This is a genomic window from Streptomyces sp. AK02-01A, assembly GCF_033795305.1.
Taxonomy (GTDB): Bacteria; Actinomycetota; Actinomycetes; order Streptomycetales; family Streptomycetaceae; genus Streptomyces.
In genome coordinates, this window is sequence record NZ_JARBAE010000026.1 from 1 (window position 1) to 109,305 (window position 109,305).

The 109,305-nt window shown below is 67.8% G+C and carries 81 protein-coding genes and 2 pseudogenes; 29 read left to right on the top strand and 54 right to left on the bottom strand.

Annotated elements, in window-relative coordinates; genetic code table 11:
• Positions 1-81: 81 nt before the first annotated feature.
• Positions 82-2,757, bottom strand: a complete 2,676-nt coding sequence (locus PV679_RS22735) for a helix-turn-helix transcriptional regulator (RefSeq protein WP_319682201.1) — start codon at positions 2,755-2,757, stop codon at positions 82-84.
• A 455-nt stretch (positions 2,758-3,212) separates the two neighbouring features.
• Complete coding sequence (locus PV679_RS22740) at positions 3,213-3,818, bottom strand: hypothetical protein (protein ID WP_319682202.1); 606 nt, start codon at positions 3,816-3,818, stop codon at positions 3,213-3,215.
• Between the two features lie 684 nt (positions 3,819-4,502).
• On the opposite strand from PV679_RS22740, the gene PV679_RS22745 reads away from it, so the two are divergent.
• From PV679_RS22745 to PV679_RS22760, 4 genes are all read left to right on the top strand, one after another.
• A complete protein-coding gene (locus tag PV679_RS22745; RefSeq protein ID WP_319682203.1) occupies positions 4,503-5,108 on the top strand; it encodes an ABC transporter ATP-binding protein in 606 nt (201 codons plus the stop codon).
• Positions 5,105-5,281, top strand: a complete 177-nt coding sequence (locus tag PV679_RS22750) for a hypothetical protein (RefSeq protein WP_319682204.1) — start codon at positions 5,105-5,107, stop codon at positions 5,279-5,281. Before PV679_RS22745 ends, PV679_RS22750 begins: the two co-directional genes overlap by 4 nt.
• Positions 5,278-6,381 (top strand): terpene synthase family protein, encoded by a 1,104-nt coding sequence (locus PV679_RS22755; protein ID WP_319682205.1) that lies wholly within the window; start codon positions 5,278-5,280, stop codon positions 6,379-6,381. Before PV679_RS22750 ends, PV679_RS22755 begins: the two co-directional genes overlap by 4 nt.
• Positions 6,382-6,712: 331 nt before the next feature.
• The gene (locus PV679_RS22760) at positions 6,713-8,827 is read left to right on the top strand and encodes a SpoIIE family protein phosphatase (protein WP_319682206.1); all 2,115 of its coding nucleotides are present in this window, start codon (positions 6,713-6,715) and stop codon (positions 8,825-8,827) included.
• A gap of 106 nt (positions 8,828-8,933) precedes the next feature.
• Here PV679_RS22760 and PV679_RS22765 read toward each other — a convergent pair whose 3' ends face one another.
• Positions 8,934-9,641: an SDR family NAD(P)-dependent oxidoreductase gene (locus PV679_RS22765; protein ID WP_319682207.1), complete on the bottom strand. Its 708-nt coding sequence runs from the start codon at positions 9,639-9,641 to the stop codon at positions 8,934-8,936.
• A 102-nt stretch (positions 9,642-9,743) separates the two neighbouring features.
• On the opposite strand from PV679_RS22765, the gene PV679_RS22770 reads away from it, so the two are divergent.
• Together PV679_RS22770 and PV679_RS22775 are read left to right on the top strand one after the other, a co-directional pair.
• Positions 9,744-10,586, top strand: a complete 843-nt coding sequence (locus tag PV679_RS22770; protein ID WP_319682208.1) for a helix-turn-helix transcriptional regulator — start codon at positions 9,744-9,746, stop codon at positions 10,584-10,586.
• Positions 10,587-10,750: 164 nt separating this feature from the next.
• On the top strand, positions 10,751-11,665 hold the full coding sequence (locus tag PV679_RS22775; RefSeq protein WP_319682209.1) for an NmrA family NAD(P)-binding protein: 915 nt from the start codon (positions 10,751-10,753) through the stop codon (positions 11,663-11,665).
• 37 nt (positions 11,666-11,702) lie between these two features.
• Here PV679_RS22775 and PV679_RS22780 read toward each other — a convergent pair whose 3' ends face one another.
• Positions 11,703-12,575 (bottom strand): serine hydrolase, encoded by an 873-nt coding sequence (locus tag PV679_RS22780; RefSeq protein WP_319682210.1) that lies wholly within the window; start codon positions 12,573-12,575, stop codon positions 11,703-11,705.
• A complete protein-coding gene (locus tag PV679_RS22785) occupies positions 12,572-13,537 on the bottom strand; it encodes a LysR family transcriptional regulator (RefSeq protein ID WP_319682211.1) in 966 nt (321 codons plus the stop codon). The genes PV679_RS22780 and PV679_RS22785 overlap by 4 nt, the downstream gene beginning before the upstream one ends.
• Before the next feature lie 166 nt (positions 13,538-13,703).
• Here PV679_RS22785 and PV679_RS22790 point away from each other — a divergent pair, with 166 nt between their 5' ends.
• Positions 13,704-15,764 carry a D-alanyl-D-alanine carboxypeptidase gene (locus PV679_RS22790; protein ID WP_319682212.1) on the top strand — a complete coding sequence of 687 codons (2,061 nt, stop codon included), beginning with the start codon at positions 13,704-13,706 and terminating at the stop codon, positions 15,762-15,764.
• Between the two features lie 187 nt (positions 15,765-15,951).
• Here PV679_RS22790 and cmcH read toward each other — a convergent pair whose 3' ends face one another.
• The 4 genes from cmcH to PV679_RS22810 form a co-directional block, all read right to left on the bottom strand.
• A complete protein-coding gene (gene cmcH / locus PV679_RS22795) occupies positions 15,952-17,517 on the bottom strand; it encodes a 3'-hydroxymethylcephem-O-carbamoyltransferase (RefSeq protein ID WP_319682213.1) in 1,566 nt (521 codons plus the stop codon).
• A 300-nt stretch (positions 17,518-17,817) separates the two neighbouring features.
• A complete protein-coding gene (locus PV679_RS22800) occupies positions 17,818-18,774 on the bottom strand; it encodes a 2OG-Fe(II) oxygenase family protein (RefSeq protein WP_319682214.1) in 957 nt (318 codons plus the stop codon).
• Positions 18,775-18,918: 144 nt separating this feature from the next.
• The gene (locus PV679_RS22805; RefSeq protein ID WP_319682215.1) at positions 18,919-19,791 is read right to left on the bottom strand and encodes a CmcJ/NvfI family oxidoreductase; all 873 of its coding nucleotides are present in this window, start codon (positions 19,789-19,791) and stop codon (positions 18,919-18,921) included.
• Between the two features lie 128 nt (positions 19,792-19,919).
• Entirely contained in the window at positions 19,920-20,630 is a 711-nt protein-coding gene (locus tag PV679_RS22810) for a CmcI family methyltransferase (RefSeq protein WP_319682216.1), read from the bottom strand.
• A gap of 629 nt (positions 20,631-21,259) precedes the next feature.
• On the opposite strand from PV679_RS22810, the gene PV679_RS22815 reads away from it, so the two are divergent.
• From PV679_RS22815 to PV679_RS22825, 3 genes are all read left to right on the top strand, one after another.
• Positions 21,260-22,195 carry a 2OG-Fe(II) oxygenase family protein gene (locus PV679_RS22815; RefSeq protein WP_319682278.1) on the top strand — a complete coding sequence of 312 codons (936 nt, stop codon included), beginning with the start codon at positions 21,260-21,262 and terminating at the stop codon, positions 22,193-22,195.
• 14 nt (positions 22,196-22,209) lie between these two features.
• Entirely contained in the window at positions 22,210-23,748 is a 1,539-nt protein-coding gene (locus tag PV679_RS22820; RefSeq protein ID WP_319682217.1) for an aldehyde dehydrogenase family protein, read from the top strand.
• Positions 23,749-24,131: 383 nt separating this feature from the next.
• Positions 24,132-25,532, top strand: coding sequence for an MFS transporter (locus PV679_RS22825; RefSeq protein WP_319682218.1), 1,401 nt, complete (start codon positions 24,132-24,134; stop codon positions 25,530-25,532).
• A gap of 97 nt (positions 25,533-25,629) precedes the next feature.
• Here PV679_RS22825 and PV679_RS22830 read toward each other — a convergent pair whose 3' ends face one another.
• The 6 genes from PV679_RS22830 to lat all read right to left on the bottom strand — a co-directional run bounded on the left by PV679_RS22830 (position 25,630) and on the right by lat (position 43,131).
• Positions 25,630-26,298, bottom strand: a complete 669-nt coding sequence (locus tag PV679_RS22830) for a M15 family metallopeptidase (RefSeq protein ID WP_319682219.1) — start codon at positions 26,296-26,298, stop codon at positions 25,630-25,632.
• Positions 26,282-26,722 carry a hypothetical protein gene (locus PV679_RS22835; RefSeq protein ID WP_319682220.1) on the bottom strand — a complete coding sequence of 147 codons (441 nt, stop codon included), beginning with the start codon at positions 26,720-26,722 and terminating at the stop codon, positions 26,282-26,284. Before PV679_RS22835 ends, PV679_RS22830 begins: the two co-directional genes overlap by 17 nt.
• An 18-nt stretch (positions 26,723-26,740) precedes the next feature.
• Positions 26,741-29,185, bottom strand: a complete 2,445-nt coding sequence (locus tag PV679_RS22840) for a glycoside hydrolase domain-containing protein (protein WP_319682221.1) — start codon at positions 29,183-29,185, stop codon at positions 26,741-26,743.
• Between the two features lie 98 nt (positions 29,186-29,283).
• Positions 29,284-30,273 (bottom strand): 2OG-Fe(II) oxygenase family protein, encoded by a 990-nt coding sequence (locus PV679_RS22845; RefSeq protein ID WP_319682222.1) that lies wholly within the window; start codon positions 30,271-30,273, stop codon positions 29,284-29,286.
• Between the two features lie 148 nt (positions 30,274-30,421).
• Positions 30,422-41,572 carry a non-ribosomal peptide synthetase gene (locus PV679_RS22850; RefSeq protein ID WP_319682223.1) on the bottom strand — a complete coding sequence of 3,717 codons (11,151 nt, stop codon included), beginning with the start codon at positions 41,570-41,572 and terminating at the stop codon, positions 30,422-30,424.
• A gap of 191 nt (positions 41,573-41,763) precedes the next feature.
• Positions 41,764-43,131, bottom strand: a complete 1,368-nt coding sequence (gene lat, locus PV679_RS22855) for an L-lysine 6-transaminase (protein WP_319682224.1) — start codon at positions 43,129-43,131, stop codon at positions 41,764-41,766.
• A 269-nt stretch (positions 43,132-43,400) separates the two neighbouring features.
• Here lat and PV679_RS22860 point away from each other — a divergent pair, with 269 nt between their 5' ends.
• Positions 43,401-44,639: an aminotransferase class V-fold PLP-dependent enzyme gene (locus PV679_RS22860; protein ID WP_319682225.1), complete on the top strand. Its 1,239-nt coding sequence runs from the start codon at positions 43,401-43,403 to the stop codon at positions 44,637-44,639.
• Positions 44,640-44,758: 119 nt separating this feature from the next.
• Here the strand turns inward: PV679_RS22860 and PV679_RS22865 are convergent, their stop codons facing one another.
• Positions 44,759-45,547: an AfsR/SARP family transcriptional regulator gene (locus PV679_RS22865; protein ID WP_319682226.1), complete on the bottom strand. Its 789-nt coding sequence runs from the start codon at positions 45,545-45,547 to the stop codon at positions 44,759-44,761.
• 386 nt (positions 45,548-45,933) lie between these two features.
• Entirely contained in the window at positions 45,934-47,583 is a 1,650-nt protein-coding gene (locus PV679_RS22870; RefSeq protein WP_319682227.1) for a penicillin-binding transpeptidase domain-containing protein, read from the bottom strand.
• Between the two features lie 709 nt (positions 47,584-48,292).
• Between PV679_RS22870 and bla the strand changes: the two genes are divergently transcribed.
• The 4 genes and pseudogenes from bla (at position 48,293) to msuE (ending at position 52,403) form a co-directional block, all read left to right on the top strand.
• Positions 48,293-49,210 carry a class A beta-lactamase gene (gene bla, locus PV679_RS22875; RefSeq protein WP_319682228.1) on the top strand — a complete coding sequence of 306 codons (918 nt, stop codon included), beginning with the start codon at positions 48,293-48,295 and terminating at the stop codon, positions 49,208-49,210.
• Between the two features lie 485 nt (positions 49,211-49,695).
• The gene (locus PV679_RS22880; protein WP_319682229.1) at positions 49,696-50,712 is read left to right on the top strand and encodes a glutathione S-transferase family protein; all 1,017 of its coding nucleotides are present in this window, start codon (positions 49,696-49,698) and stop codon (positions 50,710-50,712) included.
• Between the two features lie 42 nt (positions 50,713-50,754).
• A pseudogene (locus tag PV679_RS22885) lies at positions 50,755-51,840 on the top strand (LLM class flavin-dependent oxidoreductase).
• Positions 51,837-52,403 carry an FMN reductase gene (gene msuE / locus PV679_RS22890; protein ID WP_319682230.1) on the top strand — a complete coding sequence of 189 codons (567 nt, stop codon included), beginning with the start codon at positions 51,837-51,839 and terminating at the stop codon, positions 52,401-52,403. Before PV679_RS22885 ends, msuE begins: the two are co-directional and overlap by 4 nt.
• 107 nt (positions 52,404-52,510) lie before the next feature.
• Here msuE and PV679_RS22895 read toward each other — a convergent pair whose 3' ends face one another.
• The 4 genes from PV679_RS22895 to PV679_RS22910 form a co-directional block, all read right to left on the bottom strand.
• The gene (locus PV679_RS22895) at positions 52,511-53,152 is read right to left on the bottom strand and encodes a hemerythrin domain-containing protein (protein WP_319682231.1); all 642 of its coding nucleotides are present in this window, start codon (positions 53,150-53,152) and stop codon (positions 52,511-52,513) included.
• A gap of 68 nt (positions 53,153-53,220) precedes the next feature.
• Positions 53,221-53,778: a MarR family winged helix-turn-helix transcriptional regulator gene (locus tag PV679_RS22900; protein ID WP_319682232.1), complete on the bottom strand. Its 558-nt coding sequence runs from the start codon at positions 53,776-53,778 to the stop codon at positions 53,221-53,223.
• Positions 53,779-53,905: 127 nt separating this feature from the next.
• Positions 53,906-54,976: an MBL fold metallo-hydrolase gene (locus tag PV679_RS22905; RefSeq protein WP_319682233.1), complete on the bottom strand. Its 1,071-nt coding sequence runs from the start codon at positions 54,974-54,976 to the stop codon at positions 53,906-53,908.
• Between the two features lie 44 nt (positions 54,977-55,020).
• Complete coding sequence (locus PV679_RS22910; RefSeq protein WP_319682234.1) at positions 55,021-56,184, bottom strand: NAD(P)-dependent alcohol dehydrogenase; 1,164 nt, start codon at positions 56,182-56,184, stop codon at positions 55,021-55,023.
• Positions 56,185-56,838: 654 nt separating this feature from the next.
• Here PV679_RS22910 and PV679_RS22915 point away from each other — a divergent pair.
• Positions 56,839-58,305 carry an aldehyde dehydrogenase family protein gene (locus PV679_RS22915; RefSeq protein WP_319682235.1) on the top strand — a complete coding sequence of 489 codons (1,467 nt, stop codon included), beginning with the start codon at positions 56,839-56,841 and terminating at the stop codon, positions 58,303-58,305.
• 139 nt (positions 58,306-58,444) lie between these two features.
• On the opposite strand, the gene PV679_RS22920 is transcribed toward PV679_RS22915, so the two are convergent.
• From PV679_RS22920 to PV679_RS22930, 3 genes are all read right to left on the bottom strand, one after another.
• Positions 58,445-59,656: a S8 family peptidase gene (locus PV679_RS22920; protein ID WP_319682236.1), complete on the bottom strand. Its 1,212-nt coding sequence runs from the start codon at positions 59,654-59,656 to the stop codon at positions 58,445-58,447.
• A 454-nt stretch (positions 59,657-60,110) separates the two neighbouring features.
• Complete coding sequence (locus PV679_RS22925) at positions 60,111-60,719, bottom strand: YceI family protein (protein WP_319682237.1); 609 nt, start codon at positions 60,717-60,719, stop codon at positions 60,111-60,113.
• Between the two features lie 14 nt (positions 60,720-60,733).
• Complete coding sequence (locus PV679_RS22930) at positions 60,734-61,651, bottom strand: LLM class flavin-dependent oxidoreductase (RefSeq protein WP_319682238.1); 918 nt, start codon at positions 61,649-61,651, stop codon at positions 60,734-60,736.
• Between the two features lie 103 nt (positions 61,652-61,754).
• Between PV679_RS22930 and PV679_RS22935 the strand changes: the two genes are divergently transcribed.
• Positions 61,755-62,261, top strand: coding sequence for a MarR family winged helix-turn-helix transcriptional regulator (locus tag PV679_RS22935; RefSeq protein ID WP_319682239.1), 507 nt, complete (start codon positions 61,755-61,757; stop codon positions 62,259-62,261).
• Here the strand turns inward: PV679_RS22935 and PV679_RS22940 are convergent.
• The 4 genes from PV679_RS22940 to PV679_RS22955 form a co-directional block, all read right to left on the bottom strand.
• Positions 62,164-62,694, bottom strand: a complete 531-nt coding sequence (locus tag PV679_RS22940; protein ID WP_319682240.1) for a MarR family winged helix-turn-helix transcriptional regulator — start codon at positions 62,692-62,694, stop codon at positions 62,164-62,166. The two genes, PV679_RS22935 and PV679_RS22940, sit on opposite strands and share 98 nt — an antisense overlap.
• A 66-nt stretch (positions 62,695-62,760) precedes the next feature.
• The gene (locus PV679_RS22945) at positions 62,761-63,480 is read right to left on the bottom strand and encodes a malonic semialdehyde reductase (RefSeq protein WP_319682241.1); all 720 of its coding nucleotides are present in this window, start codon (positions 63,478-63,480) and stop codon (positions 62,761-62,763) included.
• A 207-nt stretch (positions 63,481-63,687) separates the two neighbouring features.
• Positions 63,688-64,740, bottom strand: coding sequence for an ABC transporter permease (locus tag PV679_RS22950; RefSeq protein WP_319682242.1), 1,053 nt, complete (start codon positions 64,738-64,740; stop codon positions 63,688-63,690).
• A gap of 372 nt (positions 64,741-65,112) precedes the next feature.
• Complete coding sequence (locus PV679_RS22955; protein WP_319682243.1) at positions 65,113-66,012, bottom strand: alpha/beta hydrolase; 900 nt, start codon at positions 66,010-66,012, stop codon at positions 65,113-65,115.
• A gap of 363 nt (positions 66,013-66,375) precedes the next feature.
• Between PV679_RS22955 and PV679_RS22960 the strand changes: the two genes are divergently transcribed.
• On the top strand, positions 66,376-67,017 hold the full coding sequence (locus tag PV679_RS22960; protein WP_319682244.1) for a TetR/AcrR family transcriptional regulator: 642 nt from the start codon (positions 66,376-66,378) through the stop codon (positions 67,015-67,017).
• A 4-nt stretch (positions 67,018-67,021) separates the two neighbouring features.
• Here PV679_RS22960 and PV679_RS22965 read toward each other — a convergent pair whose 3' ends face one another.
• On the bottom strand, positions 67,022-67,957 hold the full coding sequence (locus PV679_RS22965) for a LysR family transcriptional regulator (protein ID WP_319682245.1): 936 nt from the start codon (positions 67,955-67,957) through the stop codon (positions 67,022-67,024).
• Positions 67,958-68,078: 121 nt separating this feature from the next.
• On the opposite strand from PV679_RS22965, the gene PV679_RS22970 reads away from it, so the two are divergent.
• Both PV679_RS22970 and PV679_RS22975 read left to right on the top strand, forming a co-directional pair.
• Positions 68,079-69,497, top strand: coding sequence for an MFS transporter (locus tag PV679_RS22970; protein ID WP_319682246.1), 1,419 nt, complete (start codon positions 68,079-68,081; stop codon positions 69,495-69,497).
• Between the two features lie 18 nt (positions 69,498-69,515).
• Positions 69,516-69,998, top strand: coding sequence for a pyridoxamine 5'-phosphate oxidase family protein (locus tag PV679_RS22975; protein ID WP_319682247.1), 483 nt, complete (start codon positions 69,516-69,518; stop codon positions 69,996-69,998).
• Positions 69,999-70,074: 76 nt separating this feature from the next.
• Here the strand turns inward: PV679_RS22975 and PV679_RS22980 are convergent, their stop codons facing one another.
• Entirely contained in the window at positions 70,075-70,983 is a 909-nt protein-coding gene (locus PV679_RS22980) for a LysR family transcriptional regulator (protein ID WP_319682248.1), read from the bottom strand.
• 138 nt (positions 70,984-71,121) lie between these two features.
• On the opposite strand from PV679_RS22980, the gene PV679_RS22985 reads away from it, so the two are divergent.
• Both PV679_RS22985 and PV679_RS22990 read left to right on the top strand, forming a co-directional pair.
• Positions 71,122-72,084, top strand: a complete 963-nt coding sequence (locus tag PV679_RS22985; RefSeq protein WP_319682249.1) for a DMT family transporter — start codon at positions 71,122-71,124, stop codon at positions 72,082-72,084.
• A 7-nt stretch (positions 72,085-72,091) separates the two neighbouring features.
• A complete protein-coding gene (locus PV679_RS22990; RefSeq protein WP_319682250.1) occupies positions 72,092-73,387 on the top strand; it encodes an MFS transporter in 1,296 nt (431 codons plus the stop codon).
• On the opposite strand, the gene PV679_RS22995 is transcribed toward PV679_RS22990, so the two are convergent.
• Entirely contained in the window at positions 73,330-74,376 is a 1,047-nt protein-coding gene (locus PV679_RS22995) for an endonuclease/exonuclease/phosphatase family protein (protein WP_416069778.1), read from the bottom strand. The two genes, PV679_RS22990 and PV679_RS22995, sit on opposite strands and share 58 nt — an antisense overlap.
• Positions 74,377-74,533: 157 nt before the next feature.
• Positions 74,534-75,130 (bottom strand): dihydrofolate reductase family protein, encoded by a 597-nt coding sequence (locus tag PV679_RS23000; RefSeq protein ID WP_319682251.1) that lies wholly within the window; start codon positions 75,128-75,130, stop codon positions 74,534-74,536.
• Between the two features lie 302 nt (positions 75,131-75,432).
• Here PV679_RS23000 and PV679_RS23005 point away from each other — a divergent pair, with 302 nt between their 5' ends.
• Together PV679_RS23005 and PV679_RS23010 are read left to right on the top strand one after the other, a co-directional pair.
• Positions 75,433-75,987: a hypothetical protein gene (locus PV679_RS23005; RefSeq protein WP_319682252.1), complete on the top strand. Its 555-nt coding sequence runs from the start codon at positions 75,433-75,435 to the stop codon at positions 75,985-75,987.
• 44 nt (positions 75,988-76,031) lie between these two features.
• Entirely contained in the window at positions 76,032-78,245 is a 2,214-nt protein-coding gene (locus tag PV679_RS23010; protein ID WP_319682253.1) for a M56 family metallopeptidase, read from the top strand.
• 204 nt (positions 78,246-78,449) lie between these two features.
• Here PV679_RS23010 and PV679_RS23015 read toward each other — a convergent pair whose 3' ends face one another.
• The 9 genes from PV679_RS23015 to PV679_RS23055 form a co-directional block, all read right to left on the bottom strand.
• A complete protein-coding gene (locus PV679_RS23015; protein WP_416069776.1) occupies positions 78,450-78,767 on the bottom strand; it encodes an alpha/beta hydrolase in 318 nt (105 codons plus the stop codon).
• 6 nt (positions 78,768-78,773) lie between these two features.
• A complete protein-coding gene (locus PV679_RS23020) occupies positions 78,774-79,475 on the bottom strand; it encodes a 2-phosphosulfolactate phosphatase (RefSeq protein ID WP_319682254.1) in 702 nt (233 codons plus the stop codon).
• Positions 79,476-79,611: 136 nt separating this feature from the next.
• The gene (locus tag PV679_RS23025; protein ID WP_319682255.1) at positions 79,612-80,634 is read right to left on the bottom strand and encodes a LacI family DNA-binding transcriptional regulator; all 1,023 of its coding nucleotides are present in this window, start codon (positions 80,632-80,634) and stop codon (positions 79,612-79,614) included.
• 58 nt (positions 80,635-80,692) lie between these two features.
• The gene (locus PV679_RS23030) at positions 80,693-81,751 is read right to left on the bottom strand and encodes an ABC transporter permease (RefSeq protein WP_319682256.1); all 1,059 of its coding nucleotides are present in this window, start codon (positions 81,749-81,751) and stop codon (positions 80,693-80,695) included.
• On the bottom strand, positions 81,748-82,719 hold the full coding sequence (locus PV679_RS23035) for an ABC transporter permease (RefSeq protein WP_319682257.1): 972 nt from the start codon (positions 82,717-82,719) through the stop codon (positions 81,748-81,750). The genes PV679_RS23030 and PV679_RS23035 overlap by 4 nt, the downstream gene beginning before the upstream one ends.
• Entirely contained in the window at positions 82,716-84,326 is a 1,611-nt protein-coding gene (locus PV679_RS23040; protein WP_319682258.1) for a sugar ABC transporter ATP-binding protein, read from the bottom strand. The genes PV679_RS23035 and PV679_RS23040 overlap by 4 nt, the downstream gene beginning before the upstream one ends.
• A gap of 98 nt (positions 84,327-84,424) precedes the next feature.
• Entirely contained in the window at positions 84,425-85,510 is a 1,086-nt protein-coding gene (locus PV679_RS23045) for an ABC transporter substrate-binding protein (protein WP_319682259.1), read from the bottom strand.
• 310 nt (positions 85,511-85,820) lie between these two features.
• On the bottom strand, positions 85,821-89,150 hold the full coding sequence (locus PV679_RS23050) for a LamG-like jellyroll fold domain-containing protein (protein WP_319682260.1): 3,330 nt from the start codon (positions 89,148-89,150) through the stop codon (positions 85,821-85,823).
• A gap of 182 nt (positions 89,151-89,332) precedes the next feature.
• Positions 89,333-89,929: a DNA starvation/stationary phase protection protein gene (locus PV679_RS23055; protein WP_319682261.1), complete on the bottom strand. Its 597-nt coding sequence runs from the start codon at positions 89,927-89,929 to the stop codon at positions 89,333-89,335.
• A gap of 253 nt (positions 89,930-90,182) precedes the next feature.
• Here PV679_RS23055 and PV679_RS23060 point away from each other — a divergent pair, with 253 nt between their 5' ends.
• Positions 90,183-91,391 carry a sialidase family protein gene (locus PV679_RS23060; RefSeq protein ID WP_319682262.1) on the top strand — a complete coding sequence of 403 codons (1,209 nt, stop codon included), beginning with the start codon at positions 90,183-90,185 and terminating at the stop codon, positions 91,389-91,391.
• Between the two features lie 78 nt (positions 91,392-91,469).
• Here the strand turns inward: PV679_RS23060 and PV679_RS23065 are convergent, their stop codons facing one another.
• The 7 genes from PV679_RS23065 to PV679_RS23095 all read right to left on the bottom strand — a co-directional run bounded on the left by PV679_RS23065 (position 91,470) and on the right by PV679_RS23095 (position 98,431).
• Complete coding sequence (locus PV679_RS23065; protein WP_319682263.1) at positions 91,470-91,664, bottom strand: hypothetical protein; 195 nt, start codon at positions 91,662-91,664, stop codon at positions 91,470-91,472.
• A gap of 246 nt (positions 91,665-91,910) precedes the next feature.
• Positions 91,911-93,050, bottom strand: coding sequence for an acyl-CoA dehydrogenase family protein (locus PV679_RS23070; RefSeq protein ID WP_319682264.1), 1,140 nt, complete (start codon positions 93,048-93,050; stop codon positions 91,911-91,913).
• Positions 93,029-94,216, bottom strand: coding sequence for an acyl-CoA dehydrogenase family protein (locus tag PV679_RS23075; protein ID WP_319682265.1), 1,188 nt, complete (start codon positions 94,214-94,216; stop codon positions 93,029-93,031). Before PV679_RS23075 ends, PV679_RS23070 begins: the two co-directional genes overlap by 22 nt.
• Positions 94,213-95,181, bottom strand: coding sequence for an NADPH:quinone oxidoreductase family protein (locus tag PV679_RS23080; protein WP_319682266.1), 969 nt, complete (start codon positions 95,179-95,181; stop codon positions 94,213-94,215). Before PV679_RS23080 ends, PV679_RS23075 begins: the two co-directional genes overlap by 4 nt.
• Positions 95,182-95,477: 296 nt before the next feature.
• A complete protein-coding gene (locus tag PV679_RS23085; RefSeq protein ID WP_319682267.1) occupies positions 95,478-95,735 on the bottom strand; it encodes a DUF5133 domain-containing protein in 258 nt (85 codons plus the stop codon).
• A 228-nt stretch (positions 95,736-95,963) separates the two neighbouring features.
• Entirely contained in the window at positions 95,964-97,262 is a 1,299-nt protein-coding gene (locus PV679_RS23090) for an alpha/beta fold hydrolase (RefSeq protein WP_319682268.1), read from the bottom strand.
• Positions 97,263-97,456: 194 nt separating this feature from the next.
• Positions 97,457-98,431, bottom strand: a complete 975-nt coding sequence (locus PV679_RS23095) for a ferric reductase-like transmembrane domain-containing protein (RefSeq protein WP_319682269.1) — start codon at positions 98,429-98,431, stop codon at positions 97,457-97,459.
• A gap of 232 nt (positions 98,432-98,663) precedes the next feature.
• Between PV679_RS23095 and PV679_RS23100 the strand changes: the two genes are divergently transcribed.
• Entirely contained in the window at positions 98,664-99,350 is a 687-nt protein-coding gene (locus PV679_RS23100) for a hypothetical protein (RefSeq protein WP_319682270.1), read from the top strand.
• Between the two features lie 136 nt (positions 99,351-99,486).
• Positions 99,487-100,155, top strand: a complete 669-nt coding sequence (locus PV679_RS23105; RefSeq protein ID WP_416069777.1) for a sigma-70 family RNA polymerase sigma factor — start codon at positions 99,487-99,489, stop codon at positions 100,153-100,155.
• A 114-nt stretch (positions 100,156-100,269) separates the two neighbouring features.
• Here PV679_RS23105 and PV679_RS23110 read toward each other — a convergent pair whose 3' ends face one another.
• From PV679_RS23110 to PV679_RS23125, 4 genes are all read right to left on the bottom strand, one after another.
• Complete coding sequence (locus tag PV679_RS23110) at positions 100,270-101,490, bottom strand: MFS transporter (protein WP_319682271.1); 1,221 nt, start codon at positions 101,488-101,490, stop codon at positions 100,270-100,272.
• Positions 101,480-102,757 carry an ATP-grasp domain-containing protein gene (locus PV679_RS23115; RefSeq protein WP_319682272.1) on the bottom strand — a complete coding sequence of 426 codons (1,278 nt, stop codon included), beginning with the start codon at positions 102,755-102,757 and terminating at the stop codon, positions 101,480-101,482. Before PV679_RS23115 ends, PV679_RS23110 begins: the two co-directional genes overlap by 11 nt.
• Positions 102,754-103,821, bottom strand: a complete 1,068-nt coding sequence (locus PV679_RS23120; protein WP_319682273.1) for a pyridoxal-phosphate dependent enzyme — start codon at positions 103,819-103,821, stop codon at positions 102,754-102,756. The genes PV679_RS23115 and PV679_RS23120 overlap by 4 nt, the downstream gene beginning before the upstream one ends.
• Before the next feature lie 146 nt (positions 103,822-103,967).
• Positions 103,968-104,708 (bottom strand): class I SAM-dependent methyltransferase, encoded by a 741-nt coding sequence (locus tag PV679_RS23125; protein WP_319682274.1) that lies wholly within the window; start codon positions 104,706-104,708, stop codon positions 103,968-103,970.
• 250 nt (positions 104,709-104,958) lie between these two features.
• Here PV679_RS23125 and PV679_RS23130 point away from each other — a divergent pair, with 250 nt between their 5' ends.
• Entirely contained in the window at positions 104,959-107,784 is a 2,826-nt protein-coding gene (locus tag PV679_RS23130; protein ID WP_319682275.1) for an AfsR/SARP family transcriptional regulator, read from the top strand.
• Between the two features lie 9 nt (positions 107,785-107,793).
• On the opposite strand, the gene PV679_RS23135 is transcribed toward PV679_RS23130, so the two are convergent.
• Together PV679_RS23135 and PV679_RS23140 are read right to left on the bottom strand one after the other, a co-directional pair.
• Complete coding sequence (locus PV679_RS23135) at positions 107,794-107,961, bottom strand: hypothetical protein (RefSeq protein ID WP_319682276.1); 168 nt, start codon at positions 107,959-107,961, stop codon at positions 107,794-107,796.
• Positions 107,962-107,963: 2 nt separating this feature from the next.
• Complete coding sequence (locus PV679_RS23140; protein WP_319682277.1) at positions 107,964-108,656, bottom strand: RraA family protein; 693 nt, start codon at positions 108,654-108,656, stop codon at positions 107,964-107,966.
• Between the two features lie 234 nt (positions 108,657-108,890).
• On the opposite strand from PV679_RS23140, the pseudogene PV679_RS23145 reads away from it, so the two are divergent.
• Positions 108,891-109,040 (top strand): annotated as a pseudogene (locus tag PV679_RS23145) (aldehyde dehydrogenase family protein); the annotation flags it as partial.
• Positions 109,041-109,305: the final 265 nt, after the last annotated feature.

The window sequence follows — 109,305 nt, forward strand, 5'->3', positions numbered from 1 at the left end:
TTCGACGGCCGCCTTACCGCCGGACGAGTGTAGGCCGAACAGCCCACCGAACAACTCATAGGCCAAACAGACGAATCACACCTAATTCCTGATAGACCCCTTTCGACTTGTCACACCGATCTTGCGGTAGACCCGGTAGAGGTGGTTGTCAACGGTACGTACGGTGATGCCGAGTTGGCTCGCGATGTGCTGGCTGCTGTGTCCCGCGGTGGCAAGGTGCGCGATGTCACGTTCCCGGTCGGTGAGCTGTGGAGTCCGACAGGCGAGGATGGCGGGTGTCATGACGCCCTCGCAGTGTCGAGCGAGTTGATGGCAGTGGTCGGCGGCCCGTCGCGCCTGGTCGGTGTTTGCGTTGCGTGACCACAGACGTGCCGCGTGCGCGGCGGCTTCGGCCGCGTGCAGGTACATGCCGAGGGAGTCGAACGCGGAACAGACCTGCTCGACGGCGGAGGCGTCGCGGGCGGCGAGGGCGTTGGCGTGTTCGGCGTAGATCGTGATGTGCGGGGCGTCCGTGGCGTCGGCCAGTTCGACGAGTCGGCTGGAGACGGCCGCGGACTGGCTGAGGCGTACCGGTAGGTGCAGCAGTTCCGCTTCCCAGAGCAGGGCTTGCTGGTGCCGGGCGTCTTCGGCCGCGCGCATCGCCTGTCGTGCGGCGTCGCGGAGGCGGCCCTGAGCGGCCAGAATCCAGGGTTGGGCCATCTGGAAGGCGAGGATGTGGAGAATACGGTAGGACTCCACGCGGGCCAGATGCGCCTCGTCGAGCAGTGTCCGCGCCTTGGCGGCGTTGCCCATCTGTGCCTCGGTGGTGGCCCACTCACCGAGCAACAGTGCCTGCTGGCCCCAGGTGGTGTCGTCGCGCAGAGTGGAGGCGGCTTCGCGCATGTGCCGCCGGGCCGTTCGCAGGCGTCCGCCGCGTGCGGCGATCCTGCCGAGATAGAACTGCCAGAGGCCCTGGTTGCCCACCCACTGGGAATCGTGCGCCTGCTGGAATTGAGCGATGGCGGTTGCTTCGGCTTCGCCCAAGTGTCCTGAGAATGCCTGGGCGTTGGACAGCCAGCTCAGCAGGCCGATGCGGAGCATGGGAAGCTCGTCCTCGCCCGACGTGATCGGCAAAGCCGATTCGATCACCTGTAACGCTGCGCTGGTTCGGCCGTGGCAGAAATGGTCGACGCACTCGGCGTAGCGGATTCTGAGGATCGTCGGCAGGTTCGGCGCTGCGCATCGCCGGGCCCGGATGATGGCCTCGGCGTAGGCCGGCCAATCGGCTTGCGTCGCGAGGAAAACAGCCTGCAAAGCAGCCAGTTCCGCGCGCGCGGCCACATCGGTGATCGTCGCCTCGGCACGGCGCAGCAATTCCACCGCGTCAGTGGGCCGGTCCAGGGACAGGTACATATTCGCGGCCCGCAGTTGCACCGAATGCAACTCATCGCGCTCGGGCGTGACGGTCTGCGGCAGGCCGCTGTGGACCTGCTCCGCCTGAACACCGTGCCCGGTGTACCCGAGTGCGACGGCCAGCGCACGCCGGGCCGGCGCACCGCCACCGGCATCGCAGGCCGCCTGAGCCAACCGTGCTGCCAGCGCGAAGTCCATCGTCGAGTTGGCGCGGTCGGCGGCGGACAGGAGGAAGCGCGGATCGGTGAGATCACCGCCTTCCAGGCGCCAGCCGCCGACCCGCGCCAGGTCCTCGCGCCGGCGCATGCCTGTCCGCTGGATCGCCTCGGCCAGCTCCCGGCAGTACCGTCGCCGCCGGTGAGGCGGCGTCTGCTGGCGCAGCACCTCACCGTAGAGTGGATGGGCCAGCCGGAGGCGCGTGCGCCGGCCGTCCTCCTCGCTGACGATGAGGTCCCGGCGGTCGAGTTCGTCCATCACGGCGGCGCTGGTGAGTTGTTCAAGGACCGTCACGCCGAGCGGTTCTCCCCATGCCAGTAGCTCGGCGGCGCGCTGTACCTCGGAAGGCAGTTGCCCGATGCGCCGGCCTACCAGGTCAACCAACTGCGTACTGAGCTGGACTGGTCCCTGCCAGTGCCATACCTCCGCCACGAGCGCCAGCGTTCCGGAGGCGAATCCCGCATCGACGAGCTGCTGTAACCACAGCACATTGCCGCCGCTGCTCTGCCACAGTCGGCACGCCGTCGAGGTCTGCACCGGCCCGCCCAGTGTCCGTTCCAGCAGGCGGCCGACGGAATCCGCGTCCAGTGGCGGCAGATCGACCCGGCTGGTGTAGTCGCCGCGCACCAGTGCCTCGATCGCGTCCGGCATCGGTACACCGGAGCGTGCGGTGAGAACGAGCTGTGTTCTGCGGCGTACGGCCAGATGCAGCAGCAAGGCCGCCGAACCGTCGTCCAGCAGATGCGCGTCGTCGACGAACAGGATCTGCTGCCCGTCGCCGACATCGGCAAGCAGTGAATCGGCCAGCACCCGCAGCAGATTGGGACGCCCGCTGGTGGCGGGCAATATCGCCGGTAACAGGTGAGCCAGAGCACCGAAAGGGATATGCGCGGCGCTGTCGGTGGCCGATGCCGTGATCACCCGCCGCTCGGACACCGCGCTCCGGGACAGCAATTCGCGGGCCAGTCGCGTCTTACCGACCCCGACCGGTCCCATGATCAGGAGTCCGGGCCGGGCTGGATCCTGCATCAGAGATGTCAATACGGCCAATGTTCCGTCCCGGCCTGTGAGCGGCCAGGAGCGAGGAGACAGACGAATCTGGCGTCCGAGACGCCCCGGCGATGCCGGACGTTCTTTCTGATCTTTCATCGGCAGCCCTTCCGCGCAAGATCAGCCCCACCCGCCGGACTCGCGGGCCTACGCCCGGGGTTGAGTATCGCATCGCCTACAACACGACGCACTGGCGCGTGGGACACGCGGAAATGATTTCTGGGTAATGCTGCCGATTGGTGCGTTCATCAGCGCGCTCTTGCGCCTGATGACGAGCGAAAGGTATCGCGCGACAGTCGGATCGAGTAACCGGCGGCCCGGATGGGGCCGACCGCGCGGAAAACCGGACAGCCTTGTGGCCGGTAAGACATGCCGCAACGGGTCCTGCCGACACGTCTCGGCATCCGGCACACCATGCCGGGGAAGACCACAGCCGTACCGTCCGCCCGCGCAAAGGCTCACGAGGCGGACGGCCACCCGGCTTCGACGAACAGCGGAACAGGGCGCGGCCGGCTCCCTCACCTGCGCCCGCCCGGACTCGCCGGGACGCGTTCCTACAGGTGCGGGAGAACGAAGTTGAATCCCTGTGCACGGTGGGCGCCACCGGCCGAGCAGACACCATCGGTCGGGTAGCCCCAGAAGAACATGGCGAAGCACTTCTCGCAGAAACGCCAGTTGCTCTGGGAGTACGCGTTCGCAGGCACATCATGCGGGAGAACGAAGTTGAATCCCTGCGCACTGTGCGCGCCACCGGCCGAGCAGACACCATCGGTCGGGTAACCCCAGAAGAACATGGCGAAGCATTTCGCACAGAAACGCCAGTTGGCCTGTGCGGTCGATGTCTCCGACTGGCTGTGCAGCAGGGTGAAATTGTACCCTTGCGCGGTGTGCCCGCCGCCGGCCGGGCAGACACCGTAATTCGGCTTGTAGCCCCAGAAATGCATCGCGAAGCACTTCGTGCAGAAACCCCAGCTGCTCTGGGTCGCCTGGGCTCCGGCCGGCTTGGCGGAAGCAGGGGCGGCGAAGGTGCCGGCCGCCGCCGTGGCTCCGACCAGACCTGCCGTCACACCAAGTGTTCTGGCGAGAAAGGCTCTTCGGCCCGATAACTCGATTTCATCCTGCTTCTTGAGCAAACCTTCTGATCGCCCCAGGACATCCACGAATTGATCCCTCCCTCAATTTATCGACGGAATTTATCCGCCGACGCGAAATGATTTGCCGCGCTCGACACCGCGACCCGAATGGGCCATCAGACGCAAGACCGCTGATGGATGCGCCAATCGGCAGCATTGCCCAGGAATCATTTCTGTGTGCTTCACACGGCAGTGAGAAAATAATCCTTGAGACCGCGCCGTGTCGTGAGTAATGCGATACTCAACCCCGGACGTGGGTGCCAGGGTCCGGCGGTTGGAGCTGATCTTGCGCGGGAGGGCTGCCGACGGCCCGCGAACCGCTGTCCCAGAGCGCGGTCTCCGAACGGCGAGTGATCAGCATCAGTCACCGGGAGCACCGCACATGTCTCCTTCGGCGACTTGGCGATCGCGGCGGGGACCGGATGCCGTCCATGTTCAGGATCATCGCCGAGGAAAAGCGATCTGACGTATCGTCAAGTACGCGTGAGCGGGGCCGTGTCCAGCACGAACCGGTTCCCGACGCTCACCCGGGGTTTCACCCGCTCGTGACGCCGGCGGCATCATGACCCGCCGCGATCAGCCGTTCCATGCCGATATCGCCTCACCGTATTGAGTGGTGTCGCAATGCGACTGTTGACGTGCCGTTTCCTTGTCATCGGATTTCCGGTTGAGATGCCGAGCGTACTTACTGGAGCGGCACGAGGGGTCGGGATGGAAGTGAGGGACCTGCATCACGCATACCGTCGGCGTGAGGTCTTGCGGGGCGTCAATCTGGACCTCACCTCCGGCGTTCTGGCCGGAATCGTCGGCGAGAACGGCGCGGGCAAGACGACCCTGTTGAAGATCCTCGCCGGAGAACTGCGTCCGCGTCGTGGCACGGTGCGTCACCAGGGCCGGTTCGGCTACTGCCCCCAGGATGTGGTGCTCAACGACGCCCTCACCGTGCGCCAGCACCTCGAATTCTTCAAGACCGCCTTCACACTGCCTGACCTGCGTCACGCCGAGGAGATCATGGAGATTCTGCGGTTCTCCGAGTATGCCGACGCGCGCGCCGGAGTGCTCAGCGGTGGCACCCGCCAGAAGCTGAATCTCACTCTCGCCCTGATGCACGACCCCCAGGTCCTGCTGCTGGACGAGCCCTACCAGGGCTTCGACTGGGACACCTACCAGCGGTTCTGGGACCTGGCCACCCGGCTGCGCGACGCCGGCCGCTCCGTCCTCGTGGTCTCCCACCTCGCCTACGACACCGAACGCCTCGACGAGCTCTGGCGCTTGGACTCGGGCGCTCTGCGTCAGGACACGGCGGCGTCGGCGTGAGAAGACACCTGAGCCTGTTCGCCACCGGCGCGGCCAAGGCCGGATTCGCCGCGCCGAGCGCCGCCGGGCAGCGCGACGCCGTGCTGGGCGCGCTGCGCGCCGCCGGTGTTCCGGCCGATTCGGTGCTGCACGCCCACCATCAGGATTCCCCATCCGCGAAGGAGCAGATATGAGCAGCAGTCCCTCAGAGGCGGTCCGGCCCGGGCCAATGGCACGGCCAAGTGGTGCGCCGCGCTTCTACTATCCCTTGCCGATGCCGGAGATCTCCCACATTCCTACGGACGTCGCGACGCAGGTGGCCGCCTGGAAGGAATCGTACGGGTTTCGCGAGAAGAGCCCGACGTCCCACATCCCCGGAACCATCCTGACCTGGTCTCTTGGCAGGTTCTCCACCAAGGAGACCAACAAGGCGGTGCTTTACGGCATCGGTTGTCTGATGGAATGGGCTCTCGCTCTCGACGACGATGTGCTGGATCACGCGCAGGCCCGCAGCCGGCCCAGCGAACTCATCCGTCTCGTATGCGAGATGACGCGCGTACTCGAATCCCCGGGATACCACCCGCCGGAAGATCAAAACTTCTTCATCGCCGCAGGACACGACGCGATGGAGCAACTGCGCGCGGAGTGCACGCCGACACAGATGGACCGCCTGAGCGCCGGACTCAGGCGACTGTTCATGAGCGCCGTGCATAAGCTGCATGTCGACGAACCCAGCGAGGACGAGTATCTTTCCCTGCGTTTTCAGGACTTCGGCAGCTCCGTCTACGCTGTTTTGATCGACATGTGCGGACCGGCCCCGACGCCGGACGAGGAATGGAACTCACCGGCGGTCCAGGCCGCCGTCGAGTGCGTAACCTTGTTGTGCGCGCTGGAGAACGATGTTTTCTCCTTCCACAAGGAAAAATCGGAAGGCCAGCCGGCTCCCAATTTTCTGGATGTCCTGCAAACGAATCGCGGACTCTCGTTCGACGAGGCCGTCGCCATGACAGTGGAGACGCGCGACCGTCTGATGCTTCTTTTCCTCCGCTTGCGTGAGCGCCTGATGGCCTCGGCCGGAGCACCGCTGCGGAACCTCATCGAACGACTCGGCCATTTCGTCATCACCAATACCGAAGTCACCCTGTGCGCCCCGCGCTACAACCCGCCGCCCGCGCAACCTCTCGCGCTGGAAGAGGTCATCAAAACGCCCGCGTGCTGGGCACAGTCACCATCGACCACCAACACCAGCCCTCTGCCGTATCCGAGCATCTCTTGGTGGTGGGACCACTGCTGAAAGCGTCCTGACGCGGTCGGCGACGACGTTCGAGAAACCGACCACTGGCAGGTCTCGCCGGGGTCGGCCGCGCCGGAGTGATCGTTGGTTCGGGTGTGCCGCGGCTGACATCCCAGGAGGCCTCTCACCCATTCGAGTATTATTGTCCGCATATGCCTGATGTTCGATGCGGCTGGCTCGATGGCCCTCCGGCGGAGCCGGACAGTGACGCGTGGTGCCGCCGACCGGCGCGCACGCGCTCGGAATCGACAGTCCGGCGCGACTGGATGGCGGCCGCACCGTGCCTCCACCGACGGAGGCGCTCACTTCTTTCCGCGTCACCTGGGGTGGCATGAGCGTAGAGGAGCACGAAGCCCGCACCGCGGCGGAGGTGGATCAAGCCCTGGAGGAGTTGGTACGGGCCACGGGCGCGCACATCGGCGCCGTATATCTACTGGTGCCGGAGGACCAGGTACTGCGCATGGTCGTGGTGACCGGCGTGTCCCAGAATGTGGCCAGGCCGTGGTCCCGAGTGGCACTGGCCGCACCGGTCCCGGTGGCCGAGGCGGCGCGCGAGAGGCGACACGTGTGGGTGGCCACCCATACCGAGCTGGCCCATCGCTTTCCGCGTACGGCGCTCGCGTTGCCTTACCACGTGGCCTTGAGCGTCGTGCCGCTGACGTCCGGAACCACCTGCTGGGGCGCCATGCTGCAGTTGTGGCCCGGTACGCATGCTCCCGAGCTCTCCCGCCAGGAAGCGCAGGCGATCGACGAGGGCCGCCGGCGAATCAGCAGCCTGCTGCGGCTGGCCGCGGCTGACGGGCATCCGATGCCGTCCACGGAGCTGCGTACGGTGGGCCCACCGCCCACCCGGCACGAAGAACCCGGAGCGGAGCTCACCGAGCGCTTTCCGGAAGGCACCTGCGCCCTCGACCTCACGGGCCGCATCACCTTCCTCAACAGGAAGGCCGCCGAATTGCTGGGAGCCAGCCGAAAGGATCTGCTGGGAGCCCGGCCATGGGAAGTCCTGCCCTGGCTGCACGACCCGATCTACGAGAATTCCTACCTGGCGGCGCTGTTCAGCCGTCTCCCCACATCCTTCATCGCCCTGCGGCCCACCGACTCCTGGCTGGCCTTCACTCTCTATCCCGACGCCACCGGCATCAGCGTGCGCATCACGCCCGCCGAGGCACCCACTGAGGATCACGAGCCGTTTCTGACCCCGCCGACCGCGGCGCAGGCTCGCCCCGGCGCCCTCTTCCATCTGCTTCATCTGTCCTCAGCTCTCACCGAGGCCGTCGGGGTCAAGGATGTGGCCGAGGCGGTCACCAACCAGATCATGCCCGTCATCAACGTCCAGGGTCTGGCAGTGCTCACCGCCGACGAAGGAAGGCTCCAGGTCATCGGCTCCCGCGGCTTCGCGCAGGGAGTCGCGGAGCATTTCGACGGCCTTCCACTGAGCTCGGAGGCCGCCAGCCTGCGGGCCATCCGGACCGGCATCCCCATGTTCTACGCGAACACCGAGGAACTCCGGCGCATCTATCCGCACATCGACCTGTACTCGGACATGGCCGCCTTCGCTTATCTGCCGCTCTTCGCCTCCGGCCGGACCATCGGTTGCTGCGTCCTGGGCTACGACCAGCCGCATCCCTTCTCGCCGGACGAGCGTGCCGGCCTCACCTCACTGGCCGGAGTGATCGCGCAGGCGCTGGAGCGGGCCCGGCTCTTCGACACCGAGAACCAGATCGCACGAGGTCTGCAGGCCGCTCTGCTGCCGCACGACCTGCCGCGGATCCCCGGCCTGGAGGTCGCCGCCCACTATCTCCCGGCGACTCGCGGCATGGACATCGGCGGCGACTTCTACGACCTCATCCGCCTGGACGACACCTCGGCCGCCGCTGTCATCGGTGATGTCCAGGGCCACAACGTCAATGCCGCCGCTCTCATGGGGCAGGTCCGTACCGCCGTCCACGCCCACGCCAGTGCGGGCGCTCCTCCGGACGAGGTTCTCGCGCGCACCAACCGCCTGCTGATCGATCTGAGGTCCAGCCTGTTCACGAGTTGCCTCTACGCCCACCTCGACCTGCGGCACAACCGGGCGCGTCTCGCCGCCGCCGGCCATCTGCCACCGGTGCTGTGCCATGCCGACGGCCATACGGAGATCCTGGACATACCGACCGGACTGCTTCTCGGTATCGAGCCGGAGGCCGAGTACCAGACCGTCGATGTGCCGCTGCCTCCCGGCGCCGTACTCGCGCTCTACACCGACGGCCTTGTGGAAGTGCCGGGCACAGATCTGGATATGACCATCAAAGAACTGGCCGCGCAGCTCGCGGAAGCAAGACCGCAGCCGCTGGACGTGCTCGCGAGGACTCTTGTCCGGCATGCCAGGCGGACCCGGCAATCCTCGCGGGGCAGCGACGACATCGCCCTCCTGCTCATCAAACCGGAGAAGCGCGGCGATTGACGGCGGTGGATCACGGATGGGCCTCACCACTCCGTCACTCCGGCACCGGACCCATGTCGGAGCACCCGCGGTGTGAGCCAGGGCCGGCCCCCGAGCGACCGGCTCCTTACCAGGGGACGGGGCCTTCGGCGTCGAAGTGGCCTCCGGTGGGGCCGTCGGGGCCCACCTGTGCCATACGGACGATGATCTCGGCGCCCTGTTCGACGGTCTGGATACCGGTGTTCCCGTTCAGGTCGGTCTTGGTGTAGCCGGGGTCCACCGCGTTGATCCGCATGCTCGGGAACGCCTTCGCGTACTGCACGGTGATCATGTTGACGGCGGTCTTCGAGGCCGGATAGGCGACGCCCGGGTAGGCGTAGGTCGGAGTGCCCTGGTCGGTGACCCGGGTCAGTGAGGCCAGGCCACTGCTGACGTTCACCACGACCGGAGCCGCGGAGCGCCGCAGCAGCGGGAGGAACGCGTGAATGACACGCACCGTGCCGAAGACATTCGTCGCGAACGTCCGCTGCGTGATGTCGGCGGTCACGTCGGCGGCGCCGATCACGTTGTTGTCGGTGTCCCGGCCTTCGACGCCCGCGTTGTTGATCAGTACATCCAGTCCGCCGCCGGCCTCGACGGCCTGGACCGCGGCGGCGACGGACGCGTCGTCGGTGACGTCGAGAAGGACCATGCGCGCGCCCAGCCGCTCGGCGGCAAGGCGTCCTCGCTCCGCGTCCCGGCTGCCGATGTAGACGGTGTGGCCTGCGGCGATGAGCTGACGGGCGGTCTCATGGCCCAAACCCTTGTTCGCTCCGGTGATCAGTGTTGTGGTCATGCCTCCACGATCCGGCGGCACAAGAGGATCAGCCAGACGTCTGATCTTCCTGGGACTACTGGTACCAGGAAGGTTCGCGGCCGGCGGGGCACACTGCTGGGTATGGCGACGGCGGATTTCGGAAAGGCGGTGCGGCGCTGGCGCGACCGGGTCTCACCCGAGGCGTCAGGACTGCCCACCGGCGGCGGGCAGCGGCGCGCGGCTGGACTGCGCCGTGAGGAATTGGCGATGCTGGCCGGGATCTCCGTCGACTACGTCACCCGTCTCGAACAGGGCCGCGCGTCCAACCCGTCGGCACAGGTCGTCGAAGCCCTGGCCAGGGCGCTGCGGCTGTCGGGCGACGAGCGGACGCACTTGTTCCGGCTGGCGGGACTGGCGCCGCCGGGGCCGGACACGGTCCCTACGTACATCACGCCGAGCGTCCAGCGGCTGCTGGACCGCCTGTCCGGGACCCCTGTCGCGGTCTACGACGCGACCTGGACGCTCCTTGTGGCCAATCCGCCGTACGCGGCGCTGATGGGTGATCCGTCCGGATGGCGCGGCAACCAGCGCAACGGCGTGTGGCGCAACTTCCTCGGCCCGCCCGGCCGCGTGCGGCTCACCCGGCAGTCCCGGCGCGCGCTCGAAGCCGCGGTGGTCGCCGACCTGCGCGTGGCCGCCGGCCGCTATCCCGCCGACCAGCGGCTGCGCCGGCTGGTCGCGGAGCTGCGAGCGAGCAGTGACCGGTTCGCCGAGCTGTGGGATTCCGGCGCTGTCGGCCACCACGAGGCCGCGCGCAAGACCATCGACCATCCACACGTGGGCGCACTGACACTGGACTGCGACGTGCTCACCGTGGAGGGCAGTGACCTGCGCATCATGATCTACACGGCCGAGCCCGGCACCCGGGAGGCCGATCGTCTCGCCCTGCTCACCGTGCTCGGCACCCAGACACTCGTCGGATAGGGCTGTCCCGTCATCCCTGGTGGATCAGCACGCGGCGCGCCGGGCGTCCGCGCGCCGCGCGGTCATGGTGCGGGTTTGCTAAGTGGCGGGGCCCTCCGTATCGTACCGGAGCAGTAAGTGGCGCGGTCCGCCACTTAATCGCCGCAGGCCATCCGAGGAGCACCATGTCCGCAGATTCCGCGCCCGTCCTGGTCACCGGCGCCACCGGCCGGCAGGGCGGCGCCACCGCCCGCGCCCTGCTCGCGGCGGGCGTTCCCGTACGAGCCCTGGTCCGCGACCCGGCGGCCGACCGGGCGAAGGCCATCGAGGCGCTCGGCGCCGAGCTCGTCACCGGCGACCTCCGCGACCGCGACTCCGTACGCCGGGCCGCCGACGGGGCCCGCGCGGTCTTCTCGGTACAGATGCCCGACATGAACGACCTCCGGGGCGACTCCGAGTGGGTCCAGGGACGCGACCTGGTCGACGCCGCGCGGGACGCGGGAGTGGCGCAGTTCGTGCACACCTCCGTCTCCGGCGCGGGGCAGCACCGCACCGCGCCCGGCTGGGCGGAGGGCCGCTGGGCGGTGATGGAGCACTACTACGAGACCAAGACCGCGATCCAGGACCGGGTCCGTGAAGCGGGTTTCCGGCACTGGACGCTTCTGAAGCCGGGCTTCTTCATGGAGAACTTCCTGCCGCCGTCGTTCCTCCTCCCCAACGGCGCCGAGGGCGGCCTGGTGACCCTCGTCAAGCCCGGCACCGAGCTCTCCCTCGTCGCGGTCGCCGACATCGGCACGGCCGCCGCCGCGGCCATCGCCGACCCGGAACGGTTCCACGAGGTCGAGCTGGAACTGGCAAGTGAACGCCTGCCGATGACCCGGATCGCCGAGGTCCTCTCCCGCGCGCTGGGCACCGAGCTGGCCGCACCGTCCATGACGGCGGACGAGGCACTCGCCGCCGGAATGCCGGAGTTCGGTGTCATGCACGAATGGCAGAACGAGATCGGCCATCCCGCGCGCCCCGCGTACGCGCGGGCCCTCGGCATCCCGCTCACCAGCTTCGCGCAGTGGGCCGAGGAACACCTGCGCCCCGGGGCCTGAGCGCCCGCCACCGCCGCCCGGCCCTTGGCGTGGCGCTTCAAGAGGCGCGTAGTGCCTCCACCGCGATACGGGCGGTGGTACCGATGACGGCGTCGGCCGCGGGGAGGGTGGCCGCCGTGCCGGCCGCGCGGGTGAAGACGGCGACGGCGTAACGGCCACCGTCCGGGTACTCGATGACGCCCACTTCGTTGCGTACGGTCGGCAGGCTGCCGGTCTTGCCGGCGATCCGCACATCGTCGAAGGGAAAGCCGGACGCCAGGCGGTGCGGCCAGACTTGCAGGCCGAGGAGACGGCGGATGGCGGCGCTGTGTCCGGCGTCGCATGCTTCGTCGCGCCAGATGGCGCTGAGCAGGCTGGTCATGTCGCGCGGGGTGCTGCGGTTGGTACGGGCCGGGTCGAGGGCTCTGAGCCGGGCGATGACATACGGGTCGCGCAGTGCTTGAGTACCGCCCGGGCCCGCGTCCTGCCTGATGGTGGTGAGCAGTTGGCGGAAGGTGTGGGTGGCGTGCGTGCGGGTGAGACCAAGCCGCCTTGTGGTGTGGTTGACGGCATCGAGGCCGATGCGATCCAGGAGGAGATCCGCGGCGGTGTTGTCATTGACGGCCACCATCAGGTACGCCATGTCGCGCAGCGACATACGGACGGGGTCGAGCATGGCGGCGATTCCGGTGGGGCCGTAGGTGCGGTCGTCCGGCCGGCATTCGCTCTGTTCGGCCAGGTCAAGTCGCCCGGTCGCGGCGTGCTGGTGGAGAGTGACGAGCAGACAGAGTTTGTGCACGCTGCTGGTGACGACCGAGTGGTCCGCTCGCACACTGATCTCTGTGCCGGCGTCGATGTCGCGAGCGTGCAGCCAGCCTCTGACTCCCGCTTCGGCGAAGGCCGCGTCAACGCGGCTGACGGAGGTGGTCACAGCCAGTACTCCGCTGTCGGACGCAGATGGAGTGGCCGCGGCACAGCGGCGGTGACAGGCGCCGCGTTCCGCAGCGCGTGCGTGGCCGCTTCCGTGAACACACTGACGGCGGTGTCGCCGCGTCCCGTGGGCCGTGCGACCGAATGGCGCCAGTCCAAGGGTGCGTCGGTGAGCGGACGCCAGGCGAGATCCGGGTCCTGGTCGGCGGCCAGGGCGAGGTGGGTGTCTCGTGGGCCGAAGGCGACGGCGTGTACGGAAAGGAGCAGGCCACGGATGAATGTGGCGCCCTCGCCGTGCCGCACGGTCGCGGGAGTGAAGCCGTTGCCGGCGCAGGTGATCAGGATGTCGTCGTGCAGCGCCGGGGCGTTGGTGCGCGGGAAGAGGATCAAGTCATATCCGCTGAGAGCGGCCAGGGACACCTCGTCCAGCTCGGCCGCCGGGGCTCCGCGCGGCAGAAGCACACCGACCTCACGGCGCAGGACGGGACCCAGCTCCAGCCCGGAGATGTCACAGGGATGCTGGACGAGTCCGACATCCAGCTCACGCACGCTGAACTGGACAAGCTGCTGAGCGGTCGACAGCTCGCGCAGTTCCAGCTCCACGCCTGGGAGGCGGTCGCGGAACTCCGCGAGGATCGCGGCGACCGTTTCGCCCGCGATATCGGGTGGCAGCGCCGCGCGCAGCAGTCCGCTCTCGCCGTCCCGGATGCGGCGGGCCGTGGCCATCAACGCCTCGGAGCGAGAGAGCAGTTCACGGGCCTCGTCCAGTAGCAGCGTTCCGGCCTTGGTGATCGCCACACGTCGACTGCTGCGCTCGAACAAGCGCACCCCGAGCTCGCGTTCCAGGCGCTGTATGCGCTGCGACAACGGAGGCTGAGCCATCCCCAGGCGCGCCGCGGCCCGACCGAAATGTGACTCTTCCGCAACAACAACAAAGCACTCCAGATGGCGCACCAGGTCCATGAGCAGCAATGATATTCCAGATTAATCGATATGGGCGCGATATCTGACTTGGACATGACGTCAAGGACTCTGTTCTGCTTGCGGCATGCCCCTGCCCCCGTCACCAGGAGATATGACGTGGCCGGCCGGGCATGAAGCAGCGTTGCGGCGTATGAAGGAGACCTCAATGGCGGGCCGATCCCCCCACACATCCCAGCAGAACGACCCGCCGACGGAAGCCACCGGCAACGAAAGCGCTCCGGCTTCTACGGCCTTCGACGAAACGCCCACCGAACCGTCCAAGGAGAAGTCGTCGTCACCGACGGACGCCACGGAAGAGCGGCCGGCGCACAGAGCGGACGACAGCGCGACCTCGGCCACGTCCGCAGCGGCATCCGCGTTATCGAGCGCCAAGTCCCCGGCCCCGGGCCCTTCCGATGCCTCGCGCCCAACCGGCGACAGCGCGAGCTCTCCTCCCGACACGGCCACGGACGCGGCCGACGCTGACGCTGACGCTGACGACGGGACAGCAGCGGAGAACAACACCGAAGCGACCACAACCGCGGCCGCGAGTGCCGACACCACATCGGACATCACCCAGCAGGTCGCGGCACCGACCGTCGCGGACCAGGCCACCGCACCCGTCGGACCCTCCGTCGGCCGGAAAACCGGCGACTCCGCGAACACCTCCGCCGGGCCGGCCTCGAACACGCCCGACGGTGCCGGCGATCCAGACGCCGACGCCGGCACACTCGTGGCGGTGAACTCCATGGCCCCGCCGCAGGCCACGCCGCCCGAGCCGGCGGCGGACAACCGTCCCGAGCTGGACGCCTCCATGCCTCCGGCCAAGGCCGAGACCGCGGCGACCGACCAGGCTCCGGGAACCTTCTCCGGCCAGGACGGCGCCGGGACGCCGGCCGAAGGCCAGGGCCCTGAACAGGACGCACGGCCCCCACTCGACCTGCTCGCACAGCTCACCAACACGCCTGCGCCGCCCGCCTCCCGGACCCGCACTCTGGCGCGCAGGATCAAGATCTGGACCCCGCTCGTGGCGCTCCTCGTGCTTGTCTTCCTGACCGTGCAGATACTCCGCCCGCTCCCGGAGCCGGCCTTTGTCCTCGGCGAGACCACATCCTCCTTCACCGTCGAAGGCAGCCGGCTTTCCATCCCGTGGCCCGCGAAGGGACAGGCCGCCGTCACCGTCGTGGGCTCGGGCACCATCGGGACGTCCGGAGAAGAAAAGCCCGTCCCGACAGCGAGTATCGCCAAGATCATGACGGCCTATGTGATCCTCCGTGACCACCCTCTCCAGAAGGACGAGAAGGGCCCTCAGATCACGGTCGACGCCCAGACCGTGGAAGACGGCAAGTCCGAGGACGAATCGCGTATCGAGGGCCTCGACGCGGGCCAGGCGTTCGGCGAGCAGGACATGCTGAAGATGCTGATGATCCCGTCGGGCAACAACATCGCTCGGTTGCTGGCTCGTTGGGACACCGGATCCCAGGACGAGACAGCGTTTGTCGGAAAGATGAATGACGCGGCCAAGGCCCTCGGCATGAAGAACACCATCTACACCGATCCCAGCGGCCTGGACAAGGAAACCGTCAGCACGGCCGTCGACCAGCTCAAACTGGCCGAGGAGGTCATGAAGTCCGACGCCTTCCGCGCGATCGTCGCCCTGCCCAACGCCGACATCCCGGGTCTCGGACGCATCTACAACAACAACGACCGTCTGATCATGGCCGGACTGAGTATCAGAGGCATCAAGACCGGCTCCAACACACCGGCCGGAGGCACGTTGTCGTGGGCTGCCTACAAGACCGTCGACGGCAAGGACCGGCTGATCCTCGGGACGATGATGGAACAGCGTGCCACCGGCGCTGACCCCAACGGCGCCAACAGCCTCGTCCTGGTGCAGGACAACAGCAAGAGGGTCATCGAGGCGGTACGTAACGCCCTCACCTCCGCCACCGCGGTGAGCAAGGGCCAGGTCCTCGGTTATGTCGACGACGGCCTCGGCGGCCAGACACCGGTCGTGGCCACCGAGGACCTCAAAGCGGTCGGCGTCCCCGGCCAGAAACTGCGCCTCACCGTCAGCAACGGTGACATTCCTCGCACAGCGAAGGCCGGTGCTGTGTTCGGCGAGTTGGCCGTTGGCACCGGAGCCGAGGCGCACAAGGTGCCGGTGGCGTTCAAGACCGATCTCACAGAACCGTCCCTCGGCGCGAAACTGACCCGGCTCGGATAAACGCACTGGCCGAGCCACGCGGCCTCCCCACCGCTACGGGACAGCCCTGAGCGGAGAGGACCTCGGTGTGCGGGCCCGGAGCTCGGCCGCCGGCCCGCGACGCGCGCGGGATGTGACCGCCGGCGGCCGACAGCTCCAGGAGGTCAAGGTGCCTTCTGAGCGGCCGGCCGGAGGCAGACCCTCCGCGTCAGGAACCCTCAATCCGCTGATACCACGTGTCGCCGACGACCATGTCCCGAACTCCTCGCGATTCGCAGTAGAGCACAAGGTCGGACATGCGGTTGATGAATCCCTCTCCGTTGAAGTTCAACGATGTGTTGCACAGGACGCCGACTCCTCGCTTGGCTGCGAACGCGGAGAGCAGTTCATGCAATTGCGGATTGCCCGAGTCCCGTACGGTCTGGACTCGCGCCGTGCCGTCCACGTGAGTCACGGCTCGCAGGCCACTGGATTCCCGTACGTGCCGGAAGTACAGCATGTGCGGATCCTCGAAGTCTTCGTGGAAGACCGTCGCGAGATCCTCGACACGGCAGCATGGTGCGATGGGCCGATAGTCCTCGCGCTGCTTGATGGCGTTGAGCCGGTCGCGGGCAGCCGCGCCGAACGGCTCGGTCAGGAGAGATCGGTTGCCCAGTGCGCGCGGCCCGATCTCCCATCGGCCCTGTACCCACGCGACGACCCGGCCGGCGGCCAGGGCTGCCGCCAAGGCGTCATGGTCGAGTGGACAAGACCGCCAGCGGGACGCGTCGGGCCGTGTGTCGCTGACGAAGTCGAGTCCGCTGTACACACTCCACTCGATGTGGGGATCACCCGTGAATGTCGAGAGCGCGTCGATGGCGGTACCCAACGCCGAACCGGAGTCGTTGGTGCATGGAGCGACGAAGACCGATGAGAAGTGGCCGAGTTCAGCCCATTGGCTGTTCCAGTCGCAGTTCAGTCCGCATCCTCCGGAGATGTACAGCGGGCTGCCTGCCGGCATGTGCTCGCGCGCGACCTGGGCGAACGTCTCGAAGAGGCGCTCGGTCAGCAGCGCGGCAGCGGTCTTGCATTCGATCGACTCAACGCCGGCGTTGTACAGGACCGAGTCCCGGTACTCGTCCTTGGGCGCCGGATACATCGAGTCCTGCTTCAGGATCCGCTCGACGACGTGTTTTATGTCGGGACTCGCGTCGTCCGCGTTTCCGAACGCCGCCAGGGCCATCAGCTTGCCGGCGTCGTTCAGGCGTGGCTTCCCTCCGGAGTCGGGGAAGGTCGGGTCGGCGAGCCCGAAGAGGAACGAATATCGCGCACCAGGCCCCGTCATGACCGGTATCTTGCGGACGATCCGTTGCTGGGAGTCAACGAGATAGAAGGCGCCGACGTCCCCCTCCCAGACGAGGACCGACCGCACGGGGCTGGAATCCCTCGGAGCCATTCCCAGCGCCATGTAGATGTGCGATCGCTCGTGCGTCGAGGTGAAGAACCGGACCTCTTTGCCGAAGAAGCGTGAGGTGGTGACGGTGGGCTCGTTCGTGCCCTCATAACCGGCACCGGTATACGAGATACGCGTCGGTCGCAGGTCGCTCCAGCCACCAAGAGCCACCACGTCCGGCACGGCGTCGAGTCGCTCGGCGATGTCGAGGATTGTCGTCGGCAGCAAGGACGTGTACCGCGGACGCGAGTCCTTCTCCGACTCAAGCGAGTAGAGCAACCGCCGATTGTCGATCGCGGCGACAGCGCCGTCGTGACCCGGCTTAAGTGCAACGACGAGCATTCCGATCCTTCCCACGCATTGGACCATCGTCGATGGTCGGGTCTGACCCGCTCCGGCCCACGTCGGCGGCGGGCCCGCCCCCGTCACGGTGTCGCCAACGCCGCTCAGGGCTGTCCCGTCATCCCTGGTGGATCAGCGCGCGGCGTCAGATGGAGGGGGCACCTCCCGGGCCGTTCAGGCAACGGGAGAGCATCGCGAGGCGACGGGACGCCCGCATACAGGATGTACTCAGGCGTTCCGACAACCCGGCGAGGCGCCGTGGCTTTCGTCGCACGCCCGCCGGGGATGACGGGACAGCGCTCAGCCCCGCGACGGCGCCTGCGGCTCGGGGTCCGCGTGCATCGTGACGTAGTTGGTCCCGATCCATTCCCCGAACGTCGCGGTCTCGGCGTCGAGGCTGACGTCAAGGCCGTACGACCGGGCCTTGGGAACCGAGAACGCGAAGTCGGTCGAAGGACGCAGGAAGAAGACGCTCGACGTGCGGTCACTGCCCGCCCGCATACTGGCGTCCGGGGCTATGACGTGGTGGTTGGGTGCGGGCACCGCGCCCTGAGTGGCCAGTGGCGCGATGGCGCCGCACAGCACGATCGCGGCGTCCGGCACGGCCGGCAGATTCACCATCTCGCCGCCGATCTCGGCCTGCAGGCTCACAAAGCCGTTGGCGCACGGAGTCTGGTGGATCAGTGTGACGATGGACAGGTCGTAGTGCGGCGCCATCCGCCTCGGCTCCCGCTCCGCGGCGCGGTGCTCCGGGACCTCGGGGAAGTACCGCAACCTCAGGACGGGGTCGCAGTCCAGCAGTGTGTCCATGTCTCCGGCGTCGTACGTCCCGGTCGCGTTCAGAACCACTCGCGCGGTCTCCTGCGCGGCGGTGTAGAGGCGGTCGAAGTAGTCCGTCCACACCGCGTCGAACTGTTGCGAAGGGAAGAGATTGTCTGAATTCCCCATCGAGAAAGACATCGAATAGTCCGTGTACGTACCAGTTTTGGTCACCTGGGCCGTGCTCTCGGCTTCCAGTGCGGAGTATCCCCGGCGCATGGTCGGGATATTCGTGGTCACGGCCTGCTTCTCCTCCGGAGTGCCGTGCTCGAAGAAGTCCATCGCCGTGTCCGTGGCCAACTGGTGGTCTTTGTCCAGCACACCGTAATCGGTGAGGTAGAAGACCCCCGTCTCCGTCACACACCTGCGGAACTTTTCCTGGTCGGTGCCCTTCCGCAATTCAGCAAGGCTGAAGAGTGGTACCGTCGTGTCCGCCATTTCACCTGCTCCTTCTCAGTTTTCCCAGCACCTCCGACAGCCGATCGGCCTCGGCTTCGGTTCATACGGGCGGATACTGGCGCATCCGACCGCGCGTTCCCTGCCGCCCGGCGCGGATCTCGTCCTCAGCCGGCGGATCGGCGATCAGTCATAGAAAAGTAGTGCACGCATTTCCAGAGAAGTTCGCAAATGTCCGGTGACAGGCCCTTTTTCATCGAAGAAAGCCGTGTGCGGACAGAGACCTGCTACGTCGATCAAGTCGCGCCGCGCCGTTCCTTCGCCGACAAGTGCCACATCGCGACTCGCGCTGTCGTAGCATTTGAAGAATATTACTTCGTCGGGCGAGAGCGATCCCCAGTAGTACCACCGATGTCCGGGGTTGTACTTCACAGAGTAGTTCTCGCGATCTTTGAGCCAGGCGGGAAAATGCAACCGCGTGGCCACTAAATCGGCAGAAAGATCCAACGACCGGTAGTCACACACGGCAAGCGGAAAGTTGCGAACTGGCTCGACCAATGGTCGCCAGATATTGATGATTTGAAACCTACGAAATTGACGCCGTGGCCCACCATGGCCCATGGCGCGGGCGTGGGCGCTCTTCGGACTCTGATCGACATGGACGCGCAAATGCGGCGATTGATGGGACGAATCACCAGGAACGTCCGCATCCTCTCGCCTCAGAGTGGCATCGAAGAATTCGACCGCGTCAGCACCGGTGAGAGATTTCAACAGCTCTCCCGTTTCCTGCTGATACCGCTCAAGTGACGATGCGGAGCCCTCCACCAGAGCTCGTTGATCCACGCCTGTGGAGGACACGATCTTTTCGAAACCCATATTGTCGAGCTTCGGCTGAACAGCGCTGTCGCGTAAATCGTTGATCACCGTCTCGACGGCGATCTTACGAAAGTTGAAGAGTACCTCGGGTGGCTGTGACACGGCATCGATGCACCAGTCGTCGTCCCGACCCGTCGATGTGAGCGGCGCAGCATAGTACAAGAGACTCGATACGGTTGGCATGAGAACCTCTTCTCCTAAGCCTCTGAAACTCCCCTTATTGCCACCCGAACACGAAAGCGCGCGGATTGGTAGGAATTCCCAGCCCTCCGCCTGCCGCCGTATGCCTGAGGGCTGTTACGGAACAGCCCTTACTCCTTCACCACCGACCGACGAAAGACACCTCGGTCCAACTGCGAGCTGGCGTTGGCGTACACCATGTCCATGGTCAGCACATCACGAAAGGCCGCGAGGTACTCGGCCAGCAATTTCGGACTGTACCGGTGCCAGTATGGAATCATGTCTTCGATAATGAAGTAGTCGCCTTGTTCAAGTAGATGATCGACGGCCCATTTCATAATATTGAACGTATTGGCGTGTGCGTCGTCGATGAAGATCAACGGGTGAGCTGCGTCACGGAGAGGCTCAAATGTTTCCAGTTCGGCGCAGTCAGCTTCGTAAAGGGAGATGTTCGACCGCTCGGAGGCCGGGATTTGACATCGGGAAAGGTCCTTGTCGATTCCGATGACCTGGCAATCGATGCCCATGATTTTGGCCAGGTCACGAAACCAGACCAGCGAGCCGCCACCATATACACCCAACTCAACGATCGTACGTGGGCGCAATTCCCACAACAGGTCGTGGTAGCTCGCTTGCGTCTCCGGATCTTTGAGCATCCGCAAGCCTCTCCACTGGTAGCGGGCAAAGTCAGAAAACCCTAGATCGCGCGGCGCATCAGCCCACTGGTCGAGCGGCCACTCACGCGGCCGTCCTGTCACGACAGGAGGGTGGTAGACCGGGTCTTCTCCCACGCCCCGAAATACATTCAAATCCAGGAACTTTTCATGAGAGTAGTCGTTCATTACGCTCTCCCTTGAGATTGAGTCCAACTGCTGATGACGATTGATTCACATGCGTCGAGCGCTCAGGCTTGCGGTTACTGAAACGGCGAGGCCGGGACGACGAAGCGGATGAATTATCGGAAGCTTCCAGCGCCTACTGCCACCAGGGTGAACTGCGTGTTTTGCACCGCCATCCTGCCCTGCACTGCTCTTGTGATCCTCTTCCAGCTCTCTCGGAGTTCTCTTCGCGGCTTTCTGTCAACGGCAGGAAAGCACCTGTTCGAGTTGGTGTGGCGGCTGCTACTCTGCTGCACGTCGACCGAATGTTGACACGTGCCCTCTATTTCCCTGAATTCGCGGGACGTCACGACATGACCGCCGGCTTCCTGGGCAGAGACCCGCACCGTCTGAGACGCACCACGCACGCACCACGCACGCCAACGCCTCACAGGCCGCCGAGGCCCCGAGCCGCCCAGGCCCCGAGCCGGCCGGCGCTCCGGGTCCCGCGCGCTTCCGCGGCACCGAAGCCGCGATCATCTGACGGCCGCGCTGAAAGACCTTGAAGAGCTGAGAGTGCTCTCAGCCCTCCCAGCCTGTTGTTTTCCACTGTGCTGTTGACCACCCGGTTACGAGAGGAGCAGTGAGTGTCGATGGACACGACGGTGCCCACGTTCAGCCTGGTCGAGCTTCAAGAGGGGCTCCACCAGGACGAGTTCCGTAGCTGCCTGGCAGAAATAGGCGTCTTCTATCTGACGGACAGCGTCCTGTCGGAGGCCGATCAGAAATCCGCCAAGGACGTCGCCATTGACTTCTTCGAGCACGGCACCACGGCGGAGAAGCAGGCGGTCACCTCCACGATTCCCACCATTCGACGCGGCTTCACCGGCCTGGAGTCGGAAAGCACCGCGCAGATCACCAACACCGGCACCTACTCGGACTACTCGATGTGCTACTCGATGGGGATCTTGGACAACCTGTTCCCCACAGCGGACTTCGAACGGGTCTGGACGCACTACTTCGACCGCATGTACGACGCCACGCGGGACGTGGCGAGGCAGGTCCTGAAGACGACCGGAACCGAACCGGATGGTGGCACCGAATCATTCGTCAACTGTGAACCCCTGCTGAGGTTCCGGTACTTCCCCGAGGTCCCCGAGAACCGCAGCGCCGAGGAACAGCCCCTTCGGATGGCGCCGCACTACGACCTGTCGATGGTGACACTCATCCAGCAGACGCCGTGCCCGAACGGCTTTGTGAGCCTGCAGTGCGAGGTCGGCGGCACCTTCGTGGACCTGCCGGCCAAACCGGACGCGGTTCTTGTCTTCTGTGGAGCCGTCGCGACCCTTGTGACCGGCGGTCAGGTGAAGGCCCCGAAGCATCATGTCGCGGCGCCGAGCCGGGATCAGATCGCGGGCAGCGGCCGCACATCCAGCGTCTTCTTCCTGCGCCCCAACTCCGACTTCACGTTCTCGGTCCCTCTGGCCAGGCGCTGCGGATTCGACATCAGCCTGGACGGCGACACCGCCACGTTCAAGGACTGGATCGAAGGCAACTACGTCAACATCCGCAGGAAGTCCGAGGCATAGGGAGAGCGGCCGCCATGGTCACAGCAGCAGTCAGCAGTACCGACGGCATACGCGCCAGGGCGGAGACCGCTCTGACGCGCTGCGGAGTCGAACTCGCCGTGTTCAAGGGCGACGCCATCACCGCCCGCACGCCGATCACCGGCGCCGGCCTGTTCGGCCTGCGCACCGACACTCCGGCGGACGTCGAGCGGGCCGTCGAAGCCGCGCGGACGGCGTTCCGCGACTGGCGGACCACTCCGGCGCCGGTGCGCGGCGCGCTGGTCAAGCGGTTCGGCGAGCTGCTCACCGAGCACCAGCGGGACATCGCCGACCTGGTCACCATCGAGGCCGGCAAGATCCGCTCCGAGGCGCTCGGCGAAGTGCGGGAGATGATCGACATCTGCGACTTCGCGGTGGGCCTGTCCCGGCAGCTCTACGGCCGCACCATGCCCTCCGAACGCCCCGGTCACCGGCTGATGGAGACCTGGCACCCACTGGGCGTGGTCGGCGTGATCACCGCCTTCAACTTCCCGGTAGCCGTCTGGGCGTGGAACACCGCGGTGGCCCTGGTCTGCGGCGACACCGTCGTCTGGAAGCCGTCCGAGCTCACCCCGCTGACCGCCCTCGCCTGCTCCGCCCTGCTCGACCGCGCCATCGCCGAGACCGGCGCCCCGGCCAACCTCAACCAGGTCGTTCTCGGTGCGGCCGAGATCGGCGAGCGACTCGTCGACTCACCTCAGGTGTCGCTGATCAGCGCGACCGGCTCGACCCGGATGGGCCGTGCGGTGGGTCCACGCGTGGCTGCCCGGTTCGGACGCAGCGTCCTGGAGCTCGGCGGGAACAACGCCGCGGTGGTGACCCCGTCGGCGGACCTCGATCTCACCATCAACGCGGCCGTGTTCGCCGCCACGGGCACGGCGGGCCAGCGGTGCACCACGCTCCGCAGGCTGATCGTGCACAACGACATCGCCGACACCGTCGTCGAGCGGCTCGTCGGCGCCTACCGTCGGCTCCCGATCGGCGACCCGTTCCAGGACACCACCTTGGTCGGGCCGCTCGTGAACGAAACCGCCCACACCAGGATGCGCGCGTCCCTCGACCGTGCGACCGCGGAGGGCGGCACGCTGTGTGCCGGCGGCGAGCGACAGCTCACCGAGTCGGCTCCTGGCGCCCACTACGTCCGGCCCGCCATCGTACGGATGCCCGCGCAGACCGCCGTGGTGCGTGAGGAGACCTTCGCGCCGCTTCTGTACATCCTCACCTATGGCGACCTCGACGAGGCGATTCGGCTGCACAACGACGTACCTCAGGGGTTGTCGTCCGGGATCTTCACCACCGACCAGAGCGAGGCGGAGCGGTTCCTGGCCGCCGACGGCGCGGACTGCGGCATCGTCAATGTCAACATCGGCACCTCCGGTGCGGAGATCGGCGGTGCGTTCGGCGGCGAGAAGGAGACCGGCGGCGGGCGCGAGTCCGGTTCCGACGCCTGGCGGGCCTATATGCGCCGCGCGACCAACACGGTCAACTACTCCGGACAGGTGGCCCTGGCACAGGGTGTGAACTTCTCCCACTAGGGCCTGCTGCCGAATGGGACGAGCGGAGGAGGTCCGTCGTCGCCACCGTCGCGCGGAGGAGAACGAGACCGCACCGTGCGATGGCGCCGAGCCGCCTGGAGAGTCTCTGACCGGGATCCGGGACACGGTTCGCCTTAGGGCGTGTTTCGAAAGTCCCGCCTGGCTCGCGACGCCTGGCACGCACGCTCGCCGCGTTGTCGGAGTCGTCCCAGTACATCCAGTACGCGAACGATCCTCCGCCTTGCGATCGCACGCACCAGACGCCGCGAGCCCCGCCCCAGGGGGCGGACGGCGCTACTTTCGAAACACGCCCTAGCACGGAGTGCGCCCACACCTGCGCTCGCAGGCATATGGATCAGTAGTCAACGGGGGTTGTTGCAGCCATGCAGGGGAGATCCGCGGCTACGAAGGCGCTCGCGTTGGCGTGTGCGGCGCATTTCCTGGTGTTGTTCGATGTCTCGGTGATGACCGTCGCGTTGCCGTCGATCCAGGCAGATCTCGGTTTCACACCGGCGAGCCTGCAATGGGTCGTCAGCGCCTATACGCTGGCGTTCGCCGGGCTGTTGTTGCTGGGCGGGAGGCTGGCCGATCTCTACGGACATCGGCGGGCCTTCGTTGGTGGTCTCTCGGTGTTCACCGCCGCCAGTCTGCTCGGCGGACTCGCCACCACTCCGGCGATGTTGATCACGGCGCGCGCGGCGCAAGGGATCAGCGCCGCCGTGCTCGCCCCGCTGGCCTTGACCATGCTGACCACCACGTTTCCCGAAGGCCCCCGGCGTACAAAGGCGTTGACGATCTGGACCGCGGTGAGCCTGGCCGGCGGTGCCTCGGGCAACCTGCTCGGCGGTGTGCTGACCGAGTACCTGTCCTGGCGGTCCGTACTGCTGATCAATGTGCCGATCGGGCTTCCGGCGATCCTGTTCGGCGCCCGGCTGCTCGCCCGACGCGGCGCACCGCGGCAACGGGTCCGGCTGGATCTGCCCGGCGCGGTGCTGGCCACGGCCGCGTTGACCCTGCTCACCCTCGGCATCTCCCAGGCCCACACGCACGCCTGGTCCGACCTCGACACGGCCCTGCCCCTCCTCGGCGGCATCATCGCCCTTGCCGCGTTCATGGTGGTTGAAGGAAGGTTCGCCGTGGCACCGCTGATACCACCGCGCCTGTTGGGGCTGCCCGGGATCGGCTGGGGCAACCTGGCGATGCTGCTGGCAGGAGCGAGCCAGGTCCCGCTGTGGTACTTCTTGACCTTGACCATGCAAGATGTTCTGCATTACAACGCCGCGCAGACGGGCCTGGGATTTCTGCCGCACGCGGTGGTGATGCTTCTGGTCGGACTGGTCCTCATCCCGTGGTTGATGCGGCACGTACAGGCAAGAGCCCTCATCGCCGCCGGAGCGCTGCTCGCCGCGATGGGTTTCTGGTGGCAGAGCGGTGTCACGCCGGACAGCGACTACTTGACCGGCGTCTTCGGGCCGGCCGTGGCGATCTCGTTCGGCGGCGGACTGCTCAGCACCCCGCTGACCACCACGGTCACCTCAGGTGTCGAGTCCGCCGACGCCGGCGCGGCCTCCGCGCTCATGAACACCACAAGACAGTTCGGTGGTGCCTTCGGCCTCGCCGTGGTGCTGACCATCACCGCGGCCGACACCACCGACACTCCCGCGGCGCTGGCGGACAGCTACGGAAACGCGTACCAGGCCATCGCCGTGATCCTGCTCGCCCTCGCCGCGCTCACACCCGTGCTGCCCGCCCTGCGCGATACACAACACACCGTCCGGCGCTGACGAACGAGCGGTCATCGCCGCCTCGCCGTGAGCATGGGCGAACGCGATGGCCGGCGTGATCCCGGTCCGCACCGAGAGTGGTCGGCGCCGGAGGCGGCTACCCGGTCCGGCGGACGAAGTCCCGGGCCCGGGCCTGACGCCTCGGGTCGAACGCGTCCGTCGCCCCGGCACCTTCGCCGCCGGGGCCGCTGTCCCATCCCTGGATCTTCCGCGCGACTCCCTTCACCTTCGGGTGTTCCGGCCTGTACGCGATCTCGAAGTGCGACTCCTTCGGTGTGGCGAAGTCGCCGCCCCATGCCACGACACCATCGAGCTCCGTCAGGATGTCCCGGACGACGACCAGCTCATACGGATACAGGCCGCCTTTCACGCCCGCCGGAAAGGCGTCCGGACGGATCGCGACGGCGGTACCGGACAGGTGATTCGACTCGTATCGCTGGAGGATGTTCCGTGACCGGATGTGGCCGCGCACATCACCCTCGCGGAGCTGGTTGATCTCGTAGTGGAACCGGCGGGCCACATGCAGCAGGATCACTGCCACGGATCCGGCGGCGAGCCGGACGGACAGGCCAGAACCTTCGATGGTGAAGTTCTCGCCGTTGTCCAGGACCGGCCAGCCGTTCGCCGATCTTGTCCCGTTCCAGACACGACTTGGGCCGCTGTCTTCGGCCTGTGCCGTACCGGACAGAATCGGGGCCAGGGCCGTGGCAGCGCCCAGGCCGGCACCGGTGGCCAGGACCCGACGACGGTCAATGAATTCCCTCATGCCTCTTCCTTCGGACAAGCACCGACCACACCGCGACGCACAGCGCGGCGACGGTGCAGACGGTGAGAACGCCAACAGTTGGATTCACCCAGGCAGGTACGAGGTCGTAGTACTCATTGCACTTGTTGTGCAGCGGAAACAGCCGCCCCGGCTCGTCCGGGTGCCGCTCACGGTAGGAGCGGTCGTACACGGTGTGATGCGCGAACCTGCACATCTTCTCCGTGTTCAGTCCGCCGGAGAAAGCGCCTCGAAGCCACACCACCACGTCGGCGGCGAGCAGTGCCGACGCGAGGTGCACCCACCACCTGGGGCGGTCCCGCCACACTCCGGTGAGCAGCCACTTCACCGCGATGAAGGCACTCCGAACGCTCCACACACACCATGCGGTCAGCGCCGGCACCGCGAGCAGCGCCACCAGTTCCACGCTCCGTACCTCCGATGATCAGTTTTCCCGTGCGCGCGCGGCCGCGCGGGAACGCGACTCCCGGAGGTACCTCTCGTGGTTCGCCCGATATGTGGAGGCCAACCGGGTCTCCATTCCCGTGCGGGCCAGGATCGTGTCCACGAAGCCCTGCTCGAACGAGTCCAGTTTCTCGGACCCGCCCGGCGTGTTGATCAGGATCGATGGCAGCATCGCTCCCGCCATCATAATGAGTTGCTTCCGTCCGAGGCCGAGGGTGATGTCGGAAGCGGTGAGGACGTTGTGAGCGGCGTACTCGCAGTTCTCCGCCGTTCCCCAGCGGCCCTGGAAGAAGTCGTTGAACCGGCGTAGGCCCCCGCCGCCGTTGTAGTGGTCCCTGACGGCCTGGACGATGGTCTTCCCGCCGCGCACCGCGCGCGCGATCAGATAGCCGTCGGCGTCCTCGATCAGGTCGTTGAAGCCGAAGGAGGACGCCTCACCGGGAACGGCCAGCTTCGCGTCGCAGAACGCCTTTCCGGAGGCGTACTGCTCCTCGGAATTGCGCCATTCCGCGTAGAAGGTCATCCAGTCGCCCGCCCAGCCGGCGACGTCGCCGCCGTTGGCGCTCTTCTGGTTGGAATCCTGCGGTGTGAGGAAGTGACCGTTGGCGGTGGCCATGAGGTGTTCGGCGCCCAGGTCGTAGCCGGTGAACGGGTCTTTGAACGCCTTCATGATGTACATGCCCCTGGAGTTGGCGAAGTTGACGAATTCTTCGTCGTACCCGCCGATCAGGAACCACCAGCCCAGCTCGTTCTGCCAGTCCTTATTGCCGTATTCAGTGTGCCGGATGTATTCCATGACGAGCTGTGAGGGACTGCGGTCGGAGGAGTTGTACTCGACGGCGACGGCGTACAGCCTCTCGATGTAGCCGATGAAGGCGTCGCCCGGGCCCGCCTGGTCGTTGACCGATCCGGTGCCCGGGTCGCTCCCGGTGCGCCATACATCGCGGTCGAGGTCGAAGCCGTCGGACCCGTTGGTGACCCGGAACTCCTTGATCTGGTTGAACGACCAGTTCGTGGGCAACGTGAAGCCGAGATTTCCGGAGAAGCCCCACGACATGCCGGACACGAACGAGTAGCGGGCGAAGGTCTTGTTGGTGACGTTGCTGCACACGTTGCGGGATCCGTAGACACCGTGCAGGTACTTCTTTCCCTGGCCGGCAAGGCCGGCGGAGACACCTTGGAAGTACGGCACGATCGCCGAGTCGATCTCTTCCTGAGTGGCGTCGTAGTCGACGGCGAAGTAGATGACGGTGCCGCGGTTGAAGCCGTAGCCAGAGGCGAGTTGGTGAGCGTTCAGCGCATGCTGGTAGCCCTGGCCGTAGGTGAAATCGGCGAGCTCACGGGCATTGTCCTGGTAGATCGGGAAGACCTTGAGCCCGTTCTCGAAGATCGTCCGCAGTTCGCCCGGCTTGATCTCCTTGTCCAGCGTGGAGCCCGGCGGATCGTACAGATAACGGCCCACGACGCGGTATTCGTTGTCGTACAGCCATTTCGCCCGCGAGGCGGTGATCTCGAAACGGGTGTCCGAGCCGGTCGCCGGCCGGTCCGCGTCTCCCATGGACACCAGAAGCTGCGCCCATGTCGCGTAGTCCCCGCGGCCGTAGTTCGGTTCACCGTCAGTGGAGATCTGCGAGAACCGCTGAAACGCCTTGACGTATTCCGCGAGCGCCGTGTCGTAGGTGCCGCGCTGGTTGGTCCGGTAATCACCGATCGGCTCGTTGAACACGCAGGCCGCGGAGAACAGTTCGACGAAGACACCGGAGTCGCCGGAGCCGAGATTCCTGCTCCGCAGCCCGTCCTGGGTGGCCGGACCGAAATTGCCGTTCGGCTCAGCGATACCCAGCTCGTACTGGATCGCGATCATCAGTGCCTTCTGCACGTCACGGGAGTAGATCCCTTCGCACGGACCGATGTTGTAGGCATCTCGCTGCCAGTAGCGGCCGTTCAGCCACCGCTGGATGTCGCGGATCTTGTCCGTACCTCCGGCGACCACCACATAGGCGTCCATATTGAGGACGCACTTGAAAATCCGGGCCGTGACAGTACCGTCGCCCTCGGGGATGCCCATGTTGGAGCGGAGATCCTTGACCGCCTCCCGCGTGACCCCGGTGAACCAGCCGTAACTGTCGGGCTCGACGGCCCAGTAGCCCTTGCAGAACAGGCCGTGTTCGAGGATCGCGACGATATTGCGGTTCACCTCCCAGCCGAAGCCGATCTCACCGAGGGCCTGCACTTTACTCAGAGTGGTGGGACCGAAGCTCGCGACCACGGGGCTGATGCCCAGCTCGTGCTGGAGACCCATGATCAGGGAGTACATGGTGGACCAGCCCGTACGGCCGTCCTCCGGACACCGCGCATAGCCCGCCACATTGCCGTACGTGGCGTTCACCCACCTCTGCGCTTCGAGAACTTTGTCGTCTGCCAAGACCGTCTCCTGCCTCTCCGTACACACGGCTCTGCCTCCCGGCACCACGCTGTGATGCGAGAGGGAATGCACTGGATCCGGTCTTCTCAGGACCGCCCTCAGGTCTGGCCGTTCTTGACGATCAGCGCACGCAGACCGTGCTGAAGATATTCGCCGTACGACATCGGCCGGTTCTTCAGTTGCTCGGCCGCGTCCTCCGGCACGAACGGCTCGACAACACTGTTGTGCCCGGCGTTGAGGAAGAACGGAAGAGACAGCCGCTCGGCGTTGACGAACTTCACGCGGTGGTTCGGAGCCGGGAAGTAGTCGTTCGTGATGTGGCTCATGTATGTACCGCAGTTCACAAGGAAGTTCTCCTCGGACGTCGGCAGGTCCTGCCAACCGTCAACCGTCTCGACCTGCAGGTTCTGCACCTGGGTCTGGTACAGCACGGTAATCATCGAGACGTCCAGATGGTCCTTGAAGCTCAGCTTCGTACCATCCGGCGCCGTCTGGACCGGCGGATAGTCCTCCAGGTACGGGTAGCGGATCAGCGACACGGAGGAAAGCGTGTCGGCTTCCGCGAGCGCGGTGTCGAAGAAGTTCTCGGGTTTCCCCAGAGCCAGCGCGATCCCTCGCATGATCACCGTGGAGAGCCGGAGCATCTCCCGGTAGTAATTCTCACAGACGGGCCGGAACCGTGGATGCTTGTCCTCGTCCGGCCAGATGTTCACCTCATGCATCGGCGTCTCGGACTTGATCATCGGGTGGTCGTCACTGAACGACGGGTTCAGATAGCAGAAGGACTCGACCGCCTTCTTCCCCTTGACCGCCATGTAGTAGCCGTTGCGTACGTGCGGGTTGTTCTTGTTGTACGCGTTGATCGCCAGGTCGTACTTTTCCCTGTCCGTCAAATTCCGGTGGACCTCATTCACCACGTCTTGCAGCAGTTCTACGTCTATGCCGTGGTTCGACGCGTAGAAGAAGCCGGATCCCCGGCACGCCTTGTTGATCTCCTGCGCGACGCGCGTCTTCTCGTTCGAGTCGTCTCCGAACAGCGGCGAGATGTCGATGGTCGGAACTTCGGCTGACGGCATCAGAATTGGCATGGAACCCTCCATAGACTCTGCACCTGACGCGGGTGACTGGACATGACGCGCGATGTGCCGTTCCGGGCGGTCGAACGGTTCGCGCGCGCGACCGCGGTCCGCGGCACCCGATCGGAACAACGGGACGCTGGTTTCACCATCGGCCTGGTCACCAGGTATCTGCCAACGACGCGGAAACGCGTGCGCATACACCGGTGACCAGGCGCTCGTTTCGTACCCATGAATGATGGGTCTCACCACGCAGGAGGTGGATCCCGATCGACTCGGCCGGCAGGAGAGTGTCCAGGCCGTTGTACGACGACCGCTGGTAGAACTCGAACAGCCGGCGCTGCTGGTCGTCCCGCACGATGTCGTTCAGCTCGTCCGCCTTGAACAGCACCAGGTTTCCGATGCGGGCACCGAGCCGCTCCAGATCGGCCTGGCTCGGCACGTAACGGTAGTTGATCGGATCGAGGATGTCCTCGACGTCGGAAAGTCCGATCCGCTCCGACGCCTGCCGCACATTGAAGTACGAGTCGATGAGGAACAGGTTGTCGATCTTCTCACCGGCACGCGCCAGTCGCAGCGACACCTCCAGAGCCAGAACCCCTCCGAAGCTCCAGCCGAGAAAACTGTACGAGCCGGACGGCCGCAGGTCGCGGATGTGCCGGAGATAGAACCGGGCCAGGTCCTCGAACGAATTCATCGGAGAGTGCAGATGCACATTGTTGAACAGCACGAGCCGGCACCCGGGCAGCCGTTGCGCGATATTGCTCAGATAGCTCTCGGCGCCGCCCTCGCCGGGCGGAAAGACGAAGAGGGTGTGCTCCGCGCTTTCCTCGTTGACGATGATGTACGGGTCGAAGACGTCCTCGGGTGCTGCCTGTGGAGCTGTCTGCCTGTGGCCCCGCCCGTCGCTCGTCACGGTCGACGTGTGCGCGGCCAACCGCTCCAGCCATGACTTCAGTTCGTCGGCGAACCGTTGAGTGGTGGCCAGGTCCAGCCGGCTGTCGACCGCGGTGACCAGGCGATCGCCGGTCCACCTCATCGTCACATCGACGCTGAACTGGTCGGCTCCCCGATCGCGACCGGAGACGTTACTGCCCGACATCGCCGAGTCGAGCCGCCAGCCCACCAGTTGGTCCGGCCCGCCGTGCTGTCCCTCGTCGGAGATCCGCCCGAGGTAGTTGAAGCTGACCAGCGGAAGTGGCGCACGCTCGCTGCCGTACCTGCCGAAGAGAGCGCCGTAGCCGACGCCGTGGTGCGGCACCCGCCGGCGGGCCTCCTTCGTCCCGAGAAGGCTGCGCCCGAGGTCCCGCGGGTCCACCTCGACAGCCAGCGGATGCATGGTGGTGAACCATCCGACCGTGTCCCGGACATCTGGAGCTCCGTCGAACAGTTCGCGGCCGTGGCCTTCGACCGTGATGTAGTTCGTCGCCAGCCCCGTGATCGACCGCAGCGCGCATCCGGTTGCCGTCAGCAGCAGGTCGTTCACCGTGGTGTCGTAGGCCCGGTGGCTCTCGGTGAGCAAGGTCCGTGTGTCGGACGGGCTCAGCGCGAACTCCTCATGGTGTGTCGCCGCACTGTTCGGTTCCGCCGTCAGCCCGGCCGATGCCGTCGCCATGTCCTGGGTGATCTCCGCCCAGAGCTGCCGCTCGTCTTCGGTGGGGACATAGCGGCGCAGCGCCTCGGCCCACTGCCGGTAGCTGCTCGTCTTCTCCTCCAGCTCGCCACCGTGGTACAGGATCTCCAGGTCCTGCGCGAGGATGTGCCAGCTCACGGTGTCAACGATCAGGTGATGCAGAGCGAACCAGACGCGGGCGGTGCCGTCGTCGAACCCATGGAGGTAAGCCGCACAGTGGACCGGGCCGTGCTCCAGGTCGAAACCGCTCTGCCATTCCGCGAGCCGCCGGCTGACGTCCTCGTGCCGCATGCCGCTCACGTCGAGTTCATGGAGTACGACGTCCGGGCGGCCGTCGCCGTAGGTCTGGATGACCTTGTCACCGCCGCCGTCGAACCCGGTGTACCGCAGGCTGAACGCGTCATGGTGCTCGACCAGCCTCGCCGTGGCCTGACGCAGCTTCGCCACGTCGAGCGGTGGTGTCTTGATGGCGAAGTTGTGGTTCCACCAGTCGCGGTCCGCGAGCGGCTTCGCGAAGAACCACTCCTGGATGGGAAGCAGCGGGCAGTCGCCGCTCAGCCGGCCATGCTCGGGCTCCTCACGCTTGTCGGCCTGCGTGCCGTGCTCGCCTTCCGGCCCGGCCAGTACGTTGTCGGCCAGCAGTCGGACGGTGGGAAAGTCGAAGATGTCCTTGACGCTGATCTTGCGTTTGACCTCCCGCTGCACCTGGCTCGCGAGGTGCAGCGCGCTGATGCTGTCACCGCCGGACCGGAAGAAGTCGTCGTCGATGCCGACCGTGGCGCCCGGCAGCCGGGCGTTCCACAACTGGCACAGCCGGGCCTCGGTCCGACTGCGCGGAGCCGCGTGGGCCGTCCGTTTCGCCGAGAGGACCGCCTTCGGCAGAGCCTTGGTGTCGAGCTTCCCGTTGATGGTCATCGGCAGCGGCCCGTCGAGCCGGACCAGCAGGGACGGCACCATGCTCGGCATCAGTCTCGCCCGCAGGACGGCGAAGATCTCGTCCTCGTCGACGATCGCGCCGGCGTCCGCGACGTAATAGCCGACAAGCCGTTCGCTGTCCGGCGCGCGCTCGTCCGCCGTGGCGATGACGGCACACTCCCGCACGCCCGGACAGCCGGCCAGGACCGCTTCCACCTCGCCGGGTTCGATGCGGAGGCCGTGGATCTTGACCTGTGCGTCGTTGCGTCCCACGTACTGGATCTCGCCGCTCCGGGTCCGCCGAGCGAGGTCGCCGGTCCGGTAGATGACCGGACATCGGTCGGCGCGGTGCTCGGCCTCGGTCCGGAACGGGTTCGGCAGGAATCGCTCACGCGTGAGCTCCGGCCTGTTCAGGTATCCGTCCGTGACACACTCGCCGGCCATGTACAGCTCGCCGACCGCTCCCGGCGGAAGCGGCTTCATCGAGTCGCTGAGCACGTAGAGCCGGCTGTTTCCGAGCGGTTGCCCCATGGTGTTCCGGTAGCGCTCACCGGGCTCGAAGCGCCGGCCCGTGTTGTAGACGGCTGTCTCCGTCGTCCCGTACGCGTTGATGATCGGTCCGGAGTACTCGCGCCGGATCTTCTCGAAGTGGCGCTCATGGAACGCCTCTCCGGCGACCAGCACACAGCGCAGACGCGTGAGACGCCCGAGGTCGAACTGCTGGATCTGTGTCGGTGTGCCGCTCACATAGGTCAGCCCGGCGCGGTTCGCGTAGTCGTAGAAGCCGTCGTCGTGGGCGGGTGACGGCGGCGGAATGATGAGCTTGTGACCGCTCAGGATCGACAGCGCCAACTGCTCGACGGAGAAGTCGAAAACGTAGTTGGCCAGGAACAGGACACCTTGTCGTGCCGCGTCGGGTGTCCCGAAGTAGCGCCCGTCCAACTGCTCCCGGAAGCTGTCCACCGCCCGGTGCGGGACGAGTACCGCCTTGGGCCGGCCGGTCGTGCCTGACGTGTAGACCGCATAGGCCAGGTCGGTGCCGGTGACCGGCGTGACCGGCTTCTCCGTTGACCGGTAGCCCATCGGCAGCCGGTCGATGTCCACCACCGGCGGTCCTGCAGCGATGGGCAGAGCGCGCAGCCGCTCGCCGTGGGCCTGATTGGTCACCACCAGCCGTGCCCGGGTGTCCTCCAGCATGAACGCGACCCGGTCATCCGGATAGCCCGGATCGATCGGTACGTACGCGGCTCCGGCCTTCCACACCGCCAGAATCGCGGTGATCATCAGCTCACTCTTGTCCAGTACCAGGCCGACCAGATCATTCGGCCGCAACGGAACGACGGACCGCAGATAGTGCGCCAACTGATTGGCGTGCTCGTCGAGTTGACGGTAAGTCAGCTCCGTTTCGCGATACATGACCGCGACCTCGTCCGGCCAGGCCGCGGCCATCTTCTCGAACACGCCGTGAAGCGTCCGGGACGGGCCGGCGGCGAAGCCCGGCGCGTCGATGTCATCGGCGGCTGCCGGCAGCGCCGCCCGGCCCGCCTCGTCGAGGCCGGTGACCTCCGCCAGCCTGGCCTGGTGCCCGGTGGAGGAGAGCCGGGCGAACTGCCGCAGGATGTGCTGGAACGTGGAGATGAAGCCGTCGGCGCTCGCGTCGTCGAAGAGGGACGCGGCGAACGTCAGATTGCCCGCCAGTCCGCCCGAGGTCTCGGTGAGAGTGGCCGACAGGTCGAACTTGGTGGCCGTCCAGCCGCCGCCGTCGGGCTTGTAGTCGGTCAGGACCGGCCGCTCGTCCGCCACGGAGCCACCATGGACGTGGTCCGTGGCGCTCCGCAGAGTGAAGTTGACCTGCAGAACGGGGTGGCGGCTCGGATCCTTCTCCAGGTCGAGCTCCTTGACGAGTTGCTCGAACGGCAGCTCGCCGTGGACCTGTGCCGCCACGACGTCCGCACCGACCGAGCGGACGTACTCCGTCAAGGTCGTGTCCGGGTCGACCCGGACACGCAACGCGAGCAGGTTCGCGAAGAACCCGATCGTGCGGTCGAACTCCGGACGTCCGCGGTTGGCGGAGGGCGTTCCCACGACGAAGTCGTGCTGGCCCGTGTACATACGCAGCATGAGGCACCAGGCGCCGAGCAGCACGCTGTACAGGCTCACCCTCGACGACCGGGCCAGGCTCCGCAGCGCTTCCGTGGTCCGCTCGTCGAGCGCGAACTCGATTTCCCGGCCTCGGTAGTCGAACCGAGGCGGACGCGGGTTGTCCAGCGGCAGTCCGATCGTCTCGAACCCGGCCAGTGCGTTCGTCCAGAACTCGGTCAGCGCCGCCAGCCGCCGGCCCGCCAGATACCGCCGCTGCCACACGGCGAAGTCCGCGTATGTGCCGTGGATCGTCCCGAGCCGCGTCTCGGGCACGCCATGGAGAAGAGCCGCCAGTTCCTCGCGGAAGCTGTTCCATGACCAGCCGTCGAAGGCGCTGTGGTGGACAACGATGCTCAGATACACGCTGTCGCGAGCCGTGGCGAGCTCGAACAGGTCCACCTGGACGGGCAGTTCCTCGTGCAGACGGAACACATACTCGGAACGCTCGACCAGCTTCTCGTCCAGCTCAGTGGTGCCATCGACCGCGTGCACGGCCATGTCGAACAGGGCCGACGCGTCCTCTTCCGGCAGTGTGCGCTGGCGCCGGACACCTTCGTCGTCCGTGGTGAGCAGTGTGCGCAGCGCGGGATGGCGCCGCAGCAGTGTGCGCAGCGCGTGGCTGATCGCATCCCGCGATACGGCGGTGTCGGTCGCGATCCGGAGAACGAACGGGATGTTGTAGGCGGCGGTGCCGCCCTCGAATTCGTCGATGAACAGCAGGCGTTCCTGCGCGAGCGACACCGGAGGGTTTTCGGCGCCCGCCGCGGCACGTCCGACCGCCGGCTCCGCATGGTCGTCATCCGTCCGAGCGGCCATGTCCCGGATGTGTCTCGCCTGCGCACCGAGAGTCGTGTGCTGGAGGACGGTCGCCACGCCGAGACCACCACCGAAGCTGGTGGTGATGGCCTGCGCGAGCACCATCGCGCGGAGGCTGTCGCCACCGAGTGCGAAGAAGTCGTCATGCACACCGACGCGGTCCGGTGCGACGCCGAGCACCGTGGACCAGATACCGCACAACTTGGCCTCGACGTCGTTCGAGGGCGCGACGTACTCGGCGCCGTCACCCGGCCCGAAGTCCGTCTCCGGAAGCCGCCGCGTGTCCAGTTTTCCGCTGGGTGTCACCGGAATGTCCGTGATCCGCAGGACGCGGGAGGGCACGACGGCTTCGGGCAGCTTCTTGCGCATCCACCGCTTCACGTCCTGCTCGTCCAGTTCACGGTCGCAGACATAGAAGCCGACGAGATACTTCTGCGCTGCCGCGAGCCCCGGGGCCTGATGCTCGCGGGCGATCACCAGGGAGCGCCTGACACCGGGATACGCCGACAGGGCCGCCTCGACCTCGCCGAACTCGACGCGCTGTCCGCGGATCTTGACCTGAAGGTCGGTACGGCCCAGACACTCCAGCTCGCCGTTGGGCAGCCACCGCACCAGGTCGCCTGTTCGGTAGACGCGCGCGTTGCGCCCCGACTCCTTCTCTTCCGGAGTCTGGAACGGGTTGTCCAGGAAGCGGTCCGCTGTCAGCTCGTCACGGTTGAGATATCCGCGCGTGACACCGGCGCCGCCGATGTAGAGCTCGCCCATGCCGCCGACCGGCACGCGCCGCATCGACTTGTTGAGGACATAGCTCGTGGTGTTGGCCACGGGATGGCCGATGCTCTTGGTGGCACGCCGCTCGCCCGCCGCATACAGCCGCTTGTGGCTGGTGATCGAGATTTCCGTCGGTCCGTACCCGTTGATGATGGTGCCCTGGAACATCCCGCGGATCTTGTTGAACACCGGCTCGGTGAAGTCCTCACCAATGGCGTCGATGCGGGCCAACGACGTCGTCGTCGCGTAGTCGTACAGCGAAAGGACCGATGGTGTTCCGGAGAGGTAGGTGACGTGCTCGTCGTTGATGTACGTGTACAGGCGCTCAGCGTCCGTGCGCATCGTGTCGTCGAGCACCACCAGCTTCTGGCCGTTGAGCAAGGCGTCGGTCATCTGCTCGACGAAGTGGTCGAAGACGTAGTTGGAGAACGACAGGAGGGCCTCGTCCCGCGCGCTCTTCTTGAGCGAGAACAGCTTCGCCAGCGACACCTGCAGGTTGACGACTCCCTGGTGCTCGACGAGTACGGCCTTGGGCTTGCCGGTCGTGCCCGACGTGTAGATCGCGTAGGCCAGGTCGGTGCTCCTGACCGCGGTGACCGGGTTCTCCTCGGAACGCTCACTCAGCGGCAACCGCTCGATGTCCAGCACCCGCGGTCCCGCCGCGATGGGCAGACCGCGCAGCCGCTCGCCGTGGGTCTGGTTGGTCAGCACCAGCCGTGCCCGGGTGTCCTCCAGCATGAACGCGACGCGGTCATCCGGATAGCCCGGATCGATCGGTACGTACGCGGCGCCGGCCTTCCACACCGCCAGAATCGCGGTGATCATCAGCTCACTCTTGTCCAGTACCAGGCCGACCAGATCATTCGGCCGCAGCTCAGCCACCGACCGCAGAAAGTGGGCCAACTGATTGGCCCGCTCGTTGAGCTGACGGTATGTCAGTCGTGTCTCGCGATACACCACCGCGACCTCGTCCGGCCAGGCCGCGGCCATCTCCTCGAACACTCCATGGAGGGTCTTGTCGGCCGGGAACTCGGTCTCCGTACGGTTCCAGGCGTCGAACCGTTCGACCATCGCCGGTGAGACGAGCTCCATGTCGTCGACCGGTCGCGCGACGGCGTCCGCCACCTGGCCGAACAGTGTGTCGGTCACTTCGAGCAGCATGTCGATGGTGGCGTCGTCGAAGAGCTCACCCGCGTACCAGAGAGTGACCGTCAGCTCGTCGGCCTCCTCGCGCGCCACGACGGCCAGCGGATAGTCGACCTTGTCGGCGTCGTAGGCCTTCTCGAAACGGAGAAGGTCGCCGTGTTCCCGCTCTTCGTCCTCGTCCAGGAGTCGCGGATAGTTCTCCAGCACGAGCAGCGTGTCGAACAGCCGGCGCTTCATTCCACCGGTCTCCAGCCGGCCCAGCTCCACGGCGCTCTTGCTGTTCATGGTATTCACAGCGGTCTGGATCTCGCTGATGGCCGCTCCGACGCTCTTCGTCGCCTGGTCGTCGTGATCGACGATCAGGGGCAGCGTGTTGATGAACAGGCCCACCGAGTTCTCGATGCCGTCGATACGCGGGTTGCGTCCGGACACAATCGTCCCCACCACCGTGGTGTTTCCACCGCCGACGGCGTACAGAACCTTGTGCCACACGAACTGCAGCACCGAGTGCAGTGTGACGCGGTGGGCGGCGCACACGGCCTTGAGCGCGGCGGTCCGGTCCGCACCGAGACACAGCTTCTTCGTACGGTGCTCACGTACATGGTCGTATTCGCTCAGCGCGACCTGGTACCGGAGGTCCTCCCTGACCAGCCCGCCGAAGTCACCACGTTCGTCGATACGCTCGATCTGTCGCGTCCAGTACTCGACGTCGTCGTTCCGGTGCGCCTCCCAGTACCGCTGCGCCGCCACATACGCGCCGTCCTCAGCCGGCTCGATCTCGGTGCCCTGGAGCAGGCGAAGGTACGTACGGTGCACGTCGTCGTGGAGTACCGGCAGGCTCCAGCCGTCCAGGATGATGTGGTGGCAACTGAAGATCAGCGAGAACAGGTCCTCACGCTGCTTGATCAGATAGACCCGGAACAACCGGCCCGCGGCCGGATCGTACGGCTCGGTCCGGTCCCGCTCCTGCAGCTCCTTGATACGAGCATCCTGCTCGCCGCAGTCCGCCACCTCGCTCAGGTCGACGAACCGCCATTCGACGGGCCTGTCGTCGTTGTCGATGACCTGGAGCGGTTCCTCGGACCACTCGAAACGCAGCCTCAGCGCCGGGTACTTCCGCCGCGCGTGCTGCCACGCGTCCCTCATCACGTCGGGACGGATGCGACAGTGGTAGCGGTGCACCGACTGCATGACGTACGCGTCGTCGCCGTTCGCGCGCTTCAGTGCGTGATACAGCAGACCCTGCTGCAGGCCGTTCGCGATCAGCCTGCCGGACTCGCCTTCGGCCGGAACCTGCTCGACGGCCGGCTCCGGCTCCTGGCCCTGCCGCTGGTCCAGGTGGTGCGCCAGCTCTCCCAGCGTTCTGAGGGTGAACACCTCCTCGACGCTGACAAAGACACCCAGCCGCCGCCGCACGCGTGCGATGAGCAGGATGCACGAAATGCTCTGGCCTCCGAGGCGGAAGAAGTCGTCGCGGTCGCCGATCCGTGTCGCCGGTACTCCGAGGACCGTGCTCCAGATCTCGCGAAGCTCGTCGAGAACGCCACCGGCCGCATCCGTGGGACGACTGCCACTGCCGCTGTCGGCGGGCGCGGGCGTCCCAGCCGGGCGGGCGATGTCCACCGCCGGCAGCGCGCGCCAGTCCACCTTGCCATTGACATTGACCGGGATGCCGCTGAGGCGGATCATGCGAGCGGGCACCATGATCCGTATCAGCCGTTGCTCAAGGAACGCCAGCAGCTCCTCCTCGGTCACCTCCACCGAGGGCTCGGTCACGAAGTACCCGACCAGATGGCGGTCACTGGTACCGCCGGCCCCTTCGCGGGCCACAACGGCGCACTTGCGCACCCCCGGGAACTCGGACGCCTGTGCCTCGATCTCGCCCGGCTCCACACGGACACCGTTCAGCTTGAGCTGGAAGTCACCGCGTCCCATGAACTCGACTTCGCCGGACGGCAGTACGCGCGCCAGATCACCGGTCCGGTAGACGCGGGCGTTCATGCCGCGCGCCCTGTCCTGCTCCGACTGGAACGGGTTCGGCATGAACCGCTCCGAGGTCAGGTCGTCCCGGTTGAGATAGCCCGGGGCGACACCGCAGCCGCCGATGTACAGCTCACCGATGGCGCCGATGGGAAGCTGCTTCAGATCCTGGCTCAGTACGTACCACTTCACGTTCCGTACCGGCCGGCCGATGCTGCGGTCCGTGCGCGCCGTCGCGCCCGGTGCGAACTCCTTGACCGCGCTGACGAAAGCCGCCTCGGTGAAGGCGTACTCATTGACGATGAGACCGGAGAATTTCTCGCGGAGCCGGCGGAGTCCGGCCGCCGTCAGTTCCTCGCCGACCAGCAGCAGCCTCTTGAGACTCGTGCAGCGGCGCAGGTCGAAATACTGAAGCACCGATCCGGTGGCGTTGAGATACGTGACTCCGTGGTCCTCGATGTACGCGGGAAACTGGTCGGGGTCCAGCCTGATCTCTTCCGGGACGATCACCAGCGTCTGTGAGTTGATGAGCGCGATCAGGGTCTGCCTCAGGTGCGGTTCGAAGACATACGAGGCGAAGAGCGCGACGCGTTCCTCGCCGGGCCGCCGCATGTCGTACCGCTCGGACAGGTCCGTGATGCTGTTCACGACACTGTCGTGGTATTTGGGAACACCCTTCGGCACGCCGGTGGTGCCGGAGGTGTACGTGACATAGGCGAGGTCCCGGCTGCTCAGGGACAGTCGTGGTCTTTCTCGCGGCCGACTCCCGGCCAGGTCCTGCAGCGCGAGCACGGTTTCGATCTCGATGACACGGACGGCGGCGCTCCGCGAACCGAGTGTCTCCCTCAGCCGTGCCGCGTGGTGCCGGTTGGTGATGATGCCGGAGAGGCCGGTGTCACCGACGACGAAACGCACACGGTCGGCCGGGTAGGCCGGGTCGATCGGCACATAGGCGGCGCCGGACTTCCAGATCCCGAGGGTGGCGACGACGCCCAGGTCGCTCTTGTCGAGGTACAGCCCGATCAGTTCCTGCGGCCGCACACCCATCTCGGCGCCGAGCAGCCAGTGCGCGACCTGGTTGGACCGTTCGTCGACCTGACGGTAGGTCAGCCTGGTGTCGCCGAAGACGACGGCCTCGCGGTCCGGCGACCGCCGTGCGGCCCCCTCGAACAGGTTGTTGAGCCGCTTCTCTCCCGGGAAGTCGCCGTCGGTGGCGTTCCACTTGTGAAGCTGCTCCCGCTGCTCCTCCGACGCCAGCTCGATGGCGGCGACGGGGTCCGTGGGCCGGCTGAGGAACTGGCGGAGTACCTCGCGTACGACGTCCAGCACACCGGCGATGGTCCTGTCCTCGAACAGGTCTCCCGCGTAGGCCATCGTCCACCGCAGGCACCCGTCGGCCTCGATGTCCTGAACGATCATGGCGAGTGGAGTCGACGGCAGGTCGGCCAGGGCCACATCACGGTCGGTGAGGACGAGCAGGGCGTCGAACAGGCCGCGCTGCAGCAGCTCGGCCGGAGTCGCGTACGCGTCCTTCCTGCGCAGTGCCTCGTCGAGCTCCTTCACCGCCGCCGCGCAGGTGAGCCGGGCCTGCGCGACATGGTCGACGACGACCGGAAGAACGCCGGCCCGGTGCGGGTCGTCCGTCCCGGTGGCGTCGACCAGCGCCGCGACCGTCTGGTTCCCATGGCCGTACGCACGCATGACGCTGTGCAGCGCGGCAAGAGCGAACGCACCGACCGACACACCGTGGTCGCGCCGCGAGTCCTTGAGCGCGGTGTAGTCCCGCCCGCCGATGAGGATTTCCTGGCGCTTCGTCGTACGAACACCGGGATCATCGTCACGTACCGCGATCTTGTTGCGCCACTCGTCCTTGAGCAGCATTTCCAGATCGCAGCGCTCGCTTGACATTCCTTCGATGCGGGCAGTCCAGTCCGCGGCAGTCCTCGGGTACCGTGCTGACATCATTCGTGGGCTCTCCGTCATGCGGGATGTATGCGAACGTGCCGATGAGACGGCGCGAGGATGCCGCCCGGAGTTCGTGGGTCACCGGGCGACGCGCCATGTGTCGTGCTGTTCTCCGCTGGGACTACACCGGTGCGTCAGGTCGTAAGCGGTTCGACGCTGTGCGCCAGCGCCTCAAGGGCCTGGTCGATCTCACTCTCACTGATCGTCAGCGGTGGGCGGAACCTGAGGCCGCGTTCGCCGCACGGCAGCGCGATCACCTGGTGTTCCCGGTACATCCGTCGCAGGACGTCGTCACGGAGCCGGCTGTCCGGCAGGTCGACAGCGCACATCAGACCGCGGCCCCGGGCATTGGTCACGACCGCGGGGTGCTCGGTGGCCAGGGCTTCGAGTCCGTCGCGGAAGTACTTGCCGCACTGGACGACGGTCTCGAAGAGCTGCGTACGCTCGATCGTCTCAAGTATCCGAGTGGCCCGGACCATGTCGGCGAGGTTGCCGCCCCAGGTCGAGCTGATCCGGGACGAGACGGTGAAGACATTGTCCGGAACCTCATCGATCCGGCCACCGCCCATCACGCCGCAGACCTGGGTCTTCTTGCCGAACGCCACCAGGTCCGGCTGCAGGCCGAGCTGTTGGTAGGCCCACGCGGTGCCGGTGATCCCGCAGCCGCTCTGCACCTCGTCGAGCAGGAACAGTGCGTCGTACTCGCGGCAGAGCCGGTGCATCGCCTGGAGGAAGCCCGCGCTGAGATGGTTGTCCCCGCCCTCGCCCTGGATCGGCTCGGCGATAAAGCAGGCGATCATGCCGTCCGCGGCACGGAACGCCGACTCGGCGGCTTCCAGCGCCTGCCGCTCGGCCTCCTCATTGGCCCTGGCGTGCTGGGCCAGCGGGTGCTGAAGTGCGGGAGACGGGATCCGTGGCCAGGTGAACTTGGGATAGCGGGCGGTTTTTGCCGGCTCGGTGTTCGTCAGCGACATGGTGTAGCCACTGCGACCGTGGAACGACCGCTCCAGGTGCAGGACCTGGAGATTGTTGACGGCCTGCTCGTCGAGGCCCAGCTTCTGTGCCCGCCAGTCGAGGGCCGCCTTGAGCGCGTTCTCCACGGCCAGCGCCCCGCCGTCCACAAAGAACAGGTGCGGCAACCGCGGGTCACCGAGCACCCGGGCGAAGGTCTTGACGAACCTGGCGTACGGAACCGAGTAAAGGTCCGGGTTGGACGGCTTGTTGACGGCTGCGGCGGCCAGCTCCCGCATAAATTCCGGGTCGTCGGCGATGCAGGGCGGATTCATACCGAGTGGCGCCGAGGCAAAGAATGAGAAGAGGTCGAGATAGCGATTCTTTGTGACGGCGTCGACAAGCCAGGTACCGGAGCTGGCGGAAAAGTCGAGAACAAGATCGTAGCCGTCCACAAGCACGTGGGGCTCAAGAGCGCGATGCACGTCCCGAGCCTTCAGGTTTCCCGTTTCCGAATGGTGACAGTCAGGACGACATTCTTGTTCACCCATATGTGAGAACTCCTGTAGAGCAGGATGAATTATCAGAACTTTCAAGCGCCGGCTTGCCACGGCGGTGAACTGCGCGTTTCGCACTGTCATCCTGCCCTGTACTGCTCTTGGGGCCCTCTTCCAGCTCTCTCGGAGTTCTCTTCGCGGCTTTCTGTCAACGGCAGAAAGCCGCCTGTTCGACATCGCGCGGCGGCTGCTACTCTGCTGCACGTCGACCGAATGCTGACGGGCCTCCTCTTTTTTCTCTGAATTTGGCGGGAGATCACGACATGGTCGTTGCCGACTGGGACAGTGCCCGTGGCCGCATGCTGCTCGACCCCACCGTCGTCAACCTCAATACCGGCTCCGGCGGGCCACTGCCACGCCGAGCCTTCGAGCGCGTCACCGGACTCCGCACTCACCTCGCCGGCGGCCCGATGGATTTTCTGCTGCGCGAGGTTCCTCCGCTGCTGTGGAAGGCACGGGAGCGTCTGGCCGGATTCCTGGGCGGAGACCCGCACCGTCTGGTCCTCACCACCAACGTGACCGGGGCCGTCAATCTGGTGGCGTCCTCGCTGAGCCTGGCCGCGCCGGGCGAGATCCTGCTGACCGAGCACGAGTACACGCCGATGCGCTGGTGCTGGGAGCGGATGGCACGGCGGCAGGGCCTGGAGCTGAGGACATTCCGGCTGCCGGACCTGCCCGCCGACCCCGGCGAGATCGTCGACGCCGCCGTCGCCGCGATGAGCCCGCGAACCCGGCTGCTGTCCTTCAGTCATGTCGTCTCGTCGACCGGACTGGTCCTGCCCGCCAGGGAGTTGTGCGAAGAGGCCCGCCGACGCGGCATCGTGACCGTGATCGACGGCGCCCACGCGCCGGCGTTCATCGACCTGAACCTGGCCGACATACCGTACGACTTCTATGCGGGCAGCGGCCACAAGTGGCTCCTCGCACCGACCGGCGTCGGCTTCCTGCACATCGGCCCGGGACACGAGGAGAGCCTCGAACCGCCGCAGGTGAGCTGGGCGTACCAGCCACCGCCGGACACCGGGCTCCCGGACGAACGCGACCGGTTCGGCAGCACACCGCGACTGCGCAGGCTCGAATGCGAGGGAACGCGGGACATCTGCCCATGGCTGGCGATGCCTGAGTCGATCGACTTTCAGGCGGAGCTCGGACACAACAGGATCCGCTCGCGCAGACGCGAGCTGGCGGACCACGCACGCCAACGCCTCACGGGCCGGCAGGGCCTCGAACCGGCCACGCCCGAGTCGGTGGCCCTGTCCGGCGGGATGGTGGCGTTCCGCCTGCCCGAGGGAACACGAGCGAGCGAGCTGCGCCAATGGCTCTGGGAACGCTTCCGGATCGAAGTGGCGGTGGCCGAACGGCCGAATCGGCCGCTTCTCCGGGTCTCGGCGAACTTCTACAACACCGAAGCCGAGATCGATCACTTGGCGGATGCGCTCCAGGAGCTTCTACCGGGGCGCTCGTCCCGCCGAACCGGAGCCGCTCGTACCGTTCGACGGTGAACGAGGCGTCCGCTGCCCGGGACCGCGGCCGGGCCAGGGCCGCCGCGACAAGCGCGGCCCCGGCGCACGTTCGCCCTCACGTGTTCTTCAACGGCCTCATCCCGTCGGACGCCGTCACTTCACGCCGGAGTGCTGACACGCAGCGCGTGGTCGTCCTGACGCAGGATGGCCTGCATCACTCTCGTCATCCTCTCGCCCGGGCTGATCCCGATCTGCTCCCGCAGGATGTCCTTCGCCCGGTGGAAGACCTGGATCGCGTCGGCCTGGCGGCCCTCCGCGTAGTAGGCCTTCATGAGGCTGACATACAGGTCCTCGCGAAGCGGATCGCGGTCGACCAGTTCCGACAGCCGTGTGATCGCGTCGCAGTAGTGTCCGAGACCGACGTCGATCAGCGCACGCAGTTCGACAGCCGCCGTCCGCTCCTCTTCCAGGGTCTCCCCGCGCAGACGCAGCCGGCTGGAGGTGACGTCGGCGAAGGCCGGTCCCTTCCACAGGGCCAGCGCGGCATCGAGCCGCTCGGAGGCGTCCTTGTGCTTTCCGCACGCGTGCAGGCCCCGGACGTTGCGTACCGTCTCCCGGAAGACGAACAGATCGATGGATTCCGGCGGCACCCGCAACTCGTAGCCGCAGTCGTGCGAGCCGAGTGCGTCGCGGGCCAGCCCCGCCTCCGCCAGGGCCGTACGGATCATCCAGGCCGAGGTCTGCAACTGTCCCGAGACGGTCAGGGGCGGCTCGCCGTCCCACGAGTCCTCGATGATGGCTTCCTTGGAGATGACCTGGCCGGGTCGCAGCGCCAGCGACGCGAGGAAACGCCGCTGCCGCTGTCCTCGGATGGGTATGGGAACGGTGCCTTTTACGAGAGTCACCAGACCGAGAAGCCGGATCGTCACGTCATTCCAGGTGTTCATGGCGGATCCCCCTTGTGAAGGAACCACGCCCTCGCCCGAGAAGGGTGGACATGGCATCGGCGTATCGCGTGTTCGCAACCGTGCTTGCGCTGACGGCCTGTCCGGCGGATCTTCGTGGGATCGCGCCGGACACGCCCGAGTCCGGCCCGTCACTTCACGCCCAGGGCTATTTCCTCATGTCTCGTCGGCCCGGCGTGCCCCGGCACCGCGCCTCGCGGCGTGGTCGTCGGGCCAGAGCAGGCGAAGCCGTCGCTGGAGTGTGACCGTGAGCCCGTGCCGGTCTTTCCGGAAGACCGACACACTCGCCGAATCGCCCTTCTCGTTCTCTTCACAACTGATCCCCCGTATCTCTTTGCGATTTCAGGAGCACATGGATTCTCGAAGTGTCATCCGATGAGGTTCTTGAGGAATTTCGCCGCGATGGGACCCGCGTCGGAACCGCCCGACCCGCCGTCCTCCAGCAGGACCGACCAGGCGAGATTCCGGTCGCCCTGGTAGCCGATCATCCAGGCGTGTGTGCGCGGCGGGGTCTCGGTGCCGAACTCGGCCGTGCCCGTCTTCGCGTGCGGCTCACCGGGGAGGTCCCTGAGGGCCCGGCCGGCCCCGTCGGTGACGGTCGCGCGCATCATGCCGCGCAGTGCGTCGACCACACCGGCGTCCAGCCGGGCGGGAGCCTCGTACCGCTTCTTCACGGCGGCGGGCACCAGGGAGGGTTGCTTGAAGACACCTTCCTTCACCGTTGCCGCGATCGAGGCCATCACCAACGGCGACGCCTGCACCCGGGCCTGCCCGATGGTGGAGGCGGCCTTGTCGTTCGCGCTGCCGGCGACCGGGACACTGCCGTCGTACGTCGTGGTGCCCACGTCCCAGGTGCCGCCGATACCGAACGCCTCCGCGGTGTCGTGCAGGGTGGACCCGGACAGCTTCGCGCTGGAGTTGACGAAGAAGGTGTTGCAGGAGTGCGCGAAGTTGTCGCGGAACGTCGATCCGGCGGGCAGTACGAACTGGTCCTGGTTCTCGAAGCGTTGGCCGTTGACCGTGGCGAACTTCGGACAGTCCGCCCGGTCCGACGGCTTCATACCCTGCTTCAGCAGAGCGGCGGCCGTCACCACCTTGAAGGTGGAGCCGGGCGGATAGCGGCCCTCCAGCGCGCGGTTCATACCGGATGGCATGTTCGCGGCGGCCAGGATCTGGCCGTTGGAAGGGTCGATGGCGACGATCGCCGCGTTCTTCTTCACTCCGGTCAGAGCTTCGGCGGCGGCTCCCTGGACCAGCGGATCGATGGTCGTCCGCACCGGCTTGCCCTGGCTCGGCCCGGTGCCGGTGAGCTTCTTCACCACGTGGCCGGACTGGCGGTCCACGACCACGACCGACCTCGACAGGCCCGAGCCGCCGGTGAGCTGCTCGTCGTAGAACGCCTCAAGGCCCGACACTCCCTTACCGGTCCTGGCGTCGACCAGACCGACGAGTGAGGCGGACTGCAGCTCCTCGCCGTTCTTGTCGAGGATGGCGGCGCGGTCCCGGGATTCGAGAGCGAGCGTCTGCCCGGGAACCATCTCCGGATGGACCATCTCGGTATGGAATTCAATCTTCCATTTATCGCCGCTCCCGACGGCCTTCGCTTTCGAGTCCCACGCGTAGTCACCCGCTCGCGGAACAGCCATCTTCACAGTGAACGGAATTTCGACTTCCCCTTCCGCTCTCCGCTCGCCGGTACCGGCGCTGATCTCGGTCTTCGACGGCTCAAGGTTCGTCATGACGGATTTAATCAGCGATTCCGCCTTGTCCGGGGTGTTCGTCAGCCGGCCGGCCCGCCTGACGTCGCCCGCCTCCCAGGCATCGAAGAACTTTTCGAACTCCACCGTCGCGGCCACCACTTGGGGGTCCGAGACCTCGTCGGCCACCAAGGTGGAATACCCCCAGTAACCGATCCCCGCGGTCACGGCCAGCGCGGCGACCACCCAGACGATCGTCCGACCACGGGATCGACGCCTGCGGTGCGACGAGTAATCACCATAGCTGTCGGAATGCGTCATGGGACCCAGGCTATGCCAGCTTGCCCTCCCGCCACTCCCCGCACGCGGCGTTCAGGACAGCCCAGGAGTGCGACAGAATTACCTCGAACAAAGGCAATAACCGGCCGAAGTCGCAGGTAAGGAGCCATCAAAGGGACATCCTCCGGCCGAGGATATAGGGAAGGTCGGTGCGAATCGGTCGCCCTCCGCGCGGAGATTGGACTAGACCGTTGGAGGAATCAAGTCAGAAACGTTCGCCTTTCCGAGCCAAATTGACTGAATCCAATCGATTCGGCGGACCGATCCAGAAAGCCCGACAAGATCAGATCGTACGACCGGCTGTGCTTGCCTGGAGCTGCCGGCGCGTCCTCACTGTCCGATCCTCTCCGCCCGCTCTCGGCCCTCTCTCCGCACCATCCCCGATACGTCGAGGGAGAGGACGTCGGCGGCGAGCCCGGTCAGGGATGCCGGTAACCGTCCGCCACTGACGGAGTCGTCGTACGCGCATTCCATCGCATGGGCGCACTGCTGCCGCTCCTTGATGCGGGTGCTGATCCTCTCGGAGAAGATCAGGTCACACCCGGTTTCCTCCAGCGCGTCGAGCCGGCGCTGGAGCCCTGCTCAGGGCCCTCCCCCGGCTCCCGCGACCGCCCTCACGGGCTTCGTTACGGCGTCTGGCACGGCGACGTCGATGGCAGGACGCCGGGCAAGTGAAAGCAGGTACGACCGAATGTCCTCTGAGCAGTCCGGCCCGTCCCGCCGCGCTTTGCTGGTATCAGCGACTCTGCTGCCTCTGGCGGGATGCGACGCAGGTGATCGCTCTGCCTCCGGGTCGTCCCTGACACCGGGTCGCCGTTCCGCCGGCTCCCGGGACGGTTCGCGGTTCGCGGCGCTCGAACGCAAGCACGATGCCCGCCTGGGTGTGTACGCCCTGGCAACCGAAACCGGCGCCACGGTGGTCTACCGTGCGGACGAGCGTTTCGCGTTCTGCTCCACCTTCAAGACTCTCGCCGCGGCGGCGGTCCTGCACCGAAACCCACTCGGTCATCTGGACCTGCGCGTCACATACACCAAGGCCGACGTGAATTCCATCTCGCCGATCACCAAGGATCACATCGCGACCGGAATGACCATCAGGCAACTGTGTGATGCCGCCATCCGCTACAGCGACGGCACGGCAGGCAACCTGCTGATGCGGGACATCGGCGGTCCGGCACAGTTGACCGCGTATCTGCGCGGACTCGGAGACACCACCAGCCGCATGGACCACTACGAGCCCGAGCTGAACAGAGACCCGCCACAAGACCCGCGCGACACCACCACTCCTCGGGCCATCGCCGCCGACTACCACAAGCTTGTGCTCGGTGACGCGCTGGCCGCCGACAAGCGCGCCCTGCTCACAGACTGGCTCGAACGCAACACCACCGGCGCCAAGCGCATCCGGGCCGGGCTTCCCCAGGGATGGACGGTGGCCGACAAGACCGGCACCGGCGACTACGGCAGAGCCAACCACATCGCCGTCGCGTGGCCGCCGCACACCGCCCCGCTCGTGATGGCCGTCATGTCCGACCGATCCGGATACGACACCCCGCCCAAAGACTCCCTGATCGCGGAAACCACCACACAGATCGTCTCCGATCTCACCTGACCCGCCGCACCATCTCCAGGCGGGAGACGGCCCGGTACCACGGGCCGGTGGCGCCGCGGGTCGCTGCCGTCGCGCCCGACCCGGCCGCCGCCCGCAGCCGGATCACGGCTGGTGGCCCGCTCAAGGACGCAGTGCGCGAGTCCGCCCGGAGGGCACCTCACTCAGAGCCGCTGCCCGGCCGCGTCTCCTCGCGCCGCAATCCGGCCATCCGCTTGTGCCGCACAAGCGACCTCGGGCCACCTCGGAGCCCATTTCCGCTGGTGAAAGCGCCTTTGACCAGCTCTCCATGGGGGCATACAATTCGTTGCGCAACGAACTAAATATCTCACCCGACGGCTCTGGCCGTCCAATACGTCTCATAGGCCCGGCGCCGGTCCGTCTCGTGCCGCACGGCACGGCACGGGACGCGGACGTTCGGGACACCGGGATCCACCCCGGCGCGCCGCGGCCAAGTGCCGCACCGCGCCTCAGCGAAGGAAGGTGCGATGGTCACCACCGACCACAACGACGACACCGAGTTCAAAAGATCCGCCAGTCACTTCGCGGACCGGATCACGGCGGACGGCCGGGACGGCTGGCCCGTGCGAGCGGGACAGTACCGGCTGGTGGTCAGCCGTGCCTGCCCGTGGGCCAACCGCGCGATGATCTCGCGTCGGTTGCTCGGCCTTGAGGGAGCGATCTCGCTGGCCGTCACCGACCCCATCCAGGACGAGCGCAGTTGGCGGTTCACCCTGGATCCCGACGACAAGGACCCCGTGCTCGGGATCGGATTCCTCAGCGAGGCCTACGACGCCCGCGAGCAGGGATATCCGGGCGGAGTCAGTGTTCCGGCGATTGTCGACGTGCCCAGTGGAAGACTTGTCACGAACGATTTTCAGCGCATCACTCTGGATTTCGCGACCGAGTGGACCGCGCTTCACCGCGAAGGCGCGCCGGATCTCTATCCCGTGCCGCTCCGCGACGAGATAGACGACGTGGTCGATGCCGTCTACCGGGACGTCAACAACGGTGTCTACCAGGCTGGTTTCGCCAGAGACCAGCGGACCTACGACGAGGCCGTCGGGCGCCTGTTCAGCCGGCTCGACCGGCTCTCGGAGCGCCTGTCCACACAGCGGTACCTGGTCGGTGACACCATCACCGAGGCCGACATCCGGCTGTTCACCACGCTGGTCCGCTTCGACGCGGTGTATCACGGCCACTTCAAGTGTGGTCGTAACAAACTCAGCGAAGACCCGGTGTTGTGGGCCTATGCCCGGGACCTGTTCCAGACGCCGGGCTTCGGCGACACGGTCGACTTCGACCACATCAGACGGCACTACTACCAGGTCCACACCGACATCAATCCCACGCGTGTGGTGGCGGTCGGCCCCGATCCTTCCACCTGGCTCATACCGCACCACCGGGAGCGGCTCGGCGGGCGGCCCTTCGGCGACGGAACCGCTCCGGACCCGGTGCCGGCCGCGGAGGCGGTCCCTTCCATCGGCCGCGCCGACCGCGCGTGAGCCCTCTCCTTGTCGCACCTCATCCGTAGAAAGGCGGCCACCATGGCCTTCGAACTCGGCATCTACCACTTCGGCGAACTGACACCGGACCCCGCCACGGGCGTCCCGCCACGGCCGGGCGTCCGGCTGCGTGAGCTGATCGAGCAGGCGACGGCGGCCGATGACGCCGGCCTGGACGTGTTCGCGGTCGGTGAGCACCACCGCTCCGACTTCGCGGTCTCCGCTCCCGCGGTCGTACTGACCGCGATGGCCGAGCGGACCCGCAACATCAAACTGTCCAGCGCGGTGACCGTGCTGAGTTCGGACGACCCCGTCCGGGTCTTCCAGCAGTTCGCCACGTTGGACCTGATATCCGAGGGACGCGCCGAAATCATCGCGGGACGCGGTTCGTACACCGAGTCGTTCCCGCTCTTCGGATACGACTTGAGCGACTACGCGCAGCTCTTCGCGGAGAAACTCGATCTGCTGCTGCGGCTGCGCGACCGGCATCCGGTCACCTGGCGGGGCTCTCTGCGGCCGGCCCTGCGGAACGCGGACATCACCCCGCGGCCGGATCGCGAGCTGCCGGTGTGAGTCGCGGTGGGCGGGACACCGGCCTCGGTCGTACGGGCGGCCAAGCTGAACCTGCCGCTGTCGCTCGCGATCATCGGCGGCAACTACCGTCAGTTCGCTCCGTTCGTCGACCTGTACCGCAAGAGCGCCAAGGACTTCGGACACGACGCGTCGAAGCTCAAGGTGTCGATCAGTTCTCCCGGCTTCCTGGCGGCCACCCGCCGTGAGGCCATTGATGTCTCGCACCCGTATTTTCAGGCGGGCTGGATGGCCAACCACCACCAGCGCGGGCAGGGTGTGCCCATGCCACGGCTGGCCTACGAGGCGCAGGCGAGCGGCGCCGGGGCGTTCTTCCTCGGCAGCCCTCAGGAGATCATCGACAAGATCATGGCGCAGTACGAGGTCTTCCATCACGACCGCATGATGATCCAGATGGGATTCGGTGACGTGCCCCAGAAGGAGATGCTCAAGTCCATCGAACTGTACGGCGGCGAGGTGGCACCGGTGGTGCGCAAGGAGATCGCCTCTCTCCAGGAGTCGGCCGGACGGGTTTCGGGACAGGAACCGGTGGCATGAGCGATTCACTGCGCGTCGTCGCCCTGGTCGGCACCGTGCGCTCCCCGTCGAAGACCAAAGCACTGGTGGAGCTGATCCTCCAGACCATCGCCTCCCGGACGCCGATCGAGTCGCGGATCATCGAGATCCACACTCTCGGGCCCGGGTTCACCGGAGCTCTGGAACGTGAACAGCTCGACGCGGGCTCCGAGGACGCCGTGCGGGCCGTGGAAAGTGCAGACCTCGTCATCGCGGCGACTCCGGTCTTCCGGGGCTCGTACACGGGCCTGTTCAAACACTTCGTCGACTTCATGGACCAGTACGCCCTCGCCGCCAAGCCCGTGATGCTCGCCGCCACGGGCGGCAGCGACCGGCACTCGCTGGTCATCGAGCACGCCATGCGTCCTCTGTTCGCCTTCCTCCAGGCATGGACGGCCCCGGCCGGGATCTATCTGAGCGCCGGCGACTTCGACGGCACCACGATCCTCAATCCCGAGGTCTATGAGCGCGTCGAGATGGCCGTCGACGATGTGGTGCCTGTCGCGAGGGCTTTGGCCGCCGCACGGCATTCACTCCCCGGCTGACCCGGCGGCTCCCTCACGGACCCGCCACGGAAGAGACCCCCGCACACTGCCAAAACGTGCGGGGGCCGACTCCGGCCCCCGCACGACCTTCTGAACCACCGCGGAGTTCAGACGTGGATCCCGAGCCGGTCCAGCGGGCCGACGAGTTCGGCCTCTTCGTAGTCCAGGTGGGATATCAGAATCCGGTCGAGGAGATCTGTGCGGCTCTGGACATCCTCGATCGTGGCGTCGCCTCGGACGAGTGCGACCAGGGCCTTGTCCAGTGCGGTCAGTGCCTCGGCGATGACTTCGTGTTCCGCCTCCAGCCGCTGCACCACCGGCCCGAGCGATGCCTGGCGGGCCTCCAGCTCAGGGAACATGACCTGGTCCTCGATGGTGTGGTGGGTCGTGAGTGTGCGGCAGTAGGCCGCGCAGAAGGAGCCCAGCGTCCAGTAGTTCTGCCGCAGGGTGAGGCTGTTGATCAGCGACCGCGCGGCGGCGGGATCACTGGCGCCGATCGCGATCTGCGCCACGGCGTCCTGGATCTGCGCCATCTCCTGACGGAGTCCGGCGTGGATACGTATCAGCCGTGCTCCGGTCCCGCCGGGGTACGGCGCGGAAGGCGCGGTCTCATCGGCGGAGGTCCGGGGCGCCCGGGGACGGGTGGCCTCATCCAGGGACCCGTCCGGCCACAGTCCGCCGTCTCCGCCCGGCGGGGCGGAGACGGCGGCGGCCGGTGCGGGATCTCTCGGGCTGTCCAGGTCGGTCATGGGTCGGTACGGTCCTTTCACGGGCATGGATTGTCGGCCCGGGAACACGCCGCGCGTACCCGGGAAGGTCAGACCTCGGCGCCGGGCTCGTCCACGGCGACGGTCTTCCAGATCTCACTGAGGAACTGAAGCTGCTCCGCGCTGAGCTTGTCGAGGAAGTCCTTGCGCAGGTTGGTCAGATGGACCTTCCGTGCGCGGCGGTAGGCGGTGCGGCCCGCCGCGGTCAGGACCGCGTCCATCCCGCGGGCGTCGGTGGGGCATTTCTGCCGTGCCACATAACCCTGGCGTTCGAGGTCGTCGACAATGCGGGTCAGGCCACTACGGCTGATCAGCAGGGAGGAGGCGATGTCCTTCATCCGGACGCGGCCCTCGGGAGACTCCGCCAGACACAGCAGAACCTCATAGGAGGACATCGCGATGCGCTGGCTGTCCAGGAGCTTCCGGTCGAGCGTGCGAAGCAACTGCAGATGGGTGCAGAGGAAGCCGAGCCACACGTCCCGTTCGGTCGTGCTCAGCGGCCTGGACGGAGAGAGAGCGACCGACGGGGACTGGTCGGCCCCTTCCCGCGGCGAGCCGTCCGCTTCCACGGTCCCGGCCGGCGCTTCTTCATGGGCAGGAAGATCCACAACCACTCCAATCATTCGTTACTCAACGAATTGTACGGCCGTTGGCCGGCCACTCGGACAGGGCGCGAGAAGGGCCGCCGGGGCCGGGATTCCGCGCTCTCCCGGCCCCGGCGAATCCCCGGGAGGATCAAGAATCCTGGGGGATGATCCGCTTCTCGAATCCGGTGACCATGCCGTACTCCAGGCGGAGCGCCTCAAGGATGGAGTAGGCGTGGTACTTCGTCATCACGTCGGCGCCGGCCAGGCGTTCGCCCCAGTTCTGGCCGTTGTCGGTGACCTTCTCCAGGGTCTTCTTGGTGACGTAGTTGGTCATCTCGTTGAAGTAGTTCTCCCACAGCACCCAGGCGTTGCTGAAGCCGTTGCGCTGGATGAACTCCAGGTCCTCCGCCTGGTCGAGGGCCTCCTTGGCGAAATCGACGATGTCGTTGGTGTACGCGCGGGAGGCGACAGCGTCCTCACGGGTGCCCCAGCGGTTGACGTGTCCGGAGACGACGGCCTTGAAGTCGTAGTCCAGGATCCAGTCGTGGGCCTCGGCCCAGCCGCGGATGTTCTCCGAGGCGTCGCAGTGCTTGAAGGCGCTCCAGCCGGGGCTGATGATGTCGATGGCCGCGAGGACCTTCTGCTTCGGCGCGTAGATGAAGATGTTGCCCGGAGTGTGGTTGACACCCTTGTAGTCGAGCTGCAGCTTCACGCCGCCCACTTCGAGGGTCTCGTTGGTGGAGAACGTCTCGGTCGGCACGGGCAGTCCCCGCTCGCCGCCCAGGTCCGGCCAGCGCTGGATCATTTCCCGCGTGTACTCGTGGGAGATGACCTTCACATCCGGTCCGAAGATCCCGGCGGCGCCGATGTGGTCGGAGTGCCAGTGGCTGTAGATGAGGTGGGTGACCGGCGCGTCCGTGACCTCCTTGATGGCCCTGAGCATGTTCGTGCCGAGGAGCGGCGGAGCGTCGACGACGACGACTCCACTGCCCGTCACGACGAACATCGCGTCATAGGCACCCGAAGTCACGTAGTAGACGCCGTCGTTCATCTCCTCGACGTGGTAGCCCTTGGTGAGACGGTCCGGAAGGAACAGGGAGCCGTAGGAGTCCGCCGGTATCGGCCGGTAGTCGGCGAGAGTGTTGAGCGGCATTCCGGCCGCGCCGATCCCGTAACGGTCGGTCGGCTCGCCGAACTTCTTGTGCTGGTTGTCGGTCATGTCTGTTCTCTCTTGAGCAGGTCGGGCAGCGGCTTGTGGCACCGCTACGAGTGGATACGCAGGACCGGCTTGATGACCTTGCCGCTGCGGGTGTCGGCGACCGCCTGGTTGATGTCGTCGAAGTCGTAGAAAGCGACGAGGCGGTCGAAGGGGAACTCGCCGGCCTTGTAGAGGTCGATGAGCTGAGGGATGAAAAGCTGCGGGATGGAGTCGCCCTGGGCGATTCCGCGGATCGTGCGGCCACCCAGGAGAGCGTTCATGTCCACCTGTGCCCGGGTGCCGGCCGGGGCTCCGCCGATGAGGGCCGCGGTGCCCAGCGGGGCGAGCGCGTCGACGGCCAGTGTGAGCATCTCCGGCCGTCCGGTGATCTCCAGGACGTAGTCCGCGCCGGTACCGGTGATCTCGGCGATGCGCGCCGCGGTGTCCTCTTCCTTCCCGTTGACCGTGTGGGTGGCGCCGAGTTCGGCGGCCAGGGCCAGCCGCTCGGGAATGACGTCCACCGCGATGACGGAGGCGGCGCCGGCCACACGCGCGGCCATGACCGCGGCCAGACCGACCGCTCCTGCCCCGATGACGACCACGCTGGATCCGGCGGGAACCTGGAGCGAGTTCAGAACCGCTCCGGCGCCGGTCTGCATGCCGCAGCCGAGCGGGCCGAGCAGCTCCAGCGGCACACTGTCGTCGACCTTGACCACATTGCGTTCGGTGGCCAGAGCGTGCGTGGCGAAGGACGACTGGCCGAAGAAGTGCCCGTGGACCGGGGTGCCATCGGCGTCGCGCAGGGCGTTGGTGCCGTCGAGTCGCGAGCCGCCGAAGTTGATGGGGAAGGCCGCCTCGCAGTACGTGTACTGACCGCGCAGGCACGGGCCGCAGTGGCCGCATGCCTGGTACGACATGATGACGCGGTCACCAGGGACGACGGTGGTGACACCACTGCCGACCCGCTCGACCACTCCCGCGCCCTCGTGTCCCAGGACGGCGGGCAGCGGGGTCGGCAGGGCCTGGTCGCGTACGTGCACATCGGTCTGGCAGACGCCGGTGGCGGCCACCTTCACCAGCACCTCGTCGGGGCGCAGTGCCGTATCGAGTTCGAGTTCCTCGAAGAGGAAGGGGCCGCCTTTGTCACGGACCACGGCCGCTCTGACGGCCTGTGACGAAGCGGTGGAACGGGTGGTGTGCGGGGAGGGAGAGCCCTCTTCTGCCGCCATGGTGATTCTCCAAACCGGATGTCCGCGGCGCTGCCAGGCGCGGGTGCGTTCCTGGGCGGAGCGGGGGTCCGTCAGCCACTGCTGCGGGCCTGAAGAGTGAACCTGCGATGGCTACGTGTGTCGCTCCCAAGGGGCCGCACCGTCTGCCATTTAGTTCGTTGTGCAACTAACCATAAGTCGATGCCTCACGCCCGTCAAGGCCGCATCCGGACCCTCTTCCACCATGCCTCCTCTTCGAGCTCACCCTCTGGCACCAGAGGGCCGCCGAGCGGACCCGTCGCGAAAGACCGGCTGCTATCATTCGTTGCGTAACGAACGATTGTGATGGACTATGGTCACCTCATCAGCGAATATCCAGCTCAGAGCGTCATAGAAATCGCAAGAACCTGATCCGCTGTAGCCTGGGTTCATCCCTGGCGCATCGGCACAGACCGTTCAACCGCGGCCGAGCCTTCGCCGTGGACGGCGGGAGATCCGGAATCCCGGGAGCGGCACCGGACCCTTCGCCCGCCGAAGCAAAAACACCGCCGTCCACACACACTGTCGTCCACAGACACTGTCGTCATCGGTCGCGCACCGAACAGACGCCTCACGCGGCGGACAGCCGCATCCACTCACCATCCACCGGCACACTCACTGCCAGGAGACACCTTCATGTCCCCCTCTTCCACTCGCCCGGTACACGCTCGGAACCTCATCGACGGGGCCTGGACCGACTCCGCCAAGTCCACCGAATCGATCAACCCCGCGACCGGCGCGGTGCTGGGCACCTTCGCCGACGGCGGTGCGGACGAGGCCCGAGCCGCCATCGACGCCGCCCGGCGCGCTTTCCGCGCCGGTGACTGGGCCCGCGACCGTGATCTGCGCGCAAAGGCACTGTTCGAGCTGGCCGACAGGATGACCGAACGGCGCGAGGAACTCATCGAGCTCCTCTCCCTCGAAAACGGAAAGATCATTCCCGAGGCCACTCTGGAGATCGATCTGACCATCTCCAAGATCCGCTACTACGGAGCGCTGGCCCTGACCGACTCCGGCCGCGCCGCCGAGGTCAAGCCGGGCCTGTACTCGATGACACTGCGGCAGCCGGCCGGAGTCGCCGGGGTCATCGCTCCCTGGAACTCCCCCGTGATCCTGTCCGTACGCTCCTTCGCACCGGCTCTGGCGGCCGGCTGCACCGTCGCGATGAAGCTGCCGGGCCAGACCGGCCTCACCAACGGACTGCTCTACGAGATCCTGCGGTCCACCAAGAGCCTGCCCGCCGGGGTGGTCAACACCTTCACCGAGTCCGGCAGCGCCGGTGCCCGGCTGATCGTCGCGGATCCGGACGTGGACGTGATCAGCTACACAGGCAGCACCGGAGTCGGGCGGAGCATCATGTCCGACGCCTCCCAGCACCTGAAGGGCATGTCACTCGAACTGGGCGGCAAGACGCCGATGATCGTCTTCGACGATGCCGATCTCGATGCCGCCGTGCCCGTCCTGACCGCGGCGATCACGACCTTCACCGGTCAGTTCTGCATGACCGGCAGCAGGATTCTGGTCCAGCGGGGCATCGCCGACGAACTGCGCACCCGGCTCTCGGCCGCGCTGGAGTCGGTACGTGTCGGACCGGGCACCGACCCGGCCAGCCAAATGGGCCCGCTGATCGACAAGGCGAACGCCGAGCGCGTGGACCGGGTCGTCGCCGACGCCGGTGCCTACGCCAAGATTCTCGTACGTGGCGGTGTCGTCACCGAGGGTCCGCTGGCCGCGGGCGCCTTTTTCCGTCCGAGCCTGGTGGAGACGGACGACGTCCAGCTCCCCATCGTCCAGCAGGAGGTCTTCGGCCCGGTGGCCACCTTCGAGATCTTCGACGACGAGGCCGACGCGATCGCGCGCGCCAATGCCACCGATTACGGACTTGCCGCGAGTGTGTGGACCCGCGACGTCGACCGCCCGCTGCGTGTCGGCCGTGAGCTGGAGGCCGGTACGGTCTGGGCCAACACCTGGGCCGTCATCGTCGACCAGATGGAGGAAGGCGGCTTCAAGCAGAGCGGAGTCGGCCGGCTCAACGGAGTGCGTGGGCTGGAGGAGTTCCAGGAGACCAAGCACATCGTCCACCCCGCTCCTCGCGCCGCCTGATGTCCGGTGGCGGCCGGCCGGCCCGTACCGGTCGGCCGCCCGCCCGGAGCCGGGATATATCCGGTGAAGCACGGAAGTCCCGCCGCTCGGGCCCTGAGCGGCGGGACTCAACCACGAGGCGTGCCTCGCGTACGCGCTGTTACGGAACAAGCCTGAGCAGCTTGTTGGGCGAGCCGGAACCGATGCCGGACAGGACGTTGGACGTCGCGCCGTTGGTCAGCGCGGTGGCCACCGCCGCCGGAGAGGCACCGGGATGGTTGGTCAGGTAGACGGCCGCGGCTCCGGAGACGTGCGGCGCGGCGAAGGAGGTGCCGTCGCCGGTGTAGGTGGCCGTGTCGGAAGTGTTCCAGCCCGCCGTGATGGCGGATCCGGGAGCGAAGATGTCCACGGTGGAGCCGTAGTTGGAGTACGAGGCCCGCGCGTCCGTCCTTGTTGTGGCACCCACGGTGATCGCTGTGGGCACCCGCGCGGGCGAGTAGTTCGCCGCGGAGGCGCCCGAGTTGCCGGCCGCGATGGAGTAGGTCACGCCGGACGCGATCGAGTTCTTCACCGCGTTGTCGAGCGTTGTGCTGGCCCCGCCGCCGAGCGACACATTGGCCACGGAGGAAGCGACGTGGTTCGCGGTTATCCAGTCCACGCCCGCGATGACACCGGCGGTCGTACCGGAGCCGTCGTTGCCGAGGACCCGAACGGCGACGATCTTCGCCTGCTTGGCCACACCGTAGGTGGTGCCGGCGACGGTTGTGGCGACGTGCGTGCCGTGACCGTAACCGTCCTGGGCGGTCGCGTCGTTGTCGACGAAGTCATAGCCGTAGGACGCCCGGCCGGCGATCTGCTGATGGGTGATGCGAACACCGGTGTCCAGGACGTAAACGGTCGTGCCGCCGCCCGCCGAATCCGGGTACGAGTAGGTGCCGTTCAGCGGAAGGTTCGCCTGGTCGACGCGGTCCAGGCCCCACGGGGCGTTGGTCTGCGTACCGGTGGCATAGACCTTCTGGTCCTGCTCGACCGAGGCGACGGCGGGGTCGGCCGCCAGACGCTTGGCCTCCGTAGCGCTGAGAGTGGCGGCGTAACCGTTCAGCGCGGACGTGTAGGTCCGGTTCACCTTGCCGCCGTATTCCGCGACGAGCCGCTTGCCCTGTGTGGCGGATGCCGTGAATCCCGCCGTCTTCTTCAAAGTGACGATGTAGCTGCCGCTGATCGCCTCGGCGGCGCCGGCGTGCAGGACTCTGCCCTCGGCCGGTGCGGCCTGGGCGGGAAGCGCGGTGCCTGCTCCGACGATCGCCGCCACGGTCGCCGCGGTGGCGATTGCCGTGGCGAGCCGCCGCTGGGGGGTACGCGCTGCTGCCATGGAGTTGGTCCTCCTCGATCGGTGGCGCGCCGATGTGCTGTACGCGCTCAACTCGGCTGCGGCGTACGGGAGTCGGACGCCGCACAGCGACGATGCACCGGGCCGTTCGAGGGCAACAAGGTGTTTCCGGGAGATGTCATGACCCGGACATAGGGCGTTACGACGCGTTTCCAGGGCGTCACAACACGGCAATCAACCGGCCGGTCCCTTCCGATGACCGCGCCTCACACCGGGCGCGGCACCGTCGTGGGACAGGCGGGATGTGTCAGACAGCGTCTAGGGCGTGTTTCGAAAGTAGCGCCGTCCGCCCCCTGGGGCGGGGCTCGCGGCGTCTGGTGCGTGCGATCGCAAGGCGGAGGATCGTTCGCGTACTGGATGTACTGGGACGACTCCGACAACGCGGCGAGCGTGCGTGCCAGGCGTCGCGAGCCAGGCGGGACTTTCGAAACACGCCCTAGAGCGCGAGCGAGCGCCCGAGGATCTGTTCGGCGAAGGGACGCACGTCGTGCTCGACCATGCTGATATCCAGCTCGATATCAACCTCCGCGCCCACAAAGATCGTTGCTCCCGGCAGCGGCGGCAGCCCCGAGACGCCGAACTCGCGGCGATCGACCCTGGCGCGCCCGGTGAAGCCCAGACGGCGTCCTCCCGTGAACGGGAAGATGTCCTCGCCCAGGAATTCACCGACGAGCGTCACCGGCCGGGTTGTGCCCGCGATGGTGAGGTCGCCGTCCATGGACCAGTGACCGGCCTCGCGGCGAACCGCGTGACCGTGGAACTCCATGACGGGATGGCTCGCGGAATCGAAGAACTCCGGCGAGCGGAGGTGTTGATCACGCACGGGAACCCCGGTGTCGACCGTCGCCGTGGCGACGCGCACCTCGGCGCTCGAATTCCCGGCCGGGTCGGTGATGTGGACGGTTCCCTCAACGTCCGAGAAGCGGCCGCGGACCCGGACGAACCCCAGGTGCCTTGCCACGAATCCGACGCTGGAGTGCAGTGGATCGATGTGCCAGGTTCCGGTGGGCAACGCGGCCGGGGTCGCGTCGGTGGTGGCGGGCATGACCGGAGAGGCGGTCACAGTTGTGCTCCTCGGGCGGACGGCTGACGAGGGAGCCGGACATGCGGGGCGACCTTCTCGGCGAAGAGCGCCGCCTGAGCCTCGCTGTCCGCGTTGACGGGCCAGAAGAGGAAGGAGTCAAAGCCCAGCTCTTCGCGGTAACGGTGCAGTGTGTCCACCCAGAATCCGGGCGGGCCGACGAGGTTCTGGCCCTCGAAGACCGGGTTGCCGTCGTCCGTGACGGTTCCCATGACGTTGTAGATGCGCTGGACGGACCTCGGGTCACGGCCCGCCGCGGTGGCGGCCTCGTCGATCACCCGCTGAAGCTCCGGCACCCGCTCCGGCGGAGCGTAGCTGTTGGTGGGCAGCCAGCCGTCGCCCAGCCGGCCGGTGATCCTGAGCATGCGGGGCCCGTACGAGCCCACCATGATCGGTACTGGCCGCGCCGGAAGCGGTCCGGGGTGCGCGCCGCTGACGCGGTGGTACTTCCCGTCGAAGCGCACGGCGCGCTGCGCCGGGTCGCTCATGGCCTTCATCACCCGCATGGCTTCCTCGAAGGCATCGGTGGCCTGGGCCGGGCTGTACTGGGGTCCGCCGTACGCGGCGGTCGCCGGAGGCGCGGCTCCCGCGCCCACACCGAGGACGACTCTGCCTCCGCTCAGGGTGCTGAGCGTGGAGGCGGCCTTGATCAGTGGCGCCGGAGGCCGGAGCACGGTGTTGGCGACGTTGGTCATGAAGGTCACGCGCTGTGTGGTGGCCGCCAGCGAGGTGATCAGTGTCCAGGCGTCGAGGAATTCCGGATGGTAGAGGTGGTCCTGTACTCCGACGAAGTCGAGTCCGGACTCGTCCGCCAGTTGTGCCAGCCGACGTGCTGTCTCAAGGCCGGTGGAGGACGGGTCGATGTTGAGTCCGACGGAACCGGTCGGGATTCCCATGGTCTTCTCCCTGCTGGGGCGCCGGCAGCGGCCGGCGTAATGTATCTGCCGGTGTAACTATTGCGGGTACAGATATATTTCTCGGGTGGAGCGGAGCCGACGCATGCATGACGACGAACTGGACCGGCGGGCCCTGGGCTCATGGCGGGATTTCATCCTCGCCTACCACCACATCACCCGCGCGATGGAGCGCGAGATGAGTGAGCGGGCAGGGCTCACCTTGTCCCAGTACGACGTGCTGCTGCGTCTGTCGGAGTCGCGCGAGGGCCGGATGCGCATGAGCGACCTCGCCGACGCCATCGTCTACAGCACCGGCGGTCTGACCCGCCTGTTGGAGCGTATGGACAAGGCTGGGCTGGTGGAGCGGCTGCACTCGGCGGAGGACCGGCGTGTTGTCCACGCTGTACTCACCGACGACGGCCGCCGTCGGCTCGCCGAGGCCTCACGGATCCATCTCGAAGGCATCCGGCATCACTTCGGGCGGTACCTGCGGCCCGAAGAAGCGCTGCCGGTCAGTGAGTTCCTGCACCGGGTTCACGGTGCTGCCCGGCCGGGTCAGCCCCGTCCGTCGCCGCCTGGCCGGTCAGCCGGCCCAGCAGGATCTCGCTGATCTGCCGAAGCTGACCGATCTGCTCCTCGGAGAGGTGCTCCAGCAGGCGCGCGTGCGCGGACCGGGCCTGCCACGGTGCTGCCTCTCGGAGAGCGGTCAGACCGGCGGCACTGAGTTCCGTCAGATGAGCGCGCCCGTCCCGTGGGCTGTCCAGGCGGCGTACCCAGTCCCGCTCCTCCAGCCGGTCGACGAGATGCGACAGCCGGCTCGGTGACACCGCGGACCGGCGGGCCAGGTCGCCCATGCCCATCCGGTGTCCGGGGGCTTCTTCGAGCCACCCCAGGATCTCGTAATGGATCTGCCGCATACCTGTCGCGCGGCGCAGCTCCTGGGCCAGTTGTTCCGAGAGGAGTCGTGCGGCGCCGAGAAAGGCTCGAACGGTCTGCTTCTCGTGCGAACCGCGCTCCGGTGGTGAAGGGATCAGTGTGGACATGGTGACTCCGTACGTGGTCAGTCGGCCGGCAGGACGGGACGGGCGTCCCGCCCGTACCGGGCGTGGTCAGATCAGTCGGACGGCCTCCTCGTACTCCAGGCGCGGGAGCCGCTCGAACCAGGGGTTGTCGCCGGGCCTGCCGATGTTGACGACGAGGAAGGACCTGAGCCGGCCTTCCGGGAAGAACTCGCGGTCCACTCCTGCGGCGTCGAATCCACCCAGAGGCCCCGCGGTCAGTCCGGCGGCCCGGACGGACAGCAGGAAGTAGCCGGCCTGGAGCGCCGAGTTGAAGCGGGCCTGCTCCTGATGGTGGACGGGGTCGGCTTCGAGCATCTCCTTTATTTCAGGACGGAACGGCAGCAGCCGAGGCACGTGTTCCGTGTACTGGGTGTCGTAGGCCAGCACGGCGATCACCGGCGCGGAGGCACTCTTGTCCCGGTTGCCTTCGGCCAGATGCGGGATCAGCCGCTCCCGGGCCGGCTCGGTGCGTAGGTAGAGCACGCGCATGGGGTTGGTGTTCGCCGAGGTCGGAGGCCACTTGGCCAGCTCCCAAATAGCCCTGAGCTGCTCGTCAGAAACCGGCTCGTCAGTGAAGCTGTTCGGCGTGCGGGCCGCGGTGAACAGCAGCTCCCGGGCGGTGGGTTCGAGAGCGAGGAACTCCCCTCGAAGAGGTCGGACGAGGTGGTCGAGTCGATCGAAGTCATGAAGGGATTCCTTGTTTCTGTTTGGCTCCTCGTCGCGCGCCCGGAGTGGTGGGTCCGGTCCGCGGTACCGAGGAGGGGCCACACCGGGCATGAACGCGGTGAGGCAACGATCCGGTGGCCGGGTGGCCGGCCGGAAGACATGCCGGACGGGTGATGGACGGAGCGCCTGGACACGCGATCCAGGTCCTGAGCGGACAGCCGATGCGTGGGGCCTGGACGGGATGCCTGCTGACAACGGCTCTGCGGGCTTCCGCCGGGCTCGCCCAGCGCATCCGACCGGCCTTCGCGGTCAGTGCCCCTCCGTCCGGCGCGCGAGGAACCTCTCGCGGAACCAGAGACCGATGACGCCGGCCAGCGTCCAGGCACTCAGTACCACTACGGCCCTGGCCACACCGTCCCCGTGGAAAAACGCCAGCCCGTTGACGGCTCGCACTCCCACTCCGACGGGCAGGACGAACGAGAACGGATGGAGCCAGCCGGGAAGGAAGTCGGCGGGCAGACTGCCACCACTGGTGGCGTTGCCGAGCGTCATGAACAACACCGCCGCGCTGCTGGAGCCGACAACACCAAAGGTGCGTACCAGTGTCATGGTGGCGGCCCCTACGGCGAGGGCGACCAGTGCCACCAGGCCGACGACACCGAGAAAAGGCGCGGGCAGCACATCGAAGACACGGACGATGGCCGCCACGACCACTCCACCGCCGACTCCGAACGCGGCGAGGCTGGCCAGTCGTTGGCGCAACGCGATGCGGGGCGCCAATTGGTAGGTCATGATGCCGAACAGGTAACCGGACAACACCAGACCGAATGTCGTGTAGAACACAACAAGCCCACGTGTGTCCCGTGGTGATGCCGGTACGACATCGAGGCTCTTCAGCCTTTCTCCGTCAGCGGCGGCCTGAGCGAAGGCCTCCGTGACGAAGCCGGTGACCGACGGGCCGTGCGCTCCGGCGTAGAGCACCAGAGGGCCGTCCGCCGCTCGTGACGCGTAGGCGGCGAAGACCTTCCCGTGCTCGACGGCGGCGCGTGCCGCGCCCTCGTCCGGGAGCGCTCTGACAAGGAAGGCACCCGGGGCCCGGTCCTCCAGCAGTGTCTCCATGCGCTCCGCGTCAGCGGCCGTGCCGACCACGGCGACGGGCAGATCGCGTGGCACCGGCGCGTGGAAGGCCGCGAGATACACACTGATGAAGATCGCGCCGATCACCACCACGATGGCGACCGGCATCAATATCGCCTTGCTTCCACTCAGCCCCGCCCGGACAGGAGCGGGCCGAACGTGGCCACCCACGGCGGACAAGGAGCGGTCCTCGGTGCCGCGGGTTTCGATGGGCGTGCGGGGCATGTCGTGGTCCTTGCTGGTGAGCGGGCCGGACTAAGCGCGAGGGCTTCCGACGTCGGTGATGCAGAAATGAGGAACGCCTCGCCGCCGGAGAAGGGACAGCCGGCAGCGAGGCAACCGATTTAGTTCGTTGCACAACGAACTATACACACTCCTTGATGAGAGAATCGGCCGCTGAGGGCTGTCCCGTACTCCCTGGTGGATCAGCGCGCGGCGTCGGATGCGGTGCATCGCAAGGCGAAGGCGCACGGACAGCTCTTAGGCACTCGCCGGGGAAGCCCGGTTTCTTCCAGGCACCAGAAAGGGCACCTGACCTGGGCCGAAGCCCGTCAGGCGCCCTTTCACCGCATCTCCGCGGACCGGTTTCGATCGCTGTCAGCGCGATCCGCGGACCGAGCAGATCGCCGAACCGATCACCGAGGACACGGCGTCCGGATGAGAGATGAGCGTCAGGTGGGAGCCGCCCTTGAACTCCGTGACCTTGGAGTGAGCTCGTCGCGCCATCGCCCGCTCGGACTCCGGAGTGATGATCTGGTCGCCGGTACTGATGAAGTACCAGGAAGGGATCTTCTTCCACGCCTCGTACTTCGACGGCGTACTGAACGCCGCGCTGGAGGCGGCCCGCTGCGTGGCCCAGAGGTCGGTCGCCCGACCGGCCGGCAGGTCCCTCGCGAAGTTCTTGAGGAAGATGTCCTTCTTGAGGTACAGGTCCGCCGCGCCTCTCGGCGCTCCCGGATACGGCACCTTGTCGTACAGCTTCTCGGGAGGAGACGTGTTGAGGGCCGACGTCTTGCCGCTGAGCTCTCCGGTGGTCTCCCCGATCGCCGGCGCCGCGGCGTCGACGTAGACGAGAGCCTTCACGTTGTTGGCCTGAGCCGCCGCGTTGGTGATGACCGAACCGCCGTACGAATGGCCGGCCAGCACAACCGGGCCCTTGATGGTACGGAGGAAGTCGGCGACCGTCTGGGAGTCGCTGGTGAGATTCCGGAGCGGGTTGCCGATGGCGCGCACGGGATAGCCGGCCTCCCGCAACAGCTTCACTTCACCGCTCCAGCTCGATGTGCCGGCCCAAGCGCCGTGGATGAGCACGACCGTGGGCTTTCCCGTCTTCGGCGCCTTGCAGTCCGCAAGCTCCGACACGAGCGACTTCGACGCGTTGTGTTCTTGGGCCGCGAACGCGCTCGATGTCGTCAGCGCGGTGGCTGTGAGACATGTGCAGAGCGACGTGAGGATCGCGGCGAGGCGCAACGAGCTGCGCGACACGTAGCAGGCCATGGAAGAAACCTCCCGGCTCGTAGCTGCGTCACTGTGGCAGACGCCGTCGGACTCATAGTGCGGCGCGGCGCCGCATCCGGCGAGCCGGAGATTTCCGGCCCCCACGTTACGGCCGGGTGAGTCCGGAGAGCGTCGCCAGCCACCCGACTCCGCCCCGGCCTGCTCGACCACGTCACAGGCGGACGAAGAGGGCGCCGTGCCCGGTGATGTAGGCCATCCAGGTGGTCGCCATGGACTCTCCCTGGCTTCTCCCGTGCGACATCCGGCTTCTCCAGAACGGCACAAGGAAAGGGTTCTGCCTCCTTCAGCCGGGAAGTACACCGACTTGTTTCCCATGGGCGAACCGCGCGTTAGACTCGCGGCATGAGCGTGTCACCCAAAGTCGACCGAGTGAAGGAGCGCCTCGTACAGACGGCCAGCGAGCTGTTCTACAGCCGCGGTATCAATGCCACGGGTGTGGACTTGATCTGCGAGGTGGCCGGTGTGTCGAAGCGCTCGATGTACAAGCGGTTCGCCGGCAAGGACGAGCTGGTGGCCGAATATCTGACGGGAACAGGGACGAGCATTCTGGCGGGCTACCTGCCGGCGGACGACCATGGTTCGCCGGTTGCCAGAATCCTCTCGGTGTTCGCAGCCGCGCAGCGGGACACCACCAAAGAGGACTTCCGTGGCTGCCCGCTGATCAACGCAGCCGCCGAGCTGTCGGTCCCGTCCCATCCGGCGCGCACGATCGCGGCCGACTACAAGCTGGACCTCCAGGCGTACTTCACCCGCCAGGCCGCGCTGGCCGGAGCCCGGGAGCCGGAAGCTCTTGCCGAGCAGCTCGCCATCCTCTTCGACGGTGGCCTGGCATACGCCTTGGTGCGTCGCACGGTGATGCCGACGGGCATCATGGCGGCGGCGAAGGCGATCATCGACACGCAGATCGCCGTCGAGCCGCGCCCCGAGGAAGCCGCGAGTGACGCGGCGGCGGACGGGTCCGAGGCGGCTGTGTTGGAGGCGTAGCACCTCAGACGCCGCCGGGTTCCGGCACCGGACCTCGGCGATCACTCGCTGTGGCGTCCCGCACCACCTCAAGCGCGGTGCGCGCGAAGACCCGGACGGCGCCGTTGTCGTCTCCGGCCCGCCACACCAGGCCGTACCCGATGGGATCGGCGTCCTCGAACGGCAGGTACGAGACGCCGGGCCGGGTGTAGTACGTGGCGGTGTGCGCGGCCGACAGCAGTGCTCCCTTGCCGCCGGCGACGAGCATGAGTGCCTCCTGCAGATTGGTGACGGCCGGGCCGCGGCCGATCGGTCTGCCGCTGGGCGTGTGTGTCGGCACCTGGCGCTCCAGCCGGTAGTCCGGGACCTCACCGGCGATGGTCAGCAGCGGCACACCGGCCAGGTCTTCGAGCGACACCATCTCTCCGGCGGAGAGCGGGTGCGCGGTGGAAATCACCAGTACGCGCTCCTCCATGAGCAGAGTCGGTCCCTCGCCCAGATCCTTCTCACACACCGGGAGTTCCGAGAGCTGGACGTCGAACTCGCCATTGCGTAGCTGCCCGAACGGGTCCGAGAGCGGTACCTCGCAGATCTCGACGCCCAGCTCCGGATGGCTGGCGCCCAGCGCCTCCGCGGCCTTCAGCACGATCTCACCGGCCGGCGGGCCGGAGAACCCGACATGCAGTACTCCGTTGATGACGCGCGCGGCAGCGGCGGCCCGTGCCACTGCGGCCTCGACCGCGCGGTGGTGCGGTTCGAGGTCGTCGCGGAGCTGTCGGCCGAGAGCGGTGAGGGCGACGCGGCGGCTCGTACGGACAAACAGCGGCGCGCCGACGCGGCGTTCCAGACGCTGGACGAGCTGGCTCACCCTGGCCCGCGACAGACGCAGCCGATCGGCCGTACGGCCGAAATGCAACTCCTCGGCGAGGATGAGAAAACATTCCAGTTCAACGCGTTCCACGGATGTCCCCAGATCGGTAAGCCTGGCTGAACGAACGTTGCGGCCTTCGCCGTTGTTCCCTCCCAGCGCCTGATCGATGGTGGTCGAGCCAAGAACTTCCCTACACCATCGAGGAATTCAGATGAGTGCGCGTGACTGGGGCGTGCTGTTCGTCCTGTGCGGTGCGATTTTCCTGGAAGGCATCGACGTGGCCATGCTCAATGTGGCCCTGCCGTCCATCCGCTCCGATCTCGGCTTGTCCACCGGCGAGTTGCAGTGGGTGATGAGCGCGTACGTCCTCGGCTACGGCGGCTTCATGCTGCTGGGAGGACGGGCCGCCGATCTCTTCGGCCGCCGCCGGATGTTCGTCCTCTGGCTCACCGTCTTCCTGCTCTTCTCCGGCCTCGGCGGATTCGCCACCGACGGCTGGACGCTGATCGTCGCGCGATTCGTCACCGGTGTCGCCGCCGCCTTCATGACTCCGGCCGGACTCTCCATCATCACGACGAGTTTTGGCGAGGGCCCGCGGCGCGACAAGGCCCTGCTGGTCTACTCCGGTACCGCCGCGGGCGGCTTCTCGGTCGGTCTGGTCGTCGGCGGGCTGCTCGCGGCGGCCGACTGGCGGTGGGTGTTCTTCGCTCCGGTCGTCCTGTCCTCGGTGATCCTGACCGCCGCGCTCGCGCTCCTGCCGCGCTCGCCGCGGACGGACCGGACCGGACAGAGCGTCGACCTGGCCGGTTCGGTCAGTATCACCGGCGCCATCGTGCTGCTCGTCCTCGCTGTCGAACGTGCCTCTCACACCGGTATCGGCTGGACACTCGGCACCTTCGCGGCGGGCCTGGTCCTCCTCGCGGCCTTTGTCGCCGTCGAGCGGCGCTCGTCCTCTCCGCTCGTGCGCCTGGGCATCCTCCGCAACGCTTCACTGGTCCGGGCCAACCTCGCCGGGCTGCTGTTCGCGGCCGGCTTTTTCGGGTTCCAGTTCCTCGTGGTGCTGTATCTGCGGGAGTTGCGCGGCTGGTCGACTGTCCAGACGAGCTTCGCGATGATCGTCATCGGCATCGACGCGATCCTCTCGCCCACTCTCACACCCAGGCTGGTGCGCCGGTTCGGCAACGCCAAGGTGATTTCCGGCGGACTGCTGCTGGCCGCGCTCGCGTACGCCCTGTTCCTGCCCGTCGGGGCCGACTGGACATATCCGGCGATGTTCCCGGCGCTGATCACCCTTGGCCTCGCCTTCGCGCTGGCCTATGGACCTCTCACCATCGTCGCCATGGAAGGTGTCGAGGAGCGGGAGCAAGGACTGGCCGGCGGCCTGCTGTACACCTCCTTCCAGTTCGGTGCCGCTCTCGGTCTCTCCACCGTCACCGCGGTCAATGTCGCCGCGACCGATTCGGACGCGCCGGCGGCCCTGCTCGACGGTTACCACGCCGCCCTGGTCGTCCCGCTCGCCGCCGCTCTGCTCGCCCTCCTGGTCAGTGTCCTCGGGCCGCGGTCTCCGAAGGGCACGGCACTCGCGTCCGAAGACGTCGCGAACCGGACAGAGACACCCGCTCCGCACTGATCGCGCGAGGAGCCCCTCATGACCGCCAAAGCCAGTGACTTCTCCGACATCCGAGACACTTTCTTCAGCCATGTCCGCAGCATCAAGTACGCCACGATGATCACCGTCGACGGGAAGAACCGCCCGCGCGCCCGCGTGCTGCTCCCGGTCTGGGAAGTCGTCGACGGCCGCCCGGTCGGCTGGCTCGCCGCCTACCGGACCCTCGTCAAGACGGCACATCTCGCGGGCAATCCGCACACCACGTACGCGTACTGGAGCCCCCGCCAGGATGCCGCTTTCGTCGACAGCGTCTCGGCCTGGGCCGAGGACGAGGAGTCCAGACGGCATGTCTGGGATCTGTACATCAAGGGCGGTCCGCCGGGAGTGGGCTACGACCCGGTCCAGTACTGGCGCGGCGGCCCTGATGATCCCCAGTACCACGTGATCCGTATCGAACCCTGGCGGATCCAGCTCGTACGGGGCTCTGACCTGAGCAGCACCATCTGGTATCTCGACGGCTGACCCGATCCGTCCCGGGACGCGGCCCGTTCGCCACGGTGTTGAGCCGTCGCGCGCGCCGGCCGTGACCGGGCCCTCGTCAGCGCTCGGCACGCTGAGCGGTGGTCGTGTCCCGCAGGGCGTCGAGCAGTCTGCGCAGCGCGGGCTGGGCCGGCGCCGGCTCCCGTATCGCCGCGTAGATCGTTCTGACCGGCTCCGGATTGCGGACCGGGCGCACGGCCACGGCGGGGTGGCGGCTGCCGAGACCCATCTCCGGAATCAGACTGACGCCGAGCCCGGCGGCGACAAACCCTTGTGCCGTGGCGTAATCCCCGCTCTCCACCACGAAGTTCGGACTGAAGCCGGCCGCACCGCAAGCGTCGAGAACAGGGTCCAGACACGGGCCGGGCTGGTCGTTGCCGACCCATGGCTCGTCGGCGAGATCGGTCAGATCGAGCTCGCGCTTGGCGGTGAGCCGATGTCCCTCGGGCAGCACGGCGAAGTACCTGTCATCGAGCAGATGCACAAACCGAATGCCGTCGGCGGAGAGCTGTCCCCGGGGCCGGACCACCAGCGCGATGTCGGCGAGGCGGTCCCGCACTTTGGGCAGCGGGTCCTCGGGATCGCTCAGCTTCAGCTCGACCTGCACGCCGGGCTGGTCGCGACGGAGCGCGGCCACGGCGGGTGCCACCAGCGTGGCTCCCGCCGTGGCGAAGTAGCGGACCACCACGCGGCCCGTCCGCCCTGCCCGCAGCTCGGCCAGCGCGACCTCCGCCTCGGCGAAGTGCCGGTCGATGACGGCCGCGTAATCGGTGAGGAGCCGGCCGGCCTCCGTCGGCCGCACGCCTCGGCCGGTCCGCTCCAGCAAGGAGATACCGGCCTCCTTCTCCAGCACCGCCATCTGCTGGCTGACCGCCGAGGGTGTGTAGCCGAGATTCCGTGCCGCCGCGGTGACCGATCCACTGGTGACCACCGCCCGCAGCAACTGCATGCGCCGTCTGTCAAGCATGTAGAAGAGCTTAACTCTTCATCCAGATCTTTTCGCTTGTCTTACAGCAGCCGCCAAGGCACCGTACGACCAGAACTACTTGGACCACTTGCCGGGAGGCGGACAGTGCTCAGCGGCTCACGCGGAACTCTCCTACGTATGGCCGTCCTCGCCCTGCTGTGGGGATCGGGCTTCCTCTGGATAAAGATCGCCCTGGACGGCGGCCTGTCGCCCCTCCACATCACCGTCATCCGGTGCGCGCTGGGAGCGCTGGTCCTGCTGGTCCTGGCGCGCTCCGCCCGTCAGCGGCTGCCGCGCGACCGCAGGACATGGGGCCATCTCGTCGTGGCCGCCTTCTTCTGCAACGCCTTGCCGTTCTTTCTGTTCAGCTACGGCGAACAGACCGTGGACTCCGGCGTCGCCGGAGTCCTCAACGCCACAACTCCCCTGTGGTCCTTCGCCATTGGAGTCGGACTCGGCATGGAGCGCGGCTTCCGTCCGCTCCGGCTGACCGGCCTCCTGCTCGGCTTCGGCGGCGTCCTGCTCATCTTCGCTCCCTGGCACCAGGCCGGCCTGACCGGCAAGGGCGCGCTGGCGCTCCTCGCGGCAGCCCTCAGTTACGCCGTGGCGTTCGCCTATATGGCACGCCATCTCATCGGCCGGGAGACCGCTCCGCTCGCCCTCTCGGCGGCCCAGCTCCTCATGGCGACCGGCCTGACGATGTCCGTCCTGCCCGCCGCTCCCAGCGCCTCGGCCACGCCCACACTCACCGCGTGGATCGCCGTCGTAGTGCTGGGCATCTGCGGTACGGGCATCACCTTCCACCTCAACTCCCGGCTCATAGCGGACGAGGGCCCGACCGCCGCCGCGACCGTCGGCTATCTGTTACCGGTGGTCTCGGTGGCCCTGGGCGCGATCGTCCTCGACGAAGAGCTGGGGCTCCGCATCATCGCGGGGATGGCCGTGGTGCTCCTCGGCGTGGGACTGACGCGCGGCCGGAAACCCGGCCCCGGTCCGGCCGCCGAGGTCACCACCGCCGAGTCGCCGCGAAGCACTGGATCACCGAGCGAAGCAACCTCCGCATCACCCACCGGAACGACCACCGGCTCAACCACCGGATGAACGGATCATGCAGTCCAACTCGCCTTGGCGGAACGCCGACTTCCGCGCCCTGTTCACCGCGACCAGCCTCAGCCAGTTCGGCACCAACATCGGCTATGTCGCCGTCCCGCTCATCGCCGTGTCCGCTCTCGACGCGGGCCCTGGCCAGGTCGGCGCGCTCGCCACCCTGAGCACCATCGCCTTTCTCCTCATCGGTCTGCCCGCCGGAGCGTGGGTGGACCGGATGCGCCATACGCGTGTGCTGATCACCGCGGACCTGGCACGAGCGGTGTTGTTCGCCTCCGTCCCACTGGCCTGGTGGCTGGACACCCTCACACTCTGGCAGTTGTACGTGGTCGTCGTACTGAACGGCTGCGCCACGGTCTTCTTCGACGTCGGCTCGCAGAGTGTGCTTCCGAAACTGGTCGGCCGTGACGGTCTGGTGCGGGCCAACTCCGCGGTGATGACACTCATAGCCGTCGGCAATGTGGCCGGACGAGGAGCGGGCGGCGGACTCGTCCAACTCCTCACGGCGCCTCTGGCCGTGGCGTGCACAGCCGTGAGCTATCTGGCCTCGGCCCTACGCCTCAGTGTCATCCGCGGCACACCGGCCGCCGCACCGCCCCTGCCCGGCCGGCCCACCCGGCTGGCGGCGCGGATCGGAGAGGGACTGCGCCATGTCTTCGGCAACAGGGAACTACGGGCGCTCGCGCTGACCGCGGCCCTCACCAACTTCGGCTACCAGATCATCAACACCATGCTGCCCGTGCTGTTCGTCCGCGAACTCGGCCTCTCCGCCGGCGCGCTGGGTCTGTTCTGGGCCATGGGCGGAGTCGGTCTGCTCCTCGGAGCACGCTGCGCCCGTCCCATCGCCGGACGTCTCGGCTACGGCCGTACTCTGGGCTTCGCCGGGCTGTGCCTGGCGCCCGCCGGATTGCTCATACCACTGATCGACCGTGGTCCCTGGCTGTGGCCGGCGGGATTCGGCTGGCTGCTGGCCATGTTCAAGACGGGCGTGGACAACGTGCTCGGCGTCAGTCTGCGGCAGCGGATGACGTCCGATTCCCTCCTCGGCCGTATGAACGCCACCTTCCGCTTCCTGCTCACCGGCTCACTCGCCATCGGCTCCGCCGTGGCCGGCATGATCGGCCAACTGACCACTGTGCACACCACGCTGTGGGTTGGCGGCGCTGTCGTGGCGACGGCTTTCCTGCCCGTCTTCCTCTCGCCGGTCCGCACACGCCGCGAACTGCCCCAGGAAGGCATTTACCCGGAGGACGGGCCGGAAGTCCCGCTACGCGCGCACGGTGCGGCGCCGCTCTGACAGTCGCGGCCGCTGTCGGCGGTCTTGTCGAATCTGACGCGGGCGGCGATGGGCAGGTGATCGCTGCCCGTCGCAGGCAGCGACCAGACACGAGGCACGGTGCCCGACCGCGCCATGATCTGGTCGATCCGGGCCAGCGGAAAGCCCGCGGGCCAACTGAACGCGAAACCGGACCGTGGCGCGTTCAACCGGGAGCTGAGCGGAGCCAGACCGCGGTCGTCCATGGTGCTGTTGAGGTCCCCGACCAGAATCACCCTGTCCAGCCGCTCAGTGGCTATCGCCGCACCGAGAAGGGCCGCGCTCTCGTCCCGCCTCGCCGAGGTGAGTCCCTCGGCCAAACCGATACGCACCGACGGAAGGTGAGCGACATAGACAGCGACATCGCCTTGTGGAGTCCTGGCCGTCGCTCTCATTCCACGGTCCCAGCCCTCCTCGATGCCCTCCGGTCTGATGTCCACGCGTCGCACATCGACCAGAGGAAACTTCGACCACAGTCCGACCGTTCCCACGGTCGCGTGATGGGGATAGTCCGGCGCCAGAACCGCCGCGAAGTCCGGCAGAGCGGGCGGTGTCAATTCCTCCAAGGCGATGAGCTCGGCTCCGGGCTTGAGCAGCTTTCGCGCGGTGCCCGAAGGATCCCGGTTCTCATCGCTGACATTGTGCTGGAGCACGGTGATGTCGTATTCCGGTCCCGGACGGGAGACCAGCAGGCCGCCGAAGAGACTGAACCAAGCCAGCACAGGCAACAACGACGCACACCAAACGACCACCGAGCGGCGCGGCAAGGCCAGCCCCAGGAGCACCGGGACACTCAGTCCGAGCCAGGGAAGGAATGTCTCCAGGAGACTTCCCAGCCGGCCGACGTCATTCGGCAGAGCGGTATGGAAGACCAGCAGACACGCCACCAGCACGGAGAGCAGGACCAGCACACGGTCCCACATCCGCTCACCGAGGAACCGCGAACGGGACCTCACCACGCCTGTCCCCATGCCGCCCTCTCCGCCTGTCACCGTCCGCGTACGTCCCAGTGCGGCTCGCCGTGTCACAGCCACGAACACGAGCCGCACGATACGACGACGCCAAGATCACTGATCCGGTTCCGGAATCGCACGGCGACCACGGTCGGGCCCGGCATACGGACCCGGCCTACGCCTCGGCGACCGGCCGGTAGGTGCAGACATGCACACCCGTGCCGCTGGTGACGCTGGAGACCAGCTCCAGCGTGCGCAACACACCGTCGTCGAGGAAGATCCGCTTACCGCCGCCGAGAAGCACCGGCATGATCATGAGCCGGAGCTCGTCGACCAGGCCCTCGCGCAGGAGAGCGCGTACGAGCGTGGGGCTGCCCATGACCAGCAGGTCGCCGCCGTCGGTCCCGCGCAGTTCCCGGATGCGGGCGACGGCCTTGTCACCGGGGAGGCGCGTGGTGTTCTGCCAGGTCAGCTCGGCGTCGTCCAGCGTCTCGGACACGACGTACTTCGGGATGGCGTTCATCCGGTCGGCGAACGGGTCACCGGCCCGCTCGGGCCACGCCGCGGCCATCGACTGCCAGGTGCGGCGCCCGAACAGCAGCGCACCGGCCTTGGTCAGCGCGTCGTCGAAAGCACCGCCCACCACCTCCGGGTCGAAGAACGGATGCGACCAGCCGCCGTGGGCAAACCCACCGTCGGTGTCCTCTTCTGGTCCGCCCGGCGCCTGCACCACGCCGTCCAGGCTCATGAACTCACTGATCACCATGCGCATGGAATCGCTCCTGTTCCTCGTTGGGAAGTCACGGTGAAGGAGACCGCCGCGCCGCCTCAAAATCATCGCGCCACTCGATCCCGCGGTGGTGATGTAGAACACATGGTCGCCCGTCTCTCCGACCACGGCCATAGGTGTCGAGCGGCGCGGCCGGCCCGGTGCGTGTCCACCGCTGTCGAGGAGCGAGCCGCCGGCATCCGGTGCGTCCGGCCGACGGCCTGCCCTCGTATCGATACGTTCGGCCAACAGGCCCTCCGTCAGATGATGTTGACGCCATCGAGTCCCCCTGTGACGCTCGTCGCATGAACGGGGATGAACTGTCGGTCCGCCTTGCCCGGAACGCCGTCGCGGAGTTGGCTCCGGGCGAACTGAATCTCTTCGAGGAGACAACCGCCGATTTCTTCACCGTGCCGCACGCGGCACGTCAGGCGCCTGTCCGCGCGGAGCCGCTGGGCATGGGTGTCGAGACCATCGGTGTACTGATCACCACCGTGGCTCTGGCGGCATCGGTCGAAGTGGTAAAGCAACTGTCCGTCCAGGCGGTCGACGCGGCCGGAGAGCGGATGCGGCCGTGGATCACACGGTGGTTCCGGCGCCGCCGGTCAGGTCCCGAACCCGACCCGCTGCCGATTGCGCCCGTGCGGCCCGGCGGCACCGCCGCGAGCGGCCCGCCGACCGCGCTGCCCGCGCTGCCGCCCGAAGAACTGCTGCGGCTGCGCGGGATCGCCGTCGTACGCGCGAAGGCCCTCGGCCTGCCGGAGGAGCGGGCCGAACTTCTCGCGGACGCCATCATCGGCGGGCTGATCACCAGCCCGGGCACCGCCGCCACGCCGCGCACCGAGCCCACAGCGGAGTGACAGCCGACTCAACTGCCCCGGCCGTCCGGCCGAATCCATTCGCCGTGGCGTCCGGGACAACGCTGCGTTTCGGTCTGCTCGTCGTCGCCATGTCCGGGGCCGCCACAACCGTGGGCTCGGCCTATACCGGCTGGCTCGTCATCGGCCTCGACGACATCGATCCGATGGCCTACCGCTCCTGTGTCTTCCGCCTTATCGCGGACATGGACGCCGGCCGCCCCACCCCGCCGTCCGAGGACTGGCGCGAGATCTGCGGGGGCCCCTCGCCACTCGGCTCCACCATGGTCGGCCTGGCGTCGCTGCTGCTGTTCTGGGCCGCCGTACTGGTGCTGTACTGGCTCCAGCCCTCCCTGCGGATCCGCCGTCGCCGACTGCGCCCGTTCCCGGTCGACCGACTGCCCGGACAGGCCCGCGAACTCGCGGAGTTGCGTACCGCCGCAGGCGTCAGGGAACCGGTCCGCTATCTGGTGAACCTGCTGGATCCGGCCGTGACCGGGCTCGCCTTCGGCCGGCGCGGCAGACGCTATGTGATGCTCAGCCGCGGGCTGCTCCAACTCCACGACGAGGATCCGACGGCCTACCGCGCGATCGTCCTCCACGAGCTGGCTCATCTGCGCAACCGCGATGTCGACATCGCCTTCCTCACCGACTCCGCCTGGCGGGTGTTCCTGCTGGGACTGCTCGTTCCCGGCGTAATCGGGATGCCGCTCACCCCGCTGCTGACCCCGTCCCTCTCGGGCCCGCTCTCCTTCTATCTGCTGTCCGCCTGCCAGTTGACACTGCTCGGTGTGCTCATACCGCTCGCCCGGAAGTCCGTGCTGCGCAGCCGTGAACTGCACGCCGACGCGCGGGCCGCGCTGACGTCCGACGGCGCGGCGGGACTGACCTCCGTCCTCTCCGGCGCCGCCACCGACAGCGCCGCCGAGGACGGCACCACATCGACGCAGACGCCGGACATTCTGCGCACCCATCCCACGTCCGGGACGCGACTGCGAGCCCTGGCCGACCCTGGTCTGCTCTTCACGTTCACTCCCCGCATCGCCTTCGCGCTCGGCGTGGCCGCCACCTTCTCGTACGAGCCGGTCACCGATCTGGTCGCCGACATCTCCGGGACCGACCGCTACGGCCCGCTGGCGCTGCTGCCCCTCGCGCTTGTCCTCGGCGTCGGCCTGGCCCTCGGGATCTGGCGCGCCGAATTGGCCGCCTGTCTGACCGGCCGGCCATGGGAGCACGCCGACTCCGTCGGCAGATGGCTCGGGTCCGGGCTGGTGCTCGGGACCATCGGCTCCGAGTCGTACGCGGCGTCACTCGGCTCGGCCGTCGAGATCCCGCTGTCCACGATGTACTTCTCCTGGCTGGTGCTGATGGGCGGTGGCTATCTCGCCGTACGGTGGACCGCCGGCACCGCCCGCGCCTGGGCGCCCGTCGTCGTCTCCGGGAAGCATCCCCGGGCGGTGATCCTGGGCACGGTCGGTGCCCTCGTTGTGCTGCTCAGCGTCTGGCTCAGCTATCTGCTGCAACTGGGCTCCTGGTCCGAGGCACTCGGAGCGAGCGACCGATTCCGTCAGTACTCCGCTGTCACGCGGTTCTTCATCGGAGCCGTGCTTCAGCCGGTCGTCCTGGTGCCACCGCTGGTGATGATCGGTCTGCTGGTGGGTACGGCGCTGATCCCGATGCTTGGCGGCGTTGTGGCCCGCCGTACGGCTGTGCGGCCCCCACATCGTTTCGTCATCGGCGAGGCGCCCGGCGACTGGCGGCCACCACCTCCGGAACCGGGCCCCGGCGTCGCCTTGCGTACCGCGCTGTGGATCTCCGGCGTCGGCGCCGTCTTCTGCTGGTCGGCGCACCTGCTGAGCGCGCTGTTCGCGCCGGAGATCCTGCTGCCGACCAGCTTTACGCAGGGACTGACACTGGCCGGCCTGGTGCAGGTGGTGGTGGCGCTGGTGGTGGAACGCCGGACCCGGGCGGCGGCCCGTGAGCTGCGTCTGCTGCACGCCGTCCTGGCGGCAGCGGTCACCGGCGCCGTACTGCACCTCACGCTGATCGTCAGCCGGGACCATTTCGGCTGTGTGCACTGGGGATTCGCCGCCTCCGAGTACTGCCGGTTCGTGCCGGAGGCCAGCGAGTGGCGGATCGTGCTGTTGACCCAGTCCTGGGGCCTGTTCGCGGCCACGGTGGTGGTCCTGCTGCGTATCGCCCTGGCCCGGGACCCGCGCAAGCGCGGCCGGCGGATGTTCGGGCGGCGGCGTGGGGCGTGAGGAACATCCATGTCGGATCGTGCGCTGAGGGCTGTCCTGTAATTCCAGGTGGATCAGCGCGCGGCGTTGGATGCGGTGGATCGCACGGCGAGGGGCGCTCGCATACGGAATGTATCCGGGCGTTCCGACAACGCGGCGAGGCGCCATAGCTGTCGTCGCGTGCCCGCCAGGGATTACGGGACAGCCCTGAGGCACGGCAGGCGGTCAGCCGGCCAGGTGCTTGCCGAAGAACTCGGTGAGCTGAGCGACGGCGGGGGTGACGTATTCGTCCTTGTCGTACAGGTCGATATGGGTGGCGCCGTCGATGACGACGAGTTCCTTGGGCTCGGCCGCCTTCTCGATCGCTTCCCGGCTGAAGTAGGCGCTCTCCGCCTCCGAACCGGCGATCATCAGCAGGGGACGGGGCGAGATGAGCCGGATCATCGCGTACGAGTCGTACTGGGCGAGCAGGTCGACGCTGCGCAGCACCCATCCCTGGTTCGCGCGGGGGCCCTCGGAACGCTCGGCCCGGTCGGACCTCACCAGCGATCAGATCGAAGCCTCGTCGCTCGGCGAAGGCACGGCGCACGGACGCAGCACCATGAGCGAGTCTTCCAAGGCCGCCGCCATGGCGAAGGAGAACCGGTCGAGCTCAAGACAGAGTGCGACGTCATCAGGATGGACTCCCTGACGCACACCCTCCGCCAGCTCGGCGGCGGCGCGCGACGCGGCAGCGCGGCGGAGGTAGTCAGCGGCGTCCGTCCGGGCCTCGGTGGCTCTCCGAGCGATGTAGTGAGCGCACGCCAGGTCTTCATCGGCGTGCCCATCGTCGCCAGTGACCACGAACGTGACACGGTCACACTCGCGTGTCCGCAAGAGCCGGGCCGTTGCCTCCGCCACCACGAAGCCGGCGCACAGCACCAGCGACGCCTCCTTGACCGCGAGGGCGCCGACCGTGCCTGCCGTGGTCTTCTGGACAACGGTCCGTCCGCCAAGGTCAATGGAGCGCAGCAGGCCCGGCGAGTTGACGGTGTCGAACCCGGGCGCAAGCGGACCGTCTTTGAGCGCCACCCAATCCGGATGGGAAGTCTTGAGCGCCAGGGCTTCGTCCAGCGACTCAGCAAGAACGATCTTTTCCGCGCCCTGGGCGAAGGCCCAGGCAGCCACGGTGAAAGCACGCATCACGTCGACCACGACGGCCACGGACGGCGCTTCGACCAGCTCAGCGGTGCCAAGGAAACGAGCGTCCATCCGGTCATGATCGCGCACGTCCGACCCGAAGCGCCCAGGCAGTGATACGCATCACATCATCGGTCCCGGAATGCGACACCTCCGGCTGCCCGCGTCGCGAAAGCGGTGCGCGACGACGCGTGCGCGGCGACGCGCCTTACGCGGCCGGAGGCCGAATGGCGGTGGATTCACGGACGATGAGGCGGTATCCGGGCCGGGGCCGCCGCGGCTCGGGCATGGCGGACCCCGAGAGCCGTTCGACGAGAATGTCGACGGCGAGCCGGGCGATGGCCTGTTTGTCCGGTGCGATCGTGGTGAGAGTGGTGGCGCCGTAACGGCACTCCTCGATGTCGTCGAATCCGATGACGGCCACGTCCCCGGGAACGCGCAGTCCGCGTTCGGTGAGTGTGCGCATGGCGCCGATGGCGATGAGGTCGTTGTAGGCGAAGACGGCGTCGGGCTGTTCGCCGCGGTCCAGCAGCGCGGCCATGGCCGCGGCGCCGTCCTCACGCCCGTATCCGTCGGTGACCACCACCAGGGCTTCCTCGGGCGTGACACCGGCGGCGGTCAGTTCCTCGCGCCAGCCGCGCAACCGCAGATGCGCGGGCTGGCGTTCGCGGCCGGTGCGTGAGCCCAGGAACGCGATCCTGCGGTGGCCCCGGTCGATGAGATGCCGTACCGCGGTGCGGGCCGCCGCGACATTGTCGATCGCGATGTGGTCGTAAGGAGCCTCGTACTCCCGCTCGCCGAGCAGTACCAGCGGCGCCGTCTCGGTACGGGCCATCAGGTCCTCGGTCTCCAGGTGGATGGGGCTGAGGATGAGTCCGTCGATGACATGGGACCGGAAGCCCTGGCTCACCAGGAGTTCCTTCTCGCGCAGCCCGGCGGTGTGATCGACCAGCACGGTGTAGTCGTGCCGCGCCGCCGCGTCGACGACCGCGCCCGCGAGCTCGGCGAAGTACGGGTTGCCGAACTCCGGGACGGCCAACGCGATAATGCCGGTGCGGCCCTTGCGCAGATGGCGGGCGGTGAGGTTCGGACGGTAGCCGAGTTCGTCGATGGCCTGCTGCACCTTGGCCCGCATCTGAGGCGTGACGTGCTGGTAGTTGTTCACCACGTTCGACACGGTCTTGATGGACACGCCCGCCCGCTGCGCAACGTCCTTGAGGCTGACGCCCACGGCACTCCTTGCTTCGACATGGCTCGGTTCGGCATGACACGGTCGGATCCCGGCCGGATCAGGTGGATTCGCGGCCTCGCGCGAGATAGCGCTGCGCCACAACGACGACAATAAGGAAGCCGCCGCTGACCACCGATTGGTAGGAGGAGTTGAGCGAACCGATCTGGTTGATCAGATTCTGGATGACGGCCAGCAGCAGAACGCCCCAGAGGGTGCCGCTCACCGTACCGGCACCGCCGATGAGCAGTGTGCCGCCGATGACGACGGCCGAGATCGCGTCGAGCTCCATCCCTACGCCGACGATGGTCACGCCGGAGGAGAGCCGCGCCGCGCTGAGCGCTCCGGCCAGTCCGGCCAGCAGCCCGCTCAGGGTGTAGACGAGGATCTTGGTACGGGCGACGGGCAGGCCCATCAGCGTGGCGGCGTCGTCGCTGCCGCCGACGGCGAACAGGGTCTGTCCGAACGAGGTGCGCTGGAGCAGCAGGCCGCCGGCGCCGAACAGCGCCAGCGCGATCAGGACGGGATGGCCGAAGCCGCCCACGCTGCCCTGACCGAGTGCGGCGAAGGCGGAGTCCTTGGGCACCAGATAGGTGGTCGCGCCCTCGTCGGTGACGGCGAGCAGCAGCCCGCGCGCGGCGAGCAGCGTGGCGAGAGTGACGATGAACGGCGCCATTCCGGCGCGTGCGACGAGGAGTCCGTTGATCAGGCCGATGCCACCGCACACCACGAGAGGCACCAGCAACGCGGGCAGCAGTCCCCACTGCGAGGCCCAGGCGGCGAGCACACCACCGAGCGCGAATACGGACCCGACGGACAGGTCGATGCCACCGCTGATGATGACCAGGGTCATTCCGAGAGCGACCACGGCCAGGAAGGACGCCTGTACGGTCACGCCGCGCGCGTTGTCGAGGGTGGCGAAGGTCGGATAGACGTACGAGGCGATGAGCACGACGGCCAGCAGCACGGCGAGGACGCCCTGGCGCTGGACGAGTCCGGCGAGGCGTACGCGGGCCGGCGCGGAGCCGGCCGTCGGGCGTGGTGTGGTGCTTCCGGCCGCGGCGGGTTCCGGGCCGGACACTCGCGTCCCGTCCGTGCGGACGGGTGTGGTTTCGTTCATCGGGACCGACGCTCCCGGGCGACGTAGACGGCGGCGACGATGATGGCCGCCTGGGCGATCTGTGCGGTGGAGTCGGGCAGGTCGTGCTTGACGAGAGTGGCCCGGAGCAGTTGCATCAGCAGCGCTCCGGCGACGGTGCCGAGCACGCGCACGGAGCCACCGTTGAGCGGAGTGCCGCCGACCACGACCGCGGTGATGGCGGAGAGCTCCATCAGGGTGCCGAGCGAGGAGGGATCGCTCGCGGTGAGCCGGGCGGTGGCGAGGATGCCGGCGAGCGCCGCCAGCACACCGCAGAGCACATACACACCTGTCAGGACACGGCGGACGGGCAGTCCGGCCAGCGCGGCGGCGGACCGGTTGCCCCCGACCGCGACGATCTGGCGGCCGAATGTGGTGCGCCGCACCAGCAGGGCGACGGCGACGGCGAGCACGCCGGCGATCAGGACGACCAGAGGGACGCCGAGGAAGGAGCCGGTGCCGAGCGCCAGCACATCGGGGTTGACGATCTGTTTGAGCCGGCCGTCGGCCACGACGAGGGCCAGGCCCCGGCCGCCGACGAACAACGCGAGGGTGGCGACGATGGGTTGCAGCCCGATCACCGAGACCAGCGCGCCGTTGACCGCTCCGACGACCGCGCCCGCGAGCAGCGCGACGGCGAGCGCGGGTATCAGCCCGTAGCCGAGATAGAGCGGCAGGAGCGCGGTGGCGAGCGCCATGGTCGAGCCGACGGAAAGATCGACGCCCTCGGTGCCGATGACCAGGGCCATGCCGAGGGCCACGATGACGACGGGAGCGACCTGGACGAGCTGGGTGCGCAGGTTGTCGGCGGTCATGAAGTGGTCGGTGAACAGCGCGTTGAAGAGCAGCAGCGCCGCCACGGCCACGTACACGCCGTACTCCTGGTACCAGGAGGGATCGCGCAGCCGCGCGAACGCGCTCGCCGGCGCGGACATGGTGGCCTGGGTCATCGCGGGTCCTCCTGAGCGTCCGGTGTCCGCTCCTCGGTCGTCGGCGGTTGGTCGGCGAGCACTTCGAGGAGCCGGTCCTCGCCCACCTCGTCGCCCACCAGCTCGCCCGCCAGGGCGCCGCCGCGCAGTACGAGGATCCGGTCGGCGCCCTCGACGAGTTCCTCGATGTCGGAGGAGATGAGCAGCACGGCGAGGCCCTCACGGGCGAGATCGTCGATGAGGCGCTGCACCTCGGCCTTGGCGCCGACGTCGATGCCGCGGGTGGGTTCGTCCAGCAGGAGCACCTTGGGTTCCAGACAGAGCCAGCGCGCGAGCAGCACCTTCTGCTGGTTGCCGCCGGAGAGTTCGCCGACCTTCTGTTCCGGGCTGGACGCCTTGATCCGCAGGCGTTTCATGAAGATGTCGACGACGCGGTCCTGCCGGGAGCGGGAGACGACTCCGGCGCGGGAGAGACGGGGCAGTGCGGCCAGCACGATGTTCTCGCGTACGGAGAGGCCCGGGACGATGCCTTCGGCCTTGCGGTCCTCGGGCAGCAGGCTGATGCCCGCGCGGACGGCGCCGGCCGAGGTGAGCCGGCGCAGCCGCCGTCCGCCGACGGTGAGTTCTCCGGCGTCCAGGTCGAGGGCGCCCGCGAGTGCCTTCGCCGTCTCGCTGCGGCCGGAGCCCAGAAGCCCGCCGAGGCCGAGTACCTCTCCCGCGTACAGCGACAGCGAGATGTCGTGGAGCCGGTGGCGGCTGGCCAGGCCGGTGGCGGTGAGGACAGGAGTGCGGGCGGCGTCGTGTCCCTCGGCCGCGAAGCTGGTCAGACCGGTGCGCCGGACCTCGGACAGGTCCCGGCCGAGCATCATCGAGACCAGCCGCATCCTGTCGATCCCGGCGAGGTCGCCGGTGTGGATGTGGCGGCCGTCGCGGAGCACGGTGACCCGGTCACAGATCCGGTAGAGCTCGTCCATGCGATGGCTGACATAGAGCACCGCTATGCCTCGGCCGCGTAGCTGTCCGATCACGCGGAAGAGGGTCTCCACCTCGCGGGGTTCCAGTGAGGAGGTGGGTTCGTCCATGACCACGACACGCGCGTCGACCGAGACGGCCCGGGCGAGCGCGACCATCTGCTGGGTGCCGAGTCCGAGCCGGTGCAGAGGACTTCGAGGGTCGACGCGTACGCCGAAACCGTCGAGCAGTCCGACCGCCTCACGGTTCATCCGAGGGAAGTCGATCAGACCCAGCCGGTTCCTCGGTTCGCGGCCGAGGAAGATGTTGCGCGCCACGCTCATCAGCGGGACGAGGTTCACCTCCTGGTAGACGGTGGAGATGCCGGCCCGTTGTGCCTCGGCGGGACGGGCGAACCTCACCGGCTCGCCCGCCATGCGCAGTTCGCCGCCGTCGGGCCGGTATACGCCGGTGAGCACCTTGATGAGAGTGGACTTGCCGGCGCCGTTCTCTCCGACGAGGGCATGGGTCTCGCCGGCGCGCAGGAAGAAGGAGACGTCGTCGAGCGCGCGGACGCCCGGGAACCGTTTGCTGACCGAGCGCGCTTCGAGCACCGTGCCGGTCCCGGCGGGCGCGTCCGGCCGCCGTTCCTGAGGTTCCGCTTCGGGTGGTGCCATGGGTCGTCTGGCCTTCCGCTGTTCCAGAGGGGTGGGGCCGGCAGCCGCCGTGACACGGTGGTGCGGCACGACGGCGGTGAAGGAGCCGGGCGCGTGGGTCAGTAGGCTCCACCGAGCGATGCCTTGGCGTTGGAGTCGTCGTACGCGCGGTCGCTGATGATGACGTTCTCCGGGATCTTCTCGCCGGCGTAGAACTTCTGGGCGGTGGCGAAGGCCAGCGGGCCGAAGCGCGGGTTGGACTCGATGACGGCGTTGTACTCGCCGTTGACGAGTGCCTGGACCGCGTTACGGGTGCCGTCGACGGAGACGATCTTCACATCCTTGCCGGGCTTCTTCCCGGCCGCCTTCAGCGCGGTGACGGCGCCGAGGCCCATCTCGTCGTTCTCGGCGTAGACGGCGGTGATGTCGGGCTTGGACTGGATGAGCTGCTCCATCACCTGCTGGCCCTTGTCGCGGGCGAACTCCCCGGTCTGCTGGGCGACGATCTCCAGCCCGGGAGCCTTGGCCGCGATCTGGTCGACAAAACCCTTGGTGCGATCGGTGGTGACGTTGTTGCCCGAGGCGCCGAGAAGGATGGCGACCTTGCCCTTGCCGTCGGTCGCCTTGATCATCGCGTCGGCCGCGCGCCTGCCCTGCTCCACGAAATCGGAGCCGAGGAAGGCCACATAGTCCTCGCAGGCGGTGGAGTTGACCTTGCGGTCGATCGTGAGGACGGGCACCTTCTTGGCGGCGGCGGCCTTGAACGCGGGCTCCAGACCGTCCGAGTTGAGCGGCGCGACGATCAGGAACTGCGCGCCCTGCGCGAGCATGTCCTGGATGTCGCTGATCTGCTTGGAGAGCTGTGACTGCGCGTTGGTGGTGAGCAGTTTCCTGACGCCGACCCTGGCGGCCTCGTCCTTGATGGACTGGGTCTCGGCGATACGGAAGGGGTTGGCCTCCTTCTCCGACTGGGAGAAGCCGACCACCGCGTCCTTGAGGTCCAGCGCGGGCGCGCCGTATGTCTGGAGCGAGCAGCCGGGACCTGAGGCAGCGTCAGGAGTCTTGGCGGCCTGGGCTTCCTGACCGCTGTCGCCGCTGTCGCCGCCGGTGGTCTCCGACTTGGCACAGCCGGAGGCGGCCAGCGTGGCGGTGGCGGCGAGGAGGCAGGCCACGGCGAAGGTACGGGATCGGCGCTGGGTCATCATGCTCGGGACGCTCCTTGACGGGATGACCGCACGCCGTCCGGCGTGCGTCGGGGCATGGCGGAACGACGTGCCGGCCGGGTCGGCGGCCGGCGTCGCCGCATTCCTCACAGACCCGCTTCGAACTGCGTGAAACCACGGTCGTGAGAGCCTGCGCGGTCTGTCCGCGACTCGGTTTACAACGTTATATATGCGGTGTGACACGGGCGGCAAGAGAGCGGTAAACGCGTTTCCAAAATGTGCCGGCGACCGTGCGACGAGGTCGTTCCCGGCGGCACGGACCCTCGTCCGCGCCGCCGGGGCCGGTTCACACCTACGGCTTGCCGCCGTCGTACAGCGCGGTCACCTCTCCGGCGGTGAGCGCCTTGTCGTACACGCGCACCTGGTCGACCGCGCCGTTCCAGTAGTCGCCCTTCTGCCGGTCGTACTGGGCACGGCCGACCGAGAGCGGTCCGGTACTGACATCGGCCGGGCCCGCGTCGGCGGTGGCCGCGAGCTCACCGTCGACATACAGCGTCAGCCGGTCCGCCTCGCGGACTCCGACGAGGTGGTACCACTGGCCCCGCTCCGGAATCGTCTCCAGACGGGCCCGGTGGCCGCCCGGGGTGCTGAAGGCGAACGCGCCCTGCCCGTACTGGAGATAGAACGGATTCTCGACGCGACGGCCGTCCTGGCTCACCGCCGTCGCGTAGTTGCCCGGGAGTTCGTCGAGGGAGACCCAGGCCGACACCGTGTAGTCCTTCGTGGTGTCGACGACCGGGCCCCGGGTCTCGGCGTACTGTCCCTGACCGTTGAACTTCAGCGCGGAGCCCCGGACTCCAGGCGTCCAGGCCGTGCCCTCGGTGAGAGTGAGATCGCTGTGGTTGGGGCCGCTGTCGCGTGCTGTGGTGCCCTTGCCCTCGTCGAGCGCCCAGTCGCCACCGCCGCGCAGCGCGTCACGCTCACCGGCGGCGGCGCCGGCCGCGATGACCTGCTGGTTGATCCGCCGCACCGCGCGCGCGTCGACCTTGATCTCCCGGCGGTCGTAGGTCCACAGTCCGTTCAGCTCATTCTCCAGGTCGGTGACCTGGGTGTAGACCGAGCCGGACAGTTCGGCGGCAGCGGCGGCGAGATAGTACGTACGCGTGTTGTCGACGTACGTGGCCGTGAGAGCGGCCTTGTCGGCGACCCCGCTGTAGATCGCGGCGGGCGCACCCGGCCACATGTGCCCGGGCGTACGAAGTGTGAATCCGCCGTGCTCGCCGTCCATCGCGGCCCGGAGGTCGTCCGGGAAGGGCGCGTCGTTGTTGAGGTAGTCGTGGTGGTCGATGATCTCGCCCTTCCCCGAGTCACCCTTCGACGAGCAGCAGTTGACACCGCTGTGCGCGTTGACGACACGGGAGGGGTCGGCGGCCTTGACCGACTCGGCGATCCGCCCGGTCTCGGCCCTGTCCCATTCGCCCCAGCCCTCGTTGAAGACGATCCAGCCGCCGATCGAGGGCGCGTTGTGGAGTTGCCTCATCGCCTCCTGGCCCTGGGAGAGGAAGGCCTGCCGGCCCCGCTCGTCGGTGATGTCACTGGAGACGAAGTCCTGCCACACCAACAGGCCGAGCCGGTCCGCGTGGTAGTACCAGCGAGGCGACTCCACCTTGATGTGTTTGCGCACCGCGTTGAAGCCGAGGTCCTTCTGCGCCTTCAGGTCGAAGGCGAGCGCCGCGTCACTGGGCTGCGTGTACAGGCCGTCGGGCCAGAAGCCCTGGTCGAGCATGGCGAGGGAGAAGAACGGTTTTCCGTTCAGTACGAGCTTCTGATAGCCGCCGACCTTTTCGATCCCGAGGGAGCGCATACCGAAATAGCTGCCGACCGTGTCGGTGGACCGGCCGTCCGTCAGCGTCACATCGAGGTCGTAGAGGTACGGCGTGTCAGGAGTCCACAGCCGCTGGTTCCTGACCGGCAGACTCAGCTCGCGGTTGGCCGGGCCGCTGACGGTCCCGACGATGTCACCGCTCTTGTCACGGGCCACGGCCTTGATACGGGCACCGGGCGACGCGGTGGTGGAGTTGACGGTCAGCGCGAGTGCGTGCGCACCGATGTCGGGAGTGGTCGTGAGTGTGTCGATCGACACCGGAGCGACCGGCTCCAGCCACACGGTCTGCCAGATGCCGGAGGACTCGGTGTAGACGATGCCGCCGGGGTTTCGGGACTGTTTGCCCTTCGGCTGGTCCGGGCCGGTGACGTCGGTGACCGCGACGACGATCTCCTGCGGGCCGCTGCCGCGCAGCGCGTCCGTGATGTCGGCGCCGAATCCGGTGTATCCACCGGTATGGTCGGCGACCCGCACTCCGTTGACCCAGACCCGGGCCTGGTAGTCGACGGCACCGAAGTTGAGTTTCAGCCGCCGGCCGCCGTCGTGTCCCTTGCCCACGGACCAGTTCCCGGGGACCGTGACGAGCTTGCGGTAGAACATGTGGTCCTCGTGGCGTTCCAGCCCCGACAGCTGGGACTCCACGGGAAACGGCACGGTGATCCGCTCGCCGAGTTTCGCGCCGAAGACGGGCCGCTCGCCCTCGGCCGCGGCGGCGAACTCCCAGGGGCCGTTGAGGTTCTTCCACTCCTTGCGCACCTGCTGCGGCCGCGGGTACTCGGGCAGCGGACGGTCGCGGTCGAGCCTGTCGCCCCATGGCGTGGTCAGCCGGTGCGTGGAACGGTTCGTGGCCGTACGGCTGATCTCCGGGACCGTCTCACCGCCCGCCCGGAGGCCGCCTTTCCCGTCGTACGCGACGCGGACCCGCTGGTTCTTCTGCACCGGGGCCGCCAGTGTGACGACCAGGGACTTCGGGTCGTCGGACGCCCTGGCGACCGAGGTGACCGGCATCGGCGTGGTGTCGGCCTCGATCGCCAGGTGGTCCTTGACACCACCGAGGTTCGCGACGGTGTCCTGGAACGCGGCCCGGACCTTCAGCCCGTCCTCGGTGACGCTCAGCGCGACCGGATACACCTCGAAGTCCGCCGGCGGAGTGAACGCCTCCGCAGGCACGATCTGCTTCGTGAGCTTCGGGCTCGACCAGCGCAGGAACATATTGGCGCCGCCGGTGTCCTGGAACATCTCCAGCCGGAATTCGTGCTCCTCCCCGGCCCGCAGCGCGACCGGCCCGCTGGTCTGCTCATTGTCCCAGTCCGGTATCCAGTGATCGATGACCGTCTCGCCGTCTATGTACAGCCGGAAGCCGTTGTCACCGCTCGCGGTGAAGGTGTACTCCGCTGTTTCCGGCGCCTCGACAAAGCCGGTCCAACGGGCCGTCGTGTGCTCGGTCCTGCCGGTCATGGACTCGAACGTGCCGGTCAGAGCAGGGAAGTTGATATCGGGTTCGAGTGCGACTCCGCCGAGCTCGGCGAAGTCCCGGGCGCCCGGTGCGGACATGCTGAAGTACTCGCCCTTCAGCCCGTGCGCATCGGGTGCCGGATCATGCGCGGTGGACGAGCTGACGGAGGCGGTACGGGAAGGAGCGGCAGCGGCCGGAACCAGTGTGGCCCCGACGGGAAGCAGCAGCGCGGCGGCACAGGCCAGAGCTCTGAACAGGCCCCGGGGGCTTAACGGTTGTCGATGCAAGGCGTCGTCCTTGTCGGATACCGCGGTGCCCCGTCCCTGTGAGGCCCCGCACATAACCGAACATTGAGCCACAGCGCCAAACACATAACAACGGTCGCGCACCCACAATTTTCAACGATGCAAAATCGCTTCGACCGAGGTGCCGGTGAGGCCCGTCCGCGGTGGACCGTACCTACCGCGCCTTCGGCCCGGAACGACTGCGGAACGGGACTCCGCGCCGTACACACCGGTCGGACTCAGACCCGTACGAGTGGTGTGTCCACGAGGTGCTCGGCCAGGAACCAGCACTGGAGCTCGCCGGTGCGAATCACCTCGGAGACAAGGAGGTCATTGGTGCCGTCGTCGCCGAGTTCCTCCGTGCGCGCCGCGACGTCATGCGCTTCGATGAGGATGATCTCGTGGGCCTCAAGAAGGCGGGACAGCATGGCCGGCACTTCCTCGACACCGTCCGGAGGCCGGGGCACAGAGGTGATCTCCGCGGCGTGCCGCGGATCTCCGACGGCCACACCACCCAGTGTCTGCATGCGTTCGGCGAGGGCGTCGACCAGTTCGAGCTGCTCACTCGCGTGCTTGTCGAGCAGGAGATGGAGCTGGTAGAAAGTCGCGCCCCGCATCAGCCAGTGGTGCTTCTTGTACAGGGCGTAGAGCATTTGCGTGTCGGCCAGAACACGGCCCAGACGCTGGCAGGAGTACATCCGCGCGTCGTGCGACAGCCCGAGCGGAAATTGCTTGACGGTGCCGAACTCCTGGATGACGCCGCTCTTCTGGTGAAGCCAGGGCTGGCTGCTCTGCTGAGACTTCGGCTTCTGCTTCGTTCCTCTGTTCTCACTCATCGCTTTACTCTCCGGAACCGCTTCCGCGGCGGAATCATGGCACAACACCTGGTCGTGCCCGCGGCACCTGAACTCCCGTTTCATGCTACTGAGACGGTCCGCTTCCGGCCTGTCGGGAGAAGCCGCATCCGGGTGACTCGGGCCGAAGTGAGAGGGCGGCCCGCGCCGCGTGGCGTTGGCCTCGGACGGCCCCGGGAGTGGATACGTTCCACCCGGACATACGCGGACCGCTTCTCTTGAGGAGACGACGGACATGACAAGGTCGTGTGGCGCCGGGATCAGCCGGTGGCTGAGCCGCCGGACGCCGCTGTCGCTGCTGGTCACGGCGATCGCGCTAATGACATCTCAGGTTTCGGAGCCGGTGGCGCACGCGGGACCGCTGTCCTGCCGGTCCTCCGTGCCGTACCGCTCCGGCGACGGCGGATATCACACGTTCCGGGTGCCGGCCGCGCTCCAGGTGCCGGACGGCGCGCTGCTGGCCTTCGCCGAGGGGCGGCGAAACTCGGCCGCGGACGACGGAGACATCGACCTGGTGCTGCGGCGTTCCCTGGACCGGGGCTGCACCTGGCAGCCGCTCCAAGTCGTCGCCGACGCCGGGCCCGACACCGTGGGCAACCCGGTGCCGGTGATCGATCCGCGCAGCGGAGACGTGGTGCTGGTCACCTGCGGGACGATCGGCACAGCGACGGAGCGCCAGGTGAGAAACGGAGCCGTGCCCGGCTCGGTGCGCCGGGTGTATGTGCAGCGCAGCACCGACGGCGGCAGTAGCTGGTCGGAGCAGCGGGACATCACCGGCTCGGTCAAGACACCTGAATGGCGCTGGTACGCGGTCGGACCCGGCCACGCGGTGGCCCTGCGGCGAGGACCGCACCCCGGCAGACTGCTGGTGCCGGCGAACCACAGCCTGGCCAGGTCCGGCAAGATCGGAGCACACTCGATCTACAGCGACGACGGCGGGCTCACCTGGCGCGTCGGCTATGTGACTGATTCTTCCGCCGGGCCGCTGGAGCTCAACGAAAGCACCTTGGCGGAGCTGCCGGACGGCAGGGTCTACATCAACACCCGGGAGCACAGCAGCCGTCCTCGGGGAAGCCGCGCGGACGCCTACAGCTCCGACGGCGGCGCGACGCTGTCCGTGCCGTTCCGCGCGCAACCGGGGATCGCGGGTCCGGTGGTGCAGGGCAGCGTGATGTGGGTGCCCGGTCCGTCGTTGACCGGGAGGCTGCTGTACTCCGGTCCCGCGGACCGGACCCGGCGGATCCGTATGCAGGTACGCGCGAGCGACGACGGCGGATTGTCATGGCGTCCGCTGTGGACGGCGTCGGAGGACCCGGCCGGTTACTCGGACCTGGTGCGGATCCGCGCGAGCGTGACCGGTCTGCTGTACGAGACCGGATCGTCCTCCTACCACGAGACGATCCGGTTCACCCTCCTGCCGCCGCCCTTCCTCGGATCCCTCTGAGGCGTGTTGCGAAAGTCCCGCCCCGGTCCTCCGGGCGGACGGTGCCACTTTCGCAACACGCCAAAAGCCCTGCCAGGTTCACGGGTTGAGGCCGCTGACCACCCCGGCCGTGGTGGAGATGCCGTTCGCGATGGTCGGCGCCATGCTGGTGCCCGCGAGAAAGAACCCGAGCAGTACGCAGACCGTGGCATGCGAGAACTTCAGCCCGCCCGTGCGCATGAAGATCACCGCGAGGACCACCATAAGCAGTACCAGTGAGATCGAAATAGCCATGGACAACCTCCTCCGCCGCACTGGAATCGCGGCATTCGGCGGCCAGTGTGGCGGAGGAGAAGGTCCGTACGGCCGACTGGCGTGGCCCCCGTACGGGTGGTTGTCGGCGGCGGCCCCAGTTGTGGACGGCGGTCACACCGGGAAGCGTTCGAGCACCGCAAGACCGTCCGAATCAAGAGGCCGAAAGCACACCGTCCGGCCGGTCTTCATGGACCAGCCGGACGGCGCCACTTCTCAAAAAAGGCCCTACGGCTCCGGCAGCGCGGCCAGTTCCGCCAGTGCCTCCTTGTGCCGGCCCGGTGAACCGAGTGCGATCTCATCGGACTTGGCGCGCTTGAGAAAGAGATGGGCGGGATGCTCCCAGGTCATTCCGATCCCGCCGTGCAACTGGACGCACTCCTCGGCCGCGTGTACGGCCACCCGTCCGCAGTAGGCCTGCGCGACGGCCACGGCGAGCGGCGCCTCGGGGCTGCCGGTGGCGAGCGCGTCGGCCGCGTTACGGGCAGCGGCGCGGGCCGAGACAACCTCCAGCCATAGCTGCGCCATCCGGTGTTTGAGTGCCTGGAACGAGCCGATGGGACGGTTGAACTGATGCCGCTCGCGGGTGTGCCTGACGGTCTCCTCCAGGCACCACTCGGCGATACCGAGTTGTTCGGAGGCGAGCAGCCCGGCCCCGGCCAGCAGCCCGCGCCGTACGGCGGTTTCCGCCGTGGGCCCTTCGGCGATGCGGACTCCGGCGCCCGCGCCGACGGTGACGGCCGCGAGCGGACGGGTCAGATCGAGCGAGGTGAGCGGCTCGACGGCGACCCCGTGGGCCGCCGTCTCGACGGCGTACAGCCCGTCGTCCCTGAGTACGAGCAGGACATCGGCGCGCTCGGCGTCGGCGACACCGCTGACGGTGGCGCCCGTTGTCACACCGACGGGCAGTGGTGCGTGTGGAGCGGTGGTGAGTGGCAGGGCCAGTACGGCGACCCGATGACCGTTGGCGAGCGCGGTGAGCAGCCCGGCGACATCCGTGCTCTCGGTGTCGCAGGCGAGCAGCGTCTCGGTCGCCATCACCGAGCTGGTCAGACAGGGCGCGGGCGTGACGTTCCGTCCCAACTCCTCCAGCACGACGGCGGCCTCGCGATGGCCGGCGCCCTGGCCGCCCAGGATTTCCGGGACCAGCAGACCGGCCGCGCCGATATCGGCGGTGAGCGACGTCCACAGTCCAGGGTCGTACGGATCGCCCGACTCAGCGCGGACGAGCGCCGCCGATACACCGCCGCGGTCGCTGAGCAGGGACCGTACGGCCGACCGCAGCAGCTCCTCGGTGTCGGAGTAGAGCAGATCGGCGGCGGCGCCGGGATGTGGTGTCCGCGTCTTCACCGGGCCAGGTCCTTCCATGCGACGTCCTTGTCGTTGCGCGGTTCGGCGGGCAGTCCCAGGACGCGCTCGGCGACGATGTTCAGCAGCACCTCGCTCGTACCGCCCTCGATGGAGTTGCCCTTCGAGCGCAGATAGCGGTAGCCGGCGTCGCGGCCGGTGAAGTCGACCAGCTCGGGCCGGCGCATGGTCCAGTCGGAGTACAACAGCCCCTCGTCGGCGAGGAGTTCCACCTCCAGACCGCTGATCTCCTGGTTGAGCCGGGCGAAGGCGAGTTTCAGACCGCTGCCCTCGGGACCCGGCTCACCCGCGACGAGCCGCTGACGCAGCCGCTCACCGGTCAGGCGGGCCACCTCGGCCTCCACCCAGAGTGTGAGCAGCCGCTGATGGAGATCGTGGGTGCGCAACTCGGGCCGCTCACGCCAGGTCCGGGCGATCGGGCCGATCATGCCGCCCTCGCGCGGAAGCCGGGCTCCGCCGATGGAGACCCGTTCGTTCATCAGAGTGGTCTGAGCGACCTTCCAGCCCTCGCCGACCTCGCCGAGCCGGTGCGTGTCCGGGATACGCACATCGGTGAGGAACACCTCGTTGAACTCGGCCTCGCCGGTGATCTGGCGCAGCGGACGTACCTCGACGCCCGGGTCGGTCATGTCGCAGAGGAAGTAGCTGATACCACGGTGTTTGGGCAGGTCGGGGTCGGTGCGGGCGATGAGGATGGCCCAGCGGGCGAGATGCGCGCTGGATGTCCAGACCTTCTGTCCGTTGACGATCCAGTCGCCGGAGGCGTCGTCGCGCACCGCGCGGGTGGCGAGCGCCGCCAGGTCGGATCCGGCGCCCGGTTCGCTGAAGAGCTGGCACCACACCTCCTCGCCGACCCACAGAGGCCGCAGAAAGCGTTCCTTCTGTTCCCGCGTACCGAAGCGCAGGATGGTCGGCGCGGCCATGCCGAGGCCGATGCCGATGCGCCGCGGGTCGTTGTCGGGCGCCCCGGCCGCCGCCAACTCGGCGTCCACCACGGCCTGGAGGGAACGCGGCGCGTCGAGTCCGCCGAGCCCGGCCGGATAGTGCACCCAGGCCAGTCCGGCGTCGAAACGCGCCTTGAGGAAGTCGCCGCGGTCCGTGTCGGCCGGCGGGTGAGCGGCCAGCAACTTCCCAGTCAGAGAGTGCAGTTCGGCGGCGTCGGTCATCGGTCGTCTCCCTGCGGAAGGACAACCACACGGCCGGTCGTGACGCCGTCGGCGACCCGCTGGACCGCGTCCGCCCCGCCCTTCATCGGCACGCGTTCGCTGATGAGCGGTTTGATCGCGCCACGGGCCGCGAGTGCGGTCAGTTCCTGGTGGCAGCGCGCGACGGCGGCCGGGTCCTTGGTGGTGTAGAGGCCCCAGTGGAGGCCCATGACCGAGTAGTTCTTCACCAGCGCGTGGTTGAGCGCCGGGCAGGGCACGGTGCCGCTCGCGAAGCCCACGACCACGATGCGGCCCTCGAAGGCCACACACTTGGCGGACTTGGTGTAGGCGTCGCCGCCCACCGGGTCGTAGACAACATCCGCGCCCCGGCCTCCGGTGGCCTCCTTCACGGCCGCGACAAGGTCGTCCGTGCGGCGGTCGACGACCATGTCACAGCCCAGTTCCCGGGCGACTCGGGCTTTCGCCGGTCCTCCGACGACACCAATGACGGTGGCTCCGGCCGCCTTGCCGAGCTGTACGGCGGCGCTGCCGACCCCGCCGGCCGCCGCGTGCACGAGCAGGGTCTCGCCCGCCCGCAGGCCCGCTCGCCGGTGCAGACCGAACCAGCCCGTCTGATAGCCGATGTGCAGAGCGGCCGCCTCGGCGTCGTCCAGCGACTCGGGCGCGGGCAGGACCGCCGCCGCGTCGGCGACGACGTACTCGGCGAGACCGCCGTTCGGCAGCGCGGGCGTCGCGATGACCCGGCGCCCGTCCGCTGTCTCTCCGCAGATCTCCACGCCGGGTGTGAACGGCAGCGGCGGCCGCACCTGGTACTGGCCGCGGCAGAGCAGGGCGTCGGGAAAGTTGATGTTCGCGGCACGGACCAGCAGCCGGATCTGTCCCTCGCCGGGCTCCGGCCGCTCCACCGATTCGAGCCGCATCACCTCGCTCGGCTCGCCGTTCCGGTGCACTCGCCATGCCTGCATTTCGGAGCCTCCACCTGTGGGCCACTACCGCGGTCTCCCGCATACTAAGCGGTCGCTTGTCCACGTGGAACACTTCCGGAGACGACTCCGAGAAGACGCCGCCTCCGGCGGCCGGGCCCGCGCCGGACACGAACAGCGCCACCGCCTTGTATGTCCTGGGAAACGGTCCCAGGACATACAAAGCGGTGGCGTCGTGCTGTGTACGCGGCATCGGTCCGCGCGGAAAACACCGCGGCCCGGCATCCGCCGCGAGCCGCGGTTGTCCGTGTCGCGGCCCGACCGTGGTCACGCTCCGATCAGTCGTGGGCTCCGGGCCCGACACTCTCCGTACCGTCCTGGAAGATCGGGACAGGTCTCGTCCGGCGAAGGTACGCCTCCGCCTTGAGGATCGCCTCGCGTGCGGTCCGCTGGCCCATCAGCACACACAGCGTGTACGCCACGTCCTCGAACCGCCTGCGCGTGGTCTCGTCGAGTGGATCCGCGAGGACCAGCCGCTCCCACTCCCGGTAACGACCCAGCAGATCGGCGACCAGATGTCTGTCCGGTAGCAGCATGTGCACCACTCCCAGCATCGGAGTCCGCCCGTTCGCCGAGGACCCGGTACGCCTGGCTCACGAAGGCGGTGCGGCGAGGACCGGCGCGCACAGCGGGACACCAGTCCCCTGTAGCCAATTCTCCCACCGGCGCGCCGCATCCGCACTCCAGAAGCCCGGCGGCCGGAGACCTCGGCGGTCAGTTCCCGGACATGCGCCCGCGGTGCCCGTGGACGCGCGGGCCGGGTGTCACAGCTCGTCTCTCGCGAGCGCCAGCAGCCGGTCCAGGACCCGCGGTCCGCCCGCCCGTACCCCGTCGTGCTCGTACTCGTCGGTCACCCAGGTGCGCAGCCCCCGGATGGCCCGCGCCGTACGCAGGGAGTGCTCGGTGTCGACATACATGTCGTCGTGGTAGACGGCGGCGGCGACCGGTACCTCGTTGGCGGCCAGCCGGCCGGCGTCGTAGAGCTGGGGCCAGTCGGTACGGGCGGCGAGTATCTCGGCGGTCTCGCGCAGCGGACGCAGCGCCGGGTCGCTGTCGAAGTGCCAGGGATGGACGCTTTCGCCGGTGAAGTACAGCGGCCCCTCTCCCGCCAGGGTCTTGTCCGCGTCGAACCGGGCGAACTCGGCGCGGACCCGCTCGGCGGCCCAGGAGGTGGACCGGTTGTCCTGCGCATAGATCGCCTCATGGAGAACGGCGTAGAGCGGATGGCCCGCGTACGAGAGGGCCGATGCCACGCCCTCCTGGAAGGCGTCCGAAAGGGCCCGGCCTCCCGCCGTACGGACAAAGGCGTTCTCCAGCAGATAGTGGAGCTGATGGCTGCCGTCCCCGGCGCCGAGCATACTGCCGAGGGACTGGAATGCCTCGGGCGTGAGGGTGTATCCGGTGGGAAGGACGGTGCTGTGTTCGGCGAGATGCTCGGCGATTCGGCGGGCCCGGCCGATGTCCTGCGGATAGCGGGCGTAGTGTGCCTCGACCTTGCGAGCGATCCTGGGATAGGCCGCGCGGTAGACCTCGTCGGCCGTGGCGTCCAGGGAGGGCAGACCGCCGGTGATCAGTACCGTACGCAGGCCCTCCGGTGCGGTGGAGAGATAGCGGGTGGCGCAGAAGCCGCCGAAGCTCTGGCCGAGCACGGTCCAGGGAGCGCCGCCGGTGAGCTGCGGCCGGATGGCCTCGCAGTCGCGGACAATGGAGTCGGCGCGGAAGTGCGCCAGGTATTCCGCCTGTTGGCGCGGACCGCCGCGCAGCGGGAGGGTCTGGCGGTTGGCGGGAGTGGAGAGTCCGGTGCCGCGCTGATCGAGTAGGAGCACCCGGAACTCCTGGAGTGCGCGGCCGAGCCAGGCCTGTCGGCCGACGAACCGGCGCGCGCCGAAGCCGGGCCCGCCTTCCAGATACACCAGCCAGGGCAGATCCGCGTCGGCCTTCGCGCCGTCGACGACCTCGCGGGCGTACAGCTCGATCCGCTCCCCCGACGGCTCACCGTGATCCAGCGGGACCGTGAAGCGGTGGTCGGTGAGGACGACGCCGGGCTGGCGATAGCTGGTCAAAGGTGCTCCTGTTCTCGGTCGCCCCCGCCGGGGCAGTCACGCTGAACAGTTCAGCACATGGCGGTCCGCCGTTCGCGCGGAGGGCTGAGCGGCGCCCGGTTGTCCGTGCATCCGGAGCCGGCGCGAGGCCGCTGACGCTGTTCGCGCCGGCACGCGCAGACGGACCGCCGCGACGTCTGTCGATGCCGTCGTGCTCAGTCCTGGTGGTGGCTGGACGAGGTGTCCTCGGGAGGTACGGTGCGTCCGCCGTCGTTGCCGCTGATGACGACAGCGAGGAGCCCCGCGAGCACGGCCGCCGCGGCGAGGCGGCCGCCGAGACGCAGTGTCCAGCCGCTCTTCGAGCCGGCGCCGGCGCCCGGCCGGGACAGCCGTTCGGAGCGCCGCGCGGGACGCAACAGCCGTATCAGCAGGAGCGCCGCGATGGGAAGTTGAAGCAGCCACACGGTGGTGCGGAACCAGCCGTCGTACCAGACGTTCGTCCCGTACAGGAGGGTGTGCCACACGCTCAGGACGTACACGACGATGACGAATCGGTGCAGCACACGCCATGTCCTGGGGCCGATCCGGTGTCTGACGTAGAAGAGCAGGCCGAGCGGGACGGCCAGATAGAGCGCGGCCTGGCCGACGGGTATGGCGATCTGGCCGGTCCCTGAGGTGTAGCCGCCCGGTACGAACGCCTCGACAAAGGCGGTGTACAGCCGGGAGTACCAGCGCGAGGTGTCATGTCGCACCAGCTCGGCCGCGAACAGCAGTGCGTGTGCGGCGATCAGAGCGATCGTGTTGAGACTCGTGGTGCGGTGGAGTCGCTCCAGGCTCTGGCCGGACAGCGGCAGCCGTCGCGGGCGCGGTCCCGAGAGCAGCAGCCCGAGGATGACGGTGGTCCAGGCCCACAGCAGCGCCGCCCAGCCGAACGCCTGGCTCAGGAAGTACATCCAGAAGCCACCGGCGTCGGCCATGAACGGCATGACGGTCACGGTGGACGAGGTCTTCGCCTTGATACGGGCATAGAGCAGGGCGAACACGGCGGCGGTCACGACGAGGGCGGTCAGGCCGTCGGGGATGGACGCTCTGAGGTCCGATCGGAGTGTGATCCGGCCGGGCTGCCGGCTCGTGGTGTTCGAGGGCCGACTGTCCGGCTCGGGTGCGGCGGGCGCGGGTGGCTGCTTCATCTCTGCGGCCTCTTCGATGGCGTCGGCGGGTCGGGTCGCGTTGCCCTGTGTCGTGGGCGGTTGAACAGGTGCGTCACCCGAGGAGTCGGGTGACGCACGGGAAAAGTTCCCGGCTCTTTCATGTGACATGGATCACACAATGTGAGTGTCGGCCTATAGCGGTCGAACCAGCGACGTATCCGGATCGCCGGCTCTTTTCCGGTGCTCCGTCACGGGTGACACGATGACGGCCATGAGAGCCGGGGCCTTATTCCGCCTCACACGTGCCGTGGTCTTCGCGGCCGTGTGTGTTGTGGTGTCCGGCCTCGGTCACGCGCTCCAGTCCGGTACGCCGCTGCCGCTGCCGGCCCTCGCTCCGGCCTTCGTCGCGATGAGCGGCGTCGGCTGGTGGCTGGCCGCGAGGGAGCGCGGTGTGCTTCTTGTCGCGGGCGTGAGCGCGGCCGGTCAGGTGGTGATGCACGGCCTGTTCAGCCGGCTGCATCCCTGTCTGTCCCCGCACGGTGTGCCGGGCGCGAACGGCCCCTCCGGAAAGGGCCGTTCGACGGCCGGGCCGGTTCACTCGCATCATGGGAGCGCGGGCGAGGCGTCCATGGATCTGGCCGGTCTGCCAGCATCGCTGATGGTCCCTGACGTTCCCGCGCTGACCTCCGGCATGGCCGCGGCGCATGTGGTGGCCGGGCTGCTGTGCGGCTGGTGGCTGTGGCGAGGCGAGGCGGCGATCCGCCAACTCGGGCGCTCGCTGGCCTTGTTCGTCCGCGCGCCGTTGCGACTGGCCTGGTCCTTGCTGTCCAGGACCGGACATCACCTGCCACGGCCACTGAGCCGTGCGCCGCGCCGACCGTCCCGACGTCCGAGCCGTCTTGTGGTGCTCCATGGCATCTCCCGGCGTGGACCACCTCTTGGCCCGCTCCCCGGCTGACCCTTCGCCCGACCGTTCACCGGCCGGAGGGTCCGCACAGTCATGCCGGTCGCCGGCGCGTCGCGGCGGACCGGTCCACTGCGGGAGCCGCGCCGTGTCCCGGTACGGCTCCGCGAGGAGCGAAGGACCTTGCGTGATGTTTTCTCCACCGACCACCACGACAGCACGGGCGACCGGCGCGGGCCATGCCGGATCCGGATACCGCGCCGGGCGGCGCGACGCCGGATCAGCCCTCCGCGACCGGCAGATCACCGCGTGGGCGATGGCCGCGGGACGCGGTGACCAGGAGGCCGCCGAGCGTTTCGTACGGGCCACGTACGACGACGTACGACGGTTTGTCGCCCATCTCAGCGCCGATGTTCCCGGAGCCGACGACTTGGCGCAGGAAACCTATCTGCGGGCGCTGACCAGTCTGGCGAGGTTCGCCGGCCGGTCCTGCGCCCGCACATGGCTGCTGTCGATCGCGCGTTGCGTTGTGATCGACCGATACCGCGGCGCCGCGGCCCGGCCCCGGCTCGCCGACACCGCGGACTGGCAGACGGCGGCTGAACGCGCCCAGCCACGTCATGTGCCTGGTTTTGACGAAGCCGTGGCGGTGTTCGATGTCCTCGGCACGATGGACGGGCCACGGCGGCAGGCCTTTGTGCTGACGCAGATACTGGGACTGTCGTACGCGGAGGCGGCGGTCGCCGCGGACTGTCCTGTCGGTACGGTCCGCTCTCGCGTCGCACGGGCGAGACGCGACCTCACCTCGGTGTGGCGGGCGGACGAGGCGCTCCGTCCGATGACCGGCCCCACCGCCTGACCACGGCCGCTTCGCGGCGGGCGCACGCCGAGCGGCCAGTCTTTTCCTGAGCGTCCTCCGGAACACCGGTGCGCGCCGTCGTCGCCAACGGCGCGCACCGGGCACCGCGGCGGATCAGGAGGACGACGACCGTGCGGATCGGGTGCGCCGCGCCATGACACCGGCACAACCGCGACGCACGGCCGAGGTCAGCGACAGCGGCAGCACAACACACTGAAGCGACACCGCCAGCCAGAACGCCTCCGTCCTGCCCGCCTCTTCAGCCATCCCGTAAAGCTGCCCTCCGACCACACCACTGGCGAACGCGCCGATGCCCGCCGCCAGCCGCTGGCGTCCGAACACCACGGCCGGCGCGGCGGACGACCTGGCCAGCGCCTCCAGATCGTTCTTCAGGAAGAGGACGATCTCGCCGAGGCAGATCAGCGCCGCGCCCGCGCCGATCCCCGTACGCCCGCCCCAGGCGATGGCCGCGGTCCCGGCCGCCATCGCCGAGAAACCCACCCGCGTCGCACTCTCATAGGTGAGTCCGGCGATCCAGCGCGAAAGCAGCGGCTGCGCGATCACGATGAGGCCCGCGTAGGCCATCAGCACGACGCCGTAGAACGACGCGGAGGTGCGCGGGACGGCGTACAGGGCCAGATAGTGCTGGAAGAACATGAACGCGTACACACTGACGACGGTCACCGCGAAGGGCAGCAGCGCGCCGTCGGGACGTCCCGCCGACGCCCGGGAGCCGGACGGCACACCGCCGGGGCCGTCCGTACGGGGCAGCGCGGCGTGCCCGAATCCGACGGCGGCGAACAGCGCGGTCACCACGGCGAACAGGACACCCGGCGAGCTCAATACGAACGGCGCCGCCGCCGGTGGTCCGAGCGCGATGCCCGCGTTGAACGCCGCACCGCTCATGGACAGCAGCCGCGGCCGCTCCGCCTCCCGGGCCCCTTCCACGAGATACGCCTTGTTCGCGGGCAGATACAGAGCCGCGCCGCACGAGACCAGTAATAGGGCGCCGACCGCGACCACCGGACTGCCGAGGCCGGGCACGAACGCGCCGAACCCGGCGGTGCGTACGGCCAGCGCCACCAGCATCGTGCCCCGCAGCCCGATCCGCCGTGCCAGCGCGGCTCCCACCACGCCGCCGGAGAACTGCACCAGCGACGCGACCGCGAGCACGACGCCGACCGTGCCGAGACCGAGCCCGAGCCGGTCGTGCAGCAGCACCGACATGTACGGCAGCACGGCGAAGCTGCCCAGGGTGATCAGGAAGGAGGCCGCCAGCAGGAACGCCCGCGGACCGGTCGGCCGTCCCCGGCCCGCCCGTGGCTCACGGTTCACCGTCGGCCACTGGGCCTTCGGGCACAGGACCGTCGGCCGTGGCGGCGCCGGTGGCGAGGACGGGACACACACTCCCGGCGGCGCTCAGTGCCCGGTGCAGAGCCAGCTCCGCCGTGGCCGCCTCCGCCAGGACCATCCCGGTGCAGCCGCGCTGGTCGTCCACGTGCTGTACGGCGTCTCCGGGCGCCTTTGTCGGGTACCAGCGCACCTCGCCCGGATAGCCCGCCAGTTCATCGAGCCCGCGCCAGCCCGCCAGGACGCCCCGCCGCTCCGCGTAGACAAGGACGAATCCGCTGGCGGGACCCGTATGGCCGAGCGGCCCGCCCATGAGCCCGGGACGGTGCCCGAGCGCGACGCTGATCATCGCCTCGTACACATTCGTACGCAGAGAGCGGCAGAGTGCCTCTCCGACCAGCGCTCCGCCGATCCTGCGGTTGATCTCCACCAGTTCCGGGCCTTCGGCGGTGAGGATGAACTCCACATGGGCGAAGCCGCTGTGATGACCTGCCGTGTACAGCACACGGCCGACCCAGTCCTCGATCGCGGTCAGCTCACCGTGCGGCACGGCGACCGGGAACGCCGCGGCCTCCTCACGCACGAGCGGTTCACGTGAGGTCTGCCGGCTGAGCACACCGAGCAGCCGGGTGTCGCCGGCCCAGCTCAGTGTCTCCGCGCTGTAGAGCGGTCCGGCCAGGAACGGCTCCGCGAACAGCTCTCCGGCGAGCGTCTGTTGAGCGGCCGCCAGGAGTGCGGCGCGCAGTGTGTCCTTGTCCCTGACCACCCAGACATCGCGGGAGGAGGTGCCGGCGGAATCCTTGAGGACGGCCGGCAGACCGGTCCCGCGAAGCACCGCGGCGGTCGCGTCCTCCGGGTCCGGTGGCAGCCGCACCGCGCCACTTCTGCTCAGGCCCTGGCCATGCAGAAGATCACGCACCCGGGACTTGTCGCGCAGCAGCCGTACCGTCGCGGGATCGGGACCCGGCAGTCCGAACTCGGCCGCGAGATCGGCGGCCGGCACACTCCAGGTGTCCGTGGTGTTGATGAGACCGGCGAGATCGGGCAGGGCCGCCAGCGCACTCCGGGTCGCTGCCTCGTCGAAGGTGTCGACGTCGACCACGGAGAGAGCGCCGTCCGGCAGTGTGGCGAGCTCATGCCGGTACACGGACCGGTCGCGGGTGAGCAGATACAGCCGGTGCCCGGCGGCGGTGGCGGCGGCCGCCGTCCGGGCGAGTCCGAAGGAGAGCGATTCCAGCGCGGCGATGGTCACGACGGCTCCGTTTCCGTTGTGCCGGGCATCGGATGGGAGCGGCGTGCCCAATCCATCACCGACCACGGTGGCGAGAGTTCGTCCAGTGTCCGGATGCGGCGCGGTCGCAGAGCGCGGCGGTCGAGGGCCTCGCGGTGCCGGGCGAAGACCCGTTCCGTATAACGGTGTCCGGTGTCGGCGCCGATGACGAGATGCAGCCGTCCGGGATCGTGGGCCGCTTCCCAGGAGGCGACCAGATGCGCGGCTCCGGCGGAGAGTCCGGCGAAGACGGCGTGCTCCCGCAGGAGGCCGACCGCACCGGCCATGGCATGGCGGAAGTCCACCCAGTGCAGGGTGTCGTAGAGAGCGTGCCGGACGTTCCCGAAAGGAATGGAGCTCCCGATACCGGCGATGATCGCGTCCGGATCGCTGAAGCGTTCGCTGCCGAAGGTCACACTGCCGAACGGCTGGATACCGACGAGGCGCACCTCCCGTCCCGCGCCCCGCAGCGCCCGCGCCAAGCCTCCGGTGGACGCGCCGGTGCCCACGGCGCCGACGACGGTGAGAGCGGCGGCGCCGGGCAGTGCCGCGGTGACCAGGTCGGCGAACTCGCGGTATCCCGCGTAGTGCACCGCGTCGTGGTACTGCCGCATCCAGTGGTAGTCCGGCCGGCGGGCCAGCAGTTCGTGTATGTGGCGCACGCGCCGTTCCTGGTCGAGCCGGAGGCTCTGCGACGGAGGCATCTGGTCGACCGTCGCGCCCAGGACTTCCAGTTGCGCTCGCATCACCGCGTCGACGGTGGTGGAGGCCACGATGTGACAGCGCAGCCCGTAGCGGTGGCAGGCCATCGCGAGGGCCAGGGCGTAGATGCCGCTGGAACTGTCGACGAGTGTCTGGCCCGGCACGATGCTGCCGCGCCGCAGAAGCGTACGGACGGCGCCGAGCGCCGCGTAGACCTTCATCGTCTCGAAGCGCGCGAACACCACGCCGGCGCCGAGCCGGACAAGATCGGGCGCCTTCATCGCGTCGGTGATGTGCTCGTGGACAGGTGCGGCGGCCATGGTCGGAGTGGACGGGGCGGTCATCGCACGGCACCTCGCCTCGTGCGAGGCCGGCTGGTGTATTCGTGGTGCGGCGGCATGACGTACGGATCCTCCTGGGCTGCGGGTGCCGATGTCGGTGATCCACGCGCGAAAGCCCGGCGGGCCGCGGCAGGCGTGCCGCACCACGTTCACTTCTTGCTTCCCCGGACGATCAGGCGCCGGGAGTTCTGGTCGTACGCGGTGCCGTCGAAGCCTCCGAAGCACTCGACGCCGGTGAACCCGGCAGCCACGAAGAGATCGTGCAGTTCGGCTCCGCTGTAGAGGAAGGAGGTGAGGGAGGCCGTACGCGCGGTCGCGTCGCGCACCAGCGTCCAGTCGGTCCTCAGCCGGCGCCAGCCGTCGAGCACGGTGTCGCGCTGGACGACATACGAACCGTCGGGCAGCTCCACCACCTGCGGACGTCCGATCCAGCCGGCCAGGACCTCCTTGCCCATCACATCCACCAGGAGCCGCCCACCCGGCGCGAGGCTCTCGTACGCGTTGCGCAGCACCTGGAGGTTGTCGTCCGGCTCGTCGAAGTAACCGAACGAGGTGAACACGTTGAGCACCACGTCGAAGAAGTGCGGCTCGGCATACGAGGCCATGTCCGCCCTGACCAGCCGCACATCGGCCCCGGCCCGCGCACACGCGGTCCGCGCACGGTCGAGCATGGCGGGACTGAGATCGACCCCGGTGACGTCGTATCCGCGTCGTGCCAGCGGAACGAGGAAGAGACCGGGCCCGCAGCACAGGTCGAGCACCCGGGAGCCCGGCGGAAAGTCCAGCAGCGGAGAAGACGCCACCAGATCGGCGACCGCCTCACCACGGTCGGCGGAGAACATCGTGGGAGCGAAGTCGGACCAGAGGGATTCGTCCTCGTACCACTTCACGGCCACAGCCTCCCTCGGAGCCTCAACGACCCCTGATCCACGCCAAGTTGACGTCCGGAGCATGAGCTCCGTCCGGCCTTCGCCTCAGTAGTCGGACGGCACCGGGCCACAGTTCCCGCCGACCGGAAACCGCGGCGGGCCGAGCGTCCTGGCCGGGCCCGGCGAGCGCGTTTGGCCGACTATGAAAAAAACCTTGGCCAAATCTTGAATTGGCTGATCGGACCGGCTGCCTGAACACTGGGCTCTTCACATGGGGGGAGTCGGAATGGCGGTGGAGTTCAGCTTGCTCGGCGGCGTCGAGGCGCGCGTTGACGGCCGACCGGTGGAGCTGGGTCACGCGCGGCAGCGGTGGGTGCTCGGGGCTCTGCTGGTCGATGCCAACAGAGTGGTGCCGGTCGCCCAGCTCCTCCACCGCGTATGGGGAGACCGGTCGCCCCAGCGGGCTCCCGGGACGCTCTACAGCTATCTGTCCCGGCTGCGCCAGGCCCTGGCGTGCGCCCAGGAAGAGGTACGTATCACACGGCAGTCCGGCGGCTATGTCGTTGAGGTCGACGCGTCCGCCGTGGACCTGCACCGCTTCCGGCGCCTGGTCGAGCAGGCCCGGACGACCGACGACGGCGAGCGAGCCGCGGCCCTGTTCGAGCAGGCCCTCGGACTGTGGCAGGGCGAAGCTCTGCACACCCCGGACACCCCGTACTTCAACGCCTTGCGGGAGACGCTCTGCCAGGAGAAGTTCGCGGCCGAACTGGACCTGAGCGACACCGGACTGCGACTCGGCCGCCACACCACACTGCTGGCCGAACTCTCCGCACGCGCCGAGACGCATCCGCTCGACGAGCGCCTGGCCAACCAGCTCATGCTCGCGCTGTACCGCAGCGGGCGGCCGACCGACGCTCTGCACCACTACCACCAGATGCGCGTACGCCTGTCCGAGGAGTTGGGCACCGACCCCGGCGTGGTGCTGCAGCGGTTGCACCAGCAGATCCTCACCGCCGACGCGGCCCTGGCCGTCTCCGCCGGCACCGGATCCGCACCGGGGCCGGCAGCGACGGCGGTGCCGCGCCAACTTCCCTCGTCGCCACCGGTGTTCACCGGCCGGAGCCAGGAGCTCGAACAGCTCACCGACGCCCTGGACGCCCAGCGGAGCGGGCGGAGCGTCGCCGTGGTGATCTCGGCGATAGGCGGGATCGGCGGAGTCGGCAAGAGCTGGCTGGCGCTGCGGTGGGCGCATGAGAACGTGGCACGATTCCCCGACGGCCAGCTCTATGTGAACCTGCGCGGCTTCGATCCGTCCTCGGAGCCCTTGCCCACCTCGGTCGCTCTGCGCGGATTCCTCGACGCGCTGGGAGTCGACCCCGACGCCGTCCCGATGGATCCGCAGGCACAGTCCGGGCTCTACCGCAGCCTGCTCGCGGACAAGCGCATGGTGGTCGTGCTGGATGACGCCCGCGACGCCGATCAGGTCCGCCCACTGCTGCCGGGCAGCCCCTCATGCACGGTACTGATCACCAGCCGCGACCGCCTCACCTCCTTGGTCACCACCCATGGTGCCGAACCTCTCACCCTCGATGTCTTCCACGCGGACGAGGCGCGCGAGCTGTTCGACCGCCGCCTCGGTACGCACCGGATCGCCGCCGAACCCGACGCCGTCAGCGCGCTGTTGGAGCACTGCGCGGGCCTCCCGCTCGCCCTGGGCGTGGTGGCGGCCCGGGCCGCCACCCACCCCGGCTTCCCACTCGCCGTACTGGCCGACGAACTGCGCGAAGCCACCAGTCGCCTCGACGTACTGGACGTCGGCGATGTGACCGTGAATCTGCGCGCGGTCTTCTCCACCTCTCACCGTGCCCTCACGCCCCGGGCACAGCGCCTGTTCGCTCTGCTGGGGCTGGTGGCGGGTCCCGACATCAGCCTGGCCGCCGTCGCGAGCCTGGCCGGACTCACTCCGGCCCGCGCGCGGGTGCCGCTCGGCGAGCTGGAAGCCGCCCATCTGATTCAGCAACTCCGTCCTGGCCGCTATCGCATGCACGATCTCATCCGGCTGTTCGCCGCCGAACTCGGCGACCGTGAGGAGGACGCCGCCGCCGCGCTGACCCGGCTGATCGACTTCTATCTGCACACCGCCTTCGCCGCCAACGAGTTGCTCGACGGTCCGCACAGCCCGTTCCAGCCCGAGCTGCTGCCGCCGGCCCCGGGCTGCTCCCCGCTCCGGCCCGCGGACACGGCCGACGCTCTGGAGTGGTTCGACGCGGAGCGTCCCTGCCTGCTGGCGGCCCAGGGCCTCGCTCTGGCGCAGGGCCAGTACGCCCAGGTGTGGCGACTGGCCTGGACACTGGTCTCCTACCATGTGGGCGGCCACCACCTCCAGGACTACTTCACCGTCTGGCGCACCGCCCTCACCGCCGCCGAGCGGCACGGAGACTCTCCGGCGCCCAGAGCCCTCGCCCACTGGCGGCTGGGACACGCCCGCACGCAGAAGGGAGAGCACACCGAGGCCCTCGACCATCTGAACCTCGCGCTCAGCCTCTCCGAGCAGACCGATGACATCGCGGGCCAGGCGCATGTCTACCGCACACTCGGCTGGGCCTGGGAACAGTGCGGCGACGACGAGCGCGCCCTCCACCACGCCATCCAGGCGCTGCGCCTGTACCAGACGCTGGACAACCCCGTGTGGCAGGCCAATCAGCTCAACGCGGTGGGCTGGATGCATGCCCAGCTCGGCCGCTATCCGGAGGCGCTTTCCCACTGCGAGCAGGCCCTCGCGCTCTTCCGCAAGGACGGACGGCCCGGTGACGAGGCGTCAACTCTGGACAGCCTCGGCTACATCGCCCACCACACGGGCCGATACACCGACGCACTGGACCACTACCAGCAGGCCATGAACCTCGTCCGGGGCCTCGGCAACGCCCACGACGAGGCCGACACCCTCGCCAACCTCGGTGAGACGTACCACGCCATGGGCCGGTCCGCAGAGGCCCGCGACGCCTGGCGGGAGGCCCTGTCCCTGTATGAGGACCAGCGTCGTACGGCGGCGGCACAACGCCTCAAGGAGCGGATGGAGCTCGCTCCGGAAGTCTGAGGCGCCAGGTCAGTCACGGCCCGGTACGGGATCTCGGATCGTCAGAGGTCTCGCCGTGGCCGCGTCGCGCACCATGACGCCCATGGGACCGAGCCGTTCCTCCACGGTGGTGAGAATCCTCGACACCGCGCCGGGATCGGACGGGTCGCCCACTGACGATGTCGCACGCCGGACCATGTCTACTCCTCGATGGCCCCGCCGATCCGCCGGAGATGCCGCCGGAAGGTGTACGCCGGATCGGCCGCGCGCCGCGCCAGATAGTCGTCGAAGGCAGTCTGCCGGCGCAGTGTCTCACCAGCCCTGATCCGGCGGGCCTGTTCGCGCTCGGTCTCCCGGATCCGGTGTGCCGTCGCCAGCACCTCTTCGGCGCGCTGCGCGGCCACGAACAACACGCCGTCCTCGTCGCCGAAAACGATGTCGTCCGCGCTCACCAGGTGCGGCCCGAACCGCGCCGAGTCCAGTGCCTCCGGCTCTCGTTCGTCGAGCCGAACCGGGCCGGGCGGGTAACTGCCGTAGCTGAACACCGGCAGGCCGATCTCCGCCAGCTCCGGTGTGTCCCGGTGCAGCCCCCAGACCACCAGGCCCGCCAGTCCCGTCGCCCGCGCCTCCAGTACCGCGAGGTCGCCGACGCACGCCTCGTCCTGTCGCCCGCCGTTGTCGATGACCAGTACATCGCCCGGCTCGGCCCGGCCGAACGCCTCCAGGAATACGTCCACACTGCCGTAGTGACGTACCGGCAGCACACGCCCGGCGATCCGGTGTCCGCCGACGACCGCGCCGATGCCGTGTGGTGCGGCTCGCAGCGGCACCTCGGCGCGGACGCAGGCATCGGCCACCAGCGGTGTGGAAAGGTCGGCGAAGCTCTTCAGCACGGCGGTCTCCCTGGCTCGGTACGTCAGCGCCGGACGCGATGGGCGGCGCCGAGATCCTCACGGCGATCGGACCGGTGCGGCCACGCCGGCGGAACAGCCGAAGGCGTGCGGCATGACCGAGGCACGTCGCTTGACAACCTGGTTAGTCAACCATGACGAACACCTCGCCCGCTCGCCGATACGACCGTGATCGGCGGCTGAACAGGACGCACTCATTGGCTTCCTCGTACATCAGGTGGCAAGTCCGCCTCGATCATTCTCGACGACGCCGACCTGGAGCAGGTCGCGGCGGCGGTTCCCTTCCTCGCCTTCGGCAACAACGGCGAGTCGTGCGCCGCCCACACCAGGCTGCTCGCTCCCCGCAGCCGTTACGAAGAGGTCGTCGGCCTTCGGTGGCTACAAAGCCAGCGGCATCGGCCGGGAATTCGGCCCTGTCGGCCTCAGCACGTACCTCGAACACAAGACGATCGGCATGTGACGCCGGGAAGCAGGTGACGGTACGGGTGGGGGCCTGGGCTCCCCCGAGCGGCCAAGGCCCCCACCCAGCTCTTAGGGCGTGTTTCGAAAGTCCCGCCTGGCTCGCGACGCCTGGCACGCACGCTCGCCGCGTTGTCGGAGTCGTCCCAGTACATCCAGTACGCGAACGATC

Excerpts from the sequence above, each read along its gene's own strand:
- PV679_RS22930 (WP_319682238.1), bottom strand. The coding sequence starts at position 61,651 with ATGGGAATCCCGACCGGTTCCGTCGGACTCAACATCGACCCGTCCTCC.
- PV679_RS23105 (WP_416069777.1), top strand. The coding sequence starts at position 99,487 with ATGTTTTCTCCACCGACCACCACGACAGCACGGGCGACCGGCGCGGGC.
- PV679_RS22785 (WP_319682211.1), bottom strand. The coding sequence starts at position 13,537 with ATGGACCTGGTGCGCCATCTGGAGTGCTTTGTTGTTGTTGCGGAAGAG.
- PV679_RS22995 (WP_416069778.1), bottom strand. The coding sequence starts at position 74,376 with ATGGGGACAGGCGTGGTGAGGTCCCGTTCGCGGTTCCTCGGTGAGCGG.
- PV679_RS23005 (WP_319682252.1), top strand. The coding sequence starts at position 75,433 with ATGAACGGGGATGAACTGTCGGTCCGCCTTGCCCGGAACGCCGTCGCG.
- PV679_RS23120 (WP_319682273.1), bottom strand. The coding sequence starts at position 103,821 with ATGACCGCCCCGTCCACTCCGACCATGGCCGCCGCACCTGTCCACGAG.
- PV679_RS22985 (WP_319682249.1), top strand. The coding sequence starts at position 71,122 with ATGGCCGTCCTCGCCCTGCTGTGGGGATCGGGCTTCCTCTGGATAAAG.
- PV679_RS22870 (WP_319682227.1), bottom strand. The coding sequence starts at position 47,583 with ATGACGCATTCCGACAGCTATGGTGATTACTCGTCGCACCGCAGGCGT.
- PV679_RS23030 (WP_319682256.1), bottom strand. The coding sequence starts at position 81,751 with ATGAACGAAACCACACCCGTCCGCACGGACGGGACGCGAGTGTCCGGC.
- PV679_RS23055 (WP_319682261.1), bottom strand. The coding sequence starts at position 89,929 with ATGAGTGAGAACAGAGGAACGAAGCAGAAGCCGAAGTCTCAGCAGAGC.
- PV679_RS22905 (WP_319682233.1), bottom strand. The coding sequence starts at position 54,976 with ATGACCGACAACCAGCACAAGAAGTTCGGCGAGCCGACCGACCGTTAC.
- PV679_RS22910 (WP_319682234.1), bottom strand. The coding sequence starts at position 56,184 with ATGGCGGCAGAAGAGGGCTCTCCCTCCCCGCACACCACCCGTTCCACC.
- PV679_RS22815 (WP_319682278.1), top strand. The coding sequence starts at position 21,260 with ATGGACACGACGGTGCCCACGTTCAGCCTGGTCGAGCTTCAAGAGGGG.
- PV679_RS23050 (WP_319682260.1), bottom strand. The coding sequence starts at position 89,150 with ATGTGCGGGGCCTCACAGGGACGGGGCACCGCGGTATCCGACAAGGAC.
- PV679_RS22975 (WP_319682247.1), top strand. The coding sequence starts at position 69,516 with ATGACCGCCAAAGCCAGTGACTTCTCCGACATCCGAGACACTTTCTTC.
- PV679_RS22895 (WP_319682231.1), bottom strand. The coding sequence starts at position 53,152 with ATGACCGACCTGGACAGCCCGAGAGATCCCGCACCGGCCGCCGCCGTC.
- PV679_RS23095 (WP_319682269.1), bottom strand. The coding sequence starts at position 98,431 with ATGAAGCAGCCACCCGCGCCCGCCGCACCCGAGCCGGACAGTCGGCCC.
- PV679_RS22825 (WP_319682218.1), top strand. The coding sequence starts at position 24,132 with ATGCAGGGGAGATCCGCGGCTACGAAGGCGCTCGCGTTGGCGTGTGCG.
- PV679_RS23100 (WP_319682270.1), top strand. The coding sequence starts at position 98,664 with ATGAGAGCCGGGGCCTTATTCCGCCTCACACGTGCCGTGGTCTTCGCG.
- lat (WP_319682224.1), bottom strand. The coding sequence starts at position 43,131 with ATGGGTGAACAAGAATGTCGTCCTGACTGTCACCATTCGGAAACGGGA.
- PV679_RS23000 (WP_319682251.1), bottom strand. The coding sequence starts at position 75,130 with ATGCGCATGGTGATCAGTGAGTTCATGAGCCTGGACGGCGTGGTGCAG.
- msuE (WP_319682230.1), top strand. The coding sequence starts at position 51,837 with ATGAGCGATTCACTGCGCGTCGTCGCCCTGGTCGGCACCGTGCGCTCC.
- PV679_RS23080 (WP_319682266.1), bottom strand. The coding sequence starts at position 95,181 with ATGCAGGCATGGCGAGTGCACCGGAACGGCGAGCCGAGCGAGGTGATG.
- PV679_RS22950 (WP_319682242.1), bottom strand. The coding sequence starts at position 64,740 with ATGCCCCGCACGCCCATCGAAACCCGCGGCACCGAGGACCGCTCCTTG.
- PV679_RS22915 (WP_319682235.1), top strand. The coding sequence starts at position 56,839 with ATGTCCCCCTCTTCCACTCGCCCGGTACACGCTCGGAACCTCATCGAC.
- PV679_RS23065 (WP_319682263.1), bottom strand. The coding sequence starts at position 91,664 with ATGGCTATTTCGATCTCACTGGTACTGCTTATGGTGGTCCTCGCGGTG.
- PV679_RS22775 (WP_319682209.1), top strand. The coding sequence starts at position 10,751 with ATGTCCGCAGATTCCGCGCCCGTCCTGGTCACCGGCGCCACCGGCCGG.
- PV679_RS22860 (WP_319682225.1), top strand. The coding sequence starts at position 43,401 with ATGGTCGTTGCCGACTGGGACAGTGCCCGTGGCCGCATGCTGCTCGAC.
- PV679_RS23135 (WP_319682276.1), bottom strand. The coding sequence starts at position 107,961 with ATGGTCCGGCGTGCGACATCGTCAGTGGGCGACCCGTCCGATCCCGGC.
- PV679_RS22880 (WP_319682229.1), top strand. The coding sequence starts at position 49,696 with ATGGTCACCACCGACCACAACGACGACACCGAGTTCAAAAGATCCGCC.
- PV679_RS22765 (WP_319682207.1), bottom strand. The coding sequence starts at position 9,641 with ATGACCACAACACTGATCACCGGAGCGAACAAGGGTTTGGGCCATGAG.
- PV679_RS22830 (WP_319682219.1), bottom strand. The coding sequence starts at position 26,298 with ATGAGGGAATTCATTGACCGTCGTCGGGTCCTGGCCACCGGTGCCGGC.
- PV679_RS22820 (WP_319682217.1), top strand. The coding sequence starts at position 22,210 with ATGGTCACAGCAGCAGTCAGCAGTACCGACGGCATACGCGCCAGGGCG.
- PV679_RS23020 (WP_319682254.1), bottom strand. The coding sequence starts at position 79,475 with ATGGACGCTCGTTTCCTTGGCACCGCTGAGCTGGTCGAAGCGCCGTCC.
- PV679_RS22770 (WP_319682208.1), top strand. The coding sequence starts at position 9,744 with ATGGCGACGGCGGATTTCGGAAAGGCGGTGCGGCGCTGGCGCGACCGG.
- PV679_RS22935 (WP_319682239.1), top strand. The coding sequence starts at position 61,755 with ATGCATGACGACGAACTGGACCGGCGGGCCCTGGGCTCATGGCGGGAT.
- PV679_RS23075 (WP_319682265.1), bottom strand. The coding sequence starts at position 94,216 with ATGACCGACGCCGCCGAACTGCACTCTCTGACTGGGAAGTTGCTGGCC.
- PV679_RS22805 (WP_319682215.1), bottom strand. The coding sequence starts at position 19,791 with ATGCCAACCGTATCGAGTCTCTTGTACTATGCTGCGCCGCTCACATCG.
- PV679_RS23130 (WP_319682275.1), top strand. The coding sequence starts at position 104,959 with ATGGGGGGAGTCGGAATGGCGGTGGAGTTCAGCTTGCTCGGCGGCGTC.
- PV679_RS22800 (WP_319682214.1), bottom strand. The coding sequence starts at position 18,774 with ATGGCGGACACGACGGTACCACTCTTCAGCCTTGCTGAATTGCGGAAG.
- PV679_RS22925 (WP_319682237.1), bottom strand. The coding sequence starts at position 60,719 with ATGCCCGCCACCACCGACGCGACCCCGGCCGCGTTGCCCACCGGAACC.
- PV679_RS22755 (WP_319682205.1), top strand. The coding sequence starts at position 5,278 with ATGAGCAGCAGTCCCTCAGAGGCGGTCCGGCCCGGGCCAATGGCACGG.
- PV679_RS22940 (WP_319682240.1), bottom strand. The coding sequence starts at position 62,694 with ATGTCCACACTGATCCCTTCACCACCGGAGCGCGGTTCGCACGAGAAG.
- PV679_RS22970 (WP_319682246.1), top strand. The coding sequence starts at position 68,079 with ATGAGTGCGCGTGACTGGGGCGTGCTGTTCGTCCTGTGCGGTGCGATT.
- PV679_RS22920 (WP_319682236.1), bottom strand. The coding sequence starts at position 59,656 with ATGGCAGCAGCGCGTACCCCCCAGCGGCGGCTCGCCACGGCAATCGCC.
- PV679_RS22850 (WP_319682223.1), bottom strand. The coding sequence starts at position 41,572 with ATGTCAAGCGAGCGCTGCGATCTGGAAATGCTGCTCAAGGACGAGTGG.
- PV679_RS23070 (WP_319682264.1), bottom strand. The coding sequence starts at position 93,050 with ATGGAAGGACCTGGCCCGGTGAAGACGCGGACACCACATCCCGGCGCC.
- PV679_RS23035 (WP_319682257.1), bottom strand. The coding sequence starts at position 82,719 with ATGACCCAGGCCACCATGTCCGCGCCGGCGAGCGCGTTCGCGCGGCTG.
- PV679_RS23045 (WP_319682259.1), bottom strand. The coding sequence starts at position 85,510 with ATGATGACCCAGCGCCGATCCCGTACCTTCGCCGTGGCCTGCCTCCTC.
- PV679_RS22955 (WP_319682243.1), bottom strand. The coding sequence starts at position 66,012 with ATGGCCTGCTACGTGTCGCGCAGCTCGTTGCGCCTCGCCGCGATCCTC.
- PV679_RS22760 (WP_319682206.1), top strand. The coding sequence starts at position 6,713 with ATGAGCGTAGAGGAGCACGAAGCCCGCACCGCGGCGGAGGTGGATCAA.
- PV679_RS22745 (WP_319682203.1), top strand. The coding sequence starts at position 4,503 with ATGGAAGTGAGGGACCTGCATCACGCATACCGTCGGCGTGAGGTCTTG.
- PV679_RS22980 (WP_319682248.1), bottom strand. The coding sequence starts at position 70,983 with ATGCTTGACAGACGGCGCATGCAGTTGCTGCGGGCGGTGGTCACCAGT.
- PV679_RS23060 (WP_319682262.1), top strand. The coding sequence starts at position 90,183 with ATGACAAGGTCGTGTGGCGCCGGGATCAGCCGGTGGCTGAGCCGCCGG.
- PV679_RS22960 (WP_319682244.1), top strand. The coding sequence starts at position 66,376 with ATGAGCGTGTCACCCAAAGTCGACCGAGTGAAGGAGCGCCTCGTACAG.
- bla (WP_319682228.1), top strand. The coding sequence starts at position 48,293 with ATGTCCTCTGAGCAGTCCGGCCCGTCCCGCCGCGCTTTGCTGGTATCA.
- cmcH (WP_319682213.1), bottom strand. The coding sequence starts at position 17,517 with ATGCTCGTCGTTGCACTTAAGCCGGGTCACGACGGCGCTGTCGCCGCG.
- PV679_RS22810 (WP_319682216.1), bottom strand. The coding sequence starts at position 20,630 with ATGAACGACTACTCTCATGAAAAGTTCCTGGATTTGAATGTATTTCGG.
- PV679_RS22790 (WP_319682212.1), top strand. The coding sequence starts at position 13,704 with ATGGCGGGCCGATCCCCCCACACATCCCAGCAGAACGACCCGCCGACG.
- PV679_RS22990 (WP_319682250.1), top strand. The coding sequence starts at position 72,092 with ATGCAGTCCAACTCGCCTTGGCGGAACGCCGACTTCCGCGCCCTGTTC.
- PV679_RS22865 (WP_319682226.1), bottom strand. The coding sequence starts at position 45,547 with ATGAACACCTGGAATGACGTGACGATCCGGCTTCTCGGTCTGGTGACT.
- PV679_RS22735 (WP_319682201.1), bottom strand. The coding sequence starts at position 2,757 with ATGAAAGATCAGAAAGAACGTCCGGCATCGCCGGGGCGTCTCGGACGC.
- PV679_RS22845 (WP_319682222.1), bottom strand. The coding sequence starts at position 30,273 with ATGCCAATTCTGATGCCGTCAGCCGAAGTTCCGACCATCGACATCTCG.
- PV679_RS23040 (WP_319682258.1), bottom strand. The coding sequence starts at position 84,326 with ATGGCACCACCCGAAGCGGAACCTCAGGAACGGCGGCCGGACGCGCCC.
- PV679_RS23085 (WP_319682267.1), bottom strand. The coding sequence starts at position 95,735 with ATGCTGCTACCGGACAGACATCTGGTCGCCGATCTGCTGGGTCGTTAC.